The following is a 114,116-nucleotide window of genomic DNA, read 5'->3' as shown; positions in this document are numbered from 1 at the left end:
AGACGCCCTGTCCTGCGTGTCGCACGAGCCCACGCACCACCCGTACCAGGAGGCACCCCGCGATGCCGGACCCGCAGCCCACCGCCGAGCAGCGCGGCGAGCAGATCCTCGCCGTCTTCGACACCGCGTTCGGCGAGCTGCTCGCCGCGGACCCCGCCGCGTTCCGGGTGAAGTTCCGCAAGATGGCCGCCTCGGCCTTCGCCTTCTACCGCGGGACGGCGTGCCTCTTCTACCACGACGTGGAGCGCGAGCAGCACGGCGGACCGTACCTGGACGACCGCACCAGCCGGGTCTGGATCCACGGCGACCTGCACGCGGAGAACTTCGGCACGTACATGGACGCCACGGGCCGCCTGATCTTCAACGTGAACGACTTCGACGAGGCCTATGTGGGCCCGTTCACCTGGGACCTGAAGCGGTTCGCGGCCTCCGTGGCGCTGATCGGCTACTCGAAGGCGCTCTCCGACGAGCGGATCACCGACCTGGTGCGCACGTACGCGGCGGCCTACCGCGAGCGGATCCACGCGCTGGCGACGGGCGCGAAGAGCGACGAGGTGCCCCCGTTCACGCTGGACACGGCGGAGGGCCCGCTCCTGGACGCGCTGCGGGACGCCCGCGCGCTGACCCGCTTCGGGCTGCTCGACTCCATGACGGCGATCAGCGACTTCGAGCGGCGCTTCGCGGACGGCGGCGGTGCCATCGAGCTGGACGCGGCGACGCGCTACAAGGTGCTCGCGGCCTTCGACGGCTATCTGGAGACGCTGCCGGAGTCCTCCCTGTCCCGCCCGGACTCCTACCGGGTCAAGGACGTGGTCGGGCGGCGCGGCATCGGCATCGGCTCCGCCGGCCTGCCGTCGTACAACATCCTTCTGGAGGGCAACAGCGACGCCCTGGAGAACGATGTGGTGATCTACATGAAGCAGGCGCAGACGCCGGCCGTCTCGCGGCACATCACGGACGCCTCGATCCGTGACTACTTCCAGCACGAGGGCCACCGCACGGTGATCTCGCAGCGTGCCCTGCAGGCGCACGCGGACCCGTGGCTGGGCTGGACCGAGCTGGACGGCTCGGGGCAGCTGGTCGCCGAGGTGTCGCCGTACGCGGTGGACCTGGACTGGGGCGACATCGACGACCTGGAGGAGATCACGGCGGTCGTCGCGGACCTCGGCCGGGCGACGGCGACGATGCACGCGGCGGCGGACGACCTGTCGGGCCAGTCCCTCGTGCCGTTCTCCACGGAGCGTGCCATCGACGCGGCGATCGCGGCGGACGAGGACGGCTTCGCGGACCTCCTGGTGGACTTCGCGCACACCTACGGCGCCCGGGCGCGCGCCGACCACCAGATCTTCGTGGACCTGTTCCGCAACGGACGGATCCCGGGCCTCGCGGGCTGACCCGGGCCGTCCAGGCGGCGATTCCATAACGCACAGGAACCCTTTAGCCATCGCTTACCGCCACCCGTGAAACACTCCTCGGCGATGGACGACATATCCGGGACCCAGCTCAGAGCCGTGCGCGCGGCGCTCTTCACGGCACTCGTCGTGACGCTCTCCGCCGCGTCGCACGCCCTGCTGTCCCGGGCCCCGCTGCCGCTCACGACGGTCGCGGCGATCGCCGGCGGCGTCTTCGCGCTGGCGTACGCGCTGGCCGGACGCGAGCGCGGCTTCGGCCGGATCGCGGCCCTGCTCGTGCCGCTGGAGCTGGCCGCGGACACGGTCTTCACCACCGGCCAGCACGTCTGTTACGGCGACGCGGCGGGGCCGGTCGCCGGCCCGCTGCGCTCCTTCGGCCTCGACGTGCTGTGCGCGGGCAGCGTCGGTTCGCCGCTCGCCCGGATGACCGGCGGCGGCACCGAGAAGGCCGCCGCCGCGGTCCTCGGGCACGGCGACCCGGCGGCCTCCTGGCTGCTGCTCGGCGCGCACGTCACCGTCGGTCTCGTCGCCGCCGCCTGGCTGCGCCGGGGCGAGCACGCGCTGGCCCAGGTCCTTCGCGCGGTGGCCGTGGGCACGTTCCGGCCCCTGATGATCGCGTGGGCCGCGGGCCACGGTGACGTCTCCGCCGCCGAGCGGGCGCCGCGGCAGCCCCGGCCCGCCCCGCGCGTGCGGGCCGCCCGCACCCGTCTGTGGGCGCACTCCGTGGGACGGCGCGGACCGCCGTGCCCGGTCTTCTGACCGGCACGACAGTCCCCGTACTTCCCTTTCACGCACCCACGGAGTTTCGATCATGAGCAAGCGCAACAGCCAGCAGGCCAAGAACGCGGCGCGCGAGCGGCTGCGCGTCGAGCGCGAGCGCCAGGCCAAGAAGGACAAGACGAAGCGCCAGGCGATCGTCGCCGCGTCCATCGTCGCCGTCCTCGCCGTCGCGGGCGGCGTCGGTTACCTGGTGATGCAGAACAACAAGCCGACCCAGTGGGAGGCCGCCAAGGACGCGGCCCTGGTGGCGCCGAAGAACACCTCGGGCAAGAACAACACGACGGTGATCCTCGGCAAGGAGTCGGCGAAGAAGACGCTGAAGCTCTACGAGGACTCGCGCTGCCCGGTGTGCGCCTCCTTCGAGCAGACGGTCGGCCCGACCGTGAAGAAGGACCTCGAGGCCGGCAAGTACAACATCCAGTACATCGGTGCGACCTTCCTCGACACCAACCTCCAGGGCGAGGGTTCCAAGAACGCGCTGAGCGCGCTCGGTTCGGCCCTCAATGTGAGCCAGGACGCCTTCATCGACTACAAGGAGGCGCTCTACTCGAAGAAGTTCCACCCGGAGGAGACGGACGACAAGTTCGCGGACGACGCGTTCCTGATCAAGATCGCGAACACCGTTCCGGAGCTGAAGGACAACAAGACGTTCCAGAAGGACGTCAAGGACGGCACCTTCGACAAGTGGGCGCTCGAGATGTCCACCCTGTTCGACAAGAACAAGGACGGCGTCCAGGGCACCCCGTCGCTCATCCTGGACGGCAAGAAGATCACCGGCTCGGACGGGCAGAACGCGCCGATGACGGTCGCCGAGTTCAACGCGGCGATCGACAAGGCGCTCAAGGCCTAGCCATCTGACGAAGAGCGGGCGAACTCTTTCGAGTTCGCCCGCTCTTTGTGCGTACTGATGAGTAATGTGATCGCCCGTGACCAGTCGCATACCTTCAGATCGCATACCTTCAGATCGCGCAACTTCAGACCGCACCCCGAGCCGCCGCACGGTCGTCAAGGCCGCGGCGGCCGGTGCCGTCCTCGCCGCCCCGCTCGTCGGCGCGGCGAGCGCCCACGCCGCCGAGGCACCCGTCTTCCTGCACGGCGTCGCGTCCGGCGACCCGCTGCCCGACGGCATCCTGCTGTGGACCCGCGTGACCCCGAGCGCCGAGGCGACGCCCGGTTCGGGCAAGGGCCCGGACGTGCAGGTGGATTGGGAGATCGCCGAGGACCAGGCGTTCCGCACGGTGGTGGGCCGGGGGACGGCCACCGCGAGCGCGGCCGGCGACCACACGGTGAAGGCCGACGTGCGAGGCCTGCGCCCGGCGAGCACGTACCACTACCGCTTCTCGGTGGACGGCGCCCACTCCCCCGTCGGCCGCACCCGCACCGCCCCGGCCACCGACGCCGACGCGGCCGGCCTGCGCTTCGGCGTCGTCTCCTGCGCCAACTGGGAGGCCGGCTACTACTCGGCGTACCGGCACCTCGCCGCCCGCACCGACCTGGACGCGGTCTTCCATCTCGGCGACTACATCTACGAGTACAAGACCGGCGAGTACCCCGCGGCGAAGTACACGGTGCGGCAGCACCAGCCGGCGCACGAGATCGTCTCGCTGGCCGACTACCGGATCCGGCACGCGACGACGAAGACCGACCCGGACGTGCAGGCGATGCACACCGCGCACCCGCTGGTGGCGATCTGGGACGACCACGAGTTCGCCAACGACGCGTGGTCGGGCGGGGCCGAGAACCACACACCGGGCGCCGAGGGCGACTGGGCGGCCCGTCAGCAGGCCGCGAAGCAGGCCTACTTCGAGTGGATGCCGGTCCGCGCCTCGACCGCGGGCACGGTCTACCGCCGGCTGCGGTTCGGCAAGCTGGCCGATCTGCACCTGCTCGACCTGCGCTCGTTCCGCTCCCAGCAGTCGAGCGTGGGCAACGGGGACGTGGACTCCGCGGACCGCTCGATCACCGGCCGGGCCCAGCTGGACTGGCTGAAGGCCGGTCTCGCCGCCTCCGACGCCCGCTGGAAGCTGGTCGGCACCTCGGTGATGATCTCGCCGGTCGCCTTCGGCTCGCTCCCCGCCCATCTGCTGGGCCCGCTCGCCGAGTTGCTGGGCCTGCCCAGCGAGGGCCTGGCCGTCAACGTCGACCAGTGGGACGGCTACACCCACGACCGCAAGGAGCTGATCACCCACCTGCGCGAGCGGGGGATCCGCGACACGGTCTTCCTGACCGGCGACATCCACATGGCCTGGGCGAACGACGTGCCGGTCACCGCGGGCACGTACCCGCTGTCGCCGTCCGCGGCCACCGAGTTCGTCGTCACGTCGGTCACCTCCGACAACCTCGACGACACCCTGCACGTGGCGCCGAACACGCTGTCCGCCGTCGCCGAGACCGCGATCAAGGCCGCCAACCGCCATGTGAAGTGGGTGGACATGGACTCCCACGGCTACGGCGTCCTGGACCTCACGGCCGAGCGGACCCAGATGGACTACTACGTGATCTCGGACCGGGCCGACCGGAACGCGACGACGGCGTGGACCCGCTCCTACCGCACGCTCAGCGGCACGCAGAAGGTCGTCCGGGCGGACGCGCCCGTACGGTGACGGACACCTGCCGGATACCTGTGCGCTGAATTCCGGCCACCGGCGCGCGTGTTAAGAGCGGATGTCACCGTTCACGGTGGGTGGTGCGGACGTGATCGGGCTCGGGCCCGAATGCGGACACACCGCCCACCGCGGTGACCCTGATCGTTACGGCAGTGTCTCAAACTCCGGACAGCCGCCGAATTTCTTCTCCCTGTTGTCCCGGTTTGCCGGGCACATGTCCGCGATCAATGCGGCCAGTTACCCGCTCTTCCTGGCATGACATGGCCACGTAATCTCCCCGCGGCGGCGAGGAAGTCCCTCCCGCCCGTGTCGCGAGGAGCCCCCGCAATGACCCCTCACGCCCCATCGGCCCGCATGTCCCCGCGCCTTCGCCGCCGTCTGCTCGGCACCGCGGTGATGGCCGGAACCCTGGCCCTGGTCCCGCTCTCCGCCCCGTCGGGCAACGCCGCCGCCAAGACCGCACAGGCGGGTGCCTCCGCCGAGAAGTGCGCGACGGACACGAACGCGCTCGCCCGTGAGAAGGCGCCGAACGGCTCCTCGCACGCCGCCGAGCCCAACGAGCTGAGCGCGGCGCAGGCCAAGTCCATGGACGCGGCGCTGCAGAAGAGACTCGACAAGATGCGCGCCGACGGCTCGCTCGGGCGCGGTCTGAGCCTGACCGCCGCCACGACGATCCCGGTCTACGTCCACGTCATCCACGACGGCACGACCGGCAAGCTGTCCTCGACGTCGATCGCCAACCAGATCAGCGTCCTGAACGCCGCCTACGCCGGTCAGGGTTCGGGCAACAACGACTCGGGCTTCCAGTTCCAGCTGGCCGGCACCGACTACACGGACAACGCCTCCTGGTACAACGGCGTCTCGCCCGGCTCGACCGCAGAGAAGTCCATGAAGTCGACGCTGCGCAAGGGCGGCGCGAACGCGCTGAACTTCTACACGGCGAACCTGGGCGGCGGCCTGCTCGGCTGGGCGACGTTCCCGTCCTCGTACAAGTCGAACCCGTCCGACGACGGCGTGGTCATCCTCGACAGCTCGCTGCCGGGCGGCTCGGCCACCAACTACAACGAGGGCGACACCGGCACCCACGAGATCGGCCACTGGATGGGGCTGTACCACACCTTCCAGGGCGGCTGTAACGGCAACGGCGACTACGTGGCCGACACCCCGGCCGAGAAGAGCCCGGCCTACGAGTGCCCGACCGGGCGCGACTCCTGCGCCAGCAAGACCGGGGTCGACCCGATCCACAACTTCATGGACTACACGTACGACTCCTGCATGACCCAGTTCACCGCGGGCCAGGTGACCCGCATGAAGGACAGCTGGACCGCCTACCGGGCCGGCTGACAGCCGCGGGATCTCTAGAGGGAGTCCAGGAAGCCGAGTGCCACCCGCCAGGTGGCCTCGGCGGCCTCCTCGTCGTAGTCCGGCAGCTCGGGGTCGGTGAAGAGGTGACCGGCGCCCGGGTAGCGGTAGATCTCGACGTCGGCGCCCACCTTGCCCATCTGCAGGTACCAGGTGTTCAGCCAGTCGTCGGTCTCGAAGACGTCGGGCGAGGCGACGTGCAGCTGCACCGGCAGCTCGTCCACGGACGCGGTCTCCGCGATGTCCGAGGTGCCGTGCAGGAGCAGCAGCCCCTTCGCCTTCTCGTCGCCGAGGGCCAGCGTCTGGGCCGTGGCGGCGCCCAGCGAGAAGCCGGCGTACACCAGGCCCCGCTCCGAGTAGGGGGCGGCCGCGAGGACGGCCCGCCGGAGCAGCTCGTCCTTGCCGACCTCCTCCTTGTACTCCATGCCCTCCTCGACGGTGTCGAAGGTGCGGCCGTCGAAGAGGTCCGGGGTCCACACCTCGTGTCCGGCGGCCCGCAGCCGGTCGGCCGCGGCCGTCACGGCGGGGCGCAGACCGTACGTCGAGTGGAAAAGCATGATGTTCATGAGCCCCATGGTGCCAGGCCCCGCGCGGCGGTGAGCACCGCGCCGTGACCGGCGCCAGGACCTAGCGCAGGCTGCGGACGTCGAGGTGGCGCAGGACGCGGTCGACGATCTCGGGGTCGGCGCCGGGTTCGCTGCGGGCGGCGAGGATCTCGTGGCGCGCGGCCGACATCATCTCGTTCTGGATGTGCCGGATCCGCTTGAGCCTGGCGAACCGTTTGGCCTGGGCCTCGCGGCGCTCCTCCGCCCCCAGCTCCGGGTTGATCCGCAGCCCGATGTCGTAGGCCCGGCGCAGCAGCTGCTCCTGCACGTCCTCGGGAAGGTCCTCGACCTCCTCGATCTCCTTCAGCCGCGCCTTGGCGGCCCGCGCGGCGCGCAGGGCGAGATCGCGCTCGTAGGACTGCTCGGCCTCGGTGTCGGCCGTCACCTTCAGCTTCCGCACGAGCCAGGGCAGGCTCAGGCCCTGGAGCACGAGCGTGGCCATGATCACCCCGAAGGCGATGAAGACGATCTCGTCGCGGGCCGGGAAGGGGGAGCCGTCGTCCATGGTGAGCGGGATGGCGAGGGCGAGGGCGACGGAGGCCACGCCGCGCATCCCCGACCACCACATGACGACGGTCTCCCGCCAGCTGACCGGGATGTCCTCCTCCACGTCGCGCCGCGCGTGCAGCCGCTGGGTCACCCACGTCATGGGCAGCAGCCACAGCAGCCGTACGACGATGACGACGCCCACGACGGCGCCCGACCAGCCGAGCATCTCGGTCCAGTGGCCCTCGGCCGTGCGCACGACGTTGTGCACCTCCAGGCCGATGAGCCCGAAGGCGACGCCGGTGACGAGGGTGTCGACGACGTCCCAGAAGGCGCGGCCGGTGAGCCGGGTCATGACGTCGTCGGCATCGAAGGCGTGCTCCACCATGAACATCGCGGTGGTGACGACGGCGAGCACGCCCGAGCCGTGCAGCTCCTCGGCCAGGACGTACGAGGCGTACGGCACGAGCAGGGTCAGGCCGACCTGGAGCGTGGCGTCGCCGAGGTAGTCCATGAGCTTGTTGGCGGTCCAGGCGAGGCCGAAGCCGACGGCGATGGCGACGACGGCGGACAGCACGAGCGTGAGCGCGGCCTCGGGGAACGAGAAGGTGCCGCTCACGGCGGCGGCGATCGCGACGTGGTAGAGCACGATCGCCGTCACGTCGTTGAACAGGCCCTCGCCCTCCAGGATCGACACCATGCGGCGGGGCAGCCCCAGTTGGCCGGCGACGGCGGTCGCGGCGACCGGGTCGGGCGGCGCCACCAGCGCGCCGAGGGCGACGGCGGCGGCGATGGGCAGACCGGGCACGACCGCGTTCGCGACGAAGGCGACGGCGGCCGTCGTGACGAAGACCAGGGCGACGGCCAGCAGGAAGATGGGTCTTCTGTTGGCCGCGAACTGGCGCCAGGAGGTGCGGTGCACGGCCGCGTACAGGAGCGGCGGCAGCACGATCGGCAGGATCAGGTCGGGCGAGATGTCGACATTGGGCACGGCGCTGATCAGGGCGAGCACGATGCCGAGCAGAGTCATCAGGACCGGCGAGGGCAGTCCGAGCCGGTCCCCGAGCGGAACGCTCAGGACGGCCCCGAGCAACAGCGCGAACAGCAGGGCCAATTGATCCACGGGGGCTCCGACCAGGCTCGACGATCAAGGATGTCAGGCCTCAAGGGTGCCACGCGTATCCGGCCGAACCGGACACCAGGGGGCGTCAGTCGAGCGGCTTGCGCATCGCCCGGTGCGGGATCCCCGCGTCGGGGAACTCCGGTCCGTACACCTCGTAGCCGAGCCGCTCGTAGAAGCCCAGGGCGTGGGTCTGCGCGTGCAGGTCCACCGCCGCGAGGCCCCGCTCGCGGGCCGCGTCCTCGATGGCCCGCACCAGCGCGGCGCCCACACCGAGCCCGCGCGCGGCCTTGGTCACGGCGAGCCGGCCGAGGGCGCCGACGTCCGCCGCGCCCCCGTTCTTCACCGCGGCGGCCTCGCCGGTCAGCAGCCGGCCCGTACCGAGCGGCACGCCATCCGCCCGCACCGCGAGCACGTGCACCGCGTCCGCGTCGTAGGTGTCGTACTCCAGGTCCTCGGGCACGCCCTGCTCGGCGACGAACACGTCACGGCGCACGGCGAAGCAGGACTCCCGGTCCGCCTCGGTCAGGGCGACGCGGACGTCGAAGGCGCTCATGCGCTCTCTTCCCGCACCCGGTCGAGCGCGGTCTGGAGGTCCTCGGGGTAGGCGCTCTCGAACTCGACCCAGCGGCCGTCCGAGGGGTGCTCGAAGCCGAGCCGCACCGCGTGCAGCCACTGGCGCGTGACGCCGAGGCGCTTGGCGAGCGTGGGGTCGGCGCCGTAGGTGAGGTCGCCGACGCAGGGGTGCCGGTGCGCGGACATGTGCACCCGGATCTGGTGGGTGCGGCCGGTCTCCAGCTTGATGTCGAGCAGCGACGCGGAGCGGAACGCCTCGATCAGGTCGTAGTGCGTCACCGAGGGCTTGCCCTCGGCGATGACCGCCCACTTGTAGTCGTGGTTCGGGTGGCGGCCGATGGGGGCGTCGATGGTGCCGCTCATCGGGTCGGGGTGGCCCTGCACGAGCGCGTGGTAGCGCTTGTCCGGGATCCGCTCCTTGAACTGGCGCTTGAGGGAGGTGTACGCCCGCTCGGACTTGGCGACGACCATCAGGCCCGAGGTCCCCACGTCGAGGCGGTGCACGATGCCCTGGCGCTCTGCGGCGCCGGAGGTGGAGATCCGGTACCCGGCGGCGGCGAGACCGCCGATCACGGTCGTGCCGGTCCAGCCGGGGCTCGGGTGAGCGGCGACGCCCACCGGCTTCACGATCACCACGATGTCGTCGTCGTCGTAGACGATCTCCATGCCCTCGACGGGCTCGGCGACGATCTGCACCGGCGCGGCCGCCTGCGGCATCTCGACCTCGAGCCAGGCCCCGCCGTGCACCCGCTCGGACTTGCCCACGACCGAGCCGTCGACCGTGACCTTCCCGGCGGCGGCGAGCTCGGCGGCCTTGGTGCGGGAGAAGCCGAACATGCGGGAGATGGCGGCGTCGACGCGCTCGCCCTCCAGGCCGTCGGGCACGGGCAGGGTTCGGATCTCGGGAATCGTGCTCACGCATCGAGTATGCCGGAGCGCGCCGACACTCCCGACCGCGAGGCCCCGCCCCGGGTCCGGGCAGGACCCCCGGTTCAGTCCTTGTGCACGGTCCCGTCGGGGTCGATGCCGCGGAAGGAGAGCAGCACGATCAGGATGCCGCCGCACACGATGGCGGAGTCGGCGAGATTGAACACCGGGTAGTTCTTCGGCGCGATGAAGTCGACCACGGCGCCCTCGAAGACGCCGGGGGCACGGAAGATCCGGTCGGTGAGATTGCCGAGCGCGCCGCCCAGGAGCAGGCCGAGCGCGATCGCCCACGGCAGGCTGTAGAGCTTCCTGGCGAGCCGGACGATGACGACGATCACAGCCGTCGCGATCACCGTGAAGATGATCGTGAAGGCCTCGCCGACACCCCAGGCCGCGCCGGGGTTGCGGATCACTTCGAGCTGGAGCCAGTCGCCGAGGATCCGGATGGACTCCCGGTGCTCCAGCTTCGCGACCACGATCAGCTTGCTGACCAGGTCCAGGGCGTACGCCAGCGCGGCCACGGCGAACAGCACGGCGATGCGCCGCGCGCCCCTGGGCCGCTCGGCGGTCGTCTCCTGCTCCGGAGCCTCCTGCGGATCCTGAGCGGCGGCCTCGTCGGCCTTGTCCGGCTCGGCCGCCCCTGCCTCGGAAGAATCCGGCGTACCGATGATGCGCTCCGCCTCTGCCACGTGAGTCCCTCGACCTAGGTACCTGACTGAGGACGAGAGTACGTCACGGACCTCAGGAGCGGTTCAGTAGCGGCGCTCCTGCTTCTGCTTGCACTCCACACACAGGGTCGCCCTGGGGAAGGCCTGCATCCGGGCCTTGCCGATGGGGCTCCCGCAGTTCTCGCAGAGGCCGTAGGTGCCCGCGTCCAGGCGCTGCAGGGCGTGCTCGGTCTGCTCCAGCATCTCGCGCGCGTTGGCCGCCAGGGCCATCTCGTGCTCGCGCGTGATGTTCTTGGTGCCCGTGTCGGCCTCGTCGTCGCCCGCGCCGTCGCCGGAGTCCCGCATCAGCCCGGCCAGGCCCTCCTCGGCCGAGGCGATCTCGCTGCCGAGCCGCAGGGCCTCGCTCTGCAGCTCGGCGCGCGCCTCGGCCACCTCGTCCGGGGTCCAGGGCTCCTCGCCGGGCCGTACGGCCAGCTCTCCGGGCTCGGCGGTGCCCCTCGCCTTGGGAACCGCGCCGGGCTGCTGCGCCGCCGTGGCCGTGCCCTGAGTCTTCTTCGCAACCACTGTCGTGGCTCCCGTCGTCCTCGCGGTCTCGTCCGCGTCCTCGGCCGTCTTCTTCGCGCCCTTGCGTCCCGCGACGGCGCCGGCCTTCTTCGCCGCCGCCTTGGTCGCCGTCTTCTTCGCCGCCGTCTTCTTCGTCGTACGTTTCCCCTCCGGGGCCCCGACGGCACCTGTGGCCGCCTTCTTGGCAGCGGCCTTCTTTGTGGCGGCCTTTTTGGTGGCGGCCTTCTTGGTGGCAGTGCTCTTGGTGGCGGCGCTCTTGGCCGCGCTCTTCACAGCGGCGGACTTCTTGCCGGTGGCGGTCTCCTTCGGTGCGGCGGCGGACGCCGAGGCCGCGGTCTTCCTGGACGCGGACTTCACCGCCCTGTCCGTGCCCGCCTGGTCCGTGCCCGCTTTGCCGGTGCCCGTGGATCTGCCGGTCGCAGACTGCTGAACGGCGGTCTTCTTCGCCACCATGGCCGCGGCCCCTTCACAATTTGTGATCTTGCACGCGAATCGTGCTGGGACGATAAATCGACTCGGGGCCCGCGGCAACGGGACGGGCACCCGCCGCACAGTGGCTCGAAACCGTTGTGCCCAGCTCCCCGCCCGGTAATCCGCCGCTCCGCACGCCGCGCCCCGGGGCGCCGTTCGGGTCACCCCGCACCCCCGCGGCCGGCCCTGGCAGGACCACCGCCCCGCACCTCTCGTGCGCCACCTCCCGGGCATAGAATGTGGCAAAAGCGGAGAAGGTGCATCATCATGCGCAAAGTAGCCGACTGTCGCGAGTTCCCCAGCGTCATGAACTGCACGCTGACCATCTCGGGCGAGGAGGAAGAGGTCGTGCGCGCCGCCACCGAGCACGCCGTCTCCGTCCACGGTCACACCGACAGCCCCGAACTGCGGGAGCAGGTCCGCGCCAGCCTCAAGGACGAGGTCCCCCAGCACGCCTGACCCCGCCCGCCGCCGTCCCCGTCCCCGGCCCGCCGCAAAACCGGTCGGCCGCGCCCGCCCGGGCGCCGTACACTGGCCGGAGCGAAAGGCTTGGATGGGGACGAGTAGCGGCGTACGCAGCCATGAGCGACCCGGGGACGGTGGAAGCCCGGGGGCGAGCGCGACGCGAAGATCACCCCGGAGCCGCCGGAAGAAAGCCGCAGCACCGCAGCGGCCGGTAGACCCGGCGTCGCGAACCCAATGAGGGGGCCCACCGAGGCGCGCACCGGCGCCGCAGCGGGCCAAGGAGGGTGGTACCGCGGGAGCGCGCCGCACACGGCGTTCAGCACACAGGCTCTCGTCCCTCCGACGGAGAGAAGCACGTCCGCCGGAGGAAGACTGATGACGCAGTACCGCCAGGTGCCCGCCCAGGTCGACCTGCCCGCCCTCGAGCACGCCGTGCTCGACTTCTGGCGCGAGCAGAAGATCTTCGCCAAGAGCCTGGAGCAGTCCGAAGGGCGCCCCGAGTGGGTGTTCTACGAGGGCCCGCCCACGGCCAACGGCATGCCGGGTGCCCACCACATCGAGGCCCGCGTCTTCAAGGACGTCTTCCCCCGCTTCCGCACGATGCGCGGCTACCACGTGGGGCGCAAGGCGGGCTGGGACTGCCACGGCCTCCCGGTGGAGCTGGCGGTCGAGAAGGAGCTCGGCTTCAGCGGCAAGAAGGACATCGAGGCGTACGGCATCGCGGAGTTCAACGCGAAGTGCCGTGAGTCCGTGACCCGGCACACCGACGCCTTCACCGAGCTGACGACCCGCATGGGCTACTGGGTCGACCTCGACGACGCGTACCGGACGATGGACCCGGAGTACGTCGAGTCCGTCTGGTGGTCGCTGAAGGAGATCTTCAACAAGGGCCTGCTGGTCCAGGACCACCGCGTCGCCCCCTGGTGCCCGCGCTGCGGCACGGGCCTGTCGGACCACGAGCTCGCGCAGGGCTACGAGACGGTCGTGGACCCGTCGGTCTATGTCCGTTTCCCCCTCACCTCCGGTCCGCTGGCCGGTCAGGCCTCGCTCCTGGTCTGGACGACGACCCCCTGGACCCTGGTGTCCAACACGGCGGTCGCCGCGCACCCCGAGGTCCGCTACGTCGTGGCGACGAACGGTGAGGAGAAGCTGGTCGTCGCCGAGCCGCTCGTCGCCAAGGCGCTCGGCGAGGGCTGGGAGACGACCGGCGAGTCCTTCACCGGCGCGGAGATGGAGCGCTGGAAGTACCAACGTCCGTTCGAGCTTGTGGAGTTCCCGAGCGTCAGCGAGGGAACCAATGGGCACAGTCCGGCCGAGGCGCACTACGTCGTCAACGCCGAGTACGTGACGACCGAGGACGGTACGGGTCTGGTCCACCAGTCCCCCGCGTTCGGTGAGGACGACCTCAAGGTCTGCCGCGCGTACGGCCTGCCGGTGGTCAACCCGGTGCAGCCCGACGGCACCTTCGCGGCCGACGTCCCGCTGGTCGGAGGCGTCTTCTTCAAGAAGGCCGACGAGGCGCTCACCGCGGACCTGGAGGCGCGCGGCCTGCTGTTCCTGCACGTCCCGTACGAGCACAGCTACCCGCACTGCTGGCGCTGCCACACGGCCCTGCTCTACTACGCGCAGCCGTCCTGGTACATCCGCACCACGGCCGTCAAGGACCGCCTTCTCGAGGAGAACGAGAAGACGAACTGGTTCCCGGACACGGTCAAGCACGGCCGCTTCGGCGACTGGCTGAGCAACAACATCGACTGGGCGCTGTCCCGCAACCGCTACTGGGGCACCCCGCTGCCCGTCTGGCGCTGCGAGGAGGGCCACCTCACCTGTGTCGGCTCCCGCGCGGAGCTCTCCGAACTGACCGGCACCGACCAGTCCTCGCTCGACCCGCACCGCCCGTACATCGACGACGTGACCTTCACCTGCACCCACGAGGGCTGCTCGCTCGAAGCGGTGCGCGTGCCCGAGGTCATCGACGCCTGGTACGACTCGGGCTCGATGCCGTTCGCGCAGTGGGGCTACCCGTACAAGAACAAGGAGCTGTTCGAGAGCCGGTACCCGGCCCAGTTCATCTCCGAGGCCATCGACCAGACGCGTGGCTGGTTCTACACGCTGATGGCCGTCGGCACCCTGGTCTTCGACAAGTCCAGCTACGAGAACGTCGTGTGCCTCGGCCACATCCTGGCCGAGGACGGCCGCAAGATGTCCAAGCACCTGGGCAACATCCTGCAGCCGATCCCGCTGATGGACCAGCACGGCGCGGACGCGGTGCGCTGGTTCATGGCGGCCGGCGGCTCCCCGTGGGCGGCGCGCCGCGTCGGCCACGGCACCATCCAGGAGGTCGTCCGCAAGACGCTCCTCACGTACTGGAACACGGTGGCCTTCCAGGCCCTGTACGCGCGTACGTCGAACTGGGCGCCCAGCGCCGCGGATCCGGCCCCGGCCGACCGCGGCGTCCTGGACCGCTGGCTGCTGTCCGAGCTGCACCAGCTCACGGACGAGGTCACCAAGGCCCTGGAGGCGTACGACACCCAGCGCGCCGGCAAGCTGCTGTCGGCGTTCGTCGACGACCTGTCGAACTGGTACGTGCGCCGCTCGCGCCGCCGCTTCTGGCAGGGCGACAAGGCCGCGCTGCGCACCCTGCACGACGTGGTGGTGACGGTCACTCAGCTGATGGCGCCGCTCACGCCGTTCATCACGGAGCGGGTCTGGCAGGACCTGGTCGTGCCGGTGACGCCGGACGCGCCGGAGTCGGTGCACCTGTCCTCGTGGCCCGAGGCGGACACCGCGGCGATCGACCCGACGCTGTCGACGCAGATGGCGCTCGTGCGCCGGCTCGTCGAGCTCGGCCGCGCCACGCGTGCGGAGTCGGGCGTCAAGACCCGTCAGCCGCTGTCGCGCGCGCTGGTCGCCGCGTCGGGCTTCGAGGCGCTGTCCCCGGAGCTGCACGCGCAGATCACCGAGGAGCTGAACGTCAGCTCGCTGGCCTCGCTCTCCGAGGTCGGCGGCTCGCTGGTCGACACGACGGCCAAGGCGAACTTCCGGGCGCTCGGCAAGCGCTTCGGCAAGCGCGTCCAGGACGTCGCGAAGGCCGTGGCCGCGGCCGACGCCGCCGCGCTGTCCCTGGCGCTGCGCGAGGGCACCGCGACGGTCGAGATCGAGGGCGAGACGGTCACGCTGGCCCCGGACGAGGTCATCATCACGGAGACCCCGCGCGAGGGCTGGTCCGTGGCCTCGGACTCCGGCGCCACCGTGGCGCTCGACCTGGAGATCACCGAGGAGCTGCGGCAGGCGGGCCTGGCCCGTGACGCGATCCGGCTGATCCAGGAGGCCCGCAAGAACAGCGGCCTCGACGTCGCCGACCGGATCGCGCTGCGCTGGACGTCCACGGACCCCGCGGTGACCGCGGCCCTGTCCGAGCACGCGGGCCTGATCGCGGACGAGGTCCTCGCGACGGACTTCGCCCGGGCCGACGCGGACGACACCTACGGCGAGCCCTTCACGGACGAGGGCCTGAGCCTGGAGTTCCGCCTCAAGAAGGCGTAGGTCACACCCGGCACCGCCCGAAGGGCCGGCCCCGGCAGAGAAATCTGCCGGGCCGGCCCTTCGGCGTTTTGTGCGCGAGCACACATGAACTCCCGCCCCGAGCGCCCGCGAAAAGGCCCTGGCCCGGATCGCAGAAACGATCCGGGCCAGGGCCTGAATGAACGCCGACGCCTTCTCAGGCGCGCGGGGCGCCGCTTAGTTGTCGTCCTCGTCGATGAGGAAACCGCGCATCGGCGACGGAGCCTGCTGCATCGGCTGCGGGGCCTGCGGCCTCACCGGCGCCATCGGCTGCGTCATCGCGGGCGACATCTGCTGCTGGCCGCCGTAGGACGGACCACCGGCCGGCGGGTTGCCGCCCATGGTCTGGTTGCCACCGTAGGACGGGGCACCCGCACCGGCCGGAGCCATCGACGGCGCCGGGGACGGCGGCAGCGAGGCGGCGGCCGGGTTGCGCGGCGGGGCCAGCGACTCGTCGCCCTGGCTCTCCAGCTGACGCAGCTGGGACTCCAGGTACGACTTCAGACGCGTGCGGTACTCGCGCTCGAAGCCGCGCAGGTCCTCGACCTTGCGCTCCAGCGTGGCGCGGGCGGACTCCAGGGAGCCCATCGCGACGCGGTGCTTCTCCTGCGCGTCCCGCTCCAGGGCGTCGGCCTTGGCACGGGCGTCACGCTCGAGACCCTCGGCGCGGCTGCGAGCCTCGCCGACGATCTTGTTCGCCTCGGAGCGGGCCTCGGCGATCGCCTGGTCGGCGGTCTGCTGGGCCAGCGAGAGGACACGCGCGGCGCTGTCGCCACCGGGACCCTGACCGGGCTGCTGCATCTGCGGGGGACCACCGTGGCCGCCCATGGGGCCGCCCATCGGGCCGCTCAGCTGTCCCTGGGGACCACCGAGCTGACCCTGGCCCATCGGACCCGGACCCTGGCCCATCGGACCGGGACCCTGCGGGCCAGGTCCCTGCGGACCGTGGCCACCGGGACCGGCCGGAAGCTGCGGGGCACCGCTCGGCAGCTGCGGGGGGCCGCCCATGGGGCCACCCATCTGCTGCTGCGGCGGGCCCGATATGCCGGCGGGCACGGGGGCGCCGGGACCGCGCATACCCTGCGGCGGCCCCTGCTGGTCCTGCGGACCGCCCTGGCCCTCGGGGCCACCGGGGCCCTTGCGCATACCGCCCTGCTGCTGGTTCTGTGCAGCGGCACGGGTGGCTGCGGCGAGCTTGGCGCGCAGGTCCTCGTTCTCACGAAGGAGACGGGTCAGTTCGGCTTCGACCTCATCGAGGAAGGCATCGACCTCGTCCTCGTCATAGCCTTCTCGGAGGCGGACGGTCGTGAACTGCTTGTTCCGCACGTCCTCGGGGGTCAACGGCATCTCTTCACCTCAACGTTGTCGTCGGCATTCGGCAAGACCGTAATTGACATCGTGCTCACAGCCGGCTCACGACGGAGATCAGGATGTAGACGATGATCATCAGTACGAAGAAGGACAGGTCGAGCGCCACGCCCCCGAGACGCAGCGGCGGAATGAACCGCCGCAGAAGCTTGAGCGGTGGATCAGTGACAGTGTAGGTGGCCTCCAGAACGACCACCATCGCCTTGCCGGGTTGCCACGAGCGGGCGAACTGGAAGACGTAGTCCATGACCAGCCGGAAGATCAGCACGATGAGGAAACACATCAGCGCGATGTAGACCACATCCAAAACCACGCCCATGTCGGTGGTTCCCTCTCCCCTGTGTCTCGTGCCTCGTGACTAGTACATAGCTAGCCGTTGAACTAGTGCTGCGTCTCAGCTCTGGTTGAAGAACCCGCCCTCTGCGATGCGGGCCTTGTCCTCCGCCGTGACATCGACGTTAGCAGGCGACAACAGGAACACCTTCTGAGTCACCCGCTCGATGCTCCCGTGCAGACCGAACACCAGACCGGCCGCAAAGTCGACAAGTCGCTTCGCGTCGGTGTCGTCCATCTCCGTCAGATTCATGATCACCGGAGTGCCCTCGCGGAAGTGTTCCCCGATGGTACGGGCCTCGTTGTAGGTCCGCGGGTGCAGCGTGGTGATGCGGTACGGCTCCCGCTCGGACACGACCTTGGGCATGATCACCGGTGCGTTCTTCTCCAGACTCTGACGTTCAGGTGTGATGGATGCCACGGGGGCGATTCGCGCCGGACGTCCGGAATCGGCGGTCAGCGACGCGGGCTGGCGCACCGGCTCGCGCGGCGCGGGGGCTTGCACCACTCGTACCGATTCGTCCGCTTCTGCCGGGCGGGAGTTGTGTGACGAGTGCGACGGCTCGTGCCGTCGGCGGTCACGCTCGGGCTCGGGGTCGAGCTCGGGCTCGAAGTCGTCGTCGGGGTCGAACCCCCGGCCGTCGTACCCATCGTCCTCCACGAGGCCGAGGTAGACCGCCATCTTGCGCATCGCGCCGGCCATGCTCTGAGTCCTCCGCTCTGTGGTGGATCGGCTGAGGCTGACGTCAACCCATGCGCCCGCGATCCACGCGATCTCCCCGCCCATCAGCGAGAATGACCATATTTTCTGCTGTGGTCCGACTTCTTGGCGACGTTACCCGAGCCTGGGTCGGACTCCGAGGACCGCCGTACCGACGCGCACATGTGTCGCTCCGGCCGTCACAGCCTCTTCGAGGTCCGAACTCATCCCTGCCGACACCATGTTCGCAGCCGGATGGGCCACGCGCAGGTGAGTCGACAAATCCATGAGCCGCTCGAACGCCGCCTGTTGCCGTCCCGCGTAGGGCCCGGTGAGCGGCGCGACGGTCATCAGACCGTCGAGCCGCAAGCCCGGAGCCTCGGCCACGCGAGCGGCCAGTTCCTCCACTCCCCCTACTCCCACGCCACCGCGCTCACCGCGCCCGTCCACCTCGGCGTCGAGCGCGACCTGGATCAGACAGCCCAGCTCGCGCTCGGCGCGCACCGCCTCCTTGGACAGTGCCGTGACGAGCTTCGCGCGGTCGATGGACTGCACCAGACCGGCATAACCCACCACGGAACGGACCTTGTTGGTCTGCAATTGACCCACGAAGTGCCAAGTGAGGGGCAGATCCGCACATTCCGCGGCCTTGGGTGCGGCGTCCTGGTCACGGTTCTCGGCCACGTGCCGCACCCCGAGCCCGGCCAGGATCCGCACGTCGCTCGCGGGGTAGGTCTTGGTGACCACGATCAGGGTCACGTCCTCGCGCTTGCGGCCGGCGGCCGCGCACGCGGCGGAGATACGTTCCTCCACCGCCGCCAGGTTCGAGGCGAGTTCGGCCTCGCGGTCCTGAAGGTCCGCAGATCCCTGAAGGTCCGTCATGTCGTATCAGTCCAGCCAGACGTAGCCGGCGAGCCGGCCGGTGGCCTTGTCGCGGCGGTAGGAGAAGTGGTCGTGCGATTCGAGGGTGCACACCGGCGACTGCTCCCGGTCGCGCACCCCCAGCCGTTCCAGTTGCGCGTGCACACCGGCGGTCACGTCGACGGCCGGTGTGCCCCAGCCGGTCTCGGCGTACGCCGCGGGTTCCACCGCGGCGACGTCCGCGCGCATCTCGGCCGGGACTTCGTAGCACCGCCCGCAGACCGCGGGTCCGGTGCGGGCCGTGATCCGGGCCGGGTCCGCCCCGAGCTTCACCATCGCGCCGACCGCGGCGGGGACGACTCCGGCGATCATGCCGGGGCGCCCCGCGTGTGCGGCGGCAACGACACCGGCGACCGGGTCGGCGAGCAGGACGGGCGTGCAGTCCGCGGTGAGCACGGCGAGGGCGAGCCCGCGCCGCGTGGTCACGATCGCGTCGACGCACGGAATGTCGGCGTCCGGGCCCCAGGGCCCGTCCACCACCTCGACGTCGGGCCCGTGCACCTGGTTCATCCAGACCACCCGGCCCGGCTCGAGGCCGAGTTCCCGCGCCGCCCGTTCCCGGTTGCGCAGGACGGCCGCGGGGTCGTCGCCGACCGCGCCGCCGAGATTGAGCTCCGCGTACGGAGCGGCGCTCACCCCGCCCCACCGGTCGGTGAAGGCGAAGTGCGCGCCGCTCGCGGTGTCGCGCTGTCCTATCACTTCGGCGACGTCCCCATCAGGCCCAGGAACGTCACTTCAGGAAGTCCGGGACGTCCAGCTCCTCGGCCTGGCTGTCCGGGTAGGACGGCCGGGGCACCTGGGGCGGGGCGACCGGGGCGGCCGGGGTCTCGTTGACCGGGGCGGCCTCGACGGGCTCCGGGATCTTGGGCTCCTCGCGCGGGGTGACGCTGCCGAGCGAGCCGAAGCTCGGGCGCGAGGGCTCGGGCGCCGGGGCCGGACGCGAGGCCGGAGCCGACTCCTCGCGCTTGGCCGAGGTCGAACCGATCACGTTGTCCCGCTTGTTCGGCGGCTGGCCGCCGTCGAAGCCGGCGGCGATCACGGTGACCCGCACCTCGTCGCCGAGGGCGTCGTCGATGACGGCGCCGAAGATGATGTTCGCCTCGGGGTGCGCGGCCTCGCTGACCAGCTGGGCGGCCTCGTTGATCTCGAACAGGCCGAGGTCGGAGCCGCCGGAGATGGAGAGCAGCACGCCGCGGGCGCCGTCGATGGACGCCTCGAGGAGCGGCGAGGAGATCGCCATCTCCGCGGCGGCCACGGCGCGGTCGTCGCCGCGGGCCGAGCCGATACCCATGAGGGCCGAACCCGCCTCGGACATGACGGACTTGACGTCCGCGAAGTCGAGGTTGATGAGACCCGGGGTGGTGATGAGGTCGGTGATGCCCTGGACACCGGAGAGCAGGACCTGGTCCGCCGACTTGAAGGCGTCGAGGACGGAGACCTGGCGGTCCGAGATGGACAGGAGCCGGTCGTTCGGGATGACGATGAGGGTGTCGACCTCTTCGCGGAGCTCGGCGATGCCGTCCTCCGCCTGGTTCGCCCGGCGCCGGCCCTCGAAGGTGAACGGGCGGGTGACCACGCCGATCGTGAGGGCGCCGAGCGAGCGCGCGATGTTGGCCACGACGGGTGCGCCGCCGGTGCCGGTGCCGCCACCTTCACCGGCGGTGACGAAGACCATGTCGGCCCCCTTGAGGACCTCCTCGATCTCCTCGCGGTGATCCTCGGCCGCCTTGCGTCCGACGGCCGGATTGGCTCCGGCGCCGAGTCCGCGGGTGAGTTCACGGCCGACGTCGAGCTTGACGTCCGCGTCGCTCATCAACAGGGCTTGCGCGTCGGTGTTGATGGCGATGAACTCGACGCCCTTGAGACCGACCTCGATCATCCGGTTGATGGCATTGACACCACCGCCGCCGACACCGATGACTTTGATGACTGCGAGGTAGTTCTGCGGTGCTGCCACGTCGAAGGCCTCTCGCCTCGAGTTACGTGTCGCCGCTTCGCTTCTACGGTGCGACGACTGATGCCGAATTGGGACGGTCCGGACTACTAGTTGAGTACTAGTCGACTGCCGACCCGAACCCTAACGCTGAAGTTTAGGGTTACCAGTGTGTCTGTTTCCTGGACTCTTCCGAACCTGACACTAAGTCGACAAGTGGCGCCCGTTCAACGAACACGCCGAACCTCCCGTTTTTCTTTTCACCCTATGTGATCAGCCGTAGCGCTGCCCAACCAGGGTGCTGGCCTGCGTCGATGAGCGTCAACTCCGCGACGAGGCGGGGGCGGTGGGGACACTCACATCGAAGTGCCGGGCCTTCGGGGCTGCTTTCATGAGAGCGACGAGTGCACGCGCCTTGGCCGCGCCCTTCTCGGCACTTCCCCACTCGACCACCCGCCCCCGGGTGAGCTCCAGCGAGATGGCGTCGTACGAACGGACCTTGAGATTCCGGGTGTCGCGCGCGACCCCCCGGGGCAGCTGCCGGGCGACCCGCACGGCCTCCCGCACCAGCCGGTCGGGGCCGAAGCGGCGCAGGCTGGCCGCGGCGCCGCTGTGATCCGGCGTCAATTCGAGGCGGGGAACGCCCTCGGGGGCTTTGTCGACCGTCGCGAAACGGACGCCTTTACGGTCAATTTCGACGAACTTGCCCGAATTTCGGGCGTCTTCGGCGAGGAGAACCGGCTTGCGTTCCGTCACTTTCAGTCCGATTCCGTGCGGCCAGGAACGGACGACGTCCACCGCGTCGATCCGCGGCAGTTCCCGCCGCAGCCGGGCCTCGATGGCGTCGGTGTCGACGGAGATCAGCGGGGCGCCGACCGGCACGGCTGCCGCGTCCCGCACCTGGGCCGGGGTCAGGACCTCGGTGCCCGAGGTGGTCACGCGGTCCACCCGCAGCCACGCGGAGCCGTAGAGGAGCCAGATGCCGCCCGCCACGGCGAGGACGAGCAGCACTCCGGTCACGACGAGGGTGCGCACGCCCGGCATGCGCACCCTCGCGCCGGCGGGGGGCGGTTCGGGCGCCTGGGTCCTGTCCCGTTCGCCGCGGTCCGCGGTGGTCGCCTTGGCCACGCTCCCCTGCCTTCACATCCGCACGTCCGCTAGTGACGCGAGTTGATCGCCTCGTACACCATGCCGACGAGCAGGTCGTCGGCGTCCCGGCGGCCGAACTCGGAGGCGGCGCGGGACATCTCGTACAGCCGGTGCGGGTCGCCGAGGACGGGCAGGACGTTGCCCTGGACCCACTCGGGGGTCAGCTCCGCGTCGTCGACCAGCAGGCCGCCGCCGGCCTTGACCACCGGCTGGGCGTTGAGCCGCTGTTCGCCGTTGCCGATGGGCAGCGGGACGTAGGCGGCCGGGAGCCCGACGGCGGAGAGTTCGGCGACGGTCATCGCGCCCGCGCGGCAGAGCATCATGTCGGCCGCGGCGTACGCGAGGTCCATCCGGTCCACGTACGGTACCGGGATGTACGGGGGCATCCCCGGCATCTGCTGGACCTGCGGCAGTTCGTTCTTCGGGCCGACCACGTGCAGGATCTGGATGCCGGACTGCTGGAGCAGCGGGGCGACGCGCGTGACGACCTCGTTGAGGTGCCGGGCGCCCTGGGAGCCGCCGGAGACCAGCAGCGTCGGCAGGTTCGGGTCGAGGCCGAACGCGGCGCGGGCCTCCGGGCGCATCGCGGCCCGGTCCAGCATGGCGATGGTGCGGCGCAGCGGGATGCCGATGTAGCGGGCGCCCCGCAGCTTGCTGTCCGGGGTGGAGACGGCGACCCCGGCCGCGTACCGCGAGCCGATCTTGTTGGCCAGGCCCGGGCGGGCGTTGGCCTCGTGCACCACGATCGGCACGCCGAGCCGCTTGGCCGCGAGGTAGCCGGGCAGCGCCACGTAGCCGCCGAAGCCGACAACGGCGTCGGCCTTGGTGCGCTCCAGGATCTGCTCGGCGGCCTTGATCGTGCCGCGCAGCCGCCCCGGCACCGTGATCAGTTCAGGGGTGGGCTTGCGCGGCAGGGGTACGGCGGGGATCAGCGCGAGATCGTAGCCGCGCTCCGGTACGAGACGGGTCTCCAGGCCGCGCTCCGTGCCGAGCGCCGTGATCCCCACGGTCGGGTCCTGCCTGCGCAGGGCGTCCGCGAGGGCGAGCGCCGGCTCGATGTGGCCGGCGGTCCCCCCACCGGCGAGTACGACATGCACCGAAATTCACCGCTCTCCGGACGAACGCGCCTGAGCGCGCCGTCGCATCGTGTTCCATCTCATCCGTGGCTGCCGCATGGCGAGGGCCGCCCGCGCCGCCGGTTCGTCCCGCGCGAACGCGATCAGAAGTCCTACGGCGAACATGGTCGGCAGCAGCGCCGAACCCCCGTACGAGAACAGCGGGAGCGGGACGCCGGCGATCGGCAGCAGGCCGAGCACCGCACCGATGTTGACCACGGCCTGCGCCGTGATCCAGGTCGTCACGCCACCCGCGGCGTATCGAACGAAGGGGTCCTCCGTGCGTCCGGCCACGCGGATACCCGCATAGCCTAGAGCCGCGAACAGGGCGAGCACCGACAGCGTCCCCGCCAGGCCCAGTTCCTCACCGGTGATGGCAAAGATGAAGTCAGTGTGCGCTTCGGGAAGTTGACCCCATTTTTCCACACTCGCCCCCAGGCCGGAACCGAAGAGTCCGCCGGAGGCCAGGGCGTAGATCCCGTGCAGTCCCTGCCAGCACAGATCGTCCGGTCCGGCGTCGGCGCGGCCCAGACAGGCCAGGCGCGCCATACGGTTCGGGCTGGTCTTGATGAGCATGATGCCGATGGCGCCGGCGACCGCGAGAACCCCGACGAACAGCCGGGTGGGGGCGCCGGCCAGCCACAACAGGCCGAAGAGGATCGCTGTGAGAAGGATCGCGGTTCCCATGTCGCCGCCGAGCATGATGAGTCCGAGCAGCAGGAAGGCGACGGGGACCAGCGGGACCAGCATGTGCTTCCACTGGGCCAGCAGCCGCTTGTCGTGCTTGCGGGCCAGCAGGTCCGCGCCCCACAGGATGAGCGCCAGCTTCCCGAACTCGCTGGGCTGCAGCATGAAGGGGCCGCCGAGCGAGATCCAGTTCTGGTTGCCGTTGATCGACACTCCTATCCCCGGGATCTGCACGAGGACCATGAGGAAGACGCTGACGGCGAGGATCGGGTAGGCGAGCGCCCGGTGCAGCTTGACCGGCATCCGCATCGCGACGAGCAGCAGGATCGTGCCGAGGACGGCCGCGACGAACTGCTTGCGGAAGAAGTACGAGCTGGACAGGCCCATCTGCAGGGCCGTGATCATCGAGGCCGAGTAGACCATCACGAGGCCGAGCACGGTGAGCAGGGACGCGGCGCCGAGGATCAGGTAGTACGCGGTGAGCGGCCGGTCCCAGGCGCGGCGGGCGCGCCCGTAGAAGGTGCGCACGGGGTTGGCCCGCGCCCGGTAGACCTTACTGGTCCTGCGGGGCGGTGCGGCGGGGCGCTTGGTCGTACGGGCACTACCGGGCATCGCCGCTCCCCCGAGCCCCTGAGCCTTCCGTCAACGCTGCCACGTCCCCTCCCGAGGGTTGCCCGGCGTCACCGGGCACCCGGGGGTCCCGTCAGACGCTGGTGGCGCCGAGTTCGCGGACCGCTGCCGCGAACGCCTCGCCACGCTTGTTGTAGTTGGTGAACATGTCCATCGACGCGCAGGCCGGGGCCATCAGGACGGTGTCGCCCGGGCGGGCGAGCCGTGCCGCCTCCTGCACCGCCGCCGACATCGCCCCAGTGTCGGTCCGCTCGAGGTCGACCACCGGGACTTCCGGGGCGTGTCGCTCCAGGGCTTCGCGGATCAGCGCGCGGTCCTGGCCGATGAGCACGACGCCGCGCAGCCGCTTCGCGGCGCCCGTGACGAGCTCGTCGAACGTGGCGCCCTTGGCGAGGCCGCCGGCGATCCACACGATGGACTCGTACGCGGCCAACGAGGCCTGCGTGGCATGGGTGTTGGTGGCCTTGGAGTCGTCGATGTACGCGACCCCGTCGACGTCCGCGACGTGCGCGATGCGGTGCGCGTCCGGCGTGAAATTGCGCAGTCCGTCGCGGACGGCCTGGGGCTCGACCCCGAAGGCGCGGGCCAGGGCCGCCGCCGCGAGGGCGTTGGCGATGTTGTGCGGGGCCGGCGGGTTCACGTCGGAGATCTCGGCGAGCTCCTGGGCGCTCTTCTGCCGGTTCTCCACGAAGGCGCGGTCGACCAGGATGCCGTCGACGACGCCGAGTTCGGAGGGGCCGGGGGTGCCGAGGGTGAAGCCGATGGCGCGGCAGCCCTCCTCGACCTCGGCCTCGCGGACCAGGTCCTCGGTGGCCTTGTCCGCGACGTTGTAGACGCAGGCGACCTGATTGCCCTCGTAGATACGGCCCTTGTCGGCGGCGTACGCCTCCATGGAGCCGTGCCAGTCGAGGTGGTCGGGCGCGAGGTTCAGGACGGCGCCGGAGTGGGCGCGCAGCGAGGGCGCCCAGTGCAGCTGGTACGAGGAGAGCTCGACGGCGAACACGTCGTACGCGTCGTCGCCTTCGAGGACGACATCGACGATCGGGGTGCCGATGTTGCCGACGGCCGCCGTGCGCAGACCCGCCGCCTCCAGGATGGAGGCGAGCATCTGGGTCGTGGTGGTCTTGCCGTTGGTGCCGGTGATCGCGAGCCAGGGGGCCGCGTCCGGGCCGCGCAGCCGCCAGGCGATCTCGACGTCGCCGACGACGTCGACGCCGTGGGCGGCGGCTGCCGCGAACAGCGGCGACGAGGGCTTCCAGCCCGGGGACGTCACGACGAGTTCCGTGCCCTCGGGGAGCGTCTCGGCGTCCCCGAGCCGTACGGAGATGCCCTCCTCGGCGAGCAGGGCGGCCTTCTCGCGATGCGCGTCGCTGTCGCCGCCGTCGACGACGGTCACGGACGCGCCGAGGCCGGCCAGGGCGCGGGCGGCGCTGAGGCCGCTCACGCCGAGACCGGCGACGGTGATGTTCTTGCCGTTCCAGGAAACCTGGGGCGTGGTCACTTCTTGGCTGCCCATCCTGCGTAGAAGAGGCCGAGTCCGACGATCACGCACATGCCCTGGATGATCCAGAAGCGGACCACGATGAGGACTTCGGACCAGCCCTTGAGTTCGAAGTGGTGTTGCAGCGGCGCCATGCGGAAGACGCGCTTGCCGGTCATCTTGAAGGAGCCGACCTGGATGACCACGGACATCGTGATGAGGACGAACAGGCCGCCCAGGAGCGCGATCAGGAGCTCGGTGCGCGAGCAGATCGCGAGACCGGCCAGGGCGCCGCCGAGGGCGAGCGAGCCGGTGTCACCCATGAAGATCTTGGCGGGCGAGGTGTTCCACCACAGGAAGCCGAAGCAGGCGCCCATCAACGCGGAGGCGACGACGGCAAGATCGAGTGGGTCTCTGACCTCGAAACAGGCGGCCGGGTTGGTGAGGGTCTGCGCGTTGGCGCAGGACTCCTGGAACTGCCAGACGCCGATGAAGGTGTAGGCGCCGAAGACCATCACGGAGGCGCCGGTGGCGAGGCCGTCGAGGCCGTCGGTGAGGTTCACGCCGTTCGACATCGCGAGGATCATGAACAGCGCCCAGACGACGAAGAGCACCGGGCCGATCGTCCAGCCGAAGTCCTCCACGAAGGAGAGCTTGGTGGAGGCGGGGGTATTGCCGCGCACGTCCGCGAAGTTGATGGCGAGCAGCGCGAAGGCGATGCCGACGATCAGCTGGCCGGCCATCTTGGCCTTGGCCCGCAGACCGAGCGAACGGCGCTTGACGATCTTGATGTAGTCGTCGAGGAAGCCGACCAGGCCCATGCCCGCCATCAGGCCGAGCACCAGCAGGCCCGACAGGGTCGGGGCCGCGCCGGTGATCAGCTTGCTGAGGAAGTACGCGATGAGGGTCGCCAGGATGAAGGCGATACCGCCCATCGTCGGCGTACCGCGCTTCGCGTGGTGCTCGCGCGGGCCGTCGTCCCGGATGTACTGGCCGTAGCCCTTGCGGGCCAGCAGCTTGATGAGCAGCGGCGTCCCGACCAGGGTCAGGAACAGGCCGATCACTCCCGCGAAGAGGATCTGCTTCATCATCGGGCATCAGCCCCGGCGTCGATGCCGCCGTCGAGCAGCGCCTGTGCCACGCTCTCCAGGCCCACCGACCTGGAGGCCTTCACGAGCACGACGTCTCCCGGGCGCAGCTCGCTGCGCAACAGGTCGATCGCCGCCTGTGCGTCGGACACGTGCACCGACTCCTCACCCCACGAACCCTCGTTATAGGCGCCCAGTTGCAACCAGGACGCTTCCCTGCCCCCGACTGCCACGAGCTTGCTGACGTTGAGCCGGACGGCGAGCCGTCCGACGGCGTCGTGCTCGGCCAGCGACTCGTCGCCGAGCTCGGCCATCTGCCCGAGCACCGCCCACGTACGGCCCCCCGAGGCCCGTCGGGCCTGGCCCATCGCCGTGAGCGCGCGCAGGGCGGCTCGCATGGACTCGGGGTTCGCGTTGTAGGCGTCGTTGACGATCGTGACGCCGTCCGGACGCTCGGTGACCTCCATCCGCCAGCGGGACAGGGTGCCCGCCTCGGAGAGCGCGAGGGCGATCTCCTCCACGGACATGCCAAGGTCGTGGGCGACGGCGGCCGCGGCGAGCGCGTTCGACACGTGGTGCTCACCGTACAGGCGCAAGGTCACTTCGCTGCACCCGGAGGGTGTGTGAAGGCTGAAGGCGGGCTGTCCGTTCTCCGTGAGCCGGACATTCTCGGCGCGGACGTCGGCGTCGGCGGCCTCTCCGAAGAGGAGCACCTTCGCCCGCGTGCGGGAGGCCATGGCCCGCACCAGGGGGTCGTCCGCGTTGAGGATCGCGGTGCCGTCGGCGGGCAGCGCCTCGACGAGTTCACCCTTCGCTTCCGCGATCTGCTCGCGCCCGCCGAACTCGCCGATGTGGGCGGTGCCGACGTTGAGGACGAGGCCCACCTTGGGGGGCGTGAGGCCGGTGAGGTACCGGATGTGGCCCTTGCCGCGGGCGCCCATCTCCAGGACGAGGAACTTCGTGTCGTCCGCGGCGGAGAGGGCGGTCAGCGGCAGGCCGATCTCGTTGTTGAACGAGCCGGGCGTGAAGACGGTGGGGGCCTTGCGCCGCAGCACCTGGGCGATGAGGTCCTTGGTGCTGGTCTTGCCGGCCGAGCCGGTCAGCGCGACGAGCGTGGCGCCGAGGCGGGCCACGACGTGCCGGGCGAGCGCGCCGAGCGCGGCCTGGACGTCGTCGACGACGATCGCGGGCACGCCGACGGGGCGGGACGCCAGGACGGCGACCGCGCCCTGGTCGACGACCTGGCGCGCGTAGTCGTGGCCGTCGACCCGCTCACCTGCAAAGGCCGCGAACAGGCTGCCGGGTTCGACCTTGCGCGAGTCGATGACGACCGGCCCGGTGACCCGGGCCGACTCGTCCGGTATGTCGTACGTCTGCCCGCCGACGGCTGAGGCGATCTCGGCGAGGGAGAGGGCGATCACAACTTCATCCCTGGGTCTGCTCGATGGCTTCACGAAGCACCTGGCGGTCGTCGAAGGGACGCACCACCCCGGCGATGTCCTGGCCCTGCTCGTGTCCCTTGCCCGCGACGAGCACCGTGTCGCCGGGCTCGGCGCGCGCGACGGCGGCGGCGATGGCGGCGGCCCGGTCCTCGAAGACCTGGACCTCGCCGCGCTCGTGCGCCGGCACGTCGGCGGCGCCCGCGAGCATCGTGGCGAGGATCGCGAGGGGGTCCTCGCCGCGGGGGTTGTCGGAGGTGAGGATGGCCGTGTCGGCGAACCGCGCGGCGGCGGCGCCCATCGGCATCCGCTTCGTACGGTCCCGGTCGCCGCCGCAGCCGAGCACGATGTGCAGCTTGTTCTCGGTGACCTTGCGCAGGGCCTTGAGAACGGACTCGACGGCGTCCGTCTTGTGCGCGTAGTCGACGACGGCCAGGTACTTCTGGCCGGCGTCCACCCGCTCCAGGCGGCCCGGCACGCCGGGGACGGCGGCGACGCCGTCGGCCGCGGTCTGCGGGTCGATCCCGGCGACGGCGAGGGTGACGATCGCGGCGACGGTGTTCGCCACGTTGAAGGGGCCGGGCAGCGGCGCCCTGGCCGTGATCCGCTCGCCCTGGGGGCCGACGACGGTCAAGGTGGAGCCGAGCGGCCCGACTTCGACGTCCTCGGCGCGCCAGTCGGCGTCCGGGTGGCCCTCGGCGGAGAACGTGACGACCGGGACCTCGGACTCCTCGACGAGGCGGCGCCCGTACTCGTCGTCGTAGTTCACGACGCCCTGTTTGCTGCGCGCCTTGGTGAACAGCTGCGCCTTCGCCCGGAAGTAGTCCTCCATGTCGGAGTGGAACTCCATGTGCTCCGGGCTGAGGTTGTTGAAGACGGCGACGTCGAAGACGCAGCCGTCGACCCGGCCGAGCACGAGGGCGTGGCTGGAGACCTCCATGGCGACGGCGTCGACGCCGCGCTCGCGCATGACGGCGAACAGGGCCTGGAGATCGGTGGCTTCGGGGGTGGTGCGCTCGGACTTGATGCGCTCGTCGCCGATGCGCATCTCGACGGTGCCGATGAGCCCGGTGGAGCGGACCTTCTTGAGGCCGCCCTCCACGAGGTACGCGGTGGTCGTCTTGCCGGACGTCCCGGTGATGCCGATCTGCAGCAGGTCCTTGCCGGGCCGGCCGTAGATGGTGGCGGCGAGTTCGCCCATGCGGCCGCGCGGGTTCTCCACGACGAGCGGTACGAGTCCGGCCTCGGTGACGCGCTCGGCGCCGGCCGGGTCGGTCAGCGCGGCGACCGCGCCGAGGGACGCGGCCTGCGCGGCGAAGTCGGCGCCGTGGGCGCGGGCTCCGGGCAGGGCGGCGTACAGGTCGCCGGGGCGTACCGCACGGGAGTCGTGGGTGATGCCGGTGATCTCGGCGGCCTGCGCTGGTGCGGCGACACCCAGCTGATCGGCGAGTTCCGCGAGGGGTGTGGCGGAGATCTCGACCGGCCGCGGCGGCCCGGGATATGTCACGGGTGCGCCCTTCTGGGTGGTTTGGGACTGATCAGCGTGTGGCACGGCGGTGAGCGTACCGGGCGCACCGGCCCCCGAGCGAAGCGAGGGGCGTGGCGCGGGCTGGTTCCCTGGATCGGGGGTGATGGTAGTCACGGGCTCTTCAGGCTGTTCTCGCGGGGCTTCGGGCGGTTCTCACGGGGGCGGGCGCCGGCCGTGATCACGACCGGCGGGCGGTCGGTCACGGCGTGTCATGGCGGATCATGGCTGGAAAGTGACGGGGAGCCGCGCCGACTTGGCGCCCGTGGGCGGCACCTGAAGCGTCTTCAGGGCGAACTCCATGACCTGCTTGTAGATGGGGCCGCAGATCTGGCCGCCGAAATAGCTTCCCTTCGTGGCGTTCTGGATGGCGCAGTAGACGGTGATCCGGGGCTTGTCGGCGGGGGCGAAGCCGGCGAACGAGGAGGTGTAGCCCTTGTAGCGGCCGGTGGCCGGATCCACGCGGTTGGCCGTGCCCGTCTTGCCGGCGACGCGGTAGCCGGGGATCCGGGCCTTGGCGCCGGTGCCCTCCTCGTCGTCGACGACGGACTCGAGCATCTGGGCGACCGTCCGCGCGGTCTTCGCGCTCACCACGCGCGTCTTCTTCGGCGCGGGCGCGGGCGTGAACTTGCCGTCGGGTCCGGTGGTGCCGCGCACCAGGCTGGGCTCCACGCGGACGCCGCCGTTGGCGATGGTCGAGTACACGGACGCGGCCTGCATCGCGTTGATGGAGAAGCCCTGACCGAACGGGATCGTGTACTGCTGCGAGGTCGACCACTCGGCGGGCGGGGCGAGGATGCCGGCCGTCTCGCCGGGGAACCCGAGTCCGCTCTGCTCGCCGATGCCGAACTTGCGCAGGTACGAGGCGAGCGTGCGGTTCGCGGCGGACTGGGTCTTGCCGAGTTCGCCGGTGGCCAGGATCGTGCCGATGTTGCTGGACTTGGCGAGCACGCCGTTGAGCGTGAGGTGCCAGGTCGGGTGGTCGATGTCGTCCTGGAAGAGCCGGTCGCCGCGGTGCAGCCGGTTGGGCACCGTGACATGGGTGGCCGGGGTGGCCACGTTCTCCTCCAGGACCGCCGCCATCGACATGACCTTGGCGGTGGAGCCGGGCTCGTACGCGTCCTGGAGGGCCGCGTTGCCGAGCGCCGACGGGTTCGCCTTCGACAGGTCGTTCGGGTCGAAGCCCGGCGCGTTGGCCATCGCGAGGACCTCGCCGGTCCGCGTGTCCTGCACCATCACGTAGCCGCGGTCGGCCTTGGACTTCGCGACCTGCTCGGTGATCGCCTTCTGCGCGGCCCACTGGATGTCGCGGTCGATGGTGAGCTCCACGTCGGCGCCGGGCACGGCGGGCTGCTCGGTGCTGCCCGCGGTCGGCACCTGCTGACCGCCGGACTGGGCGTAGCGGATCTTGCCCGCCTTGCCCGAGAGTTCCTTGTCGAGCTGCTGCTCCAGGCCGCCGCCGCCCTTGCCCGCGGCGTTGACCCAGCCCAGCATGCCCGCGGCCAGGTCCCCGTTCGGGTACACGCGCTTGCTGCTGGGGTCGGCGAGGACGCCCGCGAGGACGCCCGCCTCACGGCCCTCGGCGTTGGCCTTCTCGTTGAGCGCCGAGCGGAGGTCCTTGATCTGCTTCCAGACCTGCGGGGTGCGCCGCGCGGCGAGCCGCACGTACCGGGTGTCCTTGGTCCGCAGCCGCTTCGCGAGGGTGTCGGCCTCGACGCCGACGATCGGCGCCAGCAGCGCCGCCGCCTGCTCGGGCGCGTCCTTCACCCCGGTGATCTTCTCGGTGAACAGCGTCGGGTCGGCGGTGATGTCGTACGCGTCGACGCTGGTGGCGAGCGCGACGCCGCCGCGGTCGGTGATGCCGCCGCGCTCGGCCGCGATGGTGTGGCTGACGTAGCGGTTCAGCTCGGCCTTGGCGGCGTACGCGTCGGCGTCGACGCCCTGCACCTGCAGCAGGCGTACGACGAAGACCAGGAGGACGAGGGTGAGGCCGAGGCTCACCATGCGCAGCCGGGGCCGGGGGCTGCCCAGACGCAGCGGCGTCGATCCCTTGGGGGACGCGGGGCGCGGGCGGCGGGCGGCCGGTCGCGGGGCGGGGGCCGGGCGGCGCTGCTGCGCGGGGCGGCCGGTGCCGGCCGGGCGCGCGGGGCCGGGCACCCGGCGGCGCGGGGGCTCCCTGTCGGTCATGGCGTCACCTGCCGGAGGTCGAGGGTGCGGGGGCCGTGGATGCGGGAGCCGTCGGCGTCGGGTCCGGGGACCGCGTCGGCTTCGGCGAGGTCTGCGGGGACGCGCCGGTGCTCGGGGTCGGCGACCCGGCGGGCGTGGCCGGGGGTGATGCGGGGCGGCGCACGGGTGCGGGCGCGGCGGCGGGGCTCGGGGCGCCCTTGACGATGCCGGAGGGGCTGAGGAACGCGGGGTCGCCGCCGGGGACCATGCCGAGTTCGCGGGCGCGGCGCAGCAGGGCGTCGGGCGCGGAGTAGGAGTCGACCTCGCGCTGCAGTTCCTGCTCGTCGTCGGTGAGCTCGGTGGTCTGCTTCTTGAGCTTGCTGAGCCTGAACGATCCTTCGTTGAGCGAGGAGTTCAGCATCAGGAGCATGATCAGGCCGCCGCCGAGCAGCAGCACGACCAGGAGAACGAAGGGGGTACGGGCGGCCTGGGCGCCGCCGGAGGGGGCGACGGGCAGGAAGCGGGCGAGGCGGGCGGCGCCGGTGCGTGGCGGGGTCGCGCCCGAGGAGCCGCGCGGACGGGGCGCGCCGCGGGAGGGTTTCGCTCCCGTGCCGCCCCGGGGTCCCCGGGAAGCCCCGGGTCCTTTCGAGCCGTTCGCCGCACTCATGTCCACCCCTCCACGCGCGCGTGCCTCACTCGGCGTTCACCCCTGGACGTCCTCGCGGATGCGCTGCGCACCCCGCAGCCGTGCCGGGGCGGCCCGGCGGTTCTCGGCGACCTCTTCCTCCGTGGGGAGTTCGGCGCCGCGCGTGAGCAGCTGGAGGCGTGGCTGGTACTGCTCGGGGACCACGGGCAGGCCGGGCGGCGCGGTGTTGGCGGCGCCGGCCGCGAAGACCTGCTTGACCAGCCGGTCCTCCAGCGAGTGGTAGGACAGGACGGCGATCCGGCCGCCGACCGCGAGCGCCTTCACCGCGGCCGGAATGGCCCGCTCCAGGACGCTCAGCTCGCCGTTGACCTCGATGCGCAGGGCCTGGAAGGTGCGCTTGGCGGGGTTGCCGCCGGTGCGCTTGGCAGCCTGCGGCAGGGAGTCGCGGATCAGCTCGACGAGGCGCGCGCTGTTGCTGAACGGCTCCTTGTCGCGCTCGCGCACGATGGCCGAGACGATCCGCTTGGCCTGCTTCTCCTCGCCGTACTGGCGCAGGATCCGCACCAGTTCGCCCGGCGGGTACGTGTTGAGGACCTCGGCGGCGCTCACGCCGGTCGTCTGGTCCATGCGCATGTCGAGGGGCGCGTCCTGCGCGTAGGCGAAGCCGCGGTCGGCCTCGTCGAGCTGCATGGAGGAGACGCCGAGGTCGAACAGGACGCCCTGGACGCGCGGGATGCCCAGGCGGTCGAGCACCTCGGGCAGTTCGTCGTAGACGGCGTGCACGAGGGTGGCCCGATCGCCGAAGGGGGCGAGGCGCTCGCCGGACAGGCGCAGGGCCTCCTTGTCGCGGTCGAGCGCGACGAGCCGGCAGGAGGGGAAGGTGGAGAGCAGCGCTTCGCTGTGTCCGCCGAGGCCGAGCGTGCAGTCGACGACGACCGCTCCCGGCTGGGCCAGAGCCGGGGCCAACATGTCCAGGCAGCGCTGGAGCATGACCGGGACGTGTCGCTGACTCAAGAGGCCCTCTCAGGTCCGGCGTGGCGGGCCGTACGTATGTGCCGCGCACGCGGGGAGCGTCCGGCGGGGCCGGGATCTCCGTATTGCTTCGTCAATGGGGTTCGGCGTCACTTTAGTCCACGGCGGGGCTCGGTCAATCAACCGGCCTGCGCGTCGCGGGCCGGGTCGAGCCGAAGCCGCATACCGGCCGAAATCACCCGACCGGTCGAGGTCGGGGCACTCCTGTGGGTTAGCTCACAACAAGGCACGATCATGTTCTTTGTCCTCCCTCACAGGAGGCTCACGGCCCCTGTGAGCACTACCTTCATAAGCATGACGACTTCCGCATCCCTCCCCTCCGAAGGCGCCATAGCGGCCGACGGCACCGTGACCGACCGCCTCGTCGAGGCGAACGGCCAGTACGCGTCCGCGTTCTCCGACCCCGGCATGGACGCCCGTCCCGTGCTGCACGTCGCCGTGGTCGCCTGCATGGACGCCCGTCTCGACCTGCACGCCGCGCTCGGCCTGGAGCTCGGCGACTGTCACACGATCCGCAACGCGGGCGGGGTCGTGACCGACGACGTGATCCGCTCGCTCACGATCAGCCAGCGCGCCCTGGGCACCCGCAGCGTGGTCCTCATCCACCACACCAACTGCGGCCTCGAGGGTCTGTCCGACGACTTCCGGCACGACCTGGAGATGGAGGTCGGCCAGCGCCCGAGCTGGGCCGTCGAGGGCTTCCGCGACGTGGACCAGGACGTGCGCCAGTCGATCCAGAAGGTGCGCACCTCGCCGTTCCTGCTGCACGCCGACGACGTGCGCGGCTTCGTGTTCGACGTGAAGACGGGCCGGCTGCGCGAGATCGCCCCGGCCTGAGCGGCACCGAGGCCGGACCCCGGGCTCCCGTCCGGGGTTCCCGATCCGCCGGCGTTCCCCTCAAAAGGCTGTAAGCCCTGACATATCGCGGCCAGTTGTCCACAGGCGAGTGACACGAACCGGTGGCGCCAACAAGAATGCGGGTGTGGCACCCCGCGCGAGCTAGGGAACCTTTGGCGCGTGGTGTCCGTGTTTCGGGGTGGGCCGGTCCGCATCGCAGAGCGTCGGCCCGGAAAGTACGGGCCGAGGAGGGCCGGGTGACGACCTATGACGATCGAGCGAGCCTCACTGATCTGACCACCACTGTGGAGCGGGTGCGCAGGTCGGTGGAGAGCGTGATCGAGGGCAAGCCGGAGGTCGTACGGCTTTCGCTGACGGTGCTGCTCGCCGAGGGACACCTCCTCATCGAGGACGTCCCCGGCGTCGGCAAGACGATGCTCGCCAAGGCGCTCGCGCGGTCCATCGACTGCTCGGTGAGCCGCATCCAGTTCACGCCCGACCTGCTGCCCTCGGACATCACGGGTGTGTCCATCTGGGACCAGCAGCGGCGTGACTTCGAGTTCAAGCCCGGCGCGATCTTCTCGCAGATCGTGATCGGCGACGAGATCAACAGGGCGTCACCGAAGACCCAGTCCGCTCTCCTGGAGTCCATGGAGGAGCGTCAGGTCACCATCGACGGGAAGAGCTACGAGCTGCCGAGCCCCTTCATGGTGGTGGCCACGCAGAACCCGGTCGAGATGGAGGGTACGTACCCGCTGCCCGAGGCGCAGCGGGACCGATTCATGGCCCGCGTCTCCATCGGCTATCCGAGCCCGGACGCCGAGCTGCAGATGCTGGACGTGCACGGCGGTGTCTCCCCGCTGGACGACCTGCAGCCGGTGGCGCACGCCCACGAGATCGTGAAGCTGGTCGACGCGGTGCGCTCGGTGCACGTCGCGGACCCGGTGCGGCGTTACGCGGTCGACCTGGTCTCCGCGACCCGCACGCACCCGGACCTCAGACTGGGCGCCTCCCCGCGCGCGACGCTGCACCTGCTGCGCGCGGCCAAGGCGTCCGCGGCCCTCAGCGGCCGGGAGTACGCGCTGCCCGACGACGTGCAGGCGCTGGCCGTCGCGGTCCTCGCGCACCGCCTCCTGCCCACGGCCCAGGCCCAGCTGAACCGCCGCACGGCCGAGCAGGTCGTGCTCGACATCCTGCAGCGCACTCCCGTCCCGGCCGCCGACTCGCGCGCGCCCGGCGCCTTCGACCACACACCGCCCCCGGCGTACGGCGCGCAGCCGCCCGGCTCGCGGAGGATCTGATGTCGGCAGGGGGGCACTACGCGGCGGGGCCGGGGGGCGCCTTCGCCGACGCGGACGGGCCGGGCGACGACCGGGGCGACCGCAGCGGGCTGCGCACCGCGCTGGCCGGTCTGACCACGCGTGGCCGCTCCTTCCTCGCGGCCGGGATCGCCGCGGCGATCTGCGCCTATGTGCTGGGCCAGAGCGACCTGCTGCGGGTCGGACTGCTGCTCGCGGTGCTGCCCCTGGTCTGCGCCGGCGTCCTGTACCGCACCCGCTACCGGGTCTCGGGCAGCCGCCGTCTCTCCCCCGCGCGCGTACCGGCGAGCTCCGAGGCCCGGGTGCAGTTGCGGATGGACAACATCTCGCGGCTGCCCACCGGACTGCTGATGCTCCAGGACCGGGTGCCCTACGTGCTCGGTCCGCGGCCCCGCTTCGTGCTCGACCGGGTCGAGGCGGGGGGCCGCCGCGAGGTGTCGTACCGGGTCCGCTCGGACCTGCGCGGCCGCTATCCGCTGGGCCCGCTCCAGCTGCGCCTGACCGACCCCTTCGGCATGTGCGAGCTGACCCGCTCCTTCTCCTCGTACGACATCCTGACGGTGATCCCGCGCGTGGAGGCGCTGCCCCCGGTGCGACTGTCCGGCGAGGCCAAGGGGTACGGGGAGGGGCGCCAGCGCTCGCTGGCGCTGGCCGGCGAGGACGACGTGATCCCGCGCGGGTACCGCTACGGCGACGACCTGCGCCGGGTGCACTGGCGCTCCACGGCACGCTACGGGGAGCTGATGGTGCGCCGCGAGGAGCAGCCCCAGCGGGCCCGCTGCTCGGTGCTCCTGGACACGCGCGGCGCGGCGTACCTGGGCGCGGGCCCCGACTCGGCCTTCGAGTGGGCGGTGTCCGGCGCGGCGTCCGTCCTGGTGCACATGATCGAGCGGGGCTTCTCGGTGCGGCTCCTGACGGACCGGGGCGGCGCGGTCGCGGGCGAGGGCGGTGACGGGTTCACCGGTTCCGGCCAGGAGTCGGCGGACGCGGCGGGTCTGCTGATGGACACGCTCGCGGTCGTCGACCATTCCGACGGATCGGCCCTCTCCCCCGCCTACGACGTGCTGCGCGGGGGCAACGAGGGACTGCTGATCGCGTTCTTCGGCGATCTCGACGAGGAGCAGGCCGCGATCGCCGCGAAGATGCGGCGGCGCAGCGGTGGCGCGGTGGCCTTCGTGCTGGACAGCGAGGCGTGGACACAGGGCGCGGGCGCTCCGGTGTCACCGCGGTGCGCCGAGCGGCTGCGGCTGCTGCGCGAGGCGGGCTGGACCGCGGTGGCGGTGCCCTCGGGGGCCTCCCTCGGGGAGATGTGGCGGCAGGCGGACCAGGAGCGCTCCGGCGTCCTGTCCGCGCCGCAGGGCGGCAGTGGGGGCTGGGCATGAGCGGCGGTACGCGACTTTCGATCAGCGCGACGCTGGCGACGTTCCTCGCCACGTGCGCCCTTCTGCCGCTGGTCGACCGGTCGACGTGGATCGTGCAGGCCGCGATCCTGCTGGTGATCCAGGCCGCGGTGGGTGCGGCGGCCCGCCGGGTGCCGCTCGCGCGGGCGCTGACGGTCACCGTGCAGGCCGTGGTCAGCCTGCTCCTGCTGACGCTGGTCTTCGCCCGTGAGCAGGCCCTGGGCATGGTGCTGCCGGGCCCGGAGGCGATCCACCACTTCGGTGAGCTCCTGGCGGCCGGCGGCGACGACGTGAGCCGGTACATGATCCCCGCGCCGCTGTCGGAGGGCATCCGGCTGATGCTGGTCGGCGGCGCGCTGGTGATCGGCCTGGCGGTGGACGCGCTGGCCGTGACGTTCCGCAGCGCGGCCCCGGCCGGGCTGCCGCTGCTCGCCCTGTACTCGGTGGCGGCCGGCCTGTCGGAGGGCGGCACGGACTGGCTGTGGTTCCTGCTCGCGGCCGGCGGCTATCTGCTGCTTCTGCTGGCCGAGGGCCGGGACCGGCTCTCGCAGTGGGGCCGGGTCTTCGGCGGCGCCCGCCGGCCGGGGCCAGGTGGGCAGTCCCCGATGGCGGACGGCGGGGGCGGGGCGCTCGCTCCGGTCCGCACGGGCCGCCGCATCGGCGTGCTGGCGCTGGGCATCGCCCTGGTGGTGCCGCTGGCCCTGCCCGCCCTGGACGGCGGCCTGCTGGGCCCGTCCGGCAAGGGTGTGGGCAGCGGCCCGGGCGGCGGCGGCACGATCTCCGCGGTCAACCCGCTGGTCTCGCTGCAGAACAGTCTGAACCAGCCGGAGGACCGCCAGGTCCTCGCCTATCGGACGGACGCGGAGCAGACCGCCGACCTGTACATGCGGATCGTGGCGCTCGACGAGTTCGACGGCACGAGCTGGCGGCCTTCGGTGCGCAGCATCACGGATGTCCCCTCTCAGCTGCCCACACCGCCGGGTCTCGGCCCGGACGTGCGCCGCACGGAGATCGAGACGCGGATCTCGGCCGCCGACTGGTACGCCCAGGACTGGCTGCCCATGCCGTACCCGGCCTCCGAGGTGTCGATCGACGGCCGCTGGCGCTTCGAGCAGGTGGGCCGCACGCTCGTGGGCGACCACGGGCAGACCACGCGCGGGAAGTCGTACACGGTCAAGTCGCTGATCGTGCAGCCGACGCCGCAGCAACTGGCGAACGCGGGCGAGCCGCCCGCCGAGATCGCCCGCGAGTTCACGAAGGTGCCCGACTCGCTCCCGGACGTCGTGCGCGCCACGGCCCGCAAGGTCACGCGGGGCGCGTCCAACAACTACGAGCGCGCGGTGAAGCTCCAGGACTGGTTCGCGACCGAGGGCGGCTTCACGTACAACACGCAGGTGTCGGCGGGCAGCGGCTCGGCGGCGATCGCCCGGTTCCTGAAGGAGAAGGAGGGCTTCTGCGTCCACTTCTCGTTCTCGATGGCGGCGATGGCGCGGACGCTGGGCATCCCGGCCCGGGTCGCGGTCGGCTTCACGCCGGGCTCGCCCGAGGGTTCGGGCCGGTACTCGGTGGGGCTGCGCGACGCGCACGCGTGGCCGGAGCTGTACTTCGAGGGTGTGGGCTGGACCCGCTTCGAGCCGACGCCGACCCGGGGCACGGTCCCCGCGTACACGCAGGAGGACACCCCGGCGGACGACCCGAGCGATTCGGCGGCGCCCAGCGAGGACGCCTCGGCGGCCCCGTCGGCGGCGGAGCCGTCCACGTCGCAGAGCTGTTCGCTGGTCGAGCGCAAGGAGGGCGGCTGCAACAGCGCGGCGCCCGCCGTGGCGGGCGGCTCCCCGGACGACGGTCCGCCGTTCGGCACGATCCTGCTCGTCTCGCTCGGGGTGCTGCTCGTGCTCGTGGTGCCGTCGCTGCCGATGCTGTGGCGCCGGCGGATCAGAGCGCGCAGGCTCGGCGCGGCCGGCCGTACGGACGCGGACGTCGTCGGGCGGACGCTGGCGGCCTGGCGTGAGCTCACGGACACGGCGTGGGACCACGGCATCCCGCCGGACGACTCGCAGACCCCGCGCAGGACGGCGGCCCGCATCGTGCGGCTCGGCCTGCTGGAGCCGGACGCGGCGGAGTCGGTGCAGCGGGTGGCCTCGGCGGTGGAGCAGGTGCTGTACGCGCCGCAGCCGCGGCCGGTGGCGGGTCTGGGCGAGGACGTGCGGCGGGCGCACGACGGGCTGCGCGCGAAGGTGAGCCGCAGGACCCGGTTGCGGGCACTGCTCGCGCCCCGCTCGGCCGTCCGGGTGGTGTGGGCGCTCTCCCAGCGCTGGGAGGCCCTCCGGGTGACCACGCGCAGCCGCTGGACCGCGTTCCGCTCCCGCCCGTCGGGTCAGCAGGGCTGAGAAGAAGAACGGGGCCCCGGCCGTGATCGGCCGGGGCTCCGTCATGCCCTCATGGGGGCGGGCCGAAGCAGGCGGCGCCCCTTACGCATAAAGGGTGACCACCCGGCGGGTGGTCACCCTTTATGCGTCACGTCTTATGCGTACCCGTCTGCATACACGGCTGCCGCGTGCGGAAGCTTCCGCACGCGGAGTCGATCGGCTCAGTGGCCGCCCTGCTCGTCCCTGCGCTTCTGCCAGCGCTGCTCGATGCGGTCCATCATCGACCGCTTCTGCCGGCCCTGGCGTCGCGCCGCAGGCGCACCAGGCGCTCCCGGCACGGCTCCCGCCGGCTGTTCACCCGGCTTCGGCGCCTTGCGCCAACCGGTGACGGCGAGCACCGCACAGCCCAACATGACGAGGAATCCCACCACGCTGATCCAGATCTGGGTGAGGACCATTCCGGTCATGAGGAGCGCGATACCCACCAGGAAGCCCGCGACTGCCTGGTAGACCCGACGTCGGGTGTACGTACGCAGCCCGCTTCCCTCAAGCGCTGTCGCGAACTTGGGATCTTCGGCGTACAGCGCTCGCTCCATCTGCTCGAGCATGCGCTGCTCGTGCTCCGAGAGCGGCACGGAGTCCTCCTCATCGTGCAGTCGCCGGGGCGACCGGGGGTCCCCTTCAGGATAGGCAGGGAATCGCCCCCGTGAAACCCGCCCCTCTACGCCAACTTCACCATCGCGGACCGCCGCACGCCGCTCCGGCTCACGGGGTCGTCATTCCCCGGCGTCCGGCTCGTCATGCCCGGCGGTCTCCCTCGATCATACGGCGCCGAGCGCCGTATCGGGGGGCCTGTCGCGTACTCCATCTGCCGCTGCGCCGCTGATCAGCGCGGGCTGACGGGAGTGGCTCAGGCCCCTTCGGCCGTCCGCTTCTCGCCGAGCACGTGCAGCTGGGTCGCCACGGCGTGGAAGGCGGGCAGCTCGGCGGCCGCGGCCTCCAGCTTCAGGAGCTCCTGGAGCGCGCCCGGCTCGGTGTCCACGAGGACGCCGGGGACGAGGTCGGCGAAGACCCGCACACCGTGCACCGCGCCGACCGCCACCCCGGCGTCGGCGACGAGCCCGGAGAGCTGGTCGGCGGTGAAGCGCCGGGGCACCGGGTCGCCCTCGCCCCAGCGGCCCGCCGGGTCGCCGAGCGCCTGCCGGGCCTCCTTGAAGTGCCCGGCGAGGGCCCGCGCGAGCACGGCGCCGCCGAGGCCGGCGGCGAGCAGGCTGAGCACACCGCCGTCACGCAGCGCGCCCACCGCGTGGTGCACGCCTTCGGCAGGCTCCTCCACGTACTCCAGGACGCCGTGGCACAGCACCGCGTCGAAGGCGTCGTGCTCGACGACGTCGAACAGGCCGGAGACATCGCCCTGCACGCCGCGCACCCGGTCGGCGACGCCGGCCTCGGCGGCGCGGCGCTCCAGCGCGAACAGCGCGTTCGGACTGGGGTCGACCACCGTGACGCGGTGGCCGAGCCGGGCGACGGGCACCGCGAAGTTCCCGCTGCCGCCCCCGGTGTCGAGGACGTCGAGACTGTCGCTGCCCGTGGCCTTGGCCCGCCGGTCGAGGGCGTCCTGGAGCACGTCCCAGACCACGGCCGTCCGCAGCGCGGCACGGGGCCGGGGCGGCTCGGCGCGCTGCGGCGTCGGCTGCGGCTGGGACGAGACGGGCGGGCGCATCGGGTCCGACACGGCTGAGACTCCTCGGCGCGGCTCCGGCTGGTGGCGGAGCGTGAACAGGTTCGGGCGCCTCCACCCTAATGGGCCGGGGCGGACGCCCACGCCATCCGCGTCGACCGCTCACATGCTGGTCAGTCCCGCCGCGCGCGGCGGGACTGCGGCCTGCCGCCCGGCCGGTCAGCCCGCGTCGGGCACCTCCCGGCGGACCGGTCGCTCGTCGTCCTCCTGGCGGGGCTGCGGGAGGACCGGCTGCAGAACGAGCAGGCGCTCGACGAGGCGCAGGAACATCGCCACGTCACGGAGGAGGTCGTCGGCGTCGCGCGGGCTCGCCGCGCCGCGTATGCCCGCCTCGGCGCGGGCTCTGCGGGTGGCGCCCGAGGCGAAGAGGGCGCTCCATTCGGTCAGCTCGGGGGCGATCTCGGGGAGGACCTCCCAGGCGCTGCGGATCCTGGCGCGGCGCCGGGGCGTGGGCTCGGGCCTGCCGCGGGCGGCGAGGACGGCGGCGGCGGTGCGCAGGGCGGCGAGGTGGGCCGTCGCGTACCGCTCGTTCGGAGTCTCCAGGGCGGCGGCCTCGTCGAGTCCGGCGCGGGCCTGGGCGAGCAGATCGAGGGCGGCGGGCGGGGCACCGGCCCGGCGGAGCACCGGGTGGACGTCGCTCGCCGGTCCGGTCAGTGAGGGGGCATGGGCAGGGCCGGTGGCGGCGCGGCGGCCTGCGGCGGCTGCGGTGGGTGCCTGATGTCCAGCCATGACGAACCTCCTGTCGTCTGTGTGACGGCGCAGTGGCCGTATGTGCCCATCGTGGGGCACGCCACTGACAATCCGGCCTGACCTGCGGTTTTGCTTCGCTCAGGGGTTCGGGTTATTTTTGTACTGACCAGTCAGTTCAAAAGTCGGTTCACAAGTCGGTTCAAAAGAGGGGGCGGTCGTGGACGCGGACGGCCGGGAGGACGGCGCCGCCGTCACCGCCGCGGGGTTCGGGTTGAAGGGGCCGCGCGGCTGGGCGTTCCGGGGTGTGGACATCGACGCCCCGGCCGGATCGCTCGTCGCGGTGGAGGGGCCGTCCGGCAGCGGGCGGACCTGCCTGCTGCTCGCACTGACGGGGCGGATGCGGCCGAGCGAGGGCACGGCCCGGGTCGGCGGCCTGCGGCTGCCGAAGCAGATGGCCGCCCTGCGCCGGGTGAGCGCGCTCGCGCACGTGCCGGGGGTGACGGATCTCGATCCGGCCCTCACCGTCGCCGAGCACCTGAAGGAGCGGGCCCTGCTGCAGCGCCGCTTCGGCGGAGGGCTGCGCGGGCTGCTGCGCCCGCGCGCCGAGCGGGTGACCGAGGCGAAGCTGCGGATCGACTCCGCGCTGACCGCCGCGGGCCTCGACCGCGAGAGCCTGCCGAAGGGGTCCCGTACCGCCGTGCGCGACCTGGAGCGGATCGAGGCACTGCGCCTCTCGCTCGCCCTCGCGCTGATCGGCCGGCCCCGCCTGATCGGGGTCGACGACACCGACCTGAAGCTGTCGGACGCCGAGCGGGACGCGGTCTGGGAGCAGCTGCGGTCGATCGCGGCGGCCGGCACGACCGTGGTGGCCGTGTGCAGCGAGGCGCCCGAGGACGCGATCGCCGTCTCCACCGCCCCGGCGCGCTCCGAGGCCGAGGGCACGTCAGAGCAGGCCGCCGAGAAGACCGACAAGAACGACGACCACGACACCGACACCGACACCGACGGGGGGACGACGGACGATGCGCTCGCCGAAGCTGGCCGCTCTTGAGCTCAGGCGCTTCGGCAGGGGGAAGCTGCCGCGCGCCGCGCTCGTCGCGCTCCTCCTGCTGCCGCTGCTCTACGGGGCGCTCTACCTGTGGTCGTTCTGGGACCCGTACGGGCGGCTCGACAAGATCCCCGTGGCGCTCGTCAACGACGACAAGGGGGCGACCGCCGCGGGCCGGAAGATCACGGCGGGCGACGACATCACCAAGGGTCTGTACGAGAGCGACACCTTTCAGTGGCACGAGGTCAGTGCCGCCCAGGCGGCCGAGGGCGTCGAGGACGGCACGTACTACCTGTCGCTGACGATGCCCGCGGACTTCAGCAAGCGGATCGCCTCCAGCTCCGGTGACGCGCCGGAGACCGGCGCCCTGAAGGTGCGCACGAACGACGCGAACAACTACATCGTCGGGCAGATCTCCCGGACGGTGTTCTCCGAGGTGCGCTCGGCCGCCTCCACGAAGGCGTCACGCTCCTTCCTGGACAAGATCTTCATCTCGTTCTCGGACATCCACGACGCCACCCAGAAGGCGGCGAAGGGCGCGGACGACCTCAAGGGCGGCATCGGCAAGGCCAAGAAGGGCTCCAAGGATCTCGCCGACGGCCTGAAGGACGCCAAGAAGGGCAGCGGCGACCTGGCGAGCGGCCTGAAGAAGCTCGACAAGGGCGCGGGCGACCTGGAGACCGGGTCGAAGCAGGTGGCGGCCGGCACCCGGACGCTCGCCGACAAGGTGAACGGCACCGCCGACAAGGTGCTGCCCTTCCTGAAGAACAACAAGAAGCAGATCGCGGACACCGCCCGCCTGGTCGCCGACTCCGCCAAGGGCGTGCGGCACAACCTGGACACCCTGGTGAAGGTCGCCCCGACCGCCCGCAAGGGCGCGCACGCGGGCTCCGACATCCTGGCCACGATCTACGAGCAGCGCTGCGAGAAGGCGCTCCTCGACGACCCGGCCTGCCCGGACCTCAAGAAGGCCGCGACCGCCGCCGACGACGTCGCCACGGTCTCCGACGACCTGGACACGCTCGTCCAGGACGAGCACGGCAACCTGACCCTCATGGACCGTCATCTGGCCACGCTCCAGAAGCAGTCCGAGGAGCTCGCCCGGCGCGCCCCGACCCTCGACCAGGACGTCGAGAACGCGGTCGCGCAGATCAACCGGCTCGACAAGGGCGCGGGCCAGGTCGCCGCCGGCGCGAAGAAGCTGCACACCGGCCTCGGCACGGCGCACACCGGCTCGACCGCGCTCGACAGCGGCGTCGGCAGGCTGAAGACCGGCGCGAACGACCTGTCCGGCGGCATGTTCAAGCTCGCCGACGGCTCCGGGAAGCTCGCGGGCGGACTGCACGACGGCGTCGAGCAGATCCCCGACTACGACAAGCAGGACCGCGACCGGCGCACCGACGTGATGGCCGACCCCGTGCAGCTGGCCTCCCAGTCGCTCCACAAGGCGCCCAACTACGGGACCGGCTTCGCGCCCTACTTCATCCCGCTCTCCCTGTGGGTGGGCGCGATGGTCGCCTACATGCTGATCCAGCCGCTCAACCGGCGGGCCCTCGCCGTCGGCGCCTCCTCCTGGCGCGTGGCGCTGGCGGGCTGGCTCCCGGTGGCCGCGCTCGGCCTGCTCCAGGTCGGCGCGCTGATGGCCGTACTGCACTGGGCGCTCGGCCTCCAGATGCTGCACGCGGCCGGCACGATCGGCTTCCTGTGCCTGGTCACGGCGTGCTTCGCGGCGATCGTCCAGTGGCTGAACGCCCGCTTCGGCGCGGCGGGCCGCATCCTGGTGCTCGCGTTCCTGATGCTCCAGCTGACCTCGGCCGGCGGCACGTACCCCGTGCAGACGAGCCCGGGCTTCTTCAACGCGCTGCACCCCTTCCTGCCGATGACCTACGTGGTCGAGGCGCTGCGCCGGCTCATCTCCGGAGGCGGGCTCGGCCCGGTGTGGCAGGCGTGCGCGGTGCTGACCGCCTTCACCCTGGGCGCGCTCGCGCTGACAGCCCTGAGCGCCCGTCGCAAGCAGGTGTGGACGCTGGACCGGCTGCATCCGGAGCTGAGCCTGTGAGCGCGGCCACAAAGGCACCTGTGAGAATCGGGGGCATGGAAAGCAGCACACGGCGCCAGGCCACCCGGCAGAAGCTCTACGAGGCCGCTGTCACGCTCATCGCGGAGCAGGGCTTCTCCGCGACGACGGTCGACGAGATCGCGGAGCGCGCCGGCGTCGCGAAGGGCACGGTCTACTACAACTTCGCCAGCAAGTCGGTGCTCTTCGAGGAGCTGCTGCGGCACGGCGTCGGGTTGCTGACGGCCTCGCTGCGGGACGCGGCGCGCACGACGGACGAGCGCGGCGGCAGCAAGGTGGACGCGCTGGACGCGATGATCCGCGCGGGCCTCGTCTTCATCGAGCAGTACCCGGCGTTCACGCAGCTCTACGTGGCGGAGCTGTGGCGCACGAACCGCGCCTGGCAGTCCACGCTGGCCGTGGTCCGCCAGGAGGCGGTGGCCGTGGTGGAGGGTGTGCTGCGGGGCGCCGTCGAGGGCGGCGAGCTGAGCGACGAGATCGACGTGCCGCTCACGGCGGCGGCTCTGGTGGGCATGGTCCTGGTGGCGGCTCTGGACTGGCAGGCGTTCCAGCCGGAGCGCTCCCTGGACGACGTGCACGCGGCGCTGTCGCTGCTGCTGCAGGGCCGGGTGGGCGGCGGTCAGCCGCTGTCCAAAAAGGCCTGAGGCGCACGTCCCGCGAGCAACCGGCCAGCACGTGAAGCGCCGGTCCGGCGTGGCCTGCGGTCGTCCTCAGGCCTCACCGGACCGGCGCGTCCCCCGTTGAACCCCCGTGCGGTCTCCCCCGGGTCCCCCGTGCCTCGCTCCCACCCGTTCGGGTGAGAGGAGCGGCCAAGGACGCTGCTTCCGTTCCGCCGCCCCGTGTCGGCGGTGCGGGAGCCGCGTCCCTCTCCGTGGTCTCCACTCTCTCGTCATCGCAGGTCGGGCCCATCCGCGTACCTACTCATCTCCGCGTCTAGGTACGGATACTCAGACGCGCGTGATCGTCCCCAGGCACACCGAGTGCCCTACTGGTTACGCTCTCCCCCGTGTCCGTACTCCCCCTGGTCTTCACCAGCGGCTGGGCCAGCGGCATCAACGCGTACGCGGTGATCCTGCTGCTCGGTGTCTTCGGCGCGACCGGGCTGAGCGAGGACGTGCCCGAGTCGCTGCAGCGGCCCGACGTGCTGATCGCGGCCGGGGTGCTCTTCCTGTGCGAGGCCGTCGCCGACAAGATCCCGTACGTGGACTCGGTGTGGGACACGGTGCACACCGTGATCCGGCCGGTGTCGGGCGCGGTCGTCGGAGCGCTGCTGGCCGGCCAGAGCGGCTCGCTGTCGGATCTCGCGGCGGGCGCGATCGGCGGGTCCACGGCGCTGGCCAGCCACACGGTGAAGGCCGGCACGCGCATGGCGGTGAACACCTCTCCCGAGCCGATGTCGAACTTCGTCCTGAGCACCGCCGAGGACCTCGGCGTCGGCGGGATCGTCACGTTCGCGATGTTCCATCCGGAGGCGGCCGCGATCATCGCGGCGGTGCTCCTGGTGCTCGGCCTGATCCTGCTGTTCCTGCTGGTGCGGCGCATCCGCCGGTTCCTGCGGCGGCGGGCGCAGCGGCGCGAGGAGCGGCGGCTGGCCCGCGCGGTGCCACCGCCCTGACCTCGCGGCGGCGTTGTCGGTGGCGCCGGATAAAGTCGCCGGCATGGCACGAATTGCGGTGATCGGCGCGGGCATGGGCGCCATGGCGGCCGCCGCTCGGCTGGCCGTCGCAGGCCACCGACCGGTGGTGTTCGAGCGCGCCTCGACGTACGGCGGCGCGCTGGGCCGGGTCGAGCGTGACGGGTTCGCGTTCGACCCGGGCCCGGGGCTGCTCCTGCTGCCCGCCGTGTACCGGGACCTGTTCGTGAAGACCGGCAAGGAGCCGCTGGAGGACGTCGTCGGTCTGACCCAGATCGAGCCCGCCGTGCGGCACGTCTTCGCGGACGGCACGACGACGGACCTGCCCAACGCACGGCGGGCGGGCGTCGCGGAGGCGCTCGACGAGGCCGTGGGGGCGGGCGCGGGCGCCCGCTGGTCGGCGTTCATGAACCGCGCGCGGGAGGCCTGGGACCGCTCGCGGCGCCCCCTGCTCGAAGAGCCGCTGTGGCCGAACTGGGAGGTGCTGGCCGAGCGCGAGCCGTACCCGGCGGTGGTGCGCAAGCGGCTGCTGCGCAAGGACCGCGCGGCGACGACGCTGGCGGAGATCGGCGCGCTCGAGCTGGCCGGCGAGCCGCGTCTGGTGGCGCTCCTGGAGCAGTACGCGCTGGCGTACGGCCTCGATCCGCGCACGGCTCCGGCGAGCGCGGCCGTGCTGCCCTACATGGAGCAGACCTTCGGCACCTGGGCCGTGACGGGCGGCATGCGGGCGCTCGCGGACGCGGTGCACGCGCGCTGTGAGCGCCGCAAGGTCGAGTTCCGCTTCGGTGCGGAGGTGCGGCGGATCGTCGTGAAGGACGGGCGCGCGGCGGGTGTGGAGCTGGCCGACGGATCGGTGGAGGACGCCGAGTTCGTGGTGGCCGGGGTCGCGCCGGGCGTGCTGGAGCGGCTGCTGCCGGAGCGTGCGCCGCGCGGCGCGGTGCCCGCGCGGCCGGAGGCGGCGGCGCCGAGCCGGCTGACGGTGCACCTGGCGCTGCGCGGGGACCGCCCCGAGGACACCCCGCACCGCACGGTGGTGCACGGCACGGACCGGGCGGCGGAGGCGGCCTGGCTGTTCGACGGCGCGCCGCGCCCCGGGAGACCGACGGTCTCGGTGCTGCGCACGGGGGACGCCGGGCAGGCCCCCGAGGGGCACGAGGCGGTCACGGTCACGGCGACGGTGCCGAACGGCGCGCGCGTGGGCGAGGATCTCGTGGCCTCGGTCGTCGCGGCGGCCGGGCGCGCGGTGCCCGGTCTCGGCGAGCGGCTGCTGTGGCAGGAGGCGCGCACCCCGCGGGACGTCGCGGAGGCCACGGGCGCGGTGGGCGGCGCCGTGCCCGCGCCCGCGCTCGCGGCGGCGGCCGGGAGCCTGTTGCACGCGGCGAACGGGACGGAGGTGCCGGGCCTGTTCGCGGTGGGCGGCTGGGCGCATCCCGGCGGCGGGCTGCCGCACGCGGGCATGTCGGGCGCGCTGGTGGCGGGGCTGATCGTGGAGGGCCCGGGGTTCCAGGGCTCCCAGTGACCGCGGCAGCCAGGTGAACGGGCCGGCCCGGTGAACGCGACAGCCGCCGGGCGCGGGCCCGGCGGCTGTGCCTGTCACTGCTTCTGAAGCTGCGCTGCGGATCCGGCTCAGTACCGGTACTGCTGCTCGTTGTAGCCGGTGTCGTAGCCCGCGTTCGGGTCGTGCTGCGGGTAGGCCGGGTACGTCTGCTCGGGCGGCAGTTCCCCGCCGTAGTTCTGCTGCTGCTCGTCTCCGCTGCGCTGCTGCGGGACCCAGACGCCGCCGGGCGGGGTGTCCGAGCCGTAGCCCGCGGCCGTCGCGTAGGGGTCGCTGTACTGCTGCTGCCCGCCGCCGGTCGCGTACGGGTCGCCGTACTGGGGCTGCTCCGGGTAGCTCTGGCCGCCGATGTACGGGTCCGAGTACGGCGCGGCGTACGGCTGCTGCTGGGCGCCGGTGTCGTAGCCGTAGTTCTGCTGCTGGTCGTACCCGAAGGCGTTGGTGTCGTAGCCGTAGCCCTGCGGGTCCTGGGGCGCCGGGCCGGTGGCGGCCTGGGCGTAGGCGGAGTCGCTGTAGACGCCGTACTGGCCCGTGTCGTCGGGCATCGGCTCGGGGGCGTAGACCGCGGTGGACTCGGCCGGGGACTCGGGGGCGGCGGGGCCCCACCCGTCGTGCGCGCCCTGCTCGTACTCCAGGTCGGAGACCTCGAGGGTCGGGTCCTGGTGGACCGGCTCCTTCTTCCGGCGACGCCTGGGCGCGCCCGCGCTCTCCTCCTCGTCGTCGGAGCCGCCGCCCTTGAGAGACCAGCCGGCCTCGAAGCCGCGGCGGAAAGAGAGCGTGACGTACGTCTGGCCGACCGCGAAGGCGATCGCGCCGATCCCGATGACGATCACCGAGGGCATCAGAACGCCGAGGACCACTCCGAGGAAGCCGACGAACGCGAGCAGACGCCAGCGCAGCCGCGCCTTGTTCTGCAGCAGCACCTCACCGAGGAGCCACAGCGCCACCAGTCCGAACGCCGCATAGAGGACCGCCCAGCCCATGTACGCCCCTCTCGTACGGCCGAGGCCCCCGCGGGTACGGCCGATCAGGCCCGCTGGTCGTGCAGGCCCAGATTCTCGTAGATTTCCAACGTCGCAGTGGAGTTGTTGAGCGTAATGAAGTGCAGACCCGGCACGCCTTCGTCAAGCAGCTTCGCGCAGAACTCCGTCGCGAACTCGATGCCAATGGAGCGTACAGCGGCCGGATCGTCTTTGGCTGTGAGGATCCGCTCTTTCAGAGCCGGGGGGAAGTCCGCGTTGCTGAGCTTGGGCAGCCGCTCCAGCATGCGGACACTGGTGACCGGCATGCACTCCGGGATGATCGGGGTGTCGCAGCCGGCGGCGGCGACCTTGTCCCGCAGTCTCAGGTACTCCTCCGGGTGGAAGAACATCTGCGTGATCGCGTAGTCGGCGCCCGCGCGGCACTTGTCGACGAAGTGCCGCACGTCGGCGTCCCAGTCCGCGGAGCGCGGGTGCATCGCCGGGAACGCGGCCACGCCGACGCAGAAGTCCCCCGACTCCTTGATCAGCTCGACCAGTTCGGCCGCGTACGTGAGGCCCTCGGGGTGGGCGATCCACTCCCCCATCGGGTCGCCCGGCGGGTCGCCGCGCACCGCCAGCATGTTCCGGATCCCGGCGTCGGCGTACTGCCCGATGATGTTGCGCAGCTCGGCGACGGAGTGCTCGACGGCGGTGATGTGGGCGACCGGCGTGAGCGTCGTGTCGGCGACGATCTGCTGGGTCTCCTTGACGGTGCCGGCCCGCGTGGAGCCGCCCGCCCCGTACGTGACGGACACGAAGTCGGGGGCGACGGCCTCGACGCGGCGCAGCGCGTTCCACAGGTTGCGCTCGCCCTTGGGGGTCTTCGGCGCGGAGAACTCGAAGGAGTACGTCGCCTTGCCGGGCGTGAGCATGTCGCGCACGGTGCGGGCGCGATCAGTCCTGGTGGAAGCGGTGCCTAGGGCCATACGGGCAGGTTACTGACGGAGGACGACTGTCCCAAATCCCTGTCCAGTCTGCGGACAGGATCCGGACACGGGTGCTGTCCTCGCTGGTCAGCGACCGGTCACAGGGACCGAAGACGCTTGGCGAACTCGGCCGCCGCGGCGCCCGGATCGTCGGCCTCGGTGATCGCGCGGACGACGACGACCCGGCGGGCGCCCGCGTCCAGGACCTCGTCCAGATTCGTCAGGTCGATGCCGCCGATGGCGAACCAGGGGCGGTCGGTGCCGAGCGCGGCGGTGTGGCGCACCAGGTCGAGGCCCGGCGCGTACCGGCCGGGCTTGGTGGGGGTGGGCCAGCAGGGGCCGGTGCAGAAGTAGTCGACGCCCGGCTCGACGGCGGCAGCGTCGGCCTCCGCGTCGGAGTGGGTCGAGCGGCCGATGAGCACGTCGTCGCCGATGATCGCGCGGGCGGCGGGCACGGGCAGGTCGCCCTGGCCCAGGTGCAGCACGTCGGAGGCGCTCGCGTGGGCGACGTCCGCCCGGTCGTTCACCGCGAAGAGCTTGCCGTGGCGGCGGGCGGCCTCGGCGAACACCGCGAGGTGCTCCAGCTCCTCGCCGGCCTCCATGCCCTTGTCACGCAGCTGCACGATGTCGACGCCGCCGGCCAGCACGGCGTCCAGGAACTCCGGCAGGTCGCCCTGGCGCCTGCGCGCGTCGGTGCACAGGTAGAGCCGCGCGTCGGCGAGCAGGTCACGCTTCGGGTCGGCCATGGGAATCCCCCGTCGATGGGCACCGGTGTGCGCGGCCCCGGCCGGGGCCGCGCACACCGCTCGGTTGTCAGGTTCAGACGGCGAGCGCCTGGGCGCGGCGCTTCACCTCCGTGCCGCGATTCTCGCTCAGGGCCTGCGCGGGCGTGCCCGGCAGGGTCGCGTCGGGGGTGAAGAGCCATTCCAGCATCTCTTCGTCGGAGAAGCCGTCGTCCCGCAGGAGCGTCAGGGTCCCGGTCAGGCCCTTGACGATCTTGTCGTCGTCGATGAAGGCGGCGGGCACGTGCAGGGCCCGGTTCTCACCGCGGCGTACGGCGATGAGCTGACCCTCCTTCACCCACTGCCGCACACGCGTCACCTCGACGCCGGTCTGTTCGGCGATGTCGGGGAGGGTGAGCCAGTCGGGGACGAGAGCATCGATCTTTGCGTCAATCTCGGTCACAGGACAAGCCTGCCATCCCGGACTGACAGTCGGAAGCCGGGCCCGCCCGACCAGGTGTTCAGGCCGCGGCGGACTTCAGCGGACGGGCCGGGTCGGCGAGCAGCGCCGGGTCGAGCACGGTGCCCGCCTCGATGAGCTTGCGGCCCTGGGCGAGGTCGCGGGGCTTGCCCACGGCCAGGACGGCGACCAGGGCGCCCTCGCGCAGCCAGCACACCGACCAGGCGGCGCCGGCCGGGTCGCCGCGCCACACGGTGGTGTCGGCGGCGTCGTGGTGGCCCGCGTACTGGACGAAGCGGCCGAACTGCTCGGACCAGAAGTAGGGCACCGGGTCGTAGACGGCCGGGGTGGTGCCGATGATGTTGGCCGCGACGGTGCGGGGGCCCTGGAGCGCGTTGTCCCAGTGGTGGACCATCAGGCGCTGTCCGTAGCGGGCGGACGGGAACGAGGAGCAGTCGCCGACCGCGTACACGTCCGGCACGGAGGTGCGCAGCCCCTCGTCGGCAACGACCTCGTGGTGCTCGCCCAGGACGAGGCCGGAGCCGTCGAGCCAGGCGGTGGCGGGGCGGGCGCCGATGCCGACGACGACGGCCCCGGCGGGCAGCCGCGTCCCGTCGTCGAGGACCACGACTCCGGGCTCGACGCGCTCCACGCGCGCGTGGGTGCGCAGTTCGGCGCCGGCGTCCGCGTACCAGGCGGCCATCGGGGCGGCGACCTCCGCGGGCAGCGCACCGGCCAGGGGGCGCTCGGCGGCCTCGACGACGGTGACCCGGCAGCCCGCGTCGCGCGCGGCGGTGGCGAACTCGGCGCCGATCCAGCCGGCGCCGACGACGACCACGTCGTGCTGCTCGACGAGGACGGGCCGCAGCCGCTCGGCGTCGTCGAGGGTGCGCAGCAGGTGAACGCCGGGGACGCCGCCGGCGCCCGGGAGGCGGATCGGTTCGGCACCCGTCGCGACGACCAGGGCGTCGTACGGGACGGGGCCTGCGGCGGTGTCGAGCTCGTGGTCGGCGGGGCGCAGGCCGGTGACCTCGCGGCCCAGCTGCAGGGTGACGCCGAGGGCCTCGAAGTCGACGTCGAAGGCGGAGCCCTCGGCCTTGCCGAGCAGGACGGCCTTGGAGAGCGGCGGCCGGTCGTAGGGCTGGTGGGGTTCGGCGCCGATCAGCGTGACCGCCCCGGTGAAGCCCTGCTCGCGCAGCGCCACCGCCGTCTGCACGCCGGCCATGCCCGCGCCGACCACGACGACGTGCCGGTCGCCCGGGGGCGTCTCGTTCCCGCTCTCCTGATCGCTCACAAGGTCACCTTAGGCACCCGTGCGGGCATGGGTCAGCGGCCCGGGCCACTCGCGTTCCGTGACGTCCTGCACACGTGTCACCGGTTTAGCGATCAACGCCCCGCGATCATCCCCGCGGCCATCCCCGTGACGACCCCCGCGATCACTCCCGCGCGGCGGGCGCGGCGATCTCCTCGACGACGCTCGTGCCGCTCCCCTCCTGCGACTCCCACTCCCAGGTCTCGTCGAGCCGGACCCGCCCGTCGGGCCGTTCGGAGACGGTGGAGACGCAGTGCCCCGAGGACGTCGTCCCGTCGGTCTTCAGCTGGACGTAGCGGAAGTCGAGCCGGTCGCCCGCGCGGGTGCCCACGAGGTGGCCGCGCACGATGTCGCCGCCTTCGTAGGAGGCCCATATGCGGCCCTCCTCCTCCCTGTAGGCGAAGCGGGTGCGGGTGCCGACCTGACCGGGGGCCTGGTCGGTCACGGGGGCGAGGAAGAGTCCGTCGAGGGATCGGGCCACGGGCTGGGCTCCCTTACTGGGTGGCGTGCCGAACGGCTAGGGTGGCCAACGTAAAGCACACGCGGGAGCCCGTACGCAGCGGGCTGAGAGGGAGGCTGGAGCGGCCTCCGACCGTACGAACCTGATCCGGGTCATGCCGGCGAAGGGAGGGGCTGGACGCCCATGTCGCGTACGCCACCTGTCAGCGGGTCCGCCATCGACGTCGTGGTCGTCGGGGGCGGGATCATCGGTCTGGTGACCGCGTGGAGGGCCGCGCAGCGCGGTCTGTCCGTCGCGGTCGTGGACCCCGAGCCGGGCGGCGGCGCCGCCCGGGTCGCGGCCGGGATGCTGGCCGCCGTCACCGAACTGCACTACGGCGAGGAGACGTTGCTCGCCCTGAACGTGGAGTCCGCGCGCCGCTATCCGGACTTCGCGGCCGAGCTGTCCGAGGCCACGGGCCACGATCTCGGCTACCGCGCGTGCGGCACGCTGGCCGTCGCGCTCGACGCCGACGACCGCTCGCACCTGCGGGAGCTGCACGCGCTGCAACTGCGCTCGGGCCTGGAGTCCGAGTGGCTGTCGGGCCGCGAGTGCCGCCGCCTGGAGCCGATGCTCGCGCCGGGCGTGCGCGGCGGCCTGCGGGTCGACGGCGACCACCAGATCGACCCGAGAAGGCTCGCGGGCGCCCTTGTGACGGCCTGCGAGCGCGCCGGCGTCGCCTTCCACCGGACGTGGGCCGAACGGCTCTCCGTCGTACGGGATCGGGCGCGCGGCGTCGCCCTCGCCGACGGCGGCGAGCTCGCCGCGGAGCAGGTCGTGCTGGCCGCCGGCAGCCTCAGCGGGCGCCTCGCGGGCGTCCCCGAGGCGCTGCTGCCACCGGTGCGCCCGGTCAAGGGCCAGGTACTGCGCCTGACCGTGCCCAAGGCCTACGCGCCGTTCCTGAGCCGCACGGTCCGCGCAGTCGTGCGCGGCGGCAATGTGTACCTGGTGCCGCGCGTCAACGGCGAACTGGTCGTCGGCGCCACCACCGAGGAGCTCGGCTGGGACACCACGGTCACCGCCGGCGGCGTCTACGAGCTGCTGCGCGACGCGCACGAGCTCGTGCCCGGCATCACCGAACTGCCGCTGACGGAGACGCGCGCGGGCCTGCGCCCCGGCTCCCCGGACAACGCGCCGATCCTCGGCCCGACGGCCCTGCCCGGCCTCCTTCTCGCCACCGGCCACTACCGCAACGGCGTGCTGCTGACCCCGGTCACCGGCGACGTCATGGCGCACACCCTGGCCACCGGTGAACTCCCGGACGAGGCACGTCCGTTCACCCCCCAGCGCTTCAGCACCACTTTCCCGGCCCTCTCGGAGCAGCCCGCATGAACGTGTCCGTGAACGGCGAGCCGCGCACCGTGGCCGCCGCGACCAAGCTCGACGAACTGGTGGCCACGCTGACCACCGCCCCCTCCGGCGTCGCCGCCGCCCTCAACGAGACCGTCGTCCCGCGCACGCAGTGGGCCGCGACCGCGCTCACCGAGGGCGACCGGGTCGAGGTCCTCACCGCGGTCCAGGGAGGCTGAGCGACATGGCGGACGACGCTCTCGTCCTCGGCGGCACGACGCTCTCCTCGCGTCTGATCATGGGCACGGGCGGCGCCCCGAGCCTCGACATCCTGGAGCGCTCCCTGGTCGCCTCCGGGACCGAGCTGACCACGGTCGCGATGCGCCGCGTGGACGCCTCCGTCCACGGCTCGGTTCTCTCCGTCCTGGAGAAGCTCGGCATCCAGGTGCTGCCCAACACGGCGGGCTGTTTCACCGCGGGCGAGGCCGTCCTGACGGCCCGCCTCGCGCGCGAGGCGCTCGGCACGGACCTGGTCAAGCTCGAGGTGATCGCCGACGAGCGCACCCTGCTGCCCGACCCGATCGAGCTGCTGGACGCGGCCGAGACGCTCGTGGACGACGGTTTCACCGTGCTCCCGTACACGAACGACGACCCCGTGCTCGCGCGCAAGCTGGAGGACGTGGGGTGCGCGGCGGTCATGCCGCTCGGCTCGCCGATCGGCTCCGGGCTCGGCATCCGCAACCCGCACAACTTCCAGCTGATCGTCGAGCACGCGCGCGTGCCGGTGATCCTGGACGCGGGCGCGGGCACGGCCTCCGACGTGGCGCTCGCCATGGAGCTGGGCTGCGCCGGTGTGATGCTCGCCTCCGCGGTGACCCGCGCGCAGGAGCCGGTGCTGATGGCCGAGGGCATGCGGCACGCGGTGGAGGCGGGCCGCCTCGCCCGCCGCGCGGGCCGCATTCCCAGGCGGCACTTCGCCGAGGCGTCCTCGCCGACGGACGGGATGGCCCGCCTGGACCCGGAGCGCCCGGCCTTCTGAGCGGGTCGCACAGGGTCACAGGTCTGCTGCAGTACCTCCCGGGCGGGCCGGGCCTGTCGGTCACTCCTCGTACACTCGCCTGCGTGGACACGACCCTTCAGGACCCGCTGCTCGGGCAGGTGCTCGACGGCCGGTACCGCGTCGACGCACGGATCGCGGTCGGCGGGATGGCCACGGTCTACCGGGCCGTGGACACCCGCCTCGACCGCGTGCTCGCGCTCAAGGTGATGCACCCCTCGCTGGCGGCCGACGCCTCGTTCGTCGACCGCTTCATCCGCGAGGCCAAGTCCGTCGCCCGCCTCTCGCACCCGAACGTGGTGGGGGTGTACGACCAGGGCACCGACGGCGCGTACGTGTATCTGGCGATGGAGTACATCGCGGGGTGCACGCTGCGTGACGTGCTGCGCGAGCGCGGGGCGCTGCGCCCGCGGGCCGCGCTGGACATCCTGGAGCCGGTGCTCGCCGCGCTCGGGGCGGCGCACCGCGCGGGTTTCGTGCACCGCGACATGAAGCCGGAGAACGTCCTGATAGGGGACGACGGCCGGGTCAAGGTGGCGGACTTCGGTCTGGTCCGCGCGGTGGACACGGTGACGAACACGACGGGCGCGGTGCTCGGCACGGTCTCGTACCTGGCGCCGGAGCAGATCGAGGACGGCACGGCGACGCCGAGCGTGGACGTGTACGCGTGCGGTGTCGTCTTCTACGAGATGCTGACCGGCGGCAAGCCGCACTCCGGGGACACCCCGGCCCAGATCCTCTACAAGCACCTGAACGAGGACGTGCCGCCGCCCTCGGCCGCCGTCCCGGGCCTGCCGTACGCGCTGGACGAGCTGGTGGCGTCGGCCACGGCCCGCAACCCCGAGGTCCGGCCGCCGGACGCCGTGGCGCTGCTGTCGCAGACCAGGGAGGCGCGGGCGACGCTGTCCGACGCCGAGCTCGACGCGGTGCCGCCGCAGGCGCGGGAGGCCGACCACGCGGGCGCGGACGACCGGACGAGCGTGATCCCGCGCGCGGTGCGCACCGCCGGGGTGCAGATGTCGCTGCCGGCCGAGCCGGACCAGGACGCCCTGCACCGGACGAGCCGACTGGAGACCCCGCCGCCCGCCGCCCCGCCCGTGCCCCACGGCACGGGCCGCGGCCGGGCCCCGCGCCGCGGCCTGTTCGCGGTCGTCGCGGCGGTCCTGCTGGTGCTCGGCGTCGGCGCGGGCGTCTGGTACATCAACTCGGGCCAGTTCACGAAGGTCCCGGCGCTGCTCACCAAGACGGAGGCGCAGGCCGAGAAGCGGCTCGACGCGGCCGGTCTCCAGGCGGGCACGACCCGGTACGCGTACAGCGGCACGTACGAGCGCGGCACGGTCATGGCGACGGATCCGAAGTCCGGTGCGCAGATCCGTGACGACGGCACGGTGACGCTGACCGTGTCGAAGGGCCCGAAGACCGTGAAGGTGCCCGACCTGAAGGGCACCTCTCTCCCGACGGCGAAGAGCGACCTGAAGCACCGGGGTCTGTCCCCGGGCATGGTCACCGAGCAGTTCAGCGAGGAGATCCCGAAGGGCTCCGTGATCAGCACGGACCCGGCGGCGGGCACGACGCGCGACTCCGGCACCGCGGTGGCCCTCGTGGTCTCCAAGGGTTCGCCGGTCGACGTCCCGGACGTCACGGGGCAGTCGGAGCAGGACGCGGTCGCCGCGCTGGAGGAGCTCGGGCTCAAGGCGAAGATCGAGCCGCAGCGGGTCGAGTCGCAGACCGACAAGGGTTCCGTGGCCGCGCAGTCCCCCGAGCACGGGCGGCTGGCCGAGGGCGACACGGTGTCCCTGACGATCTCCAAGGGTCCGCCCATGATCGAGGTCCCGGACGTCACGGGCCTGAAGGTCGACGAGGCGCACGCCAAGCTGGAGGGTGCCGGCTTCCAGGTCGACGAGGACCGCGGCATCCTCGGTCTGTTCGGCGACACCGTGAAGAGCCAGTCGGTCGAGGGCGGGGACACGGCGCCGAAGGGCTCCGAGATCACGATCACCATCCGCTGACCGGCACGATCGCCGTCCGCCGCCCCGCACGGTCCGCGGCCCGCTCCCGCCTCCTGGGAGCGGGCCGCGGACCGTGCGGGCGCGCATGACACCCTGGCCCGGTGAACAGCAGCATCCGCAATCCGATCGGCGGCCATGTGCCGGTGGCCGGGGGCCTCGCCTCCATAGGCCTGTCCTACGCCCGTGAGCTCGCCGCCGAGGCCGTCCAGGTCTTCGTCGCCAATCCGCGCGGCTGGGCCACTCCGCCCGGGAACCCGAAGCAGGACGAGACGTTCCGGGAGCGGTGCGCCGAGGACGGCGTCCCGGCGTACGTGCACGCGCCGTACCTGATCAACTTCGGCTCGCACACCGAGGCCACCGTCGACCGGTCCGTCGACTCGCTGCGGCACTCGCTGCGCCGGGCACGGGCCATCGGCGCGCTCGGTGTCGTGGTGCACACCGGGTCCGCGACCGGCGGGCGGGCGCGCGAGACGGCGCTGGCCCAGGTGCGCGAGCGGATGCTGCCGCTGCTCGACGAGCTGACCCACGACGACGACCCGTTCCTGCTCCTGGAGTCCACGGCCGGCCAGGGCTCCTCGCTCTGCTCGCGGACCTGGGACTTCGGGCCGTACTTCGACGCCCTGGACCGGCATCCGAAGCTGGGCGTCTGCCTGGACACCTGCCACATCTTCGCCGCGGGCCACGACCTGACGGGCCCCGCGGGCATGCGGCAGACCCTCGACCTGCTGGTGGAGACGGTCGGCGAGGGCCGCCTCAAGCTGATCCACGCCAACGACTCCAAGGACGTCGTCGGCGCCCACAAGGACCGTCACGAGAACATCGGCTCGGGCCACATCGGCGCCGATCCCTTCCGCGCCCTGATGGCACATCCGGCGACGGCGAACGTCCCGCTGATCATCGAGACACCGGGCGGCAAGGAGGGCCACGCCGCGGACGTGGCCCGGCTGAAGGAACTCCGGAAGGCTCCTGCGGGAGAAGATCACCCGAGGCGCTGAGGGACACCCCCGGGGCACACGCCCTAGAGCTCGGGACCTTCCCCGGGCTCTTCCTGGTAGGAGTAGCGCTGCTCGCGCCACGGATCCCCCACGTTGTGGTACCCGCGCTCCTCCCAGAAGCCGCGCCGGTCCGCCGTCATGTACTCGATGCCGCGGACCCACTTCGGGCCCTTCCACGCGTAGAGGTGCGGGACGACGAGCCGCAGCGGGAACCCGTGCTCGGCGGTGAGCAGTTCGCCGTCCTTGTGCGTGGCGAAGATGGTGCGGTCGGCGGCGAAGTCGGCCAGTCGCAGATTCGAACTGAATCCGTACTCGGCCCAGACCATCACGTGGGTGACGCCGGGGTCCGGCGGCGCGAGCTCCAGGATCGTGGAGGCGAGCACCCCGCCCCATTCGGCGCCGAGCATGCTGAACTTCGTGACGCAGTGCAGGTCGCCGACGACGGTCGTGTACGGGAGGGCCGAGAACTCCTCGTGGTTCCAGCAGCGCTTCTCACCGTCGACGGTGGTCCCGAAGACCCTGAACTCCCAGCGCTCGGGGCGGAACTTGGGCACCGGCCCGTAATGCGTGACGGGCCAGCCGCGCTGCAGCCGCTGCCCCGGCGGAAGCTCCGGTTGCACAGCTCCCCCAGACTCGCTACCCACCGGATGACCCATGCCTCCATCCTGACAGACCCCGGGCAGTGGCCATGACCACGCGGGTCCCGGCGGGCCGCAGTCGATCATCGATTCGGACAACTCGCACTAAGCGTGCACTTACTGGACGCTTCTGGGCGGCGGTGCGAGGATGCGCGGACCTGTCCGGTCACCCTCTTGGAAGGAGCCTCTGCGATGCAGGGCGACCCCGAGGTCATCGAATTCCTCAACGAACAGCTGACGGCCGAGCTCACGGCCATCAACCAGTACTTCCTGCACGCCAAGATGCAGGAGAACTTCGGCTGGACGAAGCTCGCGAAGTACACGCGGTCCGAGTCGTTCGACGAGATGAAGCACGCGGAGGTGCTGACCGACCGGATCCTGTTCCTGGACGGGCTGCCCAACTACCAGCGACTGTTCCACGTACGGGTCGGCCAGTCGGTGATCGAGATGTTCCAGGCCGACCGGCAGATCGAGGTCGAGGCCATCGACCGCCTCAAGCGGGGCATCGAGGTGATGCGCGCAAAGGGCGACATCACGTCCGCGAACATCTTCGAGTCGATCCTCGAGGACGAGGAGCACCACATCGACTACCTGGACACGCAGCTGGAGCTGGTGGACAAGCTGGGTGAGGCGCTCTACATCGCGCAGCTCATCGAGCAGCCGGAGAGCTGAACCGGAAGGACGGTTCAGGCGGCTTCGGGGAGCCCGGCGGCCGACGCGAGCACCACGGCCGTCTCGCCCTGGTCGACGAGCTCGCGGCGGGGGCACGCGCCCCGGCCGAGCAGCGCCTGGATGCGGCGCACGCAGGAGCCGCAGTCGGTGCCGGCCTTGCAGGCCGACGCTATCTGGCGGGGGGTGCAGGCACCGTCCTCCGCGTGCTTCTTGACCTGCGCCTCGGTGACTCCGAAACAGTTGCAGACGTACACGCGGGTTCACCTCCCGGTCGGGACTCGTCGTGGTGCCGCCCCGATGACTCGGTGAGGCATACCTAACCTTACCCGGGCCGTCCGGAGTGCAAAAGTGCCGTGGGGCGCGGATCGATGTGATCCGCGCCCCACGGCACTTGGCGCGAGCGAATCCTCACTGGTCCCGGTACATCTCCGCCACCAGGAACGCCAGGTCCAGCGACTGGCTGCGGTTGAGACGCGGGTCGCAGGCCGTCTCGTAGCGCTGGTGCAGGTCGTCGACGAAGATCTCGTCGCCGCCGCCCACGCACTCGGTGACGTCGTCACCGGTGAGCTCGACGTGGATGCCGCCGGGGTGGGTGCCGAGCTCCTTGTGGACCTCGAAGAAGCCCTTGACCTCGTCGAGCACGTCGTCGAAGCGGCGGGTCTTGTGGCCCGAGGCCGCCTCGTACGTGTTGCCGTGCATCGGGTCGGTGATCCAGGCGACGGTCGCGCCGGACGCGGTGACCTTCTCGACCAGCTCCGGGAGCTTGTCGCGGACCTTGTCGGCGCCCATGCGGACGATGAAGGTCAGGCGGCCGGGCTCGCGGTCCGGGTCGAGACGCTCGACGTACTGCAGCGCCTCCTCGGCCGTCGTCGTCGGGCCGAGCTTGATGCCGATCGGGTTGCGGATCTTCGAGGCGAACTCGATGTGCGCGTGGTCGAGCTGGCGCGTGCGCTCACCGATCCACACCATGTGCGCGGACACGTCGTACAGGCTGCCCGTACGCGAGTCGACACGGGTCAGGGCCGACTCGTAGTCGAGCAGCAGCGCCTCGTGCGAGGAGTAGAACTCGACGGCCTGGAACTCGGCCGGGTCCGTGCCGCAGGCGCGCATGAAGTTCAGCGCGTTGTCGATCTCGCGGGCGAGCTGCTCGTAGCGCTGGCCCGAGGGGGACGACTTCACGAAGTCCTGGTTCCAGGCGTGCACCTGGCGCAGGTCGGCGTAGCCGCCGGTGGTGAAGGCGCGCACCAGGTTGAGCGTGGAGGCGGACGCGTTGTACATCCGCTTCAGGCGCTCGGGGTCCGGGATACGGGCGGCCTCGGTGAAGTCGAAGCCGTTGACGGAGTCGCCCCGGTAGGTCGGGAGCGTCACGCCGTCACGGGTCTCGGTGCCCTTGGAACGGGGCTTGGAGTACTGGCCGGCGATACGGCCGACCTTCACGACGGGCACGGAGGCCGCGTACGTGAGGACGGCGCTCATCTGCAGGAGGGTCTTGAGCTTCGCCCGGATGTGATCCGCGCTGACGGCGTCGAACGCCTCGGCGCAGTCGCCGCCCTGGAGGAGGAACGCCTCGCCACGGGCGACGGCTCCCATCCGGGCACGCAGCTGGTCGCACTCGCCGGCGAAGACCAGCGGCGGATAGGTCTCGAGCTCGGCGATCACATCGCGCAGAGCCTCGGCATCCGGGTACTCGGGCTGCTGCGCCGCGGGCAGGTCTCGCCAGGTGTTGCCAGCGCTTGCGCTGGTCTTAGCGTTCACGGTCACCTCGACAACATTACGGCCTCGGGCCCGTCGTCCATTCCGCCGCTCATTCTTTGAGACGGGTGTCCGAAGGGCTGATACGGTGACGTCCATGTTCGCGCAGCTCATGAACCGCACCTGGTGGTGGACCGCACATCCGGCGGCCCACTGACTGCGCGTATCCGAATCCGCGAAGGCCGCCCGAGGGGCGGCCTTCAGTGTTTTCCGACACCGACACCGGCTGTTCCTCCCGAATCCCCGCTCGATCCTCTCGAAGCGCTCCGGAAGGACCCACCGTGTTGCAGGACCTGCTCACCGACGACCGCCCCTTCGCCCTGCTCCGCCGCCGCACCCCCGGCCGCGACCACGATGTGGTCGAGGTCCTGATCGGCGAGGTCGGCACGTACGAGCGGCTGGCCGACATCCCCGAGGGCCTCGCGCTCGTCCCGTTCCGCCAGATCCGCGAGCGCGGCTTCGACGTCCGCGACGACGGCACCCCGCTGACCGTGCTGCGCCCCGAGGAGTCCTACGAGATCCCGCTCGCCGAGGCCCTCGACACGCTCCCCCGGCACGCCGTGGACGTGCGCGGCGGCGGCTTCGACGTGGACGACGACACGTACGCGGAGATCGTCGGGCGGGTGCTGCGCGAGGAGATCGGGCGGGGCGAGGGCGCGAACTTCGTCATCCGCCGGACGTACGAGGGGGAGATCCCCGGGTTCTCGCGGGCTGACGCGCTCGCCCTGTTCCGGCGGCTGCTGGACGGCGAGCGGGGCGCGTACTGGACGTTCGTCGTGCACACCGGGGACCGGACGCTGGTCGGGGCGAGTCCCGAGGTCCATGTGCGGATGTCCGGCGGCACGGTCGTGATGAACCCGATCAGCGGGACGTACCGCTATCCGGCCGGCGGTCCGACCCCGGACGACCTGCTGGAGTTCCTCGCCGACGGCAAGGAGATCGAGGAGCTGTCGATGGTCGTCGACGAGGAGCTCAAGATGATGTGCACCGTCGGCGACATGGGCGGCGTCGTCGTCGGCCCGCGCCTGAGGGAGATGGCGCATCTCGCCCACACGGAGTACGAGCTGCGCGGGAAGTCGACGCTCGACGTGCGGGACGTGCTCAAGGAGACGATGTTCGCGGCGACCGTCACCGGGTCGCCGGTGCAGAACGCCTGCCGGGTCATCGAGCGGTACGAGGCCGGGGGCCGCGGCTACTACGCGGGGGCGCTCGCGCTGGTCGGGCGGGACGCGGGCGGGGCGCAGACGCTCGACTCCCCCATCCTGATCCGCACCGCCGACATCGACGCCGCGACCGGGCGGCTGCGGGTGCCGGTCGGCGCGACGCTGGTGCGCGGCTCGGACCCGGCGGGCGAGGTCGCGGAGACGCACGCCAAGGCGGCCGGAGTGCTCGCGGCGCTGGGCGTACGGCCCGGACGGCCGCGTACGGAGAGCACGCGGCCCGCACTGGCCGACGACCCGCGCGTGCGGGCGGCGCTCGACGGGCGCCGGGCGGCCCTCGCGCCGTTCTGGCTGCGGATGCAGCAGCGGTCCGGGGAGCTGTCCGGGCACGCGCTGGTGGTCGACGGCGAGGACACGTTCACCGCGATGCTGGCGCACGTGCTGCGCTCGTCGGGGCTCGACGTGACGGTCCGGCGCTACGACGAGGAGGGGCTGCGGGAGGCGGTCCTCGCGCACGAGGGGCCGATCGTGCTGGGCCCCGGCCCGGGCGACCCCGCCGACCCGTCCGACCCGAAGATGCGTTTCCTGCGGTCGCTGGCCGCCGAGGTGATCCGCGACCACCCCTACGGCGTGCTCGGCGTCTGCCTCGGACACGAGCTGCTCGCGGTGGAACTGGGCCTGGACCTCGTGCGCAAGGAGGTGCCGTACCAGGGCGCCCAGGTCGAGGTGGACCTGTTCGGGCGGACCGAGACGGTCGGCTTCTACAACAGCTTCGTGGCCCGCTGCGACGACGAGGCGGCGCAGGAGCTGGCCGCGCACGGCGTGGAGGTCAGCCGGGACGCCCGTACGGGCGAGGTGCACGCGGTACGGGGTCCGGGCTTCGCGGGCGTGCAGTTCCACCCGGAGTCGGTGCTGTCGCTGCGCGGGGCGGGGATCGTGCGGGAACTGCTCGCTCAGGTGCTGGCGGGCACCAGCACGTTCTCGGAGCGGCGGCCGGCCCGGTAGTCCAGGACGTTGCGCACCGTGGTGTCGATGATCTGGCCGACGGCGTCCGCCGTGTAGTACGCCTGGTGGGACGTGACCAGCACGTTCGGGAACGTGACGAGGCGGGCCAAGGTGTCGTCCTCGACGACGTCGAGCGACTTGTCGAGGAAGAACAGGCCCGCCTCGGCCTCGTACACGTCGAGGCCGACGCCCGTGAAGCGGCCCTCACGCAGTTCGGCGACGAGGGCCTTGGAGTCGATCAGGCCGCCGCGGCTGGAGTTCACCAGGATCGCGTCGTCCTTCATGGTGCGCAGCGCGGCGGCGTCCACGATGTGCTCGGTGGCGGGGAGCAGGGGCACGTGCAGGCTGATCAGGTCGGCCTCGGCGAACAGCCGCTCCTTCTCCACGTACTTCATGCCGAGCTCCAGGCACTCCGGGTTCTCGGCTACGTCCCAGCCCAGCAGGTTCATGCCGAAGCCGTGGGCGATCCGGGTGAACGCAGCGCCGATCTTGCCGGTGCCGAGGACGCCGACGGTGCGGCCGCGCAGGTCGCGCCCCATGAGGCCGTCGAGCCGGAAGTCGAAGTCGCGGGTGCGGTTGCTGGCGCGGACGATGCGGCGGTTGACGGCCATCGCGAGGGTCCAGGCGAACTCGGCGACCGAGTACGGCGAGTAGGACGAGACCCGCGCGACCGTGAGGCCGAGCCGCTCGGCGACGCCCAGGTCGATGTTGTTGAAGCCCGTCGAGCGCTGGGCGATCATCTGCGTGCCGCCGGCCGCGAGGGTCTGCAGGACGTGGTTGTTGAGGTTCGCGTTGACGCTGGTGGAGATGATCTCGTAGCCCGCGGCGATGGGGGCGGTGTCCTCGTTGAGGAACACGTCCAGGCACCGGACCTCGTAGTGATCGTCCTGGTGGGCCTCGAACGCCTTCTCGATGAGGGGCTTTTCGTCGGATTGCACGCCGAACGCGAGGATCTCCATGGCTGGATCCTAGGGTCGCGGGGCCGCTTCGGCTCGGCGGGCGGCCGGAGCGGACCGCGGCGTCAGGCGTCGTCCAGGCCCCGCTCGATCGCGTAGCGCACGAGCTCGACCCTGTTGTGGAGCTGGAGCTTGCCCAGGGTGTTCTGGACGTGGTTCTGGACCGTGCGGTGGGAGATCACGAGGCGCTCGGCGATCTGCTTGTAGCTCAGGCCCTTGGCGACGAGCCGCAGCACCTCGGTCTCGCGCTCGGTGAGCTGCGGCGCCTTGGGCTCGTCGGCGCCCGCGGCGGGCGCCGGCTCGGAGGCGAGGCGGCGGTACTCGCCGAGGACGAGGCCCGCGAGGCCCGGCGTGAAGACCGGGTCGCCGACGGCGGTGCGCCGCACGGCGTCGACGAGCTCCTCGGTGGACGCCGACTTCAGCAGATAGCCGGTGGCGCCGGACTTGACCGCCTCCAGGACGTCCGCGTGCTCGCCGCTGGCGGACAGCACGAGGACCCGGAGCTTCGGGTCGGCGCCCACGAGCTCCTTGCAGACCTGGACGCCGGGCTTGGCCGGCAGGTTCAGGTCGAGGACGAGCACGTCGGGCCCGGCCGCGCGGGCGCGCCGCACCGCCTGCTCGCCGTCGCCCGCGGTGGCGACGACGTCGAAGCCGGACTCGGCCAGGTCGCGGGCGACGGCGTCGCGCCACATCGGGTGGTCGTCGACCACCATGACCTTGATCGCGGCCCCGTCCGCCTGGTTCTGCTCTTCGCTCATCGCTGCGGTCCTGCCTTCCCCCGTGACGTTCACGTTCCGGTTCACTTCTTCTTCGGTACGAGCTTTTTCGGTGCGAGCGTGTTCGGCGCGAGCAGCTCGGGCGGGAGCTGCTTCGGCACGGTCAGCTCGACCTCGGTGCCCTGGCCGGGGACCGAGATCAGTTCGGCGGTGCCGCCGATGTCGCGCAGCCGGCCGCGGATCGACTGGGCGACGCCGAGCCGCCCCTCGCCCTCGGCCTGCGCAAGCCGGCCCTCCGGGATGCCGGGGCCGTCGTCCCGCACGGTCACGACGACCGTGTCGGGCTCGTCCTCGACGAGGATCCAGGCGTGCGCGTCCTCACCGGCGTGCCGCCGCACATTGTCCAGGGCCGCGCTGACCGCCGCCGCCAGTTCGCGCGCGGCGGCCGGGGCCAGCAGGACCGGGGTGCCCGGCTCGGAGAACGTGACGCGGGCGCCCGCGTGCCCGGCGAGCAGCGGGCGCAGATCGCGGGGCTCCCCGGCGTCCTCGGCATCGGCGGGGTCGTCGAGGGCCCGGACGACGGCGCCCTGCGCGGCGTCCTCGGAGACCCGGGACGTGGGGGTCAGGCCGCCCGCGACGAGGGTGCGCAGCGCGATCTCCTGCTCCCCCGCGAGCCGGCCCAGCTCGGCGGCCTCGCCGCCCAGGGCCGAGCCCCGCCGCTGCACCATGGCGAGGACCTGGAGGACGCTGTCGTGGATGTCGCGGGCGAGGCGCTCGCGCTCGCGGGTCGCCGCCTCGATCTCCAGGGCGCGGGCGAGGGTGCGCTCCGAGGCGCGGGCCACCTCGACGACGTAGCCGATCGCTATCGAGGCGATGCAGACGAGCAGCACGTTGTGGATCGTGCTGCGGCTGAGGCCGCCGCGCTGGATCACGTTGGCCACGCCGATGAAGACGGACGCGAAGGCCGCCCAGCGCCAGCCGCCCTTGAGCGCCCAGGCGAGGACGGCGCCCGCCGTCCAGATCGAGGGCAGTGTGGAGCCGCCGGTGACCGCGCGGTCGTGCCCGGCGACCGGGGAGAGCAGGATGCCGACGACGGCGACGGTCAGGTCGGCCGTCAGGAAGCGCTTGGTGCAGCGCCGGGCGCCGGAGACCTGGGGCAGCGTCGCCAGCGTCCAGACGACCAGGACGACGAAGTAGCCGATGGCGACCCAGGGCCGCTCGTAGACCTCGTACGCGGAGGCGAAGAGCCCGATCGCGTACACCATGGTCAGGACGCGGTACCCCATGAGGGCGCGCCACAGCGGCTGCTCGACCGACATGCGGACGACGCGCTCGCGCCGGACCGTGTTCGCGCTGTTGCCCATCTCCCCCACCACTGTCCGAGAACGAACGACGCGGCTACGAGCCGTCCCGCTCCTTCTCGCGCTCCTTCTCCAGCGCCTTCTTGGCTTCCTTCTCGGCCTTCTCCGCGTCCGCGATCTGCCGCTTGGCGGCGGTCGCGTACATGTCGACGTACTCCTGGCCGGAGAGCTTCATGATCTCGTACATGACCTCGTCGGTGACCGCGCGCAGGACGAACCGGTCGCCCTCCATGCCCTGGTAGCGGCGGAAGTCGAGGGGCTTGCCGATGCGAATGCCGGGGCGCATGAGCTTGGGGAGGACCTTGCCCGGAGGCTGGATCTTCTCCGTGTCGATCATGGCGACGGGGATGACGGGCGCGCCGGTGGCGAGCGCCACGCGCGCGAGGCCGCCCGGCTTGCCCCGGTAGAGGCGGCCGTCGGGCGAGCGGGTGCCCTCGGGGTAGATGCCGAAGAGCTCGCCGCGCTCCAGGACCTCGATGCCGCTCTTGATGGCGGCCTCGCCGGCGCCGCGCGAACCGGAGCGGTCCACGGGCAGCTGGCCGACGCCCTTGAAGAAGGCCGCCGTGAGCTTGCCCTTCACACCGGGCGTCGTGAAGTACTCGGCCTTGGCGATGAAGGTGACCTTGCGGTCGAGGACGGCCGGCAGGAAGAACGAGTCCGAGAAGGACAGGTGGTTGCTGGCGAGGATCGCGGGGCCCTCGGCGGGGATGTTCTCCAGGCCCTCCACCCACGGCCGGAAACCGAGCTTCAGCGGCCCCCCGATGGCCACCTTCATTGCGCCGTAGATCAACCCACTGCCTTCCCTCGTTCCCGGACTCGTGCCGGATCGGCCCACGGATCAGTCCGAGATCAGTCCGAGGATCAGACCTTAACCCGCGAGGCCGCCCCGGACGCCGACGACCCTGGTCGGTGTCGGTCCGGTCGCGTACGGTGAAGTGCACGTCGTAGTGCGCGTACTCCACGCTGTGTCACCTCTCCCCGTTGTCACTCCTTCCATGAACAGGAGACCGAAGGTGCCGGTCCTCCCTGGAGCCGAGCCGTACCGCCACGAAGGCGGCGAGGTAGGCGTCCTCCTCTGTCACGGCTTCACCGGTTCCCCCCAGTCGATGCGTCCCTGGGCGGAGCATCTCGCCGAGCGCGGGCTGACCGTCTCGCTCCCGCTGCTGCCCGGGCACGGCACCCGCTGGGAGGACCTCGCGGTCACGGGCTGGCAGGACTGGTACGCGGAGGTGGACCGCGCCTTCGAGGAGCTGGCCGAGCGCTGCTCGCAGGTGTTCGTGTGCGGACTGTCGATGGGCGGCGCGCTGGCGCTGCGCCTGGCGGCCCGGCACGGGGACAGGGTGGCGGGCCTCGTCCTGGTCAATCCGGGGAACAAGGTGCACGGCGCGGCAGCGCACGCCCTCCCGATCGCCCGGCACCTGGTGCGCACGATCCCGGGCATCGCCTCGGACATCGCGAAGGAGGACTCGGTCGAGGTCGCCTACGACCGGGTCCCGCTGCACGCCGCCCACCAGCTGCGGAACTTCTTCCGGTTGGTCGACCGCGAGCTCCCGCAGGTCACGCAGCCGCTCATGGTGCTGCACAGCCCGCAGGACCATGTGGTGCCGCCCGCCGACTCGGCGCGGGTGCTCGGCCGGGTGTCCTCGCGCGACGTCACCGAGATCCTGCTGGAACAGAGCTACCACGTGGCGACGTTGGACCATGACGCGGACCGGATCTTCGAGGAGAGCGTCGCCTTCGTCGAGCGGCTCGCGGGCGGTGCCGACGACGGCTCCGGCACGGGTGCGGACACAGGTGTGGAAGGGACGGCCAGCGGTGGCTGAGCAGGAGCGGCGGGAGCCGGAGAGCCCCGACGGCGGCGAGAGCCGCGACTCCGGGGCGGCGGGTGGCGAGCAGCCGGCCCAGGACCCGGAGCGCGACCCGCTGCTGCCCGCCGACGAGGACGCCGCGTGGGCGGAGATCGTCGCCGGGTACGGGCAGGAGCCGCCGGACCCGCCGGGCGCGCGGCCGTTCAAGCCGATGAAGGACCTGCCCCTGCCCGACTTCGAGCCGAACGGGCGGGAGGACCGGCCCGAGGCCGAGGGCCGGGAGGACGAGGAGCGTGCCGCCAAGGGCCCGCTGGGTTCCTCGGTGTCCTTCGCCCCGGGCATCGCGGCGACCCCCGGCCCGCGCGACTACGCGACGGCCGAGCCGGCCGACGAGGACTTCGACGGCGACGACGAGGGCCACTTCGTGCCGCCGGAGCCGCCGCCGCTGCCGGAGGCCGACGTCACGTCGAAGTTCGCGTGGCTGGCGGTGGTCGGCGGCCCAGTGCTGCTCCTGCTGTCCGTGCTGCTCGGCTGGGACATGACCTGGTGGCTGGCGACGCTCTGCATCGGCGGGTTCCTGGGCGGTTTCGCCACGCTGGTGGCCCGGATGCAGCCGGGCGACGACGAGGACGACGACCCGGGGCGCGGCGCGGTCGTCTGACCCGGCGGCGATGAGTTCCCGGGCCGGCTCCGGTCTGTCCTGGTATGACACCACCGACGCCAGGACAGACGACACGTACCCGGGTCGTCGCCGACATCTCCGTCTCCGTCGACGGTTTCGTCACCGGACCGGACCCGAGTCCCGAGAGCGGTCTGGGCACGGGCGGCGACGCCCTGCACACCTGGGCCTTCTCCGAGGACCCGGACGACCGGCGGCTGCTGAGCGAGGCGACCGCGCGCTCGGGCGCCGTCGTCATGGGCCGCCGCCTCTTCGACACGGTCGACGGGCCGGGCGGCTGGAACGACGCGGTGGGCTACGGGGCCGGTGAGGTCGGCCGGCCCGCCTTCGTCGTGGTCACGGGCACACCGCCGGAGTCGGTGCGTCTGAAGAACCTCGACTGGACGTTCGTCACGACCGGCGTCGCCGACGCCGTGGCCGCCGCGCGGGCCCACGTCGAGGCGGTCGCGCGGGACACCGGGCGGGAGCTCGACGTGGTCCTGATGGGCGGCGCCGCGACGATCCGCTCGGCGCTGGACGCGGGGCTCGTGGACGTCCTGTCCCTGCACCTCGCGCCCGTGCTGCTCGGCGGCGGCACGCCCCTGTTCACGGGCGCGGTCCCGCGCCCGCTGGTGCGGCGGAGCGTGCTCGCCACCTCCACGGCGACCCACCTCGTCTACGAGGTCGGCTGAGCGCCTCCGCCGGCCGGCACCCGGAGCGCGGCGAGGACCGGCAGGTGGTCGGTCGCCGCGCGCAGGTCGCCGGGGTGGAGGAAGCCGGGGACGCCGCAGCCGAGGACCTCGATGCCCGGGGTGGTGAGGATGGCGTCGATGCGCTGGTGCGGGTCGTCCGGCGTCGAGGTGTACTCGCCGCCCCAGGGCCGGGTCGCCCAGGCGTCGTTCAGGGTCGCGGTCAGCCGGCGGAAGGTGCGCCCGCCGGGCCGTTCGTTGAGGTCGCCGCCCGCGACGGCGTGCTCGACGCCGAGCCCGGCGATCGCGTCGAGCAGCATGCCGCCCTGCGCGTACCGCTCGTCCTTCTGCAGGCTCAGATGGCAGCTGACCACGCCGAGGCGTGGGCCCCGCGCGCCGCCGAAGCGGACGACGGCGGTGGCGAGGCCGCGTCGGTGCAGGCCCGGGGTGAGCGGGAGCAGCACGTCCTCGGTGCGTTCGACGGTGGCGCGCAGGGAGCACAGGAGCGCGGGTCCGGCCGCGCTGCCGCCGCCGGAGAGGATGACGAGGTCGGCGGCGCGGGCGAGCCGGGCGAGCTTCTTGCGCCAGCGGAAGAAGCGGGGCGCCTCCTGGACGAGGACGAGGTCGGGGGCGCAGGCCCTGATGACCCGGGCGAGCGCGGCGGTGTCGTCGCGCAGGGAGCGGATGTTGTAGCTGAGGACGCGGATCACGACGGAACCGTCGGGTTCCGTACGGGAGTTGGGCAGCGGGCTGGTCGTGGCGTCGGTCGGCATGTGATCAAGATACGACGGTGCCCGCCGCTCCCAGGGGGAACGACGGGCACCGGCACGTACGCGGTCCGGTCACATGACCGGGTCGGGCTCCCGGGCCAGGTCGGCGGCGCCGACGAGGCCCGCCTTGTTGCCCAGTTGGGCGGCGATGACGTCGGCGACGGGCCGCCAGTTCCCGCCGACCAGCCAGCGCTTGTACGACTTGCGGATCGGGTCGAGGACCAGCTCGCCCTCGTCGGAGAGGCCGCCGCCGACGATGAACGCGGAGGGGTCGAAGAGGGAGGCCAGGTCGGCGAGGCCGGCGCCGGCCCAGCGGGCCAGCTCGCGGTACGAGTCGACGGCCACGGCGTCGCCCTGCCGGGCGGCCATGGAGATGTGCTTGCCCTCGATGCCGTCGGGGGTGCCGTCGCCGAGCGAGAGCAGGAACTCCGCGTTCTCCGGCGTGGCGTTGGCCCGCTGCTTCGCGTAGCGGACGAGGGCGCGGCCGGAGGCGTACTGCTCCCAGCAGCCCTGCGAGCCGCAGCCGCACAGCAGTCCGTCCGGCACCATGCGGATGTGGCCGAACTCGGCGGCGACGCCGAAGTGGCCGCGGCGCAGCTTGTTGCCGATGATGATGCCGCCGCCGAGGCCGGTGCCGAGGGTGATGCAGATGACGTTGCGGTGGCCCTTGCCGGCGCCGAACTTGTACTCGCCCCAGGCGGCCGCGTTCGCGTCGTTCTCGACCACGACCGGGAGGCCGACGCGCTCCTCGACCTTGGCCTTCAGGGGCTCCTGGCGCCAGTCGATGTTCGGCGCGAAGTACACGGTCGAGCGCTGGCGGTTGACGTATCCGGCGGCACCGATGCCCACGCCCACGATGTCGTGTCCGGCCCTGGCGCCTTCCACGGCCGAGGCGATGGCGTCGACGATCCCGTCCGGCGTGGAAGGCGTCGGCACCTTGAACGTGGAGAGGATGTTGCCGTCCTCGTCGACCACGCCGGCCGCGATCTTCGTGCCGCCGATGTCGACGCCGATGGTGAGTCCCATGAATCCCTCAGTTCGGTCGAGCCCCGCTAGGGCCCACCGTACCCGAGCCGGGTTCAGTCGAGGTCGATGTGTTCCCCGCCGGGGGCTTCGTCCCCGGGGCCCTTCTTCGCGGGGCCGCCCGGGGCCTTCGGCTCCTGGGTGCGCTGGGTCCAGCGGGCCTCCTGGCCCTCGACGGCGGACCGGTACGCGGCGAGCAGCTCGGAGCCCGCGGCGGCGAGGTGGTCGAACACGTCGGAGTTGCGCTCTATGACGGGCTCGACGACGGACCGTGCCTGCTTGACCACCTGCTTGACGGCCTGCTCGGCGGTGCCCTGCGCGACGGCGCCGAGGAAGGGGGCCTGGACCCCGGAGAGCTTGTCCGCGACGGCGTCGACGAGCTTCTTCAGCTCCTCGGCGGCGGTGCCGGGCTGGGGGCCCTGCTGGGCACGGCGGCGGGCCTTCTCCGCCGCGAGATCCTCGGCGCACGCCTTCTCCCAGGCGTCGGCGTCGACCTGGGGTGCGGGCTGCTCGGTGGCGTCGCTCATGGCGGCTGACTCCTGCGGAGAGCTGAGGTGGTGGTGTCTTCGACGGTACCCGAACGGAGCCGTGCGGTTCACGGGGTCCGGGGCCACAGCCCGGGATCCGGCGCGAACCGTACGCACAGCTCGCCGTCGACGAGTCCGGCGCCCGCGACCGTGCAGCGGCGGGGCGCGGAGGGCAGCGGCACGATGCGGCGGAACGGTCCGGCACCGACGACGAGTTCGTCGCCGCGCCGGATCAGGGTGAGCTCCTCGCGGACGGCGCCGGGCAGCGGGATCCGCCAGACCAGCACGCCGTCCTCGGCGATCCGGTCCTCGACGGGCCAGTCGGCGCGGGGCGCGGCCTCGCCGGGCGCCGGTACGTCGAGCCCGGCGTCGGCGTCGCGCCCCAGGTGCGGGATCTCGTGCGCGTCCGGCCACCCGGCGACGATCTTGCGCTGGTGGGCGGCGGCGTCGGCGAGCCAGGGGTCGGTGGAGCCGTCGGGCAGGAGGCGGTTGACGAGGACGGCCTCGACGGGCAGGCCGTGCAGGGCGAGTCCGGTGCGGGTGCGGCGGAGGCTCTCGGCGGCGGCCTTGGTGGGCTCGGCGACGAGCCGTACGGCGGTGCTGTCGGCGTCGATGACGGACTGGGCGGCGGCGAGCTCGGCGTCCCAGCGGGCGGCCGTCTCGTAGAGCCACTCCGCGGGCATCGGCACACCGGCGAGGCGGCCGAGCACGGGGCGCAGGGCGCGGGCCGCCTGGCGCTCCGCGGGCAGCAGGCGGCGCAGGTAGCGGCGCAGCTGCTCGGGCAGGGCCAGTACGGAGACGGCGCCCGGCCCGGCCGGGAGGTCGACGACGACCAGGTCGTACGGGCCGCCGGCGCTGTCGCGCAGGGCCCGCAGCAGTGCGAGCTCCTTGCTGCCCGGCAGCGGGGTCAGTTCGTCGGCGTCGAGCCGCGCGGCGCCGACCATGTCGAGCAGGCCGCCGGCCCGCTCCTGGAGAGCGAGCAGGTCGTCGCGGAACTCGTCGGCCGGTATGAGCCGCTTGATCTCGGCCCCGGGCACGTCCGGGACCTCGTCGCCGGTGACCAGCAGGACCCGCAGCCCGTCGCGCACGGCCCGTCGGACCGTACTGACAGCGACCGTGGTCCGCCCGGCCCCACCGGGCCCGGCAACAAGGAGAGTCCGCATGCCCGCGAGGCTACCCCGAGAAAGATCGCCCCCGAGCGGGCGTGCGACGGCGGTCGGCCGCTACTTGCCGCCCTCCACCCGCTTCTTCAGGCCGGCCAGCGCGCGGTCGATGATGACCTTCTCCGCCTTGCGCTTGATCATCCCGAGCATGGGGATCTTCACGTCGACCGTCAGGGAGTACGTGACCTCCGTACCGGCACCCGCGGCCCGGAGCACGTAGGACCCGTCCAGGGAGCGGAGCATCTGGGACTTCGCGAGCGTCCAGGACACCTCGTTCTCGCCCGTCCAGGTGTACGTGAGCGTCTGGTCGTCCTTGATCGCACCCGCGTCCATGACGAGCCGGACCTGCTCGGCGCGCCCGGAGTCGTCGGTCGCCAGGACCTCCGCCTCCTTCACCTCGCCCGTCCAGTCCGGATACCGCGCGAAGTCGGCGATCACGTCCATGACGTCGGCCGGCGCCGCCTCGATCGTGATGCTCGAACTGGTGTGTTCCGCCATCGCCGTGGCTCCTCCAGATAACGGTCAGGGGTCGGCCGTGCCAATGTGTGTGCGCGTGCAGGCTATCGCGCGCGGGCGGCCCCTCCGTCACCGCTCCGGCATCACCATTCGAGGGCCCAGGGCCGTCCGCCCCGCGCGAAGTGCCCGACGTTCACGCACTCGGTCGCGCCGATGCGCATGCGCCGGGTGAGCGGCTGGTGGACGTGGCCGAAGAGCGAGTACCGCGGCCGGGTCCTGCGGATGGCGTCGAGGAGCGCGCGGCTGCCCCGTTCGAAGCGGCGCGCGACCGTGTCGTAGACGAGCTCGGGGACCTCCGGCGGGATGTGCGTGCAGAGCACGTCGACCTCTCCGACGGCCTCGATCTTCGCCGCGTACTCCTCGTCGTCGACCTCGAACGGCGTCCGCATCGGGGTGCGCAGGCCGCCGCCGACGAAACCGAAGGTCCACCCGCCGATCTCGACCCGCTGCCCGTCGAGCACGGTCGTGCCCGGGCCCGCGTACTCGCTCCACAGCCCCGGGATGTCGACGTTGCCGTAGGTGGCGTACGTCGGAGTGGGGAACGCCGGGAACATCTCGGCGTACTGCTTGCGCACCGCCTTCTCGATCGCCGGGAAGCGGTCGACGCCGGCCCAGAGTTTCGCGCCGAAGGCGTGCGCCTCCTCGAAGCGGCGGGCGGTGCGCAGCTCGACGATGCGGTGCGCGTTCTCGACACCGAACAGATCGGGAAAAATGCCGCGTGAGTGATCCGCGTAGTCCAGGAAGAGGACCAGGTCGCCGAGACAGAGGAGGGCGTCGGCACCGTCTCCGGCTCGTGCGAGGTCGGTGGAGTTTCCGTGCACATCGCTGACCACATGTACGCGCATGCGATCACCCTAGGACGCCTGCCCTGAGGTGGGTAGAGGCCACCGGACCTGCGGCGACTTCCTGGTTCGCAAAGAGGTGGACTACCCTGCGGAAAGCACCGCCCCGACGTGTGACGCAGCGAACATCTGGCCTGGACCCCCTACCGAAGAAGCTGTACTGATGGGTAACGTCCGGGCAGTCCAGTCGTGCTCAGTTCAACCATGATGAGCACCTGCCCGATCTTGGACCGTACCGACGCAGCACACAGAGTCGTGGCGCCGGCGCCCTATGAGGAGCAGCAGTCTTGCGCGAGTTCAGCCTTCCGGCTTTGTACGAGGTCCCTGCCGACGGCAATCTGACCGACATCGTCCGCAGAAACGCCGCGCAGCATCCGGACGTCGCCGTCATCGGCCGCAAGATCGGCGGCACCTGGCAGGACGTCACGTCCGTCCAGTTCCTGGCCGAGGTGCGGGCCGCCGCCAAGGGCATCATCGCGTCCGGCGTCCAGGCCGGTGACCGGGTCGGCCTGATGTCCCGCACCCGTTACGAGTGGACCCTGCTCGACTTCGCCATCTGGAGCGCGGGCGCGATCACCGTCCCCGTGTACGAGACCAGCTCCGCCGAGCAGATCCAGTGGATCCTCGGCGACTCGGGCGCCGTCGCGATCCTCGTCGAGTCGGACGCGCACGCCGCGGCCGTCGCCTCCGTGCGCGACACCCTGCCCGAGCTGCGGCACGTCTGGCAGATCGACGCCGGCGGCGTCGAGGAGCTGAACCGGTCCGGCGCCGAGCTGCCCGACACGGCCGTCGACGAGCGCAGCGCCATCGCCAAGGCCGACGACCCGGCCACGATCGTCTACACCTCCGGTACGACCGGCCGCCCCAAGGGCTGCGTGCTCACGCACCGCAGCTTCTTCGCGGAGTGCGGCAATGTCGTGGAGCGCCTGAAGCCGCTGTTCCGCACCGGCGAGTGTTCGGTCCTGCTCTTCCTGCCCGTCGCGCACGTCTTCGGCCGGCTGGTCGAGGTCGCCTCGCTGATGGCGCCGATCAAGCTGGGCCACGCGCCCGACATCAAGCACCTCACCGATGAACTCGCCGCGTTCCGGCCGACGTTGATCCTCGGTGTGCCGCGCGTCTTCGAGAAGGTCTACAACTCGGCGCGGGCCAAGGCGCAGGCCGACGGCAAGGGCAAGATCTTCGACAAGGCCGCGGACACGGCGATCGAGTACAGCCGCGCGCTGGACACCCCCAAGGGCCCGTCGCTGGCCCTGAAGCTCAAGTACAAGACGTTCGACAAGCTCGTCTACAGCAAGCTGCGCGCGGTGCTCGGCGGGCGCGGCGAGTACGCGATCTCCGGTGGCGCCCCGCTCGGTGAGCGGCTCGGCCACTTCTTCCGCGGCATCGGCTTCACGGTCCTGGAGGGCTACGGCCTGACCGAGTCCTGCGCCGCGACCGCCTTCAACCCGTGGGACCGCCAGAAGATCGGCACGGTCGGCCAGCCGCTGCCCGGCTCGGTCGTGCGGATCGCCGACGACGGCGAGGTGCTGCTGCACGGCGAGCACCTGTTCACGGGGTACTGGAACAACGAGGGCGCGACCGAGGAGGCCCTGGCCGACGGCTGGTTCCACACCGGTGACATCGGCACGCTCGACGAGGACGGGTACCTCCGGATCACCGGGCGCAAGAAGGAGATCATCGTGACGGCGGGCGGCAAGAACGTCGCCCCGGCCGTCATCGAGGACCGCATCCGCGCGCACGCGCTGGTCGCCGAGTGCATGGTCGTCGGCGACGGGCGGCCGTTCGTCGGCGCGCTCGTCACGATCGACGAGGAGTTCCTCGGCAAGTGGGCCGAGGACCACGGGAAGCCGGCCGGCTCCACCGTGGCGTCCCTCCAGGGTGACGCGGATCTGCTCGCGGCGATCCAGAGTGCGGTGGACGACGGGAACGCGGCGGTGTCCAAGGCGGAGTCGGTCCGCAAGTTCCGCGTCCTGGGTGCGCAGTTCACCGAGGACTCGGGGCATCTCACGCCCTCGCTGAAGCTCAAGCGGAATGTTGTGGCGAAGGATTACGCCGAGGAGATCGAGGCGATCTACCGGGGCTGAGCGCGCCCATTCGCCGTTGCGGGTCCTCGCCGGTCGGCGGGGACCCGCTTCGTCGTGGCTGGTCGCGCAGTTCCCCGCGCCCCTGGAGATGCGCACTTCGTGCGCTATCTCCATAGGGGCGTCGGCGGATCGGGGAAATGCGACCCGAAGGATCTGCATTTCAGGGGCGCGGGGAACTGCGCGGCCAGCCCCCACCGGGCCGCAGACGCGCGACGGACCCCTACAACAACCCCCGTAGGCGCTCCGCCAGAAGATCCCAGCGCCACTTCTCCTCGACCCAGGCCCGCCCCCGCTCCCCCATCCGGGACCGAAGCTCCGGGTCCAAAAGGAGCGGCACAATTCGATCCGCCGCAGCCTCGGGGGACCCGCCCCGCACGACCCACCCGGTCTCCCCGTCGAGCACCGCGTCCGGCGCCCCGCCGGAGTCCCCGGCGACGACGGGCAGCCCGGTCGCGGAGGCCTCCAGGTAGACGATGCCGAGCCCCTCGACGTCCAGCCCCCCGCGCCGCGTCCGGCACGGCATGGCGAACACGTCCCCGGCCCCGTAGTGCGCCGGCAGCTCGCTCCACGGCACGGCCCCCGTGAAGACGACCGAGTCCGCGACCCCCGTCTCCCGCGCGAGCCGCCGCAGCTCCTTCTCGTACGGTCCGCCGCCGACGATCAGCAGCACCGCGTCCGGCACCTCCGTGAGGATGCGCGGCATGGCGAGGATCAGCGTGTCCTGCCCCTTGCGCGGCACGAGCCGCGAGACGCACACGACGACGGACCGGTCGCTGAGCCCGAGCCGGGCCCGGATCTCGGCGCCGCCGGAGCCGGGGTGGAAGGTCTTCTCGTCGACGCCGGGCGGGAGTTGGACCATGCGGCCGGCCGCCTCGGGGGTGAGCGCGGCGGCGATCCGGGAGCGCGTGTACTCGCCGAGGTAGGTGATCGTGTCGGTGCCCTCGCCGATGCGGCGCAGCAGTTGGCGGGAGGCGGGCAGCTGGGCCCAGCCCGCCTCGTGCCCGTGCGTCGTCGCGACGAGGCGCCGCGCTCCGGCCCGGCGCAGCGCGGGCGCCATCAGGCCGAGCGGGGCGGCGGCCCCGAACCAGACGCTCGTACAGCCGTGTTCCTTCAGGAGGCCCACCGCGCGGCGGGTCACGCGCGGGGTCGGCAGCAGCATCGTCGTACGGTCGCGCACGACGGTGAAGGGCTGTTCGGCGTCGAAGGCCGCGGTCGCCTCGACGCCCTCCCGGCTCCGCTTCCACGTGGACGCGTAGACGACGAGCTGTTCGGGGTCCAGGCGCAGCGCCATGTTGTGCAGGAAGGCCTGGATGCCGCCGGGGCGGGGCGGGAAGTCGTTGGTCACGATCAGGGTCTTGTGCATCGTGGCAGACAGTACCGAACCGGTGAAGCGGAGCACGGCACGCCGTGGGGGTCCGTGGCCAGGGCGCGGGAGCGGCGGGCATGATGACTCGAATGAAGACGCGAACCCCCACATCGCTGCTCGTCGTCTGGGCCTTGACCAGAACGCTTCTGCTGCTGTGCGTCTTCAAGGTCGTGACGGTGCCGGGTCCGGACGTGACGAGCGATGTGTCGGTGATCTACCAGGGCTGGTTCGACGTCCTGCGCACCGGAACGTTTCCGCTGGACGATGTGACCTGGCAGTACCCGCCGGCCGCGGCGGTCGCGATCCTCTCCCCCAGCCTGCTGCCCTTCCTGGAGTACGCCTCGGCCTTCTTCCTGCTGGCGTTCCTCGCGGACGCGGCGGTCTTCTTCATGCTCCTGTACGTGGCCGAGCGGCAGGGCAAGGCCCGGCGCGGGGTGTGGGTGTGGGTGGCGGGCCTGCCGCTGCTCGGGCAGACGGTGTACGCGCGCTACGACGTGATGGTCACCGCCGTCGCCGTCGCGGCGCTGCTCGCGATGGCGCGCCACCCGCGCGCGGCGGGCGTGCTGACCGGGATCGGAGCGATGGTCAAGGTGTGGCCGGTGCTGCTGCTGATCGGCACGCGGCGCGGCCGGGCCACCCGGGCGACGTGGGGCGCGGCGGCGCTGACAGCGGGGGTGCTCGCGCTGGTGTCGGCCCTGTCGATGCCCGGGGCGTTCGCGTTCCTGACCTTCCAGCGGGACCGGGGTACGGAGGTGGAGTCGCTCGGGGCGCTCGTGTTCCATGTGGCGCGGCGGTTCAGCTGGTCCGGGTCGGTGCAGCTGAACTACGGCTCGGTGGAGTTCCTGGGCCCGCACGTGGATCTGGTGAGCGCGCTGGCGCAGGGGCTGACGGCGCTGGCGTTCGGCTGGCTGGTGCTGTGGCGGCTGCGGGCGCGGGCCTGGTCCTCGTCCACGTTCGCGGACGCCGGGCTGACGGCGGTGCTGCTGTTCACGACGACGAGCCGGGTGATCAGCCCGCAGTACATGGTGTGGCTGATCGGGGTCGCGGCCGTGTGCCTGCTGTTCCGCGAGAGCCGGATGGCGCTGCCGGTGTGGCTGGTGCTCGTGGCGTCGGCCGTGACGTTCCTGGAGTTCCCGGTCTGGTTCGGGCACGTGGTGGCGAGCGACTCGCTGGGCCTGGCGCTGATGCTGGTCCGCAACGGTCTGCTGGTCGCGGCGACGCTGATCGCGTGCCGCCGTCTGTGGCGCGCGACGGTGACCGAGCCCCGCCGCGCGGAGCGCGCCGCGGCCCCGGCCCCGTCCGCCGACGACCGCACCCTGTCCGTCTGACGGCCCGGTGGGGGCTGGTCGCGCAGTTCCCCGCGCCCCTGAGATGCACACCCTTCGGGTGGCATCTCCCCGAGGAGGCGCAGCCTCCTCGGGGCGCGGGGAACTGCGCGAGAAGCCCCACTAAGCCGCACTCGCCCCCGATCCTCAGCCGCCCAATTGCCGGCGCACATACTCCCGCCAGCGCAGCACGAAGTCCTGCTCGCCGATGCCCAGGACGTTCTGGAGGCCGGACTCGACCGCGCCGGAGCGGTCGCCGTGGCGTCCCACGGCCCGGTAGAAGGCGTTCAGCTTCGCCTCGCCCCAGCGGTCGGCGATCATCCTGCAGGCCAGCCAGCCGCTCTCGTAGGCCCGCGCGAGGCGGCCCGGGTCGCTGCTGAAGCCGAAGTCGGCGTCCTCGGGGAGCAGGGTGGGCGCGGTGCCGTCGCGGACCGCGCTGCGCAGTTCGGGCGCGGCCTGCGCGGTGGTGCGTCCGGCGCCCCGGTAGCCGACCCAGTCCGCGTATCCCTCGGAGAGCCACAGCGGGGTCGCCGCGGTGGTCACCGCGCGGGTCGCCACGTGCGCGGTCTCGTGCGTGAGCACGACCTGTTTGCCGACGGAGCCGAGCACCCCGTACGCCTCGGGGTTGATGATCACGCGGTCGGCGGGCGCCGCGCCGGAGCCGCCCGCCTCGCCGGTGGTGACGGCGGCGATGCCCCGGTAGCCGGAGGCGGGGGCGCCGAGGAGCTGTCCCATGCCGTCGAGCGAGCCGGGGACGAGGATCACGACCTCGCGGGCCCAGTCCCGGCCCCAGGCGTCGGAGACGGCGGGCACGGCGCGGTCGGCGAGACGGGCGTAGGAGCGCAGCACGTTGTCCTGCTGGCCGACACCGAGGACGAGGCTGTGGGCGCCGCGGACGGCGGTCACCTTGCCCTGCTCCCACAGCTGCCGCCCGGACTTCCCGGCCGGTTCGTCGCCGACGACGCGCCAGCGGCCGTCGGAGCGCCGCAGGGTCAGGGTCCGCCGGGCGACGACGGGCACGGAGTCGTACCCGGCGACGCGGTAGCGCAGCTCGGCGTCGGCCGTGATCCGGGGGCCGGTGCCGTCGATCCGGTCGACCCGGTACGCCCAGGAGGCGAGAGGGACGGCGGCGAGGTCGGTGAGCAGGTACGGGTCGGCGCCGCCGGTCTCCCGGTAGGCGGTGGCGTCCCCGTCGAGGACGGCGTCCGCGCGCCGGTCCAGGACGCGCTGCACGGCGGCCCCGCGGGCGTCCACGGGCGCGGGTGCCCGCTCGCATCCGGCACTGCCGGAAAGCAGGGCGCCGAGCGCCACCCAGCACCCCGCCCCGCGCACCGCACGCCGTCGACCAGCCATCCCGCTGATCGTACGGCGTGCCGGCGGGCCGGGTCTCAGACGCGGGTCACGGACGAGACGGGCATCATGCCGACCGGGTCGTAGCGGACGGGGGCGCCCGGGTAGGGGGCGTGGATGACCTGTCCGTTGCCGGCGTAGATGCCGATGTGGTGGGCGTCGGCGCCGTACGCGACGAGGTCGCCGGGTCGGGCCTGCGAGAGCGGCACCTGGCGGCCCGCGTAGCGCTGGGCCTGCGAGGTGCGCGGCAGGGCGACCCCGGCGCGCGCGTACGACCACTGCATGAGGCCAGAGCAGTCGAACGCGGAGGGCCCGTTGGCGCCCCACGCGTACGGCTTGCCGAGTGCGGACTGGGCGGCGGCCAGGGCGGTGGCGGCGCGGCCCGAGGAGGCGGGTCCGGCGCCGCTCAGGTCGGGGCGCTCGCCGCCGCGCGAGGAACGCTCGTAGGCGGCGCGGTCGGCGTCCGGCAGGGAGTTGAGCAGTTGCCGGGCGCGGGCGAGCTTCGTCTCGACGCCGCGCTTGTGCCGGGCGACCGCCTTGCGGATCGCGTCGAGCTCGGCGAGCTTGCGGCGGGCCTCGGTGCGCTCCTGCGCGAGGTCGCGCTGGGCGGCGCGCAGTTCGGTGAGCTCGCCGGCGTGCCGGGCGCTGATCCGGTCGAGGGTGCCGGCCTTGTCGAGGTAGGAGTCCGGGTCGGAGGAGAGCATGAGGGCCAGCGAGGGGTCGATGCCGCCGGAGCGGTACTGGGCGCCGGCGAGGAGTCCGAGGGTGCGCCGCATCGCGTTGATCCGCTCCTGGCCGCGGGCCACCTCGTCCTGGGTGGTGCGCAGTTCGGTGCGGAGCCGGTCGGCCCGCTCGTCGGCCTTGTTGAAGGCCTCGGTGGCCTGCTCGGCCTGCTCGTAGAGGCGGTCGACCTCGGCCTTGGTGTCGGCCGGGGTGTCCTTCGGGGCGGCGTCCGCGGGGACGGCGGCGAGTGCGGCGGCCGCCGAGGCGACGGCCACGGTGAGGACGGTTGCGCGAGTGTTCCGGTCGAGACCGGGGAGCCGAGAGTGCGCAGTTCGGCGATGGGACCCCACGGGAAGCCGCTCTCCCTTCCGCTGACGGACCCCCGTGCTCGGGGGAATGCGCGCCGACAGTAGTCGGGCGCCCCGGCCCCCTCCAACGATCGAACAGTGTCCGCACAACGCGGCGCCCCGCCTCTGACGCAGGTCAGTGGCGGGGCGCGGGGTAAGTGCGGGATGCCGGAATTCGCCCGAACGGGCGCGTTTTCCGGTGTCGTTGGTACGAGGATCGCACGCGGACCGGACCGGGTACGGCTCCGGTCAGATGCGGACGCCGAACTGGAAGGATCCGATCGTGCTCATCGACTCGTAGCGGACGACGGCGCCGGGGTGCGGGGCGTGCAGCACCTGGCCGTTGCCTGCGTAGAGGCCGACGTGCGCGAGGTTGTTGAAGAAGACGAGGTCGCCCGGCTTGAGCTGGCTCATGCCGATCTTCGGGCCGTCGTTCTGCTGCGTGTACGTGGTGCGGGTGATGCCCACGCCGGCCTGGTTGTACGCCCACTGGGTCAGGCCCGAGCAGTCGTAGGAGTTGGGGCCGGTGCCGCCGGAGACGTACGGCTTGCCGATCTGGGTGGCGGCGGCGCTCAGGGCGGCGGCGCCGCGCTGGGAGGCGGGCACCTCGTTGCCGAGCTCGACGCGGCCGGCGGCGTCGCGGCTGGCGCGCTGCTCCTTCTCGGCCATCTTCCGGCGCTCTTCGGCGGTGAGGGTGTTCAGGAGCTTCTGGGCCTCGCCCAGCTTGCTCTGAACTTCCTTCTTCTTCTTGCCGAGTTCGGTGCGGGTGTCCGCGAGGTCCTTGAGCTTCTCGGCGGCCTCGGCGCGCTCCTGCGCGAGGGTCCGCTGCTTCTCCTGGACCTTCTTGAGCGACTGGAGCTGCTGGGCGCTCAACGAGTCGAGGGTGGACGCCTTGTCGAGGTAGTCGTCCGGGTCGGCGGAGAGGAAGAGCTGCACGGAGGGGTCGATGCCGCCCGAGCGGTACTGCTGGCTGGCGAGCGAACCGAGGCCCGTGCGCAGCTCGTTGAGTTCCTCCTGGCCGCGGGCGACCTTGTCCTGGATCTCGCCGATCTGCTTCTCGAGCTTCTTCTGCTTCTCCTTGGCCCCGTTGTAGAGGTCGGTGGCCTTGCCCGCCTCTTCGTAGAGCTTGTCGACCTTGGCCTTGACCTCCCCCTTGTCGGGGTTCGGCGCGGCGTTGGCGGCCTGCGAGGTGAGGGCCACGGCAGCGGCGGCGGTCGCGGTGAGCACGGTCACACGGGTGCGGCTCGGCTGCTTGGGTCGACGGTGGGACGCCACGAAGGCGAGCTCCTTCTTCCTCCAGCCGCCCACAGACACCCGGTGGGCGGTGCCCTCCACCGTCGCTCACCTCGTGCGAGCGATCATCCGAGCGGAGGTTCGAGGCCCGACCCTAGTGACCTTCTTGTGATCAGTTCAAATCCTGACGAGAAAAATCTCGGTCACCCACTGCATTCTTTGCACTCAACTCACGTGCAGTGATGTTCGTTTGACGCTACGTTGCGTGAAGGTTTCGCCAATTCGGGCAAGCGGAACGGGTGTTGCGGGATGCCCGCAATCCGGACATCAGCCGTGCGAGAGCCGCTTCAGCAGCATCACGGACGGAACCGGACGGGCCCCCGCCTTCGCCACCCCGTCGGCGACCTCCCGGTCCGTCGAGACGACGATGACCGGACGGCCGGGCGGCTCGGCGCGCACCAGCTGACGGATCAGCTCGTCGGCCGTCACGCCCGCCTTCGAGAACAGGACGCGCACTCCGCGCGGCGGAGCGAGCAGCACCGGCGCGGCCAGCTCCGCCCCGTCGAAGACACAGGTGACCTCGGCGCCGGTCTGCGCCGCGAGTTGGGACAGCGAGCCGAGCAGCCGCAGCCGTTGCTTCTCCAGCGGCATCGTCGGATAGCCGGTCTTGGTCACGTTGTAGCCGTCGACCACGAGGTGGGCCTGCGGCAGCGCGAGCAACTGGTCGAGGATCGCCGGGTCGTGCTCGTCCAGAGCGCGCGCCGCGATGTCCTTCGGAGTCATCCGGCCCGGCTCCACGGCGTCCACCGAGTCGGCGGGCCGCATCGACACCGGCGGCAGCGCCAGCTCCCGGCGCAGCCCCTGCGCCGCGTCGAGCACGGTGTCCAGGAGCAGCCGCACCCGCATGTCCTCCACGCTGCGCCCCTCGCGGGCCGCCCGGCGCGAGGCCTCCAGCGCCGCCTCGACCTCGCCGAGCCGCGCCTTGAGCCGCCGGGTCTCGCTCTCGGCGGCCGACACCTGCGCCTGCCCCTCGGCACGCACCGCGTCGGTCTCGGCCCGCGCCTTGCGGGCGGCGGCCTCACCGCGCTTGACGTCGCTGAGCGCGGCCCGCAGCTTGCGGTGGACGGACTCGGCCTCGCGCCGGGCCGCGTCCAGCTCGGTGCGCAGCCGCTCGGTCTCGGCGCGGGTGTGCGCCTGCGCCTCGGACAGCTGCTCGCGCAGCCGGTCCAGCTCGGCGCGGGTCTGCTCGTCGACGCGCTCGGCGTCGGCCCGCTGCGCCTCCTCGCCGGCCGCGGCGACGAGCTTGACCCAGCCCGCCGGGCGCAGCACGTACGCGGCGGCGGCCACGTCCAGCGGGTCCGCGGCGGGCGGCGGGGTCCCGGAGTCCAGTGCCCCCGCGAGTTCGGGCTGCGCCTCCCGCAGCCGCTCCCCGATCCGCTGGCGGAAGAGGGTGTCGCTCTCCAGCGCGGCGGCCATCGCGTTCCCGGCGAACTTGGCGCGCCGGGTGGGCGTGAACCGCGCGTACTGGCGCAGCTGGGCCGGAAGTTCGTTCATCGTCAGACCGCCGAAGCCGTCCGAGACGATCGCCACGACCCGCCGCCGTACGCCTTCGGGCAACGGCCGGTCGAGCAGCTCGGCGGCTCCGCCGTCCCCGGCCTCCCCGCCTGTGCTCTCCACCATCCGTCACCCCAAAGTCCGTGGGGACCGCTCCGTCAGGAGTCGGCGCCCGGCCTGTCCACGAGTTCGACCTGATCCACCGCGTTGCACCAGCGGCAGCGCACCGACTCGATGGTCTCATCGACCACCTTGCGTTCCTCGACGCTCGGCTCACCGGCCAGGTCGAGGTGGACGTACTCCACGACCTTCGAGGAGCGCGTCACGTCGAAGCGCGTGAGGTTGCCGCAGAGCGTGCAGCGCCAGCGGGTGGTGGCGGTCGGCAGGGGAACCGTCATCGGACTGTGCCTTCTTTCAGCTCTCGGCTCTCGCGGCCGTCTTGCCCGTAACCCTACGGCCTGCCGTACGCCGTCCGCTCCCCGCCTTGCGTCATGCTCTTTCCCATGATCGGCAACGGGCGTGAGGGCATCGCACGGGCGACCGCGTTCCTGAGGGGCCCCGCCCCCGTCACGTACGCCCTGATCGGGGTGTGCTGCGTCGTCTTCGTCCTGTCCCCCGCCTCCGGCCTGAATCCCTCGTACGGCACCGGGGACCGGCTGCTCGCGGCGCAGAGCGCGTACTTCGAGCGGTGGGGCGTGGTGCCCGCGGAGCTGTTCGCGGGGTCCTGGCGGGCGGCGCTCTCCCCGCTGACGGCCCTGTTCGTGCACGGCAGCTGGCTGCACCTGCTGGGCAACATGCTCTTCCTGCATGTCTTCGGCACGATGACCGAGGAGCGCATGGGCCGGCTGCCCTATCTGCTCTTCTACCTGGTCACCGGGTATCTCGCGCTGTTCGGGTACGCCCTGGCGCACGCGAGCTCCGAGCAGACCCTGGTGGGCGCGTCCGGGGCGATCTCGGCGGTCCTGGGCGCGTTCCTGTACCTCTTCCCGGACGCGCGCGTGACGAGCCTGTTCCCGTTCCTCCTCTTCCTGCCGCTGCGCTTCCCGGCATGGGTGGTGCTGCCGTTCTGGGTGGCGCTGCAGTGGGCCGCGGCGGGGCAGGCCGGACAGGGCCCGGGGGTGGCCTATCTGGCGCACCTGGTCGGCTTCTCCACCGGGTTCCTCTACGCATGGGTGCGGTATCGGGGGAAAAAGAGGGGTGCGCGGAGCGCTTCTTTGCAAGGGCGGGGGCGGGAGACGGGAGGGCTAGAGTGAAGGCGACCCACACCACGGCCACCGAGGGAGACAGCCAGCCGTGATCACCGCGATCGTGCTCATCAAGACCAGCGTGGACCGCATCCCCGAGATCGCGGAGTCGATCGCGGCGCTGGAGAGCGTCAGCGAGGTCTTCTCCGTCACGGGCACGTACGACCTGATCGCCATGGTCCGGGTCGCCCGCCACGACGATCTGGCCGATGTCATCCCCGGCAAGATCAGCAAGATCCCCGGCGTGGAGGCGACGGACACCCACGTCGCCTTCCGCACCTACTCCCAGCACGACCTGGAGGCCGCGTTCTCCATCGGCCTCGACGGCTGAGCGGACCTCCCGGAAGCCTCGTCGAGCCTCAGGAGGCCGGGACGCAGCGCCCGTCCTCCGTGCGGTAGGTCCAGCGGGCACCGTCCCGGACGAGCTCGGCCACCGCGGCGACGAAGCGCTCGACGTGCTCGTCGGGGGTGCCCGCGCCGAAGCTGACGCGGATCGCGTTCAGCGACTTCTCGCCGGGCGCCGCCTCGGGGGCGCCGCACTCCCCCTGCTGCTGCGGGTCCGAGCCGAGCAGCGTGCGCACCAGCGGGTGGGCGCAGAAGAGTCCGTCGCGCACGCCGATGCCGTACTCGGCGGAGAGCGCGGCCGCGAAGTGCGAGGAGTTCCAGCCCTCGACGACGAACGAGATGACGCCGACCCGCGGGGCGTCGTCGCCGAACAGCGACAGCACCTTCACCTCGGGCACCGCCGCGAGGCCCTCGCGCACCTTCCGGATCAGGTGCTGCTCGCGGGCGACGAGGGAGTCGAAGCCCGCCTCGGTCAGCGCCTTGCAGGCGGAGGCGATCGAGTAGACGCCGATGACGTTGGGCGAGCCGGCCTCGTGACGGGCGGCGCTCTCGTGCCACTCCACGTCCACGCCGCCGTCCGCGCGCCGGGCGACCTTGCGCGAGGCGCCACCGCCGGCGAGGTACGGCTCGGCCTCGGTCAGCCAGTCGGAGCGGCCCGCGAGCACGCCGGAGCCGAACGGCGCGTACAGCTTGTGCCCGGAGAAGGCGACCCAGTCGACGTCCAGGTCCCGTACGGAGACGGGGTGGTGGGGGGCGAGCTGGGCGGCGTCGAGGACGATGCGGGCACCGTGTGCGTGCGCGGCGGCGGCCAGTTCGCGCACCGGCCACAGCTCACCGGTGACGTTCGAGGCGCCGGTGACGCAGACGAGGGCCGGCCCGTAGGGGTCGCGGTCGGCGAGGGCGCGCTCCAGGGTGGCGACGGCCTCGTCGGGGGTGCGGGGCGCGTTCAGGTAGGTGACGCGGGCGTCGCGCCAGGGCAGCAGCGAGGCGTGGTGCTCGGTCTCGAAGACGAAGACCTGGCAGTCGGCCGGGAGGGCCTGGGCGAGGAGGTTGAGCGAGTCGGTGGTGGAGCGGGTGAAGACGACCTGGTCGTCCTCGCGGCAGTCGAGGAACTCGGCGACGGCCGTGCGGGAGTTCTCGAACAGGTCGGTGGACAGCTGGGAGAGGTACCCGGCGCCGCGGTGCACGCTGCCGTAGTACGGGGCGTACGCGGCGACGTCGTCCCACACGCGCTGGAGGGCGGGGGCGCTGGCCGCGTAGTCGAGGGCGGCGTAGGTGACTTCGCCGCCGGTGACGAGCGGCACGGTGACGTCGCGGCCGAGGACCGGCAGCGGGGCGCCGCAGGCGGGGTCGGCGGACTCGGCGCAGGCGGCGGTGACGGCGGCGGAGGGGGTGTGAGCGGACATGGGTGTCTCCCGGCAGGACAAGGCGAAGGGATGGAGAGATCCCGCACGGCGGATATGACGGTGCTCAAAAGGCCGTCGGCGTACGGGTGTTGACCTCGACGCACGGCGGCACGGAGGCCCGGCCGGGCGGAGGGTGTGGTGGAGAAGGGGCGAGAAGCCCTAACGCATTCGCTTGCTCACGAGACTGCTCCCTCGAACGACCCAGGACCCCAGGATTCGCGAGGGGTCCGCGCTTGCCACGCGCCTTGCTGCGCATGGCCTGGTCTTCACCCGGGGCACCCCGCCACGGACGGAGGGTTGCCGGACAGCGAGCCGGGGCCTAAATCGCTGTCACTCATGACCTTGAAAAGCATCCTGCCACACGTCTCGGAAACGGCAAGGGCGCAGTCCAGATTCTGGACTGCGCCCTCGGTCAGGCAGGTGCCGCGTCACTTCTGGGTGGCGGCCACCCAGCGCTCCAGGGCCGCCTTGGCCGCCCCGCTGTCGATCGAGTGCGCGGCCCGCTCCATGCCGGCCGCGATCTGCTCGGCGAGCGTGCCCTCGCCGGGGCGCACGGCGACGAGCGCCGCCGCCGAGTTGAGCAGCACGGCGTCGCGGACCGGACCGCGCTCGCCGTCGAGCAGGCGCCGCGCCACCTCCGCGTTGTACGCCGGGTCGCCGCCGCGCAGGGCCTCGATGGGGACCGGCTCGATGCCGACGTCGCGCGGGTCGAAGCGCTCCTCGCGCACGGCGCCGTCGCGCACCACCCAGACCCGGGAGGTGCCGGTGACGGTGAGCTCGTCGAGGCCGTCGTCGCCGCGGAAGACGAGCGAGGAGTTGCCGCGCTCGGCGAAGACTCCGGCCACGACGGGCGCCATCCGGGCGTCGGCGACCCCGACGGCCTGGGCGCGGACCCGGGCCGGGTTGGTCAGCGGGCCGAGCAGGTTGAAGACGGTGCGGATGCCGAGCTGGCCGCGGGCGGCGCCGGCGTAGCGCAGCGCGGGGTGGAACTTCACGGCGAAGCAGAAGGTGATGCCCGCCTCCTCGGCGACCTGGGGCACCCGGGAGGGCGGCAGGTCGAGGTTGACGCCGAGCTTCTCCAGGACGTCGGAGGCGCCGGAGGCGGAGGAGGCGGCCCGGTTGCCGTGCTTGACGACCTTGGCGCCCGCGCCGGCCACCACGATGGCGGACATCGTCGAGATGTTGACGGTCTTGGCTCCGTCGCCGCCGGTGCCGACGATGTCGACGGTCTCGCCGGGCACCTCGATCACGTTGGCGTGCTCGTACATGCCGCGGACCAGACCGGAGATCTCTGCGACGGTCTCGCCCTTGGCGCGCAGGGCGACCGCGAAGCCGGCGATCTGCGCGTCGGTGGCCTCGCCCCGCATGATCCGGTCCATCGCCCACGCGGTGTCGTCGGCGCTCAGGTCACGGCCCTCCAGCAGGCCGTTGAGGACGGAGGGCCAGGAACGGCCCGCCGCGGTGTCGCCTCCAGCGGGGGTCAAAGCGCTCATCGCCGCTCCTGGTGATACGCGTAGGACAGGTGAGAAAGGGGCGCTCCCACCTTATCCAGTGCCAGGACGGCGAAGAGCCCCCGTCCAGTGCCTGGACGGGGGCTCCTGCCGTGGCGAACAGCGTCAGAGATCAGTGGTGGCCGTGGCCGCTGGTGATCTCCTTGTACTCCTCGGCGGTGGGCTTGGGGATCTGGTTGTGCTCCCCGTAGTAGCCCTTCGAGAGCTTCGCGCGCAGCTTCTGCAGGCGCGACAGCTTGCGCTCCACACCGTTCTCGTCGACCGTCGGGCCGAGCTCCAGCGGCGCGTACTGCTCGTGCGCCGTGAGGGTGTGCAGGGCGTCCTGGTTCAGCGGCTCGTGGACCTCGATGAACTCACCGTGCGGCAGGCGCTTGATGATGCCGGACTCGCGTCCGTGCAGCACCTTGTCCTTGTCGCGGCGCTGGAGGCCGAGGCAGATCCGCTTGGTGGCGATGAAGACCACGACCGGCATCACGAAGAAGCTGACGCGGACGAACCAGGTGATCGCGTTGATCGACAGGTGGAAGTGCGTGGCCCAGAGGTCGTTGCCACCACCGATCATCAGCACGAAGTACCAGGAGATCCACGCGGCGCCGAACGCGGTGCGCGTCGGGGCGTTGCGCGGGCGGTCCAGGATGTGGTGCTCGCGCTTGTCGCCGGTGACCCAGGACTCGATGAACGGGTAGACGGCGATGGCGACCAGGACCAGCGGGAAGATCACCAGCGGGATGAACACACCCAGGACGAGCGTGTGACCCCAGAGGTTGATCTCCCAGCCCGGCATCGTACGGATCAGGCCTTCGGAGAAGCCCATGTACCAGTCCGGCTGGGCGCCCGTGGAGACCTGGTCCGGACGGTACGGGCCGATGGCCCAGATCGGGTTGATCGTGGCGATCGCGGAGATGACCGCGATGACACCGAAGACCAGGAAGAAGAAGCCACCCGCCTTGGCCATGTAGACCGGCAGCAGCGGCATGCCGACGACGTTCTTCTCGGTCTTGCCGGGGCCCGCGAACTGCGTGTGCTTGTGGTAGAAGACCAGGATCAGGTGCGCCACCATCAGGCCGAGCATGATGCCCGGCAGCAGCAAGATGTGGACCGAGTAGAACCGGGCCACGAAGTCGCCGCCCGGGAACTCTCCGCCGAACAGGAAGAACGAGAGGTACGTGCCGACGATCGGCACGGACAGGACCGCGCCCTCCATGAAGCGGACACCGGTGCCGGAGAGCAGGTCGTCCGGGAGCGAGTAACCGGTGAAGCCGGTGAACATGCCGAGGACGAACAGCAGGAAGCCGAACAGCCAGTTGACCTCACGCGGCTTGCGGAACGCACCCGTGAAGAACACGCGCATCATGTGCACGAACATGCCGGCGAGGAAGATCAGCGCGGCCCAGTGGTGGATCTGCCGGATGAGCAGACCACCGCGCACATCGAAGCTGATGTGCATGGTCGAGTTGAACGCCTCGGACATCAGCTGTCCCTGCAGCGGGATGTAGCTGCCGTTGTACTCCACCTCGTTCATCGACGGGTGGAAGAACAGCGTCAGGTACACACCCGTGAGGATGATGATGATGAAGCTGTACATGCAGATCTCGCCGAGCATGAAGGACCAGTGGTCCGGAAAGATCTTGCGCATGTTGGCCTTGGCCAGGGAGTAGATCCCCAGGCGGCCGTCGGCCCAGTCGGCGACGCGCTCGCCGGCCGGCGCCTTCTCGCGGGAAGGCGCCTCGTTGGTGGTCGTAGTACTCATCCGCGCTCCCAGAAGGCAGGACCGACGGGCTCGTCGAAGTCGCCGAGCGCCGCGAGGTGGCCCTCGTCGTCAATGCCGATGCGCAGCTGCGGCAGGGCGTGACCCGCCGGGCCGAAGATCACCCGCGCGCCGTCGGAGAGGTCGAAGGTGGACTGGTGGCACGGGCACAGCGCGTGGTGCGTCTGCTGCTCGTACAGGGAGATCGGGCAACCGACGTGGGTGCAGATCTTCGAGTACGCCACGATGCCCTCGTGCGACCACTCGAGCTCGCGCTTGTCCTTGATGTTCTCCGGCTGGATCCGGACGAGCATCAGGGCGTCCTTGGCGATGTGCGTCTGGAAGTCGTGGTCGTCCTCCTCCAGGCCCTCGGGCTTGGCGAAGGTGAGCGAGCCGACCGGGATGTCCGAGGGACGCAGCGGCTCGTTCGTGTTCATGTTGACGAGCTTGAGGCCCTTCTTCCACGACGTGGTGCGCAGCTTCTTCTCGGGCAGCGGCCCGAGGTCGCGCAGCAGCACCACACCGGAGAGCGGCACCATGGCCAGCGCGCCGAAGAGCGTGTTGCGGATCAGCTTGCGGCGGCCGAACTGCGACTCGCGCGCACCGTCGGCGAAGTCCTGCAGGACCTTCGCCTTGACCTCGGGCTCGGCCTCGATCGCGTGACGCTCCTGCGCCACCTCGACGTCCGACATCAGCGTGCGGGCCCAGTGGACCGCGCCGGCGCCGATGCAGAACAGGGCCACGCCCAGGGTCGTGCCCAGCGCGAAGTTCAGCGCGCTGATGTGACCGAGCGGGAAGATGTACACGCTCTTGTCGACGTCGAGGGTGACGTACGAGGCGATGAAGCCGATCGTGGCCAGCATCGAGAGCGTGAACAGGAAGGCGACGACGCGCTCGGACCGCTTGGCGGCCCGGTCGTCGATGTCCTGGATCCGGTGCTCGTGCTCGGGCAGACCCGGGTCGGCGAAGGGGTCTTCCTTCACCGCGACCGAGCCGTGGGCCTCGGTGTCCTGCGCGGGCAGGTTCTCTTCTGGAATGTCTTGGCTACTCATGACTTCTTGGCCTTTGCGGTCCGAGCGGCGACCCAGATGGCGACGGCGATCAGGGCGCCGAGACCGAAGATCCACGCGAAGAGGCCCTCGCTGACGGGACCGAGCCCGCCGAGCTTGAGGCCACCGGGGCTCTCGGACTTGTCACCGTTGACCGTGTCGAGGTACGCGATGATGTCCTTCTTGTTCTGCTTGGTCATCGTCGTGTCCGGGAACGACGGCATGTTCTGCGGGCCGGTCTGCATGGCCTCGTAGATGTGCTTCGGGTCGACGCCCTCGAGCGTCGGCGCGAACTTGCCGTGCGTCAGCGCGCCACCCTCACCGGTGAAGTTGTGGCACTGGGCGCAGTTGGTGCGGAACAGTTCGCCACCCTTGGCGATGTCCGCGCCTTCCGGGTTGTAGTCCTTCTTGGCCGGCGCGACCGGACCGGCACCCAGCGAGGCGACGTACGCCGCGAGCTGGTCGATCTCGGCCTGCGTGTAGATGACCTTCTTCTTCGGGACCTGCGCGCCCGGCTGCTGGGCCGGCATACGGCCGGTGCCGACCTGGAAGTCGACGGCGGCGGAGCCGACACCCACGAGGCTCGGGCCGTCGGTGGTGCCCTGACCGCCGGTTCCGTGGCAGCTGGCGCAGCCGACGGCATAGAGCTTCTTGCCCTCGTCGATGGCGAGGGACTGGGCGGTTTCATCGGCCTGCGCCTTGCTCGCGGGCGCGAACGCGGCGTACAGCCCCCCGGTGGCCGCCAGCGCGAGGAGTAGGACGACGACCGCCGCCAGCGGATGGCGTCGTCGTGCGGAGAGCTTTTTCACGGATTACCCCGGTGTCAGGATCTTCTGCGTCGGTGCTGCGGGAATGGTCGGGCTCGGTGCCCGATGGGTGATCTTCCGGACTACTTGATCAGGTAGATCGTGGCGAAGAGGCCGATCCAGACGACGTCCACGAAGTGCCAGTAATAGGACACGACGATGGCCGCGGTCGCCTGCTCGTGAGTGAACCTCCGGGCCGCGTACGTCCTGCCGAGGACGAACAGGAAGGCGATGAGGCCTCCTGTCACGTGCATGCCGTGGAAGCCGGTGGTCAGGTAGAAGACCGAGCCGTACGGGTCGGAGGAGAGCGAGAGCCCGTCCTTCTTGACCAGCTCGGTGTACTCGTACACCTGACCGCCGATGAAGATCGCACCCATGATGAAGGTGACGATGAACCACATCCGGAGCTTCTTCACGTCACCGCGCTCGGCGGCGAAGACGCCGAGCTGACAGGTGAGAGAGGAGAGCACCAGGATCGTGGTGTTCGTCGCGGAGAACGGAAGGTTCAGCGCGGACGCCATTTCCTTCCAGTGCTCCGGTCCCGTCACCGATCGCAGGGTGAAGTACATCGCGAAGAGGGCCGCGAAGAACATCAGCTCGGAACTCAGCCAGATGATGGTTCCGACGCTGGTGAGGTTCGGTCGATTGACCGACGGGTGCGCGTGCCCGGTTTCTACTGTCGTTGCTGTCGCCACGACCGACATTATGTCGGTCGCTTATCTCGCCCTCACCCCGGGGGGTGCCGTTCGGAGTGTCTGACCCTCGTGTCCAGCCCATATGGCCCATCGCGGGCCCGTACGAACCGGTGTTGACGGGGTGTCGGGAGGAGTAGGCTCCGGCGCAACCGAACGACGCCGAAGTCTCGGAGGAACGATGCAGTCGACCGCGACGGTCCTGGTCTACAGCGACGACGCCAACACGCGCGAGCAGGTGCGCCTCGCCACCGGCCGCAGGCCCGCCTCCGATGTCCCCGAGGTCCGGTTCGTCGAGTGCGCGACGCTGCCGGCCGTCCTCAAGGAGCTGGACCGCGGCGGCATCGACGTCTGCGTGCTGGACGGCGAGGCGGTCCCGGCCGGCGGGATGGGCGTGTGCCGCCAGATCAAGGACGAGATCTTCCGGTGCCCGCCGGTGCTCGTGCTCATGGGGCGCCCGCAGGACGCCTGGCTGGCCACCTGGAGCCGCGCGGAGGCCGCGGTGACCCTTCCGGTCGAGCCGGTCGAGTTCGCGGGCGCTCTGGCCGCCCTGCTGCGTTCCCGGCTGGCCGTCGGCGCCTGACACAGCGGCCGACTCCCGTACGCCGTGGCGTACGGGAGTCGGAAGTGTCACATCCGGAGCCTGGCTCCGGCTCTGCCGGGCCCGCTCAGACCTCGGGGTTCAGCCGTGCCTGCAGCACGGGGGCTGGCTTCTTCGGGTTCGTCAACGAGCTGCCCTCCTGCCACTTCTTCCAACTGACGTTCCAGTCGCCGAAGCCGTTGCCGAACGGGTCCATGTCCTCGCCGTTGCTGTTGACGACCTTCACGATGTCGCCCTCGCGCACGGTGTCGAAGAACCAGGCGGCGTTGTCGGTGCTCATCCCGGTGCAGCCGTGGCTGACGTTCGCGGAGCCCTGGGAGCCCGTGGACCAGGGCGCGGCGTGCACGTACTCACCGCTCCAGGTGACCCGGGTCGCGTAGTACACCGGCAGGTCGTACGAGTCCGAGGACCCCTCGGAGATGCCGATGCTGGTGCCGCGCATCCGCACGTAGTACTCCTTGCCGAGCACGACCTTGATGCCGTTGCGCGTCTCGAAGCCGGGCTTGCCCGTGGTCACGGGGATCGAGTTGATGGCCTCGCCGTTGCGGTAGACCGTCATCTCGTGCGACGAGGCGTCCGTGACGGCCTCTATGCGGTCCCCCGTGGTGATGGTCAGCGGCTTGCTCTCGCCGCCCCACAGGGAGTCGGTCACCTTGATGCCCTTGAGGTTGCTGCGCGCCGTGATGGTGGCGTGGGCCGGCCAGTACTTCTCGGGCCGGTAGTGCAGCGTCTTGTCGTCGACCCAGTACCAGGAGCCGCCGCCGGCCGCGGCGGGCTGGGAGTCGACCTTCAGGGCCCGTTCGACGACGCTGCGGGCGTCGGGGTCCTTGATCGGCTTGTTGAGCTCGGCGGTGATGGGCTGGCCGACGCCGTACTTGCCCTTCTGCGGGCCGAAGGTGACCTTGAGGTCCTTCTCCTTGGTCGGCTTGCCCGTCTCGAAGGTGAGGACCTTGCGGCCGGGCGCCCCGTCCTCGTCCTCGGTGCTGACCCGGACCGTGTACGAGGCGTCCGCGGCCAGCGGGGTGGTGGTGTGCCATCTGTGGCCGTCGGCGGAGAGTTCGCCCGCCACGTAGCGGCCCATGGCGTCGGTGGCCGTCACATCGGTGATGCGGCCGTCGCCGTCCTCGGAGGTGATCTCCAGCGGCTTGTCGGGATCGGCCTTCTTCTTGCCCGAGGGCCCCTTGAAGGTGATCTGGCTCGCCGCGTCGTACGGCTGGGCGGAGAGCGGGTGGCCGGAGCTGCCGCAGGCCGTGACACCCACACCGAGGGCGGCCACCAGCACGGAGCTTCCGACAACCGAGACTATGCGCGGTGAGTGGTTCATGAACTCACCGTAGGAAGGTTCCCGCGGCGCGGCGCGCCGGGTGAGCCGCACGGGTCACGCCGCGACACGCCGAAGGGCCCGGACCCTCCGTCAGGAGTGTCCGGGCCCTTCGTGCACGGGAGTTCAGAACCTGGGTGCTACTGGTTCTGGTTCTCGCCGCGGTAGTACTCGAAGACCCAGCCCCACAGGCCGAAAAGGATCACGGGGGCGGAGAAGTAGAGCAGCCACCAGCCGAAGACGACGCCCATGAAAGCGAGCGCGCCACCGACGGCGAGGGAGAGCGGCTGCCAGGAGTGCGGGCTGAAGAAGCCCACCTCACCGGCGTCGTCGGAGACCTCGGCCTCCTTGTTGTCCTGGGCGCCGGTGTCGACCCGCCGGGCCGTGAAGGCCAGGTAGTAGCCGACCATGATGCACAGGCCGAACCCGAGGAACAGAGCGGTGGTACCGGCCGGCTCCTTCGACCATGCGCCGTACACACCGGCCATGATCAGGATGAAGAGGCTCAGCCAGATGAACATCTTGCCTTGGACCTTCACTTGCCGGCCTCCTTGCCGCCAGCGATGGCCTTACCGCCGTGGCCGGAGTTCTCCAGCTGGTCGAGGGCCGCGATCTCCGGGTGGTGCAGGTCGAACGCCGGGGATTCCGAACGGATCCGCGGCAGGGTGAGGAAGTTGTGCCGCGGCGGCGGGCAGGACGTCGCCCACTCGAGCGAACGGCCGTAGCCCCACGGGTCGTCGACCTCGATCTTCTTGCCGTACTTGGCCGTCTTCCAGATGTTGTAGAAGAACGGCAGGATCGACAGACCGAGCAGGAAGGACGCGATCGTCGAGACCGTGTTCAGCGCGGTGAAGCCGTCGGCCGCGAGGTAGTCCGCGTAACGACGCGGCATGCCCTCGACACCCAGCCAGTGCTGCACCAGGAACGTGCCGTGGAAGCCGATGAACAGCGTCCAGAACGTGATCTTGCCGAGGCGCTCGTCCAGCATCTTGCCGGTGAACTTCGGCCACCAGAAGTGGAAGCCGGCGAACATCGCGAAGACGACCGTTCCGAAGACGACGTAGTGGAAGTGCGCCACCACGAAGTACGAGTCGGAGATGTGGAAGTCCAGCGGCGGGGCCGCCAGGATCACACCGGTCAGACCACCGAAGGTGAAGGTGATCAGGAAGCCGATCGCCCAGAGCATCGGAGTCTCGAAGGACAGCGAGCCCTTCCACATCGTTCCGATCCAGTTGAAGAACTTCACGCCGGTCGGTACGGCGATGAGGAACGTCATGAAGGAGAAGAACGGGAGCAGCACGCCACCGGTGACGTACATGTGGTGCGCCCACACCGTCACGGACAGACCCGCGATCGCGATCGTCGCGCCGATCAGACCCGAGTAACCGAACATCGGCTTGCGGGAGAAGACCGGAATGACTTCCGAGATGATGCCGAAGAACGGCAGGGCGATGATGTACACCTCTGGGTGTCCGAAGAACCAGAAGAGGTGTTGCCACAGCAACGCGCCGCCGTTGGCCGCGTCGAAGACATGGGCACCGAACTTGCGGTCCGCCTCCAGGGCGAACAGCGCGGCGGCCAGGACCGGGAAGGCCAGCAGGACGAGGACACCGGTCAGCAGCACGTTCCACACGAAGATCGGCATGCGGAACATGGTCATGCCCGGAGCGCGCATGCAGATGATCGTGGTGATGAAGTTGACCGAGCCGAGGATCGTGCCGAAGCCGGAGAAGGCCAGACCCATGATCCACATGTCGGCGCCGATGCCCGGCGAGCGGACGGCGTCCGACAGCGGGCTGTAGGCGAACCAGCCGAAGTCGGCGGCACCCTGCGGGGTGAGGAAGCCGGCCACGGCGATCAGCGAGCCGAACAGGTACAGCCAGTAGGCGAACATGTTCAGTCGCGGGAACGCCACGTCGGGCGCGCCGATCTGCAGCGGCATGATCCAGTTCGCGAAGCCCGCGAACAGCGGCGTCGCGAACATCAGCAGCATGATCGTGCCGTGCATCGTGAACGCCTGGTTGAACTGCTCGTTCGACATCAGCTGGTTGCCGGGTCGAGCGAGTTCGGCGCGCATGAAGAGCGCCATCAGTCCGCCGACGCAGAAGAAGGCGAACGACGTGACCAGGTAGAGCGTGCCGATCGTCTTGTGGTCAGTGGTGGTGAGCCACTTGATCACGGTCGCGCCGGGACTCTTGGGCCGTACCGGCAGCTCGTTCTCGTACGAGTCGTCTGCTGCCGCGGCACCCTGAGGTTCGTTGAGGATGCTCACGTTGTCTTCGTCTCCCGGTTCTTCTCGTGGTCCGTCTGGGCGATGCCCGACGGGACGTAACCGGTCTGCCCCTTCTTGGCCAGGTCCTTGAGGTGCTGCTGGTAACGCTCCGGAGAGACGACCTTCACGTTGAACAGCATCCGGGAGTGGTCGACGCCGCAGAGCTCGGCGCACTTGCCCAGGAAGGTCCCCTCCTTGTTGGGGGTCACCTCGAAGGCGTTGGTGTGGCCCGGGATGACGTCCTGCTTCATGAGGAACGGCACCACCCAGAAGGAGTGGATGACGTCACGCGAAGTGAGGACGAAGCGGACCTTCTCGCCCTTGGGGAGCCAGAGGGTGGGGCCGGGGTTGTTGGTCTGCGGGTTCCGCGTACCGGGGGTACCGACCTCGTAGACGCCGCCGGCGTTCGCCGGGAAGTCGTCCTTGAAGCGCTGCGGGATCGCAGCCAGTTCCTTGGACGTCTTGCCGTCGCCTTCGACACCCGGCACGTTCTCGACGTAGTTGAAGCCCCAGCTCCACTGGTAGCCGACCACGTTGATGGTGTGTGCGGGCTTGTCGTCGAGCTTCAGAAGCTTCGACTCGTCCCGTGCCACGAAGTAGAAGAGGACGGAGACGACGATGAGGGGGACCACCGTGTACAGCGCCTCGAGAGGCATGTTGTACCGGGTCTGAGTCGGAACCTCGATCTTGGTGCGGCTGCGCCGGTGGAAGATGATGCTCCACAGGATCAGTCCCCACACCAGCACGCCCGTGGCGAGCGCTGCCGCCCACGAGCCCTGCCAGAGGGAGAGGATCCTAGGGGCCTCCTCCGTCACCGGGGTGGGCATACCAAGACGAGGGAAGTCCTTGTATGTGCAACCGGTAGCGGTAACCAGGATCAGGCCCGCAGTCAGCACCTGCGGCAGCTTCCGCCGCATCGGGCGCCGCGACGAGCGGTCGGAGCCGTTGGGACTCACGTAGCGCCTTCCCGAGAGTCTCGCCCGCGCTCTTTGGTTGGCTACGGCCGCCATCTCGCTGGTCGCTCGCCGCCCTGGCACACGGGCAGGGGTTTGGATGTTTATGCGGACCAAACCCTACTGGACGCTATTTGGGGTCGCGCGGGGAGGGTGCCTAACGCGCCGCGGGTCACTCCGAAGGGTGGGATCGGGGGGCTGGATCTGGTTTCTGACGGGGGGTTTGGGGGGTGTTTGGGCTGGTGTTCGAAGGGGTCTCGCGGTGGGGGTCGTGCGCGGCGCTCTAGTTTTGGGGCGTGGGTTATTTCGATGTTGCTTCGGGTGCGCCGCTGCACGACGTCGCGCGGCAGGCGTTGCTGGCCTCGCTCGACGAGGGGTGGGCCGATCCGGCGCGCCTGTACCGGGAGGGGCGGCGGGCGCGGCTGCTGCTCGACGCGGCTCGGGAGGCCGCCGCGGAGGCGGTGGGCTGCCGGCCGGACGAGCTCGTTTTCACGTCGTCCGGAACGCGTGCGGTGCATGAGGGTGTGGCGGGGGCGCTCGCCGGACGCCGGCGCGCCGGGCGGCGGCTGACGGTCTCCGCGGTGGAGCACTCCGCCGTGCTCCATTCGGCCGCGGCCCATCGGAGCGCGGGCGGCGTGGTCGACGAGGTGGGGGTCGACCGGACGGGGGCCGTCCAGCCGGCCGAGTACACCGCCGCGCTGCGGGCCGACACCGCGCTGGCCGCGCTGCAGTCCGCCAATCACGAGGTGGGCACGGTTCAGCCGGTCGAGGAGGTCGCCGAGGCGTGCCGCGAGGCCGGGGTGCCGCTCTTCGTGGACGCCGCGCAGTCGCTGGCCTGGGGGCCGGTGCCGGGACCCTGGTCGCTGCTGGCCGGGAGCGCGCACAAGTGGGGCGGCCCCGCGGGGGTCGGGCTGCTGGTGGTGCGCAAGGGGGTGCGGTTCGCTCCGCAGGGGCCCGCGGACGAACGGGAGTCGGGGCGGGCCGCCGGGTTCGAGAACATCCCGGGGATCGTCGCCGCGGCCGCGTCGCTGCGGGCGGTGCGGGCGGAGGCGGCCGCGGAGTCCGTGCGGCTGCGGGAGCTGACGGCGCGGATCCGGGAGCGGGTGCCCGCGTTGGTGCCGGACGTGGAGGTGGTCGGGGATCCGGAGCGGCGGCTGCCGCATCTGGTGACCTTCTCCTGTCTCTATGTCGACGGGGAGACCGTGCTGCACGAGCTGGACCGGGCCGGGTTCTCCGTCTCGTCCGGTTCGTCCTGTACGAGCAGCACGCTGACGCCCAGCCATGTGCTGCGGGCGATGGGGGTGGTGAGCGAGGGGAACGTACGGGTTTCGCTGCCGCTCGGGGTGGAGGCCGCGGAGGTCGAGCGGTTCCTCGACGTGCTGCCCGGGGTCGTGCGGGGGGTGCGGGAGAAGCTCGGGGCGCCGGTCGTGGGGCCGGCGGGGTCCGCGGAGGCGGTGACCGTGGACGCGCTGGGGATGCTGTGTCCGCAGCCGGTGATCGAGCTGGCCCGGGCGATTTCTTCGGTTCGAGTGGGCGGGACGGTCACGGTGCTCGCCGATGACGAGGTCGCCGCGGTGGACATCCCGGCCTGGTGCTTCACCCAGGGCCACGAGTACGAAGGCTCTGCACCGGGCCGGGATGGCGCCACCTCTTACGTGGTACGTCGGGCCAAGTAGCCCCGAAAGGGGCGCGGGGAACTGCGCGAGCAACCCACGAAAAGCCGCGGACGCGTCTGCCAGGTGCATGAGCAGACGCGTCCGCGGCTTTCGTCGTGGCTGGTCGCGCAGTTCCCCGCGCCCCTTTCGGGGCGCTTCACACCCGAAGATTCACGGCGCCGCCGGCGAAGGCCTAGCCGAGGTGGGCCTCGACCTCTTCCGCGGCAGCGTCACCGTAAGCCTTACGGAAGCGCTCCATAAAAGCCGCGCGGCGCAGCTCGTACTCCTGGGTGCCCAGGGTCTCGATGACCAGGGTGGCGAGCATGCAGCCGATCTGGGCCGCGCGCTCCAGCGAGACGCCCCAGGCGAGACCGGAGAGGAATCCGGCGCGGAAGGCGTCGCCGACACCGGTGGGGTCGACCTTCGCCTTCTCCTCCGGGACGCCGACCTCGATCGGGTCCTCCCCGACCCGCTCGATGCGGACCCCGCGCGAGCCGAGCGTGGTGACGCGGTGGCCGACCTTGGAGAGGATCTCCGCGTCGCTCCAGCCGGTCTTCGACTCGATGAGGCCCTTCTCGTACTCGTTGGAGAAGAGGTAGGTGGCGCCCTCCAGGAGCGTGCGGATCTCGTCGCCGTCCATGCGCGCGATCTGCTGCGAGAAGTCCGCGGCGAACGGGATGTTCCGGCTGCGGCACTCCTCGGTGTGCCGCAGCATGCCCTCCGGGTCGTCGGCGCCGATGAGGACCAGGTCGAGGCCGCCCACGCGGTCGGCGACGGTCTTCAGCTCGATGAGGCGGGCCTCGCTCATGGCACCGGTGTAGAAGGAGCCGATCTGGTTGTGGTCGGCGTCCGTCGTGCACACGAAGCGGGCGGTGTGCAGGGTCTCGGAGATGCGGACGGAGGCGGTGTCCACGCCGTGCCGGTCGAGCCAGGCGCGGTACTCGTCGAAGTCGGAGCCGGCGGCGCCGACCAGGACCGGGCCGGTGCCGAGCTGGCCCATGCCGAACGCGATGTTGGCGCCGACGCCGCCCCGCCGCACGTCGAGGTTGTCGACGAGGAAGGAGAGGGAGACCGTGTGCAGCTGGTCGGCGACGAGCTGGTCGGCGAAGCGGCCGGGGAAGGTCATCAGGTGGTCGGTGGCGATGGAGCCGGTGACTGCGATTCGCACGGCGAGGTCACGCTTCCTGAGGAGGGAGGGGGTTGACGCTTCACGCTACCCGGTCGGGGACCGGGCCTGAAGTGCGGAAACTACCCGATAGTAGGCCTTTTTTCGTGTGACCTGTCGTGCATACGGTGCGGTCATGACGTACGACGTGTCGCATCTGACGCAGGACGGGCTGGCGGCGCTGCGCGTCGACTGCGCCCGCATGGTTCCGCACTGGGTGACGCCCCTGGCGCCGTGGGAGACGGAGCGGAAGGCTCCGGTCGCGGCGGGGCCGGTGTCGGCGCGGATCACCGGGGTGGTGGTGCCCGCCTCGTCCGCCCGCCTGATCGACTCCATGGCCGGTTTCGGCGACTGAGGGAACCGCTCGCTCCCCTGCCGCGTCACATCGCTGTCCCCCGCACGGCGGCAGTCGAAGGAGCGATGCGGTGAGCACCGAAGAACAGACGCAGGGCCGGTCCCGGCGGCGCACGACGCTGGCGGTCGCCTCGGTCGCGGCGGCTGTCCTCCTCGCCGGTGGCGGCGGCGCGTATCTCGCGACGAGCGCGTCCGGCGACAAGGACGGCGCCACCTCGCCGGCCGGCCCCGCCGGTGACGGCACTCCCCCGCCGCTCGCCCTGGACGGTTACGCGGCCGGCGGCGACCCGGGCACGTCGAACGGGATCGCGCCGGGTGAGCCGGACCCGAACGGGACGACGTACCGGGCGACGGTGCCGCTGCCGAAGGGGCCCGGTGACGCGCCCGTGTACCGGGCCGAGGGCGAGGTGAGCGCCGCCGAGGTGAGCGCGCTCGGCAAGGCGCTCGACCTCGACGGCACGCCGAAGCTGACGGACGGCGCCTGGCGGCTCGGTCCGGCGAAGGACGGCTCGGGCCCGTCGCTGCAGGTGAACCGGGCGGCGCCGGGCACGTGGACGTACGCGCTGCACGCGCCGTCGGCGGGCGACAAGTGCGCGGGCGTGGCGAAGTGCCCCGATCCGGTGGGCTCCGGCAGCGAGAACGACGCGGTGAGCGAGGCCGCCGCGAAGAAGGCCGCGGCGCCGGTCCTCAAGGCGCTGGGCCAGGACGACGCGAAGCTCGACGCGGGCCAGTTGATGGGCGCGACGCGGGTGGTGAACGCGGACCCGGTGGTCGGCGGGCTGCCCACGTACGGCTGGTCGACGGGGATCCAGGTCGGCGCGGACGGCCAAGTGGTCGGCGGCAGCGGCCAGTTGAAGGCTCCGGTCAAGGGCGACACGTATCCGACGGCGAGCGCCGAGCAGACGCTGAAGCGGATGAACGGCTCGGCGTCCGGTGACCGGGTCGCCGTCGGCGGGTGCGCGAGTGCCGTGCCGCTGGAGCGTGGGGGCGCGGACCAGCAGGGCACCGGATGCACACCGTCCTCGCCGAGGCCGCCCGCGTCCACGACGACCGCGGTCACGAAGGCCACGTTCGGCCTGGCCGCGCAGCACTCGGGCGGGCGGCAGATCCTCGTACCGTCGTGGCTGTTCCAGGTGAAGCCGGCCGGGGCCACGGAGTCGACGACGGTGACGCACCCGGCGATCGCGCCGGAGTTCCTGGTGGCGCCGTCGAGCGCGGCGGCGACGCCGCCTGAGGGGGCGCCGAGCCCCCGGCCCAGCGCCTCGCCGGGCGAGTCCGGGACGGACACCCACGACGTACGGGTGTCGGGGTACGAGGAGGACGGCAAGAAGCTGACGCTGCACTTCACGGGCGGGGTGTGCGCGACGTACCGGGCGACGGTCGACGAGTCGAAGGACCGGGTGTCGGTGAAGGTGACCGCGACCCAGAAGAAGGGCACCGTCTGCATCATGATGGCGAAGTTCTACACGCTGGACGTGACGCTCGACGGTCCGCTGGACGGGCGGAAGGTCGTCGGCTCGGACGGGCACGAGGTGCGGGTCGCGCAGCAGAACGGTCCGGGCGGGGTGAAGCCGGCGCCGCGCGGCTGACGCGCCCGGTCACGGAGTACGCCGATGGCCCGGTCCCCTGTCGCAGGGGGCCGGGCCATCACACGTGGTCGCGCGGCGAGACGGACTCGCCGGGCGGTCTAGCTGAACGAGTCGCCGCAGGCGCAGGAGCCCGTGGCGTTCGGGTTGTCGATCGTGAAGCCCTGCTTCTCGATGGTGTCGACGAAGTCGATGGAGGCACCGCCCAGGTACGGGGCGGACATGCGGTCGGTGACGACCTTGACGCCACCGAAGTCCTTGACGACGTCGCCGTCGAGCGAGCGCTCGTCGAAGAACAGCTGGTAGCGCAGGCCGGAGCAGCCACCCGGCTGAACGGCGACGCGCAGCGCCAGATCGTCACGGCCTTCCTGGTCGAGCAGAGCCTTGACCTTGGCCGCGGCGGTGTCGCTCAGGATGATGCCGTCGCTGACGGTGGTGGTCTCGTCCGATACGGACATCTACATCTCTCCCGGGTTGTACGGAGACTGCTTGCCGACCATTGCAACCGGCAAGGGCCCGGATCCATTCCGGGTGTCGCTCTTCTTTCATGCTCGCACACGGCCCGCGGCCGGGGCACGGGACGGCCGAGGCGGATTGCGTCACATCGACACGATGAGTGTCGTCAAACTGACGTGAACCACGTATGATAGATAGCGTCATTTCGACGAAAAGTCGTTCTGTAGATGAGAAAGGGTGCGTGACGTGACCACGGCCCAGACCCCCCAGGCCCCTGTCGACCTGGACGTTTCCCCCACTCCCCTGGCTCTGCTGCTGCTCGGTCGCGAGGCCGACCCCAAGAGCGAGCGCGGTGTGGAGTGTCCTGGCGACCTTCCCTCGCCCTCCGACCCGGACCTGGTGGAGCGGGCCCGCGCGGCCAAGGAGAAGCTCGGCGACAAGGTGTTCGTGCTCGGGCACCACTACCAGCGCGACGAGGTCATCCAGTTCGCCGACGTCACCGGCGACTCCTTCAAGCTGGCGCGCGACGCCGCGGCGCGGCCCGAGGCCGAGTACATCGTCTTCTGCGGTGTGCACTTCATGGCCGAGTCGGCGGACATCCTCACCGGCGACGACCAGAAGGTCGTGCTGCCCGACCTCGCCGCGGGCTGCTCGATGGCCGACATGGCCACCGCCGAGCAGGTCGCCGAGTGCTGGGACGTGCTGACCGAGGCCGGCATCGCCGAGCAGGTCGTGCCCGTCTCCTACATGAACTCCTCGGCCGACATCAAGGCGTTCACCGGCAAGCACGGCGGCACGATCTGTACGTCGTCCAACGCCGAGCGCGCGCTGAACTGGGCGTTCGAGCAGGGCGAGAAGGTGCTCTTCCTGCCGGACCAGCACCTGGGACGCAACACCGCGGTGCGGGATCTCGGCATGTCGCTCGACGACTGCGTCCTCTACAACCCGCACAAGCCGAACGGCGGGCTGACCGTCGAGGAGCTGCGCGCCGCCAAGATGATCCTGTGGCGCGGGCACTGCTCGGTCCACGGGCGCTTCTCGCTGGACTCGGTGAACGACGTCCGTGAGCGCATACCGGGTGTGAACGTGCTGGTGCACCCCGAGTGCAAGCACGAGGTCGTGGCCGCGGCGGACTACGTCGGGTCGACGGAGTACATCATCAAGGCCCTGGAGGCGGCCCCGGCCGGGTCCAAGTGGGCCATCGGCACGGAGCTGAACCTCGTCCGGCGCCTCGCCAACCGGTTCGCCCCCGAGGGCAAGGAGATCGTCTTCCTCGACAAGACGGTCTGCTTCTGCTCGACCATGAACCGGATCGACCTGCCCCACCTGGTGTGGACCCTGGAGTCCCTGGCGGACGGGCAGCTGGTCAACCGCATCGAGGTCGACCGCGAGACGGAACAGTTCGCGAAGCTGGCGCTCGAGCGCATGCTGGCGCTGCCGTAGGCGCTGGCCGCTTCGCCGAGGGGGCGGGGATCGTGGACGAGTGCCGCGCCGTCGTGGCTGGTCGCGCAGTTCCCCGCGCCCCTGGAAGGCATGCGGCTTCGCCGCGCCTTCCCCCGACAAAAGATCCCCGCGCCCTTCTCGGGGAAATGCGGCGCGAAGCGCCATGCATTTCAGGGGCGCGGGGAACTGCGCGGCCCGCCCCCACCGGGGCGAGCGTCGGATGATGCGCTCGCCCCGGCGGCGGGAAGGAGTCAGGCCTTGGCCGGCTCAGGCTCCGACTCGGGGGTCGCCTGCTCCGGCAGGGCGGCCCCCTTTTTCGCTGCCCGCTTCTTGGCCCGCCGCTCCTTGCGGAGCTCCAGCATCGCGTAGAGCGTCGGGACGAGGAGCAGGGTCAGCAGGGTCGACGTGATGAGGCCGCCGATCACGACCACCGCCAGCGGCTGCGCGATGAAGCCGCCCTCGCCGGTGACGCCGAGCGCCATCGGGAGCAGGGCGAAGATCGTGGCCAGGGCCGTCATCAGGATCGGGCGGAGCCGGTGCCGGCCGCCCTCGACGACCGCCTCGACGACGCCCAGGCCCTGCGCCCGGTACTGGTTGATCAGGTCGATCAGCACGATCGCGTTCGTCACGACGATGCCGATGAGCATCAGCATGCCGATCATCGCCGGCACACCCATCGGGGTGCCGGTCGCGACGAGCAGGCCGATCGCGCCCGTGGCCGCGAACGGGATGGAGACCAGCAGGATCAGCGGCTGGGCCAGCGAGCGGAACGTCGCGACCAGGAGCAGGAAGACGATCGCGATCGCCGCGAGCATCGCCAGGCCCAGGTTCTTGAACGCGTCGTCCTGGTCGGAGGTGACACCGCCGATGGTGGCGGTGGCCCCGGCCGGCAGGTCCAGCTTCGCGAGCTTGGACTGAAGGTCGGCGGAGACCGCGCCGGTGTTGTCCCCGGTCGGCTTGGCCGTGATCGTGGCGGCGCGGGCGCCGTCGATACGGGTCATGGAGACCGGGCCGTCGACGAGCTTCACCGAGGCGATGTCGCCGAGGGTGAGACCGCGCGGGCCCATCGGCAGCTTCTTCAGCTCGGCCATGGTCGTGGCCGGCTTCGCCGACTTCACGACGACGTCGCGCTCGGTGTCGTCGAGGATCGCCTTGCCGCTGGTGGTGCCGCGCACCGCCTGGGCCACGGCCGCGCCGAGCGTCGTGTCGTCGAAACCGGCCGCGGCGGCCTTGGAGTTGGCCTTGACCGAGATGCGCGGGACGGACTGCGACAGGTCGCTGGTCACGTCCGTGACGTCGTCGAGCGAGGCGACGGACGTGCGGACCTGCTCGGACGCCTTGTCGAGGACCTCCGCGTCGGCGGCCTTCACGACCACGCTGAGGTCCTGGCTGCCGAAGCCGTCACCGGCCGCGATGGTCGTCGTACCGATGCCGGACAGCTTGCCGAGCGCGCGCTCGATGCGGTCCTGCGTGTCCTCGAACGAGGCCTTGTCCTTCAGGGTGACCTGGTACGAGGCCTGGTTGGTGTCCGTGCCGCCGCCGAAGGCCGCCATGAAGCCGGAGGAGCCGACGGTGACCTGGTAGTCCTTGACCGCGTCGATGCCCTGGAGCGCCTTCTCGACCTTCCGCGCGGAGGCGTCGGTCGCGGCGAGGCTGGTGCCGGGCTTCAACTCCTGCTTGATGGACAGGACTTCCTGCTCGCCCTGGTCGAAGAAGTTCGTCTTCAGGAGCGGGGCCATGCCGAAGGTGCCGACGAGGACGACGATCGCGAGGGCCACGCTGGTGAGGCGGCGGCGGGTCGCGAAGCGCAGCACCGGCACGTAGATCCGCTGGAGCCGGGAGCGGGCCTCCTTCTCCTCGGCCTTGCGGCGGGCCTCCTCCGGGTCGACGCCCTGGATCGCCTTCGGGGCGCGCAGGAACCAGTAGGAGAGCACCGGTACGACGGTCAGGGAGACGAGGAGGGAGGCGAGCAGCGCCGCCGTCACCGTCAGGGAGAACGAGCCGAACAGCTCGCCGACCATGCCGCCGACCAGACCGATGGGCAGGAACACGGCGACCGTGGTGAGCGTGGAGGAGGTGACCGCTCCGGCGACCTCGCGGACCGCGGTGAGGATGGCCTCCTTGCGCTCCTCGCCGTAGCCGAGGTGCCGCTTGATGTTCTCCAGGACGACGATCGAGTCGTCGACGACGCGGCCGATCGCGATGGTCAGCGCGCCGAGGGTGAGCATGTTCAGGGAGAGGTCGCGGGTCCACAGGACGATCAGCGCGAGGACCACCGACAGCGGGATGGAGACCGCGGTGACGAGGGTGGAGCGCAGCGACGCGAGGAAGACCAGGATGACGATGACGGCGAAGAGCAGGCCGAGCGCGCCCTCCGTGGTCAGCCCGGAGATGGACTTCGAGACGGCCGGGCCCTGGTCGCTGACGACGGTGAGCTTCGCGCCGGCGCCGAGGTCCTGGCGCAGGTCGTGCAGCTTGTCGTGGACCGCGTCGGAGATGGCGACGGCGGAGCCGTCCTGGTCCATGGTGACCATGACGGCGAGGCTGGGCCGGCCGTCGGTGCGGGTGAGCGAGTCGGCCGTGGACGGCTGCTGCTTCACCGTGGCGATGTCCCCGAGGCGTACGGGCTTCTTGACGCCCTGGCCGGTGATCATCAGGTCCTCGATCTGCCGCAGCGAGGTGAACCCGCCGCCGACCTGGACCGTACGGTTCTTGCCGCTCTCGTCGAAGGAGCCCGCGGGCAGCGTGGCACCGCCGTTGCGCAGCGACTGGCTGAGCGCCATGACGGAGACCCCGGCGGAGGCCATCTTGCGGTCGTCCGGCGTGACGTTCACCTGGAGGTCGCGGACGCCGTCGACGGTGACCTGGGAGACGCCGTCGATGTCCTTGAGGGACGGCACGACGGTCTTGTCGAGCTGGTCGGCGAGCGCCTGCTGGTCCTTGTCGGAGGTGACGGCGAGGACGACGGTCGGGATGTCGTCGGTGGAGCCGGCGATCACCTGCGGATCGACGTCGTCGGGCAGTTGGGCGCGGGCCCGGTTCACGGCCTGCTGGATGTCGGCGACGATCTGCTTCGAGCCGTTGCCGAAGTCGAACTGGGCCATCAGGACCGCGTTGCCCTCGGAGGCCGTCGCGGTGATGCCGGTGACGCCGTCGACGGCGTCGATGGAGTTCTCCAGCGGCTCCACGACCTGCTTCTCGACCACGTCCGGGGACGCGCCCTGGTAGGGGGCCAGGACGGAGACCATGGGCAGTTCGATGGAGGGCAGCAGCTGCTGCTTGAGCTGGGGGATCGCGATCGCGCCGAAGACGATCGCGATGACGGACATCAGGCCGATCAGGGCGCGTTGGGCGAGGCTGAATCTCGACAGCCAGGACATGGGCGGGGTCTCCGGGGGCGTGGGACGACGAGCGGACTGCGGCCCGCCCACGCGGTCGCGCACAGCGTCGCGCACAGGGGGCCGCTCATACTTTCAGCCATCCCCACGGCCCGATTCGTCGCTCCCAGGTCCCGTCTTCACGCCGCGCATACTGCGGCCGTAGTACGTGACGGGCGGGGCTCACTCCACCCGTGGACGGACCAGGCCCGATTCGTACGCGATGACCACGAGTTGGGCGCGGTCACGGGCGCCGAGCTTGGCCATCGCCCGGTTCACATGGGTCTTGACGGTGAGCGGGCTGACCTCGAGGCGTTCGGCGATCTCGTCGTTGGAGTGGCCGCCCGCGACGAGGACGAGGACCTCACGCTCGCGTCCGGTGAGCGCGGCGAGCCGCTCGGCGTGCGCGCCGCCGGCCCGGCCGTCCTCGTCGAAGCCGTCGCCCTGCGCGAGGAACTTGGCGATGAGGCCCTTGGTCGCGGCCGGTGAGAGCAGCGCGTCGCCCGCCGCCGCGACGCGCACCGCGCCGAGCAGTTCCTCGGGTTCGGCGCCCTTGCCGAGGAAGCCGGAGGCGCCCGCGCGCAGCGACTGCACGACGTACTCGTCGACCTCGAAGGTGGTCAGCATGACGACGCGGACCCGGGCGAGCGCCGGGTCGGCGCTGATGGCGCGGGTGGCGGCGAGGCCGTCGGTGCCGGGCATCCGGATGTCCATGAGGACGACGTCGGGGAGATGTTCCCGGGCGAGGGCGAGTGCCTCGGCGCCGTCGGAGGCCTCGCCGACGACCTCCATGTCGGCCTCGGAGTCGACCAGGACGCGGAAGGCGCTGCGCAGCAGGGCCTGATCGTCGGCGAGCAGTACCCGGATCGTCATGCGCCGGTGTCCCCTGACGTGGTGGTGGGCGAAACGGCCTCGGCGGTGCGGGCCTTGACGGGAAGGATCGCATGGACGCGGAAGCCGCCGCCGTAGCGCGGGCCCGCGCTGAGGGTGCCGCCGAGCGCACCGACCCGTTCGCGCATGCCGAGCAGTCCGTGGCCGCCGCCCTCCTCGGGGGTGGTCCGGCCGGGGGCCGCCTCGGGCCCGTTGTCGAGGACGGTGATCTCGACGTTCGGGCCGACGTGCACGACGCTGACCTCGGCCCGGGCGTCGGGGCCCGCGTGCTTGTGGACGTTGGTGAGGGCTTCCTGGACGACGCGGAACGCGGCGAGGCCTACGGCGGCGGGCAGGACGGGGGCGTCCTCGGCGCGGGCCACCTCGACGGGCAGGCCCGCGTTGCGGAACGTGCCGACGAGGTCGTCGAGGCGGTCGAGTCCGGGGGCCGGTTCCGTGGGGGCCTCGGGGTCGCCGGACTGGCGCAGCAGGCCAACGGTGGCGCGGAGTTCGTCGAGGGCGGAGCGGCTGGCGGTGCGGACGTGCGAGAGGGCTTCCTTCGCCTGGTCGGGCCGCTTGTCCATGACGTGGGCGGCGACGCCGGCCTGCACGTTGACGAGCGCGATGTGGTGGGCGACGACGTCGTGGAGGTCGCGGGCGATGCGCAGCCGTTCCTCGGCGACGCGGCGCCTGGCCTCCTCCTCGCGGGTGCGTTCGGCCCGTTCGGCGCGTTCGCGGATGGCGTCGACGAAGGCACGCCGGGAGCGGACGGCGTCGCCGGCCGCTGCGGCCATACCGGTCCAGGCGAAGATCCCGATGTTCTCCTGCGCGTACCAGGGCAGCGGGCCGACGAACATGGCGATGCCGGTGAGCAGGGCCATGGTGGCGAAGCCGACCCGCCAGGTGGTGGGCCGGTCGGTGCGCGCGGCGACGGTGTAGAGGGCGACGACGGCCGACATGACGACGGGCGCGCGGGGGTCGCCGGTGACGAGTTCGACGACGGAGACGGTGACGGTCGCCGCGAGGACGTACACGGGGGCGACGCGGCGGAAGACGAGCGCGGCGGCACCGAGCACCATCAGGGTGAGGCTGAGGGCGTCGGGGGTGCGGGCGCCCCAGGCGTAGGTGCCCTGCGGCCCGTGGGGGTCGACGAAGGAGCCCGCCACCATCGCGAACAGAACGCCGAGGGCGACGATCGCGTCCAGGGCCAGGGGATGGGTCCTGGCCCACCGTACGAGCGAGGTCACCGACGTCACGGTAGCCTCCCCTGGCCGCTCGCCCTCCGGGTGGGGAGGGTCCGACGGGAATCTCCCGGAAACCCGCCCGGGGTCAGCCAGGAATCAGTCCGTCGTCGGAGAGCATCGCCCGGACCTCCTCGAGCGACGCGTCGGGCGCCGGGAGGATCAGCTCGGACGGCTCCAGGGAGTCGTCCGGCAGCGGGGAGCCGAGCCGGCGGACGGCGTCGAGGAGGGCGGCCAGGGTCTGGCGGAAGGCCACTTCGTCGCCGCTCTCCATCTCGGCGAGGAGTTCGTCGTCCAGCTTGTTGAGCTCGGTGAGGTGGTCGTCCGCCAACCTCACCTGCCCCTCCCCCATGATCCGTACGATCATGACGAGCGCCCTCCTCGTAGGCGATGCGGCCTCTCGAAGCTACTGCTTGTCGAAGCGCGGAGTGTCCTGCGGCTGCCCGCTCTGCTGACCCTGGCCCTGGCCGCCCTCGATCGCCTGCTGGGACGAGGAGGAACCACCGGCCAGCTCGGCCTTCATGCGCTGCAGCTCCAGCTCTACATCCGTACCACCGGAGAGCCGGTCCAGCTCGCTCTGGATGTCGTCCTTGGCGAGTCCGGACGGGTCGTCGAGGGCGCCGGAGGCGAGCAGCTCGTCGATGGCGCCGGCACGGGCCTGCAGCTGGGCGGTCTTGTCCTCGGCGCGCTGGATCGCGAGGCCGACGTCGCCCATCTCCTCGGAGATGCCGGAGAAGGCCTCGCCGATGCGGGTCTGCGCCTGGGCCGCCGTGTAGGTCGCCTTGATGGTCTCCTTCTTGGTGCGGAAGGCGTCCACCTTGGCCTGGAGGCGCTGGGCCGCGAGGGTGAGCTTCTCCTCCTCGCCCTGGAGCGTCTGGTGCTGCGTCTCCAGGTCCGTGACCTGCTGCTGGAGCGCGGCGCGGCGGGAGAGGGCCTCGCGGGCGAGGTCCTCACGGCCGAGCGCGAGCGCCTTGCGGCCCTGGTCCTCCAACTTGGAGGACTGGCCCTGGAGCTGGTTGAGCTGCAGCTCCAGGCGCTTGCGGCTGGTCGCCACGTCGGCGACGCCGCGGCGCACCTTCTGGAGCAGCTCCAGCTGCTTCTGGTACGAGTAATCGAGGGTCTCGCGAGGGTCCTCGGCCCGGTCAAGGGCCTTGTTCGCCTTCGCGCGGAAGATCATCCCCATACGCTTCATGACACCGCTCATGGGCTTCGCGCGCCCCCTTCTGACCGACTTCAGCTCCAGCACTGCGACAGAACCCACAGTACGGGTCCTGCCTCTATTACCGCACTGTTCAGGTACGGATGCGCTCATCCCCGAGGACGACTGCGTCCTGCTCCGGGTCCCGCGCAGGGAGTAGGGAGCCCCCTTCTCCCCTCGGGGTCCCGTGCCCCTGTCACAGGGTGAGGACGCAGGGTGTTGCCGGATCGTTCCCCATGGGCCTGTGGTCCATGCACGTCCAGCACGTACCCTTGGTCTTTGTGTTCCGTAGCCGATCCAAGGACGACAAGGCGCCGGCCGACAAGGCCCCGGTGACCGCCTCCGACGCGTCCAAGCAGACCCGAGACCCGCAGGCGCCCAAGGGCCGCCCCACGCCCAAGCGCAGCGCGGCCCAGTCGCAGCGCCGCAGCGTGGCCAACACCAAGATGTCGCCGAAGGAGGCCCGCGCCCGCTCGCGCGAGGAGCGCCGCACCGCGATGGAGCGCCAGCGCGCCGCCCTCGCGAGCGGTGACGAGCGTTATCTGCCGGCCCGTGACAAGGGCCCGGTGCGCAAGTACGCGCGCGACTTCGTCGACTCGCGTTTCAGCATCGCCGAGTACTTCCTGCCGATGGCGGTGATCATCCTCGTCCTGAGCATGGTCCGCGTGGGCTCGCTGCAGAACATCGCGCTGCTGCTGTGGCTGTTCGTGATCGTCGCGATCGTGATCGACTCGGTCATCACCGGCTTCCGCCTGAAGAAGCAGCTGGCGGAGAAGTTCCCCGACCAGCCGCGCAAGGGCGCCGTGGCCTACGCGCTGATGCGCACCCTCCAGATGAAGCGGCTGCGGCTGCCCAAGCCCCAGGTCAAGCGCGGGGAGCGGCCCTGAGCACCGAGGCCTTCGCCGGGGACGCCCCGCAGGCCTGGCTGGACAAGCTGGGCGGTCTGCGGAACGTCGTACGGCAGGAGCTGGTGGCCCGGCAGCTCGACGAGCAGATAGCCGGGCGCTTCCCCGTGGGGCGGCGGCTGCGCGTGCTCGACGTGGGCATGGGCCAGGGCACGCAGGCGCTGCGTCTGGCCCGGGCCGGTCACAAGGTGACCGGTGTGGAGCAGGATCCGACGATGGTGGCCGCGGCGCGCCGGGCGCTCACCGCGGAGCCGGAGGGGGTGCGCGAGCGGGTCCGGCTCGTCGAGGGCGACGGCCGGGACACCGGCGTGCACTTCCTGCCCGGCAGTTTCGACGTCGTGCTCTGTCACGGCGTCCTGATGTACGTGGAGGACCCGGACGCGCTGCTCGCGGGTCTGGCGCGGATGCTGGCCCCGGGCGGCCTCCTGTCGCTGCTCGTGCGCAACGCGGACGCGCTGGCGATGCGCCCCGGCCTGGCCGGTGACTGGGTCACGGCCCTCGGCGCCTTCGACTCGACGATGTATGCGAACCGGCTGGGTCTGGACGTGCGGGCCGACCGGCTCGACACCCTGACCTCGACGCTCGCCGGGATCGGGGCCCCGCTGCACGCCTGGTACGGGGTGCGGGTCTTCACGGACCAGGCGGCCGACGGCCCGCTGGTGCCCGAGCAGCGCGGCGAGCTGCAGACGCTGCTCGCCGCCGAGGAGCGAGCGGGCCGCACGGAGCCCTACCGGCGGGTGGCGGCGCTGCTGCACCTGTGCGGGGTGCGGGGCTAGTACTTCTCCGGGAGCAGGGCCGGCGTCCGGGCGAGCTGCAGACGCTGCTCGCCGCCGAGGAGCGAGCGGGCCGCACGGAGCCCTACCGGCGGGTGGCGGCGCTGCTGCACCTGTGCGGGGTGCGGG

General features: G+C 71.5%; 104 protein-coding genes and 2 riboswitches. Of the genes, 37 read left to right on the top strand and 67 right to left on the bottom strand.

Translation table 11 applies throughout. The features are described from left to right. Positions 1-62: 62 nt before the first annotated feature. The 5 genes from ACZ4E1_RS01990 (at position 63) to ACZ4E1_RS01970 (ending at position 6,142) form a co-directional block, all read left to right on the top strand. Positions 63-1,394, top strand: coding sequence for a DUF2252 domain-containing protein (locus ACZ4E1_RS01990; protein WP_467534895.1), 1,332 nt, complete (start codon positions 63-65; stop codon positions 1,392-1,394). An 84-nt stretch (positions 1,395-1,478) separates the two neighbouring features. Beyond that, a complete protein-coding gene (locus ACZ4E1_RS01985; protein ID WP_467534893.1) occupies positions 1,479-2,171 on the top strand; it encodes a hypothetical protein in 693 nt (230 codons plus the stop codon). Between the two features lie 52 nt (positions 2,172-2,223). Beyond that, a complete protein-coding gene (locus tag ACZ4E1_RS01980) occupies positions 2,224-3,042 on the top strand; it encodes a thioredoxin domain-containing protein (protein WP_467534891.1) in 819 nt (272 codons plus the stop codon). A 76-nt stretch (positions 3,043-3,118) separates the two neighbouring features. Next, a complete protein-coding gene (locus ACZ4E1_RS01975; RefSeq protein ID WP_467534890.1) occupies positions 3,119-4,795 on the top strand; it encodes an alkaline phosphatase D family protein in 1,677 nt (558 codons plus the stop codon). A gap of 330 nt (positions 4,796-5,125) precedes the next feature. Continuing rightward, positions 5,126-6,142, top strand: a complete 1,017-nt coding sequence (locus ACZ4E1_RS01970; RefSeq protein WP_467534888.1) for a zinc metalloprotease — start codon at positions 5,126-5,128, stop codon at positions 6,140-6,142. Between the two features lie 14 nt (positions 6,143-6,156). On the opposite strand, the gene ACZ4E1_RS01965 is transcribed toward ACZ4E1_RS01970, so the two are convergent. The 6 genes from ACZ4E1_RS01965 to ACZ4E1_RS01940 form a co-directional block, all read right to left on the bottom strand. After that, positions 6,157-6,726, bottom strand: a complete 570-nt coding sequence (locus ACZ4E1_RS01965; protein WP_467534887.1) for a dienelactone hydrolase family protein — start codon at positions 6,724-6,726, stop codon at positions 6,157-6,159. Between the two features lie 61 nt (positions 6,727-6,787). Beyond that, on the bottom strand, positions 6,788-8,374 hold the full coding sequence (locus tag ACZ4E1_RS01960) for a Na+/H+ antiporter (RefSeq protein ID WP_467534885.1): 1,587 nt from the start codon (positions 8,372-8,374) through the stop codon (positions 6,788-6,790). Positions 8,375-8,459: 85 nt separating this feature from the next. Then, a complete protein-coding gene (locus ACZ4E1_RS01955; protein WP_467534884.1) occupies positions 8,460-8,927 on the bottom strand; it encodes a GNAT family N-acetyltransferase in 468 nt (155 codons plus the stop codon). Then, positions 8,924-9,865 (bottom strand): RluA family pseudouridine synthase, encoded by a 942-nt coding sequence (locus tag ACZ4E1_RS01950; protein WP_467534882.1) that lies wholly within the window; start codon positions 9,863-9,865, stop codon positions 8,924-8,926. The genes ACZ4E1_RS01955 and ACZ4E1_RS01950 overlap by 4 nt, the downstream gene beginning before the upstream one ends. 74 nt (positions 9,866-9,939) lie before the next feature. Further along, positions 9,940-10,563 carry a signal peptidase II gene (gene lspA / locus ACZ4E1_RS01945; RefSeq protein WP_467534881.1) on the bottom strand — a complete coding sequence of 208 codons (624 nt, stop codon included), beginning with the start codon at positions 10,561-10,563 and terminating at the stop codon, positions 9,940-9,942. Between the two features lie 63 nt (positions 10,564-10,626). Next, complete coding sequence (locus ACZ4E1_RS01940) at positions 10,627-11,559, bottom strand: TraR/DksA family transcriptional regulator (protein WP_467534880.1); 933 nt, start codon at positions 11,557-11,559, stop codon at positions 10,627-10,629. Between the two features lie 285 nt (positions 11,560-11,844). On the opposite strand from ACZ4E1_RS01940, the gene ACZ4E1_RS01935 reads away from it, so the two are divergent. Continuing rightward, the gene (locus ACZ4E1_RS01935) at positions 11,845-12,036 is read left to right on the top strand and encodes a DUF1059 domain-containing protein (RefSeq protein WP_467534879.1); all 192 of its coding nucleotides are present in this window, start codon (positions 11,845-11,847) and stop codon (positions 12,034-12,036) included. A 381-nt stretch (positions 12,037-12,417) separates the two neighbouring features. Then, on the top strand, positions 12,418-15,588 hold the full coding sequence (gene ileS, locus ACZ4E1_RS01930) for an isoleucine--tRNA ligase (protein ID WP_467534878.1): 3,171 nt from the start codon (positions 12,418-12,420) through the stop codon (positions 15,586-15,588). 195 nt (positions 15,589-15,783) lie between these two features. Here ileS and ACZ4E1_RS01925 read toward each other — a convergent pair whose 3' ends face one another. The 16 genes from ACZ4E1_RS01925 to rsmH all read right to left on the bottom strand — a co-directional run bounded on the left by ACZ4E1_RS01925 (position 15,784) and on the right by rsmH (position 33,800). Beyond that, the gene (locus ACZ4E1_RS01925; RefSeq protein ID WP_467534877.1) at positions 15,784-16,953 is read right to left on the bottom strand and encodes a DivIVA domain-containing protein; all 1,170 of its coding nucleotides are present in this window, start codon (positions 16,951-16,953) and stop codon (positions 15,784-15,786) included. A 55-nt stretch (positions 16,954-17,008) separates the two neighbouring features. Continuing rightward, complete coding sequence (locus ACZ4E1_RS01920) at positions 17,009-17,293, bottom strand: YggT family protein (protein ID WP_188339419.1); 285 nt, start codon at positions 17,291-17,293, stop codon at positions 17,009-17,011. A 75-nt stretch (positions 17,294-17,368) separates the two neighbouring features. After that, entirely contained in the window at positions 17,369-18,010 is a 642-nt protein-coding gene (locus ACZ4E1_RS01915) for a cell division protein SepF (RefSeq protein WP_188339418.1), read from the bottom strand. Positions 18,011-18,142: 132 nt separating this feature from the next. After that, positions 18,143-18,889, bottom strand: a complete 747-nt coding sequence (locus ACZ4E1_RS01910; RefSeq protein WP_467534876.1) for a YggS family pyridoxal phosphate-dependent enzyme — start codon at positions 18,887-18,889, stop codon at positions 18,143-18,145. Between the two features lie 6 nt (positions 18,890-18,895). Next, entirely contained in the window at positions 18,896-19,627 is a 732-nt protein-coding gene (gene pgeF / locus ACZ4E1_RS01905; protein WP_467534875.1) for a peptidoglycan editing factor PgeF, read from the bottom strand. 31 nt (positions 19,628-19,658) lie between these two features. Further along, entirely contained in the window at positions 19,659-20,885 is a 1,227-nt protein-coding gene (gene ftsZ, locus ACZ4E1_RS01900; RefSeq protein ID WP_467534874.1) for a cell division protein FtsZ, read from the bottom strand. A gap of 297 nt (positions 20,886-21,182) precedes the next feature. Continuing rightward, the gene (locus tag ACZ4E1_RS01895) at positions 21,183-21,989 is read right to left on the bottom strand and encodes a cell division protein FtsQ/DivIB (protein ID WP_467534873.1); all 807 of its coding nucleotides are present in this window, start codon (positions 21,987-21,989) and stop codon (positions 21,183-21,185) included. Positions 21,990-22,018: 29 nt separating this feature from the next. Next, on the bottom strand, positions 22,019-23,107 hold the full coding sequence (murG, locus tag ACZ4E1_RS01890) for an undecaprenyldiphospho-muramoylpentapeptide beta-N-acetylglucosaminyltransferase (protein ID WP_399126804.1): 1,089 nt from the start codon (positions 23,105-23,107) through the stop codon (positions 22,019-22,021). Between the two features lie 6 nt (positions 23,108-23,113). Next, a complete protein-coding gene (gene ftsW / locus ACZ4E1_RS01885) occupies positions 23,114-24,424 on the bottom strand; it encodes a putative lipid II flippase FtsW (protein ID WP_467534871.1) in 1,311 nt (436 codons plus the stop codon). Between the two features lie 91 nt (positions 24,425-24,515). Beyond that, positions 24,516-25,958 (bottom strand): UDP-N-acetylmuramoyl-L-alanine--D-glutamate ligase, encoded by a 1,443-nt coding sequence (murD, locus tag ACZ4E1_RS01880; RefSeq protein WP_467534869.1) that lies wholly within the window; start codon positions 25,956-25,958, stop codon positions 24,516-24,518. Next, the gene (gene mraY / locus ACZ4E1_RS01875) at positions 25,940-27,013 is read right to left on the bottom strand and encodes a phospho-N-acetylmuramoyl-pentapeptide-transferase (RefSeq protein WP_188339410.1); all 1,074 of its coding nucleotides are present in this window, start codon (positions 27,011-27,013) and stop codon (positions 25,940-25,942) included. The genes murD and mraY overlap by 19 nt, the downstream gene beginning before the upstream one ends. Then, a complete protein-coding gene (locus ACZ4E1_RS01870; RefSeq protein ID WP_467534867.1) occupies positions 27,010-28,431 on the bottom strand; it encodes a UDP-N-acetylmuramoyl-tripeptide--D-alanyl-D-alanine ligase in 1,422 nt (473 codons plus the stop codon). The genes mraY and ACZ4E1_RS01870 overlap by 4 nt, the downstream gene beginning before the upstream one ends. A 4-nt stretch (positions 28,432-28,435) precedes the next feature. Beyond that, the gene (locus ACZ4E1_RS01865; RefSeq protein WP_467534866.1) at positions 28,436-30,091 is read right to left on the bottom strand and encodes a UDP-N-acetylmuramoyl-L-alanyl-D-glutamate--2,6-diaminopimelate ligase; all 1,656 of its coding nucleotides are present in this window, start codon (positions 30,089-30,091) and stop codon (positions 28,436-28,438) included. Between the two features lie 105 nt (positions 30,092-30,196). Further along, positions 30,197-32,161 carry a peptidoglycan D,D-transpeptidase FtsI family protein gene (locus tag ACZ4E1_RS01860; protein WP_467534863.1) on the bottom strand — a complete coding sequence of 655 codons (1,965 nt, stop codon included), beginning with the start codon at positions 32,159-32,161 and terminating at the stop codon, positions 30,197-30,199. A gap of 4 nt (positions 32,162-32,165) precedes the next feature. Next, positions 32,166-32,807, bottom strand: a complete 642-nt coding sequence (ftsL, locus tag ACZ4E1_RS01855; RefSeq protein ID WP_467534861.1) for a cell division protein FtsL — start codon at positions 32,805-32,807, stop codon at positions 32,166-32,168. Positions 32,808-32,843: 36 nt separating this feature from the next. Then, a complete protein-coding gene (rsmH, locus tag ACZ4E1_RS01850) occupies positions 32,844-33,800 on the bottom strand; it encodes a 16S rRNA (cytosine(1402)-N(4))-methyltransferase RsmH (RefSeq protein WP_467534859.1) in 957 nt (318 codons plus the stop codon). A 312-nt stretch (positions 33,801-34,112) separates the two neighbouring features. Here rsmH and ACZ4E1_RS01845 point away from each other — a divergent pair, with 312 nt between their 5' ends. From ACZ4E1_RS01845 to ACZ4E1_RS01830, 4 genes are all read left to right on the top strand, one after another. Beyond that, positions 34,113-34,655, top strand: coding sequence for a beta-class carbonic anhydrase (locus ACZ4E1_RS01845; protein WP_467534857.1), 543 nt, complete (start codon positions 34,113-34,115; stop codon positions 34,653-34,655). Between the two features lie 257 nt (positions 34,656-34,912). Beyond that, positions 34,913-35,956 carry an AAA family ATPase gene (locus ACZ4E1_RS01840; protein WP_467534855.1) on the top strand — a complete coding sequence of 348 codons (1,044 nt, stop codon included), beginning with the start codon at positions 34,913-34,915 and terminating at the stop codon, positions 35,954-35,956. Next, positions 35,956-37,356, top strand: a complete 1,401-nt coding sequence (locus ACZ4E1_RS01835; RefSeq protein ID WP_467534854.1) for a DUF58 domain-containing protein — start codon at positions 35,956-35,958, stop codon at positions 37,354-37,356. The genes ACZ4E1_RS01840 and ACZ4E1_RS01835 overlap by 1 nt, the downstream gene beginning before the upstream one ends. Then, positions 37,353-39,764, top strand: a complete 2,412-nt coding sequence (locus tag ACZ4E1_RS01830) for a transglutaminase TgpA family protein (protein ID WP_467534852.1) — start codon at positions 37,353-37,355, stop codon at positions 39,762-39,764. The genes ACZ4E1_RS01835 and ACZ4E1_RS01830 overlap by 4 nt, the downstream gene beginning before the upstream one ends. 200 nt (positions 39,765-39,964) lie before the next feature. Here ACZ4E1_RS01830 and ACZ4E1_RS01825 read toward each other — a convergent pair whose 3' ends face one another. From ACZ4E1_RS01825 to ACZ4E1_RS01815, 3 genes are all read right to left on the bottom strand, one after another. Further along, complete coding sequence (locus ACZ4E1_RS01825; RefSeq protein WP_399126823.1) at positions 39,965-40,378, bottom strand: DUF3040 domain-containing protein; 414 nt, start codon at positions 40,376-40,378, stop codon at positions 39,965-39,967. 275 nt (positions 40,379-40,653) lie between these two features. Next, positions 40,654-41,478 carry a methyltransferase gene (locus tag ACZ4E1_RS01820; RefSeq protein WP_467534850.1) on the bottom strand — a complete coding sequence of 275 codons (825 nt, stop codon included), beginning with the start codon at positions 41,476-41,478 and terminating at the stop codon, positions 40,654-40,656. A gap of 165 nt (positions 41,479-41,643) precedes the next feature. Continuing rightward, positions 41,644-42,213, bottom strand: coding sequence for an SAV_6107 family HEPN domain-containing protein (locus ACZ4E1_RS01815; RefSeq protein WP_467534849.1), 570 nt, complete (start codon positions 42,211-42,213; stop codon positions 41,644-41,646). A gap of 178 nt (positions 42,214-42,391) precedes the next feature. Between ACZ4E1_RS01815 and ACZ4E1_RS01810 the strand changes: the two genes are divergently transcribed. The 5 genes from ACZ4E1_RS01810 to ACZ4E1_RS01790 all read left to right on the top strand — a co-directional run bounded on the left by ACZ4E1_RS01810 (position 42,392) and on the right by ACZ4E1_RS01790 (position 48,451). After that, a complete protein-coding gene (locus tag ACZ4E1_RS01810; protein ID WP_467534847.1) occupies positions 42,392-43,225 on the top strand; it encodes an ATP-binding cassette domain-containing protein in 834 nt (277 codons plus the stop codon). After that, entirely contained in the window at positions 43,197-45,281 is a 2,085-nt protein-coding gene (locus ACZ4E1_RS01805; RefSeq protein WP_467534846.1) for a YhgE/Pip family protein, read from the top strand. The genes ACZ4E1_RS01810 and ACZ4E1_RS01805 overlap by 29 nt, the downstream gene beginning before the upstream one ends. A 35-nt stretch (positions 45,282-45,316) precedes the next feature. Beyond that, positions 45,317-45,943: a TetR/AcrR family transcriptional regulator gene (locus ACZ4E1_RS01800; RefSeq protein ID WP_467534844.1), complete on the top strand. Its 627-nt coding sequence runs from the start codon at positions 45,317-45,319 to the stop codon at positions 45,941-45,943. A gap of 362 nt (positions 45,944-46,305) precedes the next feature. Further along, positions 46,306-46,914: a DUF4126 domain-containing protein gene (locus tag ACZ4E1_RS01795; RefSeq protein WP_467534842.1), complete on the top strand. Its 609-nt coding sequence runs from the start codon at positions 46,306-46,308 to the stop codon at positions 46,912-46,914. A 43-nt stretch (positions 46,915-46,957) separates the two neighbouring features. After that, positions 46,958-48,451: a phytoene desaturase family protein gene (locus ACZ4E1_RS01790; protein WP_467534840.1), complete on the top strand. Its 1,494-nt coding sequence runs from the start codon at positions 46,958-46,960 to the stop codon at positions 48,449-48,451. A gap of 107 nt (positions 48,452-48,558) precedes the next feature. Here the strand turns inward: ACZ4E1_RS01790 and ACZ4E1_RS01785 are convergent, their stop codons facing one another. The 6 genes from ACZ4E1_RS01785 to ACZ4E1_RS01760 all read right to left on the bottom strand — a co-directional run bounded on the left by ACZ4E1_RS01785 (position 48,559) and on the right by ACZ4E1_RS01760 (position 53,410). Then, positions 48,559-49,470, bottom strand: a complete 912-nt coding sequence (locus ACZ4E1_RS01785) for a TMEM165/GDT1 family protein (protein ID WP_467534839.1) — start codon at positions 49,468-49,470, stop codon at positions 48,559-48,561. Between the two features lie 44 nt (positions 49,471-49,514). Further along, positions 49,515-50,435 carry a methylenetetrahydrofolate reductase [NAD(P)H] gene (gene metF / locus ACZ4E1_RS01780; RefSeq protein WP_467534838.1) on the bottom strand — a complete coding sequence of 307 codons (921 nt, stop codon included), beginning with the start codon at positions 50,433-50,435 and terminating at the stop codon, positions 49,515-49,517. A 98-nt stretch (positions 50,436-50,533) separates the two neighbouring features. Further along, on the bottom strand, positions 50,534-51,181 hold the full coding sequence (gene thiE, locus ACZ4E1_RS01775) for a thiamine phosphate synthase (protein ID WP_467534836.1): 648 nt from the start codon (positions 51,179-51,181) through the stop codon (positions 50,534-50,536). A gap of 73 nt (positions 51,182-51,254) precedes the next feature. Further along, positions 51,255-51,620, bottom strand: a complete 366-nt coding sequence (locus tag ACZ4E1_RS01770) for an Rv2175c family DNA-binding protein (RefSeq protein ID WP_467534834.1) — start codon at positions 51,618-51,620, stop codon at positions 51,255-51,257. Between the two features lie 58 nt (positions 51,621-51,678). Continuing rightward, complete coding sequence (locus tag ACZ4E1_RS01765; protein WP_467534833.1) at positions 51,679-52,911, bottom strand: NAD(P)/FAD-dependent oxidoreductase; 1,233 nt, start codon at positions 52,909-52,911, stop codon at positions 51,679-51,681. A gap of 142 nt (positions 52,912-53,053) precedes the next feature. Continuing rightward, positions 53,054-53,410, bottom strand: a complete 357-nt coding sequence (locus ACZ4E1_RS01760; RefSeq protein ID WP_467534831.1) for an avidin-fold protein — start codon at positions 53,408-53,410, stop codon at positions 53,054-53,056. A 51-nt stretch (positions 53,411-53,461) separates the two neighbouring features. Next, positions 53,462-53,575, top strand: a riboswitch (TPP riboswitch). Here ACZ4E1_RS01760 and thiO point away from each other — a divergent pair. From thiO to ACZ4E1_RS01735, 5 genes are all read left to right on the top strand, one after another. Continuing rightward, the gene (gene thiO, locus ACZ4E1_RS01755) at positions 53,573-54,760 is read left to right on the top strand and encodes a glycine oxidase ThiO (protein WP_467534830.1); all 1,188 of its coding nucleotides are present in this window, start codon (positions 53,573-53,575) and stop codon (positions 54,758-54,760) included. It overlaps the preceding riboswitch by 3 nt. After that, a complete protein-coding gene (thiS, locus tag ACZ4E1_RS01750; protein ID WP_188339388.1) occupies positions 54,757-54,957 on the top strand; it encodes a sulfur carrier protein ThiS in 201 nt (66 codons plus the stop codon). Before thiO ends, thiS begins: the two co-directional genes overlap by 4 nt. A 5-nt stretch (positions 54,958-54,962) precedes the next feature. Then, entirely contained in the window at positions 54,963-55,757 is a 795-nt protein-coding gene (locus ACZ4E1_RS01745; protein ID WP_399126845.1) for a thiazole synthase, read from the top strand. A gap of 83 nt (positions 55,758-55,840) precedes the next feature. Next, the gene (gene pknB / locus ACZ4E1_RS01740; protein WP_467534827.1) at positions 55,841-57,784 is read left to right on the top strand and encodes a Stk1 family PASTA domain-containing Ser/Thr kinase; all 1,944 of its coding nucleotides are present in this window, start codon (positions 55,841-55,843) and stop codon (positions 57,782-57,784) included. A gap of 113 nt (positions 57,785-57,897) precedes the next feature. Beyond that, a complete protein-coding gene (locus ACZ4E1_RS01735; RefSeq protein WP_467535409.1) occupies positions 57,898-58,779 on the top strand; it encodes a deoxyribonuclease IV in 882 nt (293 codons plus the stop codon). A 23-nt stretch (positions 58,780-58,802) separates the two neighbouring features. Here the strand turns inward: ACZ4E1_RS01735 and ACZ4E1_RS01730 are convergent, their stop codons facing one another. Further along, on the bottom strand, positions 58,803-59,435 hold the full coding sequence (locus ACZ4E1_RS01730) for a sulfite oxidase-like oxidoreductase (protein WP_467534826.1): 633 nt from the start codon (positions 59,433-59,435) through the stop codon (positions 58,803-58,805). A gap of 174 nt (positions 59,436-59,609) precedes the next feature. Between ACZ4E1_RS01730 and bfr the strand changes: the two genes are divergently transcribed. Continuing rightward, positions 59,610-60,089 (top strand): bacterioferritin, encoded by a 480-nt coding sequence (gene bfr / locus ACZ4E1_RS01725; RefSeq protein WP_188339383.1) that lies wholly within the window; start codon positions 59,610-59,612, stop codon positions 60,087-60,089. 14 nt (positions 60,090-60,103) lie between these two features. Here bfr and ACZ4E1_RS01720 read toward each other — a convergent pair whose 3' ends face one another. Continuing rightward, a complete protein-coding gene (locus ACZ4E1_RS01720) occupies positions 60,104-60,343 on the bottom strand; it encodes a (2Fe-2S)-binding protein (RefSeq protein WP_467534823.1) in 240 nt (79 codons plus the stop codon). Between the two features lie 154 nt (positions 60,344-60,497). Then, the gene (locus ACZ4E1_RS01715) at positions 60,498-61,850 is read right to left on the bottom strand and encodes a class II 3-deoxy-7-phosphoheptulonate synthase (protein WP_467534821.1); all 1,353 of its coding nucleotides are present in this window, start codon (positions 61,848-61,850) and stop codon (positions 60,498-60,500) included. 272 nt (positions 61,851-62,122) lie between these two features. On the opposite strand from ACZ4E1_RS01715, the gene ACZ4E1_RS01710 reads away from it, so the two are divergent. Further along, complete coding sequence (locus ACZ4E1_RS01710) at positions 62,123-64,006, top strand: anthranilate synthase family protein (protein WP_467534819.1); 1,884 nt, start codon at positions 62,123-62,125, stop codon at positions 64,004-64,006. Here the strand turns inward: ACZ4E1_RS01710 and ACZ4E1_RS01705 are convergent. The 4 genes from ACZ4E1_RS01705 to ACZ4E1_RS01690 form a co-directional block, all read right to left on the bottom strand. Further along, a complete protein-coding gene (locus ACZ4E1_RS01705) occupies positions 63,955-64,965 on the bottom strand; it encodes a 2-hydroxyacid dehydrogenase (protein WP_467534817.1) in 1,011 nt (336 codons plus the stop codon). The two genes, ACZ4E1_RS01710 and ACZ4E1_RS01705, sit on opposite strands and share 52 nt — an antisense overlap. A 62-nt stretch (positions 64,966-65,027) precedes the next feature. Further along, positions 65,028-65,720, bottom strand: coding sequence for a response regulator (locus ACZ4E1_RS01700; RefSeq protein WP_188339379.1), 693 nt, complete (start codon positions 65,718-65,720; stop codon positions 65,028-65,030). Between the two features lie 41 nt (positions 65,721-65,761). Continuing rightward, on the bottom strand, positions 65,762-67,042 hold the full coding sequence (gene macS / locus ACZ4E1_RS01695; RefSeq protein ID WP_467534814.1) for a MacS family sensor histidine kinase: 1,281 nt from the start codon (positions 67,040-67,042) through the stop codon (positions 65,762-65,764). 34 nt (positions 67,043-67,076) lie between these two features. Further along, complete coding sequence (locus ACZ4E1_RS01690; RefSeq protein WP_467535407.1) at positions 67,077-67,826, bottom strand: lysophospholipid acyltransferase family protein; 750 nt, start codon at positions 67,824-67,826, stop codon at positions 67,077-67,079. 226 nt (positions 67,827-68,052) lie between these two features. On the opposite strand from ACZ4E1_RS01690, the gene ACZ4E1_RS01685 reads away from it, so the two are divergent. The 3 genes from ACZ4E1_RS01685 to ACZ4E1_RS01675 are packed head-to-tail and all read left to right on the top strand — an operon-like array spanning position 68,053 to position 70,197. Then, a complete protein-coding gene (locus ACZ4E1_RS01685) occupies positions 68,053-68,862 on the top strand; it encodes an alpha/beta hydrolase (RefSeq protein ID WP_467535405.1) in 810 nt (269 codons plus the stop codon). After that, the gene (locus ACZ4E1_RS01680; protein ID WP_467534812.1) at positions 68,855-69,508 is read left to right on the top strand and encodes a hypothetical protein; all 654 of its coding nucleotides are present in this window, start codon (positions 68,855-68,857) and stop codon (positions 69,506-69,508) included. Before ACZ4E1_RS01685 ends, ACZ4E1_RS01680 begins: the two co-directional genes overlap by 8 nt. 44 nt (positions 69,509-69,552) lie before the next feature. Continuing rightward, positions 69,553-70,197 (top strand): dihydrofolate reductase family protein, encoded by a 645-nt coding sequence (locus tag ACZ4E1_RS01675; protein ID WP_467534810.1) that lies wholly within the window; start codon positions 69,553-69,555, stop codon positions 70,195-70,197. Here the strand turns inward: ACZ4E1_RS01675 and ACZ4E1_RS01670 are convergent. The 6 genes from ACZ4E1_RS01670 to ACZ4E1_RS01645 all read right to left on the bottom strand — a co-directional run bounded on the left by ACZ4E1_RS01670 (position 70,182) and on the right by ACZ4E1_RS01645 (position 75,038). Beyond that, complete coding sequence (locus tag ACZ4E1_RS01670; protein ID WP_467534808.1) at positions 70,182-70,967, bottom strand: endonuclease/exonuclease/phosphatase family protein; 786 nt, start codon at positions 70,965-70,967, stop codon at positions 70,182-70,184. The two genes, ACZ4E1_RS01675 and ACZ4E1_RS01670, sit on opposite strands and share 16 nt — an antisense overlap. Positions 70,968-71,036: 69 nt before the next feature. Next, a complete protein-coding gene (locus ACZ4E1_RS01665) occupies positions 71,037-71,990 on the bottom strand; it encodes an ROK family glucokinase (RefSeq protein WP_188339375.1) in 954 nt (317 codons plus the stop codon). A 53-nt stretch (positions 71,991-72,043) separates the two neighbouring features. Then, positions 72,044-72,514, bottom strand: coding sequence for a DUF5304 domain-containing protein (locus ACZ4E1_RS01660; protein WP_467534805.1), 471 nt, complete (start codon positions 72,512-72,514; stop codon positions 72,044-72,046). 68 nt (positions 72,515-72,582) lie between these two features. Then, positions 72,583-73,677, bottom strand: a complete 1,095-nt coding sequence (locus tag ACZ4E1_RS01655; protein WP_467534803.1) for an ArsA family ATPase — start codon at positions 73,675-73,677, stop codon at positions 72,583-72,585. Positions 73,678-73,737: 60 nt separating this feature from the next. Then, positions 73,738-74,175, bottom strand: coding sequence for an SRPBCC family protein (locus tag ACZ4E1_RS01650; protein ID WP_467534801.1), 438 nt, complete (start codon positions 74,173-74,175; stop codon positions 73,738-73,740). Positions 74,176-74,276: 101 nt separating this feature from the next. Then, entirely contained in the window at positions 74,277-75,038 is a 762-nt protein-coding gene (locus ACZ4E1_RS01645; protein WP_467534799.1) for a metallophosphoesterase family protein, read from the bottom strand. Between the two features lie 284 nt (positions 75,039-75,322). Here ACZ4E1_RS01645 and ACZ4E1_RS01640 point away from each other — a divergent pair, with 284 nt between their 5' ends. Beyond that, positions 75,323-77,119: an AMP-dependent synthetase/ligase gene (locus ACZ4E1_RS01640; protein WP_467534797.1), complete on the top strand. Its 1,797-nt coding sequence runs from the start codon at positions 75,323-75,325 to the stop codon at positions 77,117-77,119. Between the two features lie 220 nt (positions 77,120-77,339). On the opposite strand, the gene ACZ4E1_RS01635 is transcribed toward ACZ4E1_RS01640, so the two are convergent. Beyond that, on the bottom strand, positions 77,340-78,482 hold the full coding sequence (locus tag ACZ4E1_RS01635; protein ID WP_467534795.1) for a glycosyltransferase family 4 protein: 1,143 nt from the start codon (positions 78,480-78,482) through the stop codon (positions 77,340-77,342). A 92-nt stretch (positions 78,483-78,574) separates the two neighbouring features. Between ACZ4E1_RS01635 and ACZ4E1_RS01630 the strand changes: the two genes are divergently transcribed. Beyond that, positions 78,575-79,813: a glycosyltransferase 87 family protein gene (locus tag ACZ4E1_RS01630; RefSeq protein ID WP_467534793.1), complete on the top strand. Its 1,239-nt coding sequence runs from the start codon at positions 78,575-78,577 to the stop codon at positions 79,811-79,813. A gap of 144 nt (positions 79,814-79,957) precedes the next feature. Here ACZ4E1_RS01630 and ACZ4E1_RS01625 read toward each other — a convergent pair whose 3' ends face one another. The 5 genes from ACZ4E1_RS01625 to ACZ4E1_RS01605 all read right to left on the bottom strand — a co-directional run bounded on the left by ACZ4E1_RS01625 (position 79,958) and on the right by ACZ4E1_RS01605 (position 85,415). Next, complete coding sequence (locus ACZ4E1_RS01625) at positions 79,958-81,163, bottom strand: hypothetical protein (protein WP_467534791.1); 1,206 nt, start codon at positions 81,161-81,163, stop codon at positions 79,958-79,960. Between the two features lie 35 nt (positions 81,164-81,198). Beyond that, on the bottom strand, positions 81,199-82,233 hold the full coding sequence (locus ACZ4E1_RS01620; protein ID WP_467534789.1) for a C40 family peptidase: 1,035 nt from the start codon (positions 82,231-82,233) through the stop codon (positions 81,199-81,201). Between the two features lie 246 nt (positions 82,234-82,479). Next, complete coding sequence (locus tag ACZ4E1_RS01615) at positions 82,480-83,505, bottom strand: C40 family peptidase (protein WP_467535403.1); 1,026 nt, start codon at positions 83,503-83,505, stop codon at positions 82,480-82,482. 285 nt (positions 83,506-83,790) lie between these two features. Further along, positions 83,791-85,143, bottom strand: a complete 1,353-nt coding sequence (locus tag ACZ4E1_RS01610) for an NYN domain-containing protein (protein WP_467534788.1) — start codon at positions 85,141-85,143, stop codon at positions 83,791-83,793. 32 nt (positions 85,144-85,175) lie between these two features. Continuing rightward, the gene (locus tag ACZ4E1_RS01605) at positions 85,176-85,415 is read right to left on the bottom strand and encodes a hypothetical protein (RefSeq protein WP_188339365.1); all 240 of its coding nucleotides are present in this window, start codon (positions 85,413-85,415) and stop codon (positions 85,176-85,178) included. Between the two features lie 105 nt (positions 85,416-85,520). On the opposite strand from ACZ4E1_RS01605, the gene ACZ4E1_RS01600 reads away from it, so the two are divergent. Further along, positions 85,521-86,270 (top strand): rhomboid family intramembrane serine protease, encoded by a 750-nt coding sequence (locus ACZ4E1_RS01600; RefSeq protein WP_467534786.1) that lies wholly within the window; start codon positions 85,521-85,523, stop codon positions 86,268-86,270. Positions 86,271-86,310: 40 nt separating this feature from the next. Further along, entirely contained in the window at positions 86,311-86,592 is a 282-nt protein-coding gene (locus ACZ4E1_RS01595; protein ID WP_188339363.1) for an Lrp/AsnC family transcriptional regulator, read from the top strand. Between the two features lie 28 nt (positions 86,593-86,620). Here ACZ4E1_RS01595 and ACZ4E1_RS01590 read toward each other — a convergent pair whose 3' ends face one another. The 6 genes from ACZ4E1_RS01590 to ctaE form a co-directional block, all read right to left on the bottom strand. Then, positions 86,621-88,012, bottom strand: a complete 1,392-nt coding sequence (locus ACZ4E1_RS01590) for an aminotransferase class V-fold PLP-dependent enzyme (RefSeq protein ID WP_467534783.1) — start codon at positions 88,010-88,012, stop codon at positions 86,621-86,623. A 224-nt stretch (positions 88,013-88,236) separates the two neighbouring features. Beyond that, a riboswitch (SAM riboswitch) is annotated at positions 88,237-88,354 on the bottom strand. Between the two features lie 86 nt (positions 88,355-88,440). Next, the gene (gene trpD, locus ACZ4E1_RS01585) at positions 88,441-89,505 is read right to left on the bottom strand and encodes an anthranilate phosphoribosyltransferase (protein WP_467534781.1); all 1,065 of its coding nucleotides are present in this window, start codon (positions 89,503-89,505) and stop codon (positions 88,441-88,443) included. A gap of 130 nt (positions 89,506-89,635) precedes the next feature. Beyond that, complete coding sequence (gene qcrB / locus ACZ4E1_RS01580; RefSeq protein WP_467534779.1) at positions 89,636-91,273, bottom strand: cytochrome bc1 complex cytochrome b subunit; 1,638 nt, start codon at positions 91,271-91,273, stop codon at positions 89,636-89,638. Further along, positions 91,270-92,322: a cytochrome bc1 complex Rieske iron-sulfur subunit gene (gene qcrA, locus ACZ4E1_RS01575; protein WP_467534778.1), complete on the bottom strand. Its 1,053-nt coding sequence runs from the start codon at positions 92,320-92,322 to the stop codon at positions 91,270-91,272. Before qcrA ends, qcrB begins: the two co-directional genes overlap by 4 nt. Beyond that, on the bottom strand, positions 92,319-93,128 hold the full coding sequence (gene qcrC / locus ACZ4E1_RS01570) for a cytochrome bc1 complex diheme cytochrome c subunit (protein ID WP_467534777.1): 810 nt from the start codon (positions 93,126-93,128) through the stop codon (positions 92,319-92,321). Before qcrC ends, qcrA begins: the two co-directional genes overlap by 4 nt. A gap of 80 nt (positions 93,129-93,208) precedes the next feature. Then, positions 93,209-93,829, bottom strand: coding sequence for an aa3-type cytochrome oxidase subunit III (gene ctaE, locus ACZ4E1_RS01565; protein ID WP_188339357.1), 621 nt, complete (start codon positions 93,827-93,829; stop codon positions 93,209-93,211). 169 nt (positions 93,830-93,998) lie between these two features. Between ctaE and ACZ4E1_RS01560 the strand changes: the two genes are divergently transcribed. Continuing rightward, the gene (locus ACZ4E1_RS01560; protein ID WP_467534776.1) at positions 93,999-94,400 is read left to right on the top strand and encodes a hypothetical protein; all 402 of its coding nucleotides are present in this window, start codon (positions 93,999-94,001) and stop codon (positions 94,398-94,400) included. A gap of 85 nt (positions 94,401-94,485) precedes the next feature. On the opposite strand, the gene ACZ4E1_RS01555 is transcribed toward ACZ4E1_RS01560, so the two are convergent. The 4 genes from ACZ4E1_RS01555 to ctaC form a co-directional block, all read right to left on the bottom strand. Then, positions 94,486-95,742 carry a L,D-transpeptidase gene (locus ACZ4E1_RS01555; protein WP_467534774.1) on the bottom strand — a complete coding sequence of 419 codons (1,257 nt, stop codon included), beginning with the start codon at positions 95,740-95,742 and terminating at the stop codon, positions 94,486-94,488. A 137-nt stretch (positions 95,743-95,879) separates the two neighbouring features. After that, the gene (locus tag ACZ4E1_RS01550; RefSeq protein WP_467534772.1) at positions 95,880-96,278 is read right to left on the bottom strand and encodes a cytochrome c oxidase subunit 4; all 399 of its coding nucleotides are present in this window, start codon (positions 96,276-96,278) and stop codon (positions 95,880-95,882) included. Beyond that, positions 96,275-98,011 (bottom strand): aa3-type cytochrome oxidase subunit I, encoded by a 1,737-nt coding sequence (gene ctaD / locus ACZ4E1_RS01545; protein WP_467534770.1) that lies wholly within the window; start codon positions 98,009-98,011, stop codon positions 96,275-96,277. Before ctaD ends, ACZ4E1_RS01550 begins: the two co-directional genes overlap by 4 nt. Next, positions 98,008-98,967 carry an aa3-type cytochrome oxidase subunit II gene (gene ctaC / locus ACZ4E1_RS01540; RefSeq protein WP_467534768.1) on the bottom strand — a complete coding sequence of 320 codons (960 nt, stop codon included), beginning with the start codon at positions 98,965-98,967 and terminating at the stop codon, positions 98,008-98,010. Before ctaC ends, ctaD begins: the two co-directional genes overlap by 4 nt. Before the next feature lie 293 nt (positions 98,968-99,260). On the opposite strand from ctaC, the gene ACZ4E1_RS01535 reads away from it, so the two are divergent. Then, complete coding sequence (locus ACZ4E1_RS01535; RefSeq protein WP_467534766.1) at positions 99,261-100,640, top strand: aminotransferase class V-fold PLP-dependent enzyme; 1,380 nt, start codon at positions 99,261-99,263, stop codon at positions 100,638-100,640. A 172-nt stretch (positions 100,641-100,812) separates the two neighbouring features. Here ACZ4E1_RS01535 and ACZ4E1_RS01530 read toward each other — a convergent pair whose 3' ends face one another. Further along, the gene (locus tag ACZ4E1_RS01530; RefSeq protein ID WP_467534764.1) at positions 100,813-101,787 is read right to left on the bottom strand and encodes a carbohydrate kinase family protein; all 975 of its coding nucleotides are present in this window, start codon (positions 101,785-101,787) and stop codon (positions 100,813-100,815) included. 133 nt (positions 101,788-101,920) lie between these two features. Between ACZ4E1_RS01530 and ACZ4E1_RS01525 the strand changes: the two genes are divergently transcribed. Both ACZ4E1_RS01525 and ACZ4E1_RS01520 read left to right on the top strand, forming a co-directional pair. Further along, positions 101,921-102,139: a hypothetical protein gene (locus ACZ4E1_RS01525; protein ID WP_467534763.1), complete on the top strand. Its 219-nt coding sequence runs from the start codon at positions 101,921-101,923 to the stop codon at positions 102,137-102,139. 70 nt (positions 102,140-102,209) lie between these two features. After that, positions 102,210-103,727, top strand: coding sequence for a hypothetical protein (locus ACZ4E1_RS01520; RefSeq protein WP_467534761.1), 1,518 nt, complete (start codon positions 102,210-102,212; stop codon positions 103,725-103,727). A 98-nt stretch (positions 103,728-103,825) separates the two neighbouring features. On the opposite strand, the gene ACZ4E1_RS01515 is transcribed toward ACZ4E1_RS01520, so the two are convergent. Then, entirely contained in the window at positions 103,826-104,182 is a 357-nt protein-coding gene (locus ACZ4E1_RS01515) for a HesB/IscA family protein (protein ID WP_467534759.1), read from the bottom strand. Positions 104,183-104,426: 244 nt separating this feature from the next. Here ACZ4E1_RS01515 and nadA point away from each other — a divergent pair, with 244 nt between their 5' ends. Next, complete coding sequence (gene nadA / locus ACZ4E1_RS01510) at positions 104,427-105,623, top strand: quinolinate synthase NadA (protein ID WP_467534757.1); 1,197 nt, start codon at positions 104,427-104,429, stop codon at positions 105,621-105,623. A gap of 251 nt (positions 105,624-105,874) precedes the next feature. Here nadA and ACZ4E1_RS01505 read toward each other — a convergent pair whose 3' ends face one another. From ACZ4E1_RS01505 to ACZ4E1_RS01485, 5 genes are all read right to left on the bottom strand, one after another. Continuing rightward, entirely contained in the window at positions 105,875-109,003 is a 3,129-nt protein-coding gene (locus tag ACZ4E1_RS01505) for an efflux RND transporter permease subunit (protein ID WP_467534756.1), read from the bottom strand. A 180-nt stretch (positions 109,004-109,183) separates the two neighbouring features. Then, positions 109,184-109,873 (bottom strand): response regulator, encoded by a 690-nt coding sequence (locus ACZ4E1_RS01500; RefSeq protein WP_467534754.1) that lies wholly within the window; start codon positions 109,871-109,873, stop codon positions 109,184-109,186. Next, positions 109,870-111,117, bottom strand: coding sequence for a sensor histidine kinase (locus ACZ4E1_RS01495; protein ID WP_467535400.1), 1,248 nt, complete (start codon positions 111,115-111,117; stop codon positions 109,870-109,872). The genes ACZ4E1_RS01500 and ACZ4E1_RS01495 overlap by 4 nt, the downstream gene beginning before the upstream one ends. A gap of 82 nt (positions 111,118-111,199) precedes the next feature. Beyond that, on the bottom strand, positions 111,200-111,478 hold the full coding sequence (pspAA, locus tag ACZ4E1_RS01490) for a PspA-associated protein PspAA (protein ID WP_467534752.1): 279 nt from the start codon (positions 111,476-111,478) through the stop codon (positions 111,200-111,202). Positions 111,479-111,517: 39 nt separating this feature from the next. Further along, complete coding sequence (locus ACZ4E1_RS01485) at positions 111,518-112,315, bottom strand: PspA/IM30 family protein (protein WP_467534750.1); 798 nt, start codon at positions 112,313-112,315, stop codon at positions 111,518-111,520. A gap of 230 nt (positions 112,316-112,545) precedes the next feature. Here ACZ4E1_RS01485 and ACZ4E1_RS01480 point away from each other — a divergent pair, with 230 nt between their 5' ends. Both ACZ4E1_RS01480 and ACZ4E1_RS01475 read left to right on the top strand, forming a co-directional pair. Then, the gene (locus tag ACZ4E1_RS01480; protein WP_467534748.1) at positions 112,546-113,196 is read left to right on the top strand and encodes a DUF3043 domain-containing protein; all 651 of its coding nucleotides are present in this window, start codon (positions 112,546-112,548) and stop codon (positions 113,194-113,196) included. Between the two features lie 83 nt (positions 113,197-113,279). Further along, positions 113,280-113,990 (top strand): class I SAM-dependent methyltransferase, encoded by a 711-nt coding sequence (locus ACZ4E1_RS01475; protein WP_467534746.1) that lies wholly within the window; start codon positions 113,280-113,282, stop codon positions 113,988-113,990. Positions 113,991-114,116 lie beyond the last annotated feature (126 nt).

The organism is Streptomyces sp. NPDC025806 (assembly GCF_055558275.1).
This window is presented reverse-complemented; position numbering and strand designations above follow the sequence as displayed.

Coding starts and splice junctions, on each gene's coding strand:
- ACZ4E1_RS01990 (WP_467534895.1), top strand. CDS start 63: ATGCCGGACCCGCAGCCCACCGCCGAGCAGCGCGGCGAGCAGATCCTC.
- ACZ4E1_RS01985 (WP_467534893.1), top strand. CDS start 1,479: ATGGACGACATATCCGGGACCCAGCTCAGAGCCGTGCGCGCGGCGCTC.
- ACZ4E1_RS01980 (WP_467534891.1), top strand. CDS start 2,224: ATGAGCAAGCGCAACAGCCAGCAGGCCAAGAACGCGGCGCGCGAGCGG.
- ACZ4E1_RS01970 (WP_467534888.1), top strand. CDS start 5,126: ATGACCCCTCACGCCCCATCGGCCCGCATGTCCCCGCGCCTTCGCCGC.
- ACZ4E1_RS01965 (WP_467534887.1), bottom strand. CDS start 6,726: ATGAACATCATGCTTTTCCACTCGACGTACGGTCTGCGCCCCGCCGTG.
- ACZ4E1_RS01955 (WP_467534884.1), bottom strand. CDS start 8,927: ATGAGCGCCTTCGACGTCCGCGTCGCCCTGACCGAGGCGGACCGGGAG.
- ACZ4E1_RS01940 (WP_467534880.1), bottom strand. CDS start 11,559: ATGGTGGCGAAGAAGACCGCCGTTCAGCAGTCTGCGACCGGCAGATCC.
- ACZ4E1_RS01935 (WP_467534879.1), top strand. CDS start 11,845: ATGCGCAAAGTAGCCGACTGTCGCGAGTTCCCCAGCGTCATGAACTGC.
- ileS (WP_467534878.1), top strand. CDS start 12,418: ATGACGCAGTACCGCCAGGTGCCCGCCCAGGTCGACCTGCCCGCCCTC.
- ACZ4E1_RS01925 (WP_467534877.1), bottom strand. CDS start 16,953: ATGCCGTTGACCCCCGAGGACGTGCGGAACAAGCAGTTCACGACCGTC.
- ACZ4E1_RS01920 (WP_188339419.1), bottom strand. CDS start 17,293: ATGGGCGTGGTTTTGGATGTGGTCTACATCGCGCTGATGTGTTTCCTC.
- ACZ4E1_RS01915 (WP_188339418.1), bottom strand. CDS start 18,010: ATGGCCGGCGCGATGCGCAAGATGGCGGTCTACCTCGGCCTCGTGGAG.
- ACZ4E1_RS01910 (WP_467534876.1), bottom strand. CDS start 18,889: ATGACGGACCTTCAGGGATCTGCGGACCTTCAGGACCGCGAGGCCGAA.
- ftsW (WP_467534871.1), bottom strand. CDS start 24,424: ATGCCCGGTAGTGCCCGTACGACCAAGCGCCCCGCCGCACCGCCCCGC.
- murD (WP_467534869.1), bottom strand. CDS start 25,958: ATGGGCAGCCAAGAAGTGACCACGCCCCAGGTTTCCTGGAACGGCAAG.
- mraY (WP_188339410.1), bottom strand. CDS start 27,013: ATGATGAAGCAGATCCTCTTCGCGGGAGTGATCGGCCTGTTCCTGACC.
- ACZ4E1_RS01860 (WP_467534863.1), bottom strand. CDS start 32,161: ATGACCGACAGGGAGCCCCCGCGCCGCCGGGTGCCCGGCCCCGCGCGC.
- ftsL (WP_467534861.1), bottom strand. CDS start 32,807: ATGAGTGCGGCGAACGGCTCGAAAGGACCCGGGGCTTCCCGGGGACCC.
- ACZ4E1_RS01845 (WP_467534857.1), top strand. CDS start 34,113: ATGACGACTTCCGCATCCCTCCCCTCCGAAGGCGCCATAGCGGCCGAC.
- ACZ4E1_RS01835 (WP_467534854.1), top strand. CDS start 35,956: ATGTCGGCAGGGGGGCACTACGCGGCGGGGCCGGGGGGCGCCTTCGCC.
- ACZ4E1_RS01830 (WP_467534852.1), top strand. CDS start 37,353: ATGAGCGGCGGTACGCGACTTTCGATCAGCGCGACGCTGGCGACGTTC.
- ACZ4E1_RS01815 (WP_467534849.1), bottom strand. CDS start 42,213: ATGGCTGGACATCAGGCACCCACCGCAGCCGCCGCAGGCCGCCGCGCC.
- ACZ4E1_RS01805 (WP_467534846.1), top strand. CDS start 43,197: ATGCGCTCGCCGAAGCTGGCCGCTCTTGAGCTCAGGCGCTTCGGCAGG.
- ACZ4E1_RS01800 (WP_467534844.1), top strand. CDS start 45,317: ATGGAAAGCAGCACACGGCGCCAGGCCACCCGGCAGAAGCTCTACGAG.
- ACZ4E1_RS01790 (WP_467534840.1), top strand. CDS start 46,958: ATGGCACGAATTGCGGTGATCGGCGCGGGCATGGGCGCCATGGCGGCC.
- ACZ4E1_RS01785 (WP_467534839.1), bottom strand. CDS start 49,470: ATGGGCTGGGCGGTCCTCTATGCGGCGTTCGGACTGGTGGCGCTGTGG.
- metF (WP_467534838.1), bottom strand. CDS start 50,435: ATGGCCCTAGGCACCGCTTCCACCAGGACTGATCGCGCCCGCACCGTG.
- thiE (WP_467534836.1), bottom strand. CDS start 51,181: ATGGCCGACCCGAAGCGTGACCTGCTCGCCGACGCGCGGCTCTACCTG.
- thiO (WP_467534830.1), top strand. CDS start 53,573: ATGTCGCGTACGCCACCTGTCAGCGGGTCCGCCATCGACGTCGTGGTC.
- thiS (WP_188339388.1), top strand. CDS start 54,757: ATGAACGTGTCCGTGAACGGCGAGCCGCGCACCGTGGCCGCCGCGACC.
- ACZ4E1_RS01745 (WP_399126845.1), top strand. CDS start 54,963: ATGGCGGACGACGCTCTCGTCCTCGGCGGCACGACGCTCTCCTCGCGT.
- ACZ4E1_RS01730 (WP_467534826.1), bottom strand. CDS start 59,435: ATGGGTCATCCGGTGGGTAGCGAGTCTGGGGGAGCTGTGCAACCGGAG.
- bfr (WP_188339383.1), top strand. CDS start 59,610: ATGCAGGGCGACCCCGAGGTCATCGAATTCCTCAACGAACAGCTGACG.
- ACZ4E1_RS01705 (WP_467534817.1), bottom strand. CDS start 64,965: ATGGAGATCCTCGCGTTCGGCGTGCAATCCGACGAAAAGCCCCTCATC.
- ACZ4E1_RS01700 (WP_188339379.1), bottom strand. CDS start 65,720: ATGAGCGAAGAGCAGAACCAGGCGGACGGGGCCGCGATCAAGGTCATG.
- macS (WP_467534814.1), bottom strand. CDS start 67,042: ATGGGCAACAGCGCGAACACGGTCCGGCGCGAGCGCGTCGTCCGCATG.
- ACZ4E1_RS01675 (WP_467534810.1), top strand. CDS start 69,553: ATGACACCACCGACGCCAGGACAGACGACACGTACCCGGGTCGTCGCC.
- ACZ4E1_RS01670 (WP_467534808.1), bottom strand. CDS start 70,967: ATGCCGACCGACGCCACGACCAGCCCGCTGCCCAACTCCCGTACGGAA.
- ACZ4E1_RS01665 (WP_188339375.1), bottom strand. CDS start 71,990: ATGGGACTCACCATCGGCGTCGACATCGGCGGCACGAAGATCGCGGCC.
- ACZ4E1_RS01660 (WP_467534805.1), bottom strand. CDS start 72,514: ATGAGCGACGCCACCGAGCAGCCCGCACCCCAGGTCGACGCCGACGCC.
- ACZ4E1_RS01655 (WP_467534803.1), bottom strand. CDS start 73,677: ATGCGGACTCTCCTTGTTGCCGGGCCCGGTGGGGCCGGGCGGACCACG.
- ACZ4E1_RS01650 (WP_467534801.1), bottom strand. CDS start 74,175: ATGGCGGAACACACCAGTTCGAGCATCACGATCGAGGCGGCGCCGGCC.
- ACZ4E1_RS01645 (WP_467534799.1), bottom strand. CDS start 75,038: ATGCGCGTACATGTGGTCAGCGATGTGCACGGAAACTCCACCGACCTC.
- ACZ4E1_RS01635 (WP_467534795.1), bottom strand. CDS start 78,482: ATGCACAAGACCCTGATCGTGACCAACGACTTCCCGCCCCGCCCCGGC.
- ACZ4E1_RS01630 (WP_467534793.1), top strand. CDS start 78,575: ATGAAGACGCGAACCCCCACATCGCTGCTCGTCGTCTGGGCCTTGACC.
- ACZ4E1_RS01625 (WP_467534791.1), bottom strand. CDS start 81,163: ATGGCTGGTCGACGGCGTGCGGTGCGCGGGGCGGGGTGCTGGGTGGCG.
- ACZ4E1_RS01610 (WP_467534788.1), bottom strand. CDS start 85,143: ATGGTGGAGAGCACAGGCGGGGAGGCCGGGGACGGCGGAGCCGCCGAG.
- ACZ4E1_RS01605 (WP_188339365.1), bottom strand. CDS start 85,415: ATGACGGTTCCCCTGCCGACCGCCACCACCCGCTGGCGCTGCACGCTC.
- ACZ4E1_RS01600 (WP_467534786.1), top strand. CDS start 85,521: ATGATCGGCAACGGGCGTGAGGGCATCGCACGGGCGACCGCGTTCCTG.
- ACZ4E1_RS01590 (WP_467534783.1), bottom strand. CDS start 88,012: ATGTCCGCTCACACCCCCTCCGCCGCCGTCACCGCCGCCTGCGCCGAG.
- trpD (WP_467534781.1), bottom strand. CDS start 89,505: ATGAGCGCTTTGACCCCCGCTGGAGGCGACACCGCGGCGGGCCGTTCC.
- qcrB (WP_467534779.1), bottom strand. CDS start 91,273: ATGAGTACTACGACCACCAACGAGGCGCCTTCCCGCGAGAAGGCGCCG.
- qcrA (WP_467534778.1), bottom strand. CDS start 92,322: ATGAGTAGCCAAGACATTCCAGAAGAGAACCTGCCCGCGCAGGACACC.
- ctaE (WP_188339357.1), bottom strand. CDS start 93,829: ATGTCGGTCGTGGCGACAGCAACGACAGTAGAAACCGGGCACGCGCAC.
- ACZ4E1_RS01560 (WP_467534776.1), top strand. CDS start 93,999: ATGCAGTCGACCGCGACGGTCCTGGTCTACAGCGACGACGCCAACACG.
- ACZ4E1_RS01555 (WP_467534774.1), bottom strand. CDS start 95,742: ATGAACCACTCACCGCGCATAGTCTCGGTTGTCGGAAGCTCCGTGCTG.
- ACZ4E1_RS01525 (WP_467534763.1), top strand. CDS start 101,921: ATGACGTACGACGTGTCGCATCTGACGCAGGACGGGCTGGCGGCGCTG.
- ACZ4E1_RS01515 (WP_467534759.1), bottom strand. CDS start 104,182: ATGTCCGTATCGGACGAGACCACCACCGTCAGCGACGGCATCATCCTG.
- ACZ4E1_RS01505 (WP_467534756.1), bottom strand. CDS start 109,003: ATGTCCTGGCTGTCGAGATTCAGCCTCGCCCAACGCGCCCTGATCGGC.
- ACZ4E1_RS01500 (WP_467534754.1), bottom strand. CDS start 109,873: ATGACGATCCGGGTACTGCTCGCCGACGATCAGGCCCTGCTGCGCAGC.
- pspAA (WP_467534752.1), bottom strand. CDS start 111,478: ATGATCGTACGGATCATGGGGGAGGGGCAGGTGAGGTTGGCGGACGAC.
- ACZ4E1_RS01485 (WP_467534750.1), bottom strand. CDS start 112,315: ATGAGCGGTGTCATGAAGCGTATGGGGATGATCTTCCGCGCGAAGGCG.
- ACZ4E1_RS01480 (WP_467534748.1), top strand. CDS start 112,546: ATGGGCCTGTGGTCCATGCACGTCCAGCACGTACCCTTGGTCTTTGTG.